The sequence below is a fragment of the Microbacterium sp. NPDC090007 genome (assembly GCF_044748345.1).
Taxonomy (GTDB): Bacteria; Actinomycetota; Actinomycetes; order Actinomycetales; family Microbacteriaceae; genus Microbacterium.
Genome location: NZ_JBIVFV010000003.1, coordinates 1 through 114,637, shown reverse-complemented (window position 1 = coordinate 114,637; position 114,637 = coordinate 1). Strand labels below are relative to the sequence as shown.

Sequence of the window (114,637 nt, the reverse complement as noted above, 5' to 3'; positions counted from 1 at the left end):
GTCTCGATCGCGCGCATCTGGGCGAACGCGAGCTGCTGCAGGTTCTCGTCGGTCCCGCGGAAGTCGGCGTTGTTCGTCTGGAACATGTACACCTCGGCGCCCGCGTGGGCGCCGTCCCACACGACATCGTCGTAGATCACGTCGAAGCAGATGGCCAGGCCCACGCCGACGCCGTTCACATCGATCAGCGGAGGAGCCGTTCCGGGGGTGTACTCGCGACCGATCAGTCCGATGAGGTCGGGGGCGAGCGGCTCCCAGAACGACCGGTCGGGGACGTACTCGCCGAAAGGCACGGGGTGCCGCTTGTCGTAGGTGCTGCCCACCTGCCCGTCGGCGGTCCACAGCAGCGACGAGTTGAACAGCTCGTCGCCGCGCTCGGTCACCGCCGAGACCAGCAGGGGCGCATCGACCCGACGCGAGAGCTCCTCGAGCACCGCCGAGGTCGACGCGTTCGCGGTGGGGTCGGAGTCGACACCCCCCTCGGGCCAGAGCAGCACATCCATCCGCTGACCGAAGAGCGGGGCGGATGCCGCCAGCTGCGCGTTCAGCACGGCCCCACGCGCCTTCTGGTCGAAGTAGCCGGCGGGACCGTTGCCCTGTACCGCGCCCACGCGGAGCGACCCGGCGTCCGCTGTGGGGAATTGCGGGACGACCAGCAGCACGACCAGCAGGACCACGGCGGGGATCCCCCCCGCCGGGCGGCGCACCGCGCCGCCACGGACGACCTCGACCACCAGCGCGCACACGAGCACCACGAGGAACGACAGCCCCGACATCCCGACCCAGGACGCGACCTCGGCGAACGGCCCGTTGACCTGGGACACACCGATGCGCCCCCAGGGGAACCCGCCGTACGGCCATGACCCCACGATCTGCTCCCGCAGTGTCCACAGCCCGGCGACGAGAGCCGGCAGCAGCACCAGGCGTCCCATCCGTCCCGGCGCCACGCGCGGCATCCACCGGTAGGCGAGGGCGAGGGGAGCGGCCAGGACCGCCGTCAGCAGGGACTCGAGGATCGACAGCGCGGCCCAGGGCACCGGTCCGAGATAGCGGGCGGTGAAGAGCAGGTTGACCGAGAAGAACGCCAGCCCGAAGAGCAGTCCGATCAGCATCGCCGACCAGAAGCGCCGCCCCACCAGCACGGCGAGGGCGAGGATCGTGGCGGGGAACGCCATCGGCCACCACGCCAACGCGGGGTACGCGGTCACCATCAGCAGGCCGGCGACGACCGACAGGGGCGCTGCGAACGCCAATCGCAGCAGCGGTCGCGGCCCGCCGACCGCGGGCGCGCGGTCCTCGGCGCGGGTCACGGCATCGCTCATGCAGACGTGTACGCGACGATGCCGCGACGCACGGTGTCCAGGGCCGTGCGTGCGGTCTTGGCCAGCTTCGGCTCGGCGACGAGCGAGATCTGATCCAGGAGGTCGATGGTCTGCTTCGCCCAGCGCACGAAGTCTCCCGCCGCCATGTCGGCGAGCGTCAGCACGGTGTCCAGCGGCAGGCCGCGCGCCCACGCGTGCATCGCGGGAGCGAGCCCCGGAGCGGGTGCCTCGGAGCCGGGCAGGCGGTGGTCGCGCTCGAGGTCGTCAAGCTCCTGCCAGAGCCCTTGCGTGGCATCCAGCGCCCCCCGGAAGGGACCGCGCGGCAGCCCCCGCTCCCCCGGCCCGGCTTCGTCGCGCCGGGGCTCGTACACGAGGCAGCACGCCAGGGCCGCGAGCGACGGGGCGTCCAGGCCCTCCCACAGCCCCTGCCGCAGCGACTCGGCCACGAGCAGGTCGCGCTCGCCGTAGATGCGCCGCATCGTGCGACCGGCACGCGTGAGCACGGTGGCGCCGTCGTCCTCGATCGCGACGTACTCCAGCGTCGCGAGCACCTCGACGACCCGGTCGAACACACGCGCCACCGTTCCGGTGCGCTGGTCGATCTGGTGGCGGGTCTTGTCGGTGGTGCGCTTGAGCTTCCAGTACCGCTCCGCCCAGCGCGCGTGCGCCTCGCGCTCGGGGCAGTTGTGGCAGGGATGCCGCTGCATCCGCTTGCGCAGGGACTGGATCTGCGCCTGGCGCTCATCGCGCAGGCGACGGGGCGCGGTCGCGTCGCGCCGGTTGAGCTTCTCGAGGTCGCTGAGCTCGCGGCGGATCGTGGAGTACTCGCGGAAGTCGCCCCGATCGCACGTCATCGCCTGCTCGTACCCGGCGAGGGAGTCCTCGGCATCCTTCACCTGTCGGGCGAGACCGACCACCGAGCGGTCGGCCTGGAACTGCGCGAACGAGGATTCGAGGATCTCGCGTGCACGACCGCGACCGAACTGATCGATGAGGTTGACGGCCATGTTGTACGTCGGCCGGAAGCTCGAATTCAACGGGTACGTGCGGCGCGAGGCGAGGGCGGCCACCGACTGCGGGTCGAGGCCCTCGGTGAACTGCACCACCGCGTGGCCCTCGACGTCGATCCCGCGGCGACCGGCGCGGCCCGTCAGCTGCGTGTACTCCCCCGACGTGATCGCGACGCGGGCCTCGCCGTTGAACTTCTCGAGCTTTTCGAGCATCACGGTGCGCGCGGGCATGTTGATGCCCAGCGCCAGGGTCTCGGTGGCGAAGACGACCTTGACCAGCTTGCGCCGGAACAGCTCCTCGACGACCTCTTTGAACGCCGGCAGCAGACCCGCGTGGTGCGCGGCGACACCGCGCTCGAGGTTGTCGCGCCACTCCCAGAAGTGCAGGATCGCGAGATCCTCGTCCTTCAGCGTGAAGGTCATCTCGTCGACGATCTGGCGGATCTCGTCGCGCTCCTCCGCCGAGGTCAGGCGCACGTTCGCGCGGCGCAGCTGCTGGACCGCCGCGTCGCAACCGGCGCGACTGAAGATGAAGAAGATGGCGGGCAGCAGGTGGTTGCGCTGCAGCAGCTCCACGACCTCGGGGCGGTCGATGCGCTCGATGCGCGGCCCGTGCGAGGCGCGGAGGGGCTTGTGACCGCCGCGACGCTGGTGCGCGTGGCGCGGGCCCCCGGCGTGGCGCTGCGAACGGTATTCCTGGGCGCGACGGTTGTTGTCGTACCCGCCGGCGTGACCGCCGCGGATGCGCAGGAGCTCTTGGTTGACCTGCGCCGTGGCGACCCCGGCCCGATCGTCGAAGAGGGGCAGGAGGTCGCCGCGGACGAGCACGTGCTGCTCGAGGGGCACCGGCCGGGTCTCGGACACGATCACCTCGGTGTCGCCGCGCACGGTGTCCAACCAGTCGCCGAACTCCTCGGCGTTCGACACGGTCGCCGACAGCGACACCAGCTTCACCGACGGCGGGAGGTGGATGATGACCTCCTCCCACACCGCCCCGCGGAAGCGGTCGGCGAGGTAGTGCACCTCGTCCATCACCACGAAACGCAGGCCCCGCAACGCCGGCGAGTCGGCGTACAACATGTTGCGGAGCACCTCGGTGGTCATCACCACGATGCGCGCCGAGGCGTTGATGTTCGTGTCACCGGTGAGCAGACCGACCGCGTCGTCGCCGTAGATCTCTTGCAGCTCGTGGAACTTCTGGTTCGACAGCGCCTTGATCGGTGTGGTGTAGAACGCCTTGTCACCCGGTTCGAGCATCGCCAGGTGGATCGCGAACTCTCCCACGATGGTCTTCCCCGCACCGGTGGGGGCGGCCACCAGCACGCTGCGCCCGTCCTCGAGGGCCTGGCATCCGGCGATCTGGAAGTCGTCGAGCTCGAAGCGCTGCATCTCGGCGAAGTCCGCCGTGTGCGGATGGGACGTTCGCGCGCGGGCGCGGGCGAACCGCTCCGCAGGACTCGGCGAACTCACGCGATGGGTCCCGAGGGCATCTCCGAAGCGGCCGCGTGACGGGCGCGGCGACGGTCGAACAGCATCGACACCCCGGCCGCGGCGAAGAACAGCACCACCAGGATGCCGGCGAGCATCACCATGCTGACGATGTCGGCCGCGGGGGTGGCGAGGGCGGCGAACACCGTCGCGATGAGGATGGCCACGCGCCAGCCCTTCAGGATCGCCGTTCCGCTCATGACGCCCGCGACGTTCAGGGCGACCAGGAAGACCGGCAGCACGAACGACACGCCCACGACGATGAGCAGCTTGAAGACGAAGTCGTAATAGTCGGTGGCGTTGTAGAAGTTGACGCCGCCGTCGGGGGTGAACCCCCACATGAGCTCGATCACGTGCGGGACGATCAGCAGGCCGACCCAGCATCCGATGAAGAACAGCGGCACCGCGGATGCCACGAACCCGACCGTGTAACGGATCTCTTTACGGGTGAGACCGGGCATGATGAACGCCCAGATCTGCCAGAGCCAGACCGGCGCCGACAGGAAGATGCCGATCGAGAAGGCGATGCGCATGCGCAGATCGAACGCCGAGGTCACCGACGTGAAGTTGAGCGCCGAGAAATCGTCGCCGCGGCGGGCGGCGATCTCGCGGATCGGTCCGGTGATCAGATGGATGATCGGGTCGGTGATGACGAACGCGATGACCATGCCCACCACGAGCGCCAACGCCGCGATCATCAGACGCTTGCGCAGTTCGACGAGGTGCGCGCCGATGGACATGCGCTTGTCGCGCCGCGGCCCCTCGGGCACGTCGATGCGCGGCGGCCCTGCCGTCGCCACGGGTCAGACGGTGGGGTCGGTCGACCTGCGCGGTTCGGGCGCAGCGGTCGAGGCGGTGCCGGGCTCGGTCGCGCGGGACGACTCGGACGCCTGCGCGGCGGCCTCGTCGTCGCGCTTCATCTCTTTCATCTCGCTCTTGAACACGCGAGCGGACTGCCCCATGCTCTTGGCGAGCGCGGGGAGCTTCGCGGCCCCGAACAGCAGCAGGATGACCGCGAGGACGACCAGAAGGTGCCATCCGGTGAGGTTGCCGAGCATGAGGACTCCTCGTCGTTGTCGGGAGCCTTCAGTCTAACCCTCGCGCCCCCGTGCTGCTCCGGCGCGCTCGGGAGCGGGCGGATTGTCAGCCGACGTCGAGATACTGCGCGAGTCCCGCCGATGCCCACGCGGCCGCCGCGCGACGCGCGCCGGCCGGCTCGAGCAATTCGACCTCTCCACCGCGTCGGGCGGCCAGACGTTTCAGGCTCTGCTCGTCGGCGAGGCGCAGGGATGCCACGGCCCGGCCGTCACCGGCGTCCTCGACCTCGGCTCGCTCGAGATAGTCCGACAGCAGCGGGGCGACCGCGCGGGGGAAACGGAAGCGCGCGACGACCTCGTCGTCGCTCGGTGCGAACAGCTCCGGCACCTCGTCGGTGCCGTGAACGGCGGCGATGCCGGTCACCGCCGCATCGCTCACGCGATCGAGGTGGAAGGTGCGCACGGCCTGGCGCAGATGGTCCCACCCCTGCAGGTACCACTGGTCGTCGGCGATGTGCACCTTGATCGGATCGACCGTGCGGGTTGCCGGCGCCGCGCCGGGTGCGCGGTAGGTGAAGGTGACCGCGACGCGTTCACGCAGGGCGCGGTCGACGATGTCACGCACCCCGTCGACCGGGCCGGGGGCGACGATCACGGCCGGCGGGGCCGCGGCGGCTCCGCGCGCGAGCTTCTCGAGCAGGCCGGTCACCAGCGGGCTGTCGCCGAAACGCGGCAGACTGCGCGCGAGCTGAAGCCCCGCCAGCAGCGCCGCCGCCTCGCGCGCGGTCAGGCGCGGGGAGCGTTCGAGTCCGACGGTGTTGGTGATGGCGATGACGTCGTCGCGGTCGAGCAGATCCCAGTCGATGTCGAACAGATCATGCGGAAGCTGCCAGTAGCCGCGTTCCCCCGGCAGGCCGATGACCGTGAGGCGTTCGACCATCGCACGCATCTCGTCGGGGGCCACGTCGAAGTCGGCAGCGGCCTCGGTCACCGCGACCTCGCCCTTGCCGAGCAGGTAGGGCACGAGCTGCAGCAGCAGAGCCGCGCGGTCGAGGGCGGCCACGGGACGGTCGGGGACCGCGGGACGATCCGCGCTCATGCGCCACCCCCGTGGACGGCGACGGTGGCCCTCAATCGGCGCACGACCTCGTCGCGCAGATCGTCGGGGGCGACCACCCGCACCTCGGGTCCGTAAGAGGCCAGTTCGTCGGCGAAGACGTGCAGGTCGACGTACGGAACGAGGATGCCCTGCGGCGCCTGCTGCGCGCGACGCGCGAGGCGCAGCGCCGCCTCGGTGCCGGGGTGCACCTCGAGCAGGGCCCGCTGGCGTTCGGCGAGGGCTCTCAGACCGGCCAGCGCACGATCCCCGGCGCCCTCGCGCAGAGCGGGGTCGAACTTCTCACGACGCAGGGCGACGTCCCCGACGATGCGCGAGAGCAGGAAAGTGCGTTCGGCATCCATGTTCAGATCGAACCCGAACACGTGCCATCGCGCCTCGTACTCCACCAGCGCGAGGGGGCGCACGCGCCGCTCGCGCGGCTGGGCCTCACCCGGGCGCAGGTACACGAAGGTCACGACACGGCATTCCTCGATCGCACGCTGCAGCGCGGCGAAAGAGGCGTCGCGGACGCGGATGCGCGGGGCGTACCCGATGATCGGCTCATCGACGGCGATGCCGAGGGCCCGGATCTTGCGCAGGCCGCTGCGGGCGTCGGCCGAGAGCGATCCGCTGCCCCAGACGCCACCGGCGACGTTGAGCAGCGCGATCTCGGCCGGGCTGAACGAGATGTCGTCGGGCAGGGCGTACTCGGCGGTGGGGACGCGGTACCGCGCCTCCCGCAGATCGTCGGGGTCGGACCGGTTGCCGATCGTCTCGATGGGAACGCCCAGGCCACGCAGGTTCTCTTTGTCGCGCTCGAACATCTTCTCGAGGGCGTCCTTCGAGGCCCCCGCCTCGAGCTGCTCGCGGTAGCCCGTGACGGACGACAGGATCGTGTCCTTGGTCAGACCCTGATCGGTCGCCATGAGGGCGACGACGAGGTTCACCAGGCGCTCCTCGGGAGCGCTTCGGGACGCGGTGGCGGGCACCCGCCCATCCTAGGCCGGGCAGGCCCCGCCGCCGACGGGCGCACCGACGCCCGGCGGACCCGGACTCAGCCGACGACGCCGAGGATGTCGACGACGTACACGAGGGCCGTGTCCGCGGGCGCCTGCAGGGCCTGCTGGTCGGCCTCGGTCTGGTCGGCGGGGACGACCACGAGCACCTGCGAGCCCACCGTCTGTCCCTCGATCGCCGAGGCGAGCGCGGGCGGCAGGGCAGAGACCGTCGCCTGGCCGGGCGAGCCGTTGGTCCACGTCGAGGCGAAGGTCGTGCTCGCCCCCCACGCCAGGCCCTGCACGTGGATCACGACGGAGGAGTCGGCGTCGACGACCTCGCCGCCGCCCTTCTTGATGGTCTGGGTGCGCTGCACGGTGGGCGCATCGCCGGCCGGGATGACGACGCCCGGCTGGCCGTCGGGCGCGCGGACGACCGACGGCATGCCCGAGTCGGCGTTGTACTGGTCGGCACCGTTCGCGGCGGGGAGGAAGACCTTGCGCACGTCGAAGACGAACACCGCCCCGTCGCCCTCGTCCACACCGAGCGCCTGCGCTCCCTGGGCGCCGAGGTCGGAGCCGGGGATGGCCACGGCCACGCGCGAGCCCTCGGCGACGCAGGTCAGCAGCGGCGCGATCGAGGGGATCGCCTGGGTGAGACGCGGCAGGGGCGTCGCGGTCTGATCGTCCGTGTACGGCGTCGCCACCAGCTGCGCGCCGGTGGTGGCGTCGAGCACGGTGACGTCGACGAGAGCCAGTTGCTTCTCGCTCGTGATGCGCGGACCGTCGCCCGCGATGAGGGTCTCGGTACCGGCCTGCTGGGGCACGAACGGCGACCGCAGCGACACCGAGGGGGCCGCGCCGAAGTCACCGCTCGCGTCGACCACCGAGGCGATCGCCCCGTCGGTGGGGGTCGGGCACGACGAGGCGGCGGATGCCGAGCACCCGACGAGGCCCATTCCGGCCAGAGCGGTCACGGCAACGAGAGCGGGGAGTCTGCGCACCGGAACAGTTTAGGTGCACTCGCTGTGCTCTCCCGCCGCGTCGCTCAGGACGTCGGCGCCGCGTCCTCGCGCGTCGGCGCGGCGTCGTCCCGCGCCCGCGACGCATCGTCCTGCATCGGCGCTCCGGCCACGGACTGTCGCACGCCCTCGGCCGACTTCTGCGCCTCGCGCACGCGCTTGCGCAAGTTCTTGTCGGTGATCTCGCGATCGCCCACGGCGCCCGGGGTCCACAGCTCCACGTCCTCGTCGCCGTAGCTCGACTTCGACGCGCGACGCTTGACCTCGGGCGGGATCGCCCCCGGCGCGAGGCGCCGCGCGGTGATCAGGAAGCCCGTGTGCGCGACCATGCGGTGGTCGGGGCGCACCGCGAGCCCCTCGACGTGCCACCCGCGCACCATCGTCTCGCTGGCATCCGGTTCGGTGAACAGGCCCGTCGCGCGGATGTACTCGGCGACGCGGCTCAGCTGCGTGGCGGTGGCGATGTAGCAGAGCACGACCCCGCCCGGTGTCAGGGCGTCGGCGACGGCGTCGATGCACTCCCACGGAGCCAGCATGTCGAGCACGACACGGTCGACGGATGCCGGGGCCACGGCATCCGGAAGGCTCTCGACGAGATCCCCCACGACGACCTCCCACGTCGCCGGGTGCTCGCCGTGGAAGGTCTCGACGTTGGCGCGGGCGACGTCGGCGAACTCCTCGCGGCGCTCGAAGGACAGCAGGCGACCCCCGGGCCCGATCGCGCGCAGCAACCACAGCGACAGCGCCCCTGAGCCGACACCGGCTTCGACGACCGTCGCGCCGGGGAAGACATCGGCCTGGGCGAGGATCTGCGCGGCGTCCTTGGGGTAGACGATCGCGGCTCCGCGGGGCATCGACATGACGAAGTCGCGCAGCAGCGGTCGCACCGCCAGGTAGTCGTGGCCGGAGCTGTTGGTCACGACGCTGCCGTCGGGCTGGTCCACGAGAAGGGAGTGCTTGAGCACGCCGTTGTGGGTGTGCAGCTCTCCGGCCTCGCGCAGCGTGATCGTGTGCATGCGACCCTTGGGGCCGGTCAGTTGGACGCGGTCTCCGATGCGGAAGGGGCCGCTCAGGTGGGGGGTCTCGCTCATCGGGTGGCCTGTGTCTCATCGGTGCGGGCGGTGGTGTGCGCGGCGTGCAGTGCGCGCAGGTCTGCGGTGGTCCGTCCCTCGAGGCTGGGCCACAGGGCGTGGGCGCCCACCCCGTCGAGGGAGACCATGAGCGGGACGCCCAGCGAGACGGCGCCGCTGGAGAGTGCCGATCGCAGTCCGTTGGGGCTGTCCTCGATCGCGACGGTGTCGCGGATGTCGACGCCGAGCTCGCGAGCCGCCTGCAGATACGGGTCGGGATGCGGCTTGGGCTTGTCGACGTCGTCGCCCGCGACGACGAGGTCGAACGCGGGGAAGTCGATCAGGTCGGCGATCGAGAGGGCCATGCGCCGCATCGACATCGTCACCAGGGCCGTCTTGACGCCGTGGGACCGCAGGTCGGCGAGCAGTTCGCGCGCGCCGGGGCGGAACGGCACACCCGTCGAGGCGAGCTGACGCAACACCTCGTCGGTCAGATGCGCGATGATCTCGTCGACACCCCAGGGCACCCCGGCGTTCTGCAGCAGTCGCGCGGAGTCTTCGAGGGCGAGGCCCACCATCCCCAGCGCCTGCTCGTGCGACCACGTCCCGCCGAAGCGCTCGACCAACGGCACCTCCGCAGCCATCCAGTACGGCTCGGTGTCGACGAGAGTGCCGTCCATGTCCCACAGGACGGCGGCGGGAGAGGGAGAAGTCATCGTTCCATCCTATTCGCGGGCGTCGTCGCGCCCCGGCGCCGCCCGTCCCCCGCCCTCCGACCACGGGTTCTCGCGTGCGCCTATCCTGGAAGTCAGCCCCGACGGGGCAGAGGAGGTTGCGTGGACGCACTGGGTCGCCGGATCATCGTCGCCGCATTCGACGGCTGGAACGACGCCGGAGAAGCCGCATCGGCGGCCGCGTCCCTGCTGCGCGCCGACGTGGAGTACGAAGTCGTCCACACGGTCGATCCCGAGCTCTACTTCGACTACCAGTACACACGCCCCCAGGTGGGAGTGGATGCCGAGGGCCGCCGCACCCTGACCTGGCCCGAGGCGCGACTCCTGCGCCCCGTCGTCCGCAGCGACGACGCCGAGATCTGGCTGCTCGTCGGCGTCGAACCCGCGCGCGCATGGCAGGCCTTCGCGGCGGAGTTCATCGACGTCGCTCTCCGGGAGGACGTCAGCGGGTTCGTGGCCCTGGGATCGATGATGTCCGACGTTCCCCACACGCGCCCGATCTCGGTGTTCGCCGGCAGCGACAACGACGCCGTCCGGCAGTCCCTCGGACTCGAGCGCAGCCTGTACGAGGGGCCCGTCGGCATCCTGAGCGCGATCGGCTACGCGGCCGAGCAGGTCGGCATCCCCACCGCGAGCTTGTGGGCCAGCGTCCCGCACTACGTCGCCGGTCACACCCCCTCGCCCAAGGCCACCCTCGCCCTGCTGGACAGACTCGAGACGGTCACCGGCATCGCGATGCCCCGCGGAGACCTCGACGCCGAGGCACGCCAATGGGAGGCGTCGATCGACGCGGCGGCGGCCGACGACGAGGAGATGAGCGACTACATCCGCCAGCTCGAGCAGACCCGCGACACGTGGGACTCGCCCGAGGCGTCCGGGGACGCCATCGCCCAGGAGTTCGAGCGGTACCTGCGCCGCGGCGGCGACGGCCCCGCCAAGCCCGGTCGCGACGACCCGCCGCGGCGCTGAGGTCGTCGGGGTCCCGGTCCGTCCGCCGGACCCGGGGCTCTTCGCTGGGCCAGGGGCTCTTCGCTGGGCCCGGGGCCCTTCGCTGGGCCCGGGGCCCTTCGTCGGGCCCGGGGCGACACGATGGCGCCGCCCCCGCGGGGACGGTGCCGTCGTGGCATCCGTGATTCAGCTGGCGATGACCGTCGACTCCGCGGGGACCACGCCCGTCAGCAGCAGCACGATGATCACGACGCCCAGGACGACGCGGTAGATCACGAACGGCAGGAAGCTGCCGCGCTTGAGGTACTGCATGAGGAACGCGATCACGAGATAGCCGACCACGAACGCGATGACGGTCGCGATCGCCGTCTCGCCGAGCGTGAAGGGTCCGGTGCCCTCGTCGAAGCTCGTGTACAGCTCGAACAGACCGCTCGCGAACACGGCCGGCACCGCGAGCAGGAACGAGTACTCCGCGGCCGCGGTGCGCTTGTACCCCAGCGCGCGCCCCAGCGTGGTCGTCGCACCCGAGCGCGAGACCCCCGGCACCAGGGCCAGCGCCTGCGCGAAACCGTACGCGACACCGTGCGGGTAGGTCAGGTCGTCGAGCTCGCGCTTTCGGGCACCGTAGTGGTCGGCGAATCCGAGCAGGATGCCGAAGACGATCAGCACGATCGCAGTGATCCAGAGGCTGCGGAAGTTGTCGCGGATCAGGCTCTGCAGCAGGACGCCGAGGAGCGCGATGGGGATCGTGCCGATGATGACGAGCCAGCCCATCCGGGCATCGGGGTCGTTGCGCGCCACCTTCCCGCTGAGCGAGAGGAACCAGCGCGAGATCACGCGGGCGATCTTCTTGCGGAAGTAGATCAGCACCGCCAGCTCGGTGCCGATCTGGGTAATGGCGGTGAACGTCGCTCCCGGGTCGGTCTGCGACGGCAGGAACTCGCCCACGATGCGCAGGTGGGCGCTGGAGGAGATCGGGAGGAATTCGGTGAGGCCCTGAACGAGCCCGAGGATGATGACCTCGAAGATGTGCATACGGTCCTTCAGTACGTCCGGAGGAGGTCGGCGAGAACACGTCGACCGAACTCGAGCGCGTCGACGGGGACGCGCTCGTCGACACCGTGGAACATCCCGGTGAAGTCGAGATCGGCGGGGAGTCGCAACGGCGCGAATCCGTAACCGGAGATTCCGAGGGTGGAGAGGGCCTTGTTGTCGGTGCCGCCACCCATCAGGTACGGCACCACGGGAACGCCGGGGTCGTGTCGGTCCAGCTGCGCGATCATCGCGTCGACGAGGTCGCCCGAGAAGGGCACCTCGAGGCCGATGTCCTGGTGGACGATCTCGATCTCGACATCGTCGCCGACGATGCGGCGGATGTCGGCGAGCGCAGCTTGCTCGGTGCCCGGTAGCACGCGCACGTCGATCAGCGCCTCGGCCCGGTCGGGGATCACGTTGTGCTTGTAGCCCGCGGTGAGCCCGGTGGGATTGGTGGTCGTGCGCAGGGTGGAACGGATGAAGCTGGATGCCGCGCCGGTGCGCAGGGCGAGGGCGTCGGGATCGCCCGCATCATCGCCCGTGATCTCGGCGAGTCCCGCCAGCAGCTTCGATGTGGTGTCGGTGAGGCGTATGGGCCATTCGGTGCGCCCGAGAGCGGCGACGGCGTGCGCGAGACGCGTCACGGCGTTGTCGGGATGCAGGCCACTGCCGTGGCCCGCGCGACCGCGCGCGACCAGCTTGATCCAGATCAGCGCCTTCTCGCCCACCTGCAGCAGGTACGCACGGCGGTCGCCGACCGCGATCGAGTAGCCCCCGACCTCGCTGATCGCCTTGGTGGCGCCGGCGAACCACTCCGGCCGGTCCGTCACGACCCGCGCCGAGCCGTCGACACCGCCGTTCTCCTCGTCGGCGAAGAACGTCACGATCACGTCGCGCTCGGGCTGCTCCCCTGCGCGCAGCACGTCGGCCACGGCCGTGAGGATCATGGCATCCATGTCCTTCATGTCGACCGCTCCGCGGCCCCACAGGACGCCGTCGCGGATCTCGCCCGCGAAAGGATCGACGCTCCAGTCCTCGGCGACGGCCGGGACGACGTCGAGGTGCCCGTGCAGGATGAGCGCCGGCTTGTCGCGGTCGCGACCGGGCACCCGCGCGCACACGTTCGTGCGGCGTGCGACGGGCTCGTAATACGCGGTGTCGAGGCCGAGCTGTTCGAGGTAGGCGCCCACGTACTCCGCGGCCTCGCGTTCGCCGTTCGCGCGCCCCCCGCCGTAGTTCGAGGTGTCGAAACGGATGAGGTCGGATGCGATGCGGGCGACCTCGGGGACGTCGGTTTCGCGCTCGGGCATGCGCACTACGGTACCTTCACGCACCGCGCTCCCCCGCCGCGTGTCGTCTCGCGTCGCCGCGGTCCGGACGCGGGACGCGCCCGGGGTGCTCCGCCGGTTCGAGGCGGCGCCGGGAGCGTGGTAATGTCGTTCCTCGTTGCGAAAGCAGCGAAACACCCAGATGCGCGGGTGGCGGAATAGGTAGACGCGCTAGCTTGAGGTGCTAGTGCCCTTTAACGGGCGTGGGGGTTCAAGTCCCCCCTCGCGCACAGAACGAGAAAGACCCCCGGGTTTCGACCCGGGGGTCTTTCTCGTCTCGTCCGGAAGCACGAGACGGCGAACCCGTGCGGGCGGCGCCTGCTGACCGGCGGCGCCCGCTGCGGACCGGCGGCGAGTGCTGACCGGCGGCGCCCGCTGCGGCAGCTCGGCACGGGCCCGCGGGTCGTGACCGCGCCGAAACACCGACGTGACACGGTCGGCCTAGCGTCGAAGCGTCCCCGTCAGAACGGATCGCCCGATGGCTCGCTTCCACGTCCCCACGATCGACATCTCCGCCTGGGTCGGCCCCGGCTCACCCGACGCCCGCGCGGCCGTCGTCGCCGCCGTGGACCACGCGTGCCGCACCGTCGGCTTCCTGCAGGTGGTGGGACACGGCATCCCGGATGCCGTCATCGGCGACCTCGAAGCGGGGCTCGACGCCTTCTTCGCGCTGCCGCTGGCCGAGAAGAAGCGGTTCGTGCGGCCCGCGGGCGAGAACCGCGGATACAGCCCGCCCCGGAGCGAGTCCCTGAGCTACAGCCTGGGGGTGGACCCCGTGACGCGCATGAACGACTTCTTCGAGGCGTTCAACGTGGGCACGTCGTGGCGCGAGTACCCGGGTACCGCCGCGACGGCCGAGGACTACGCCGAGAACGTCTGGCCGACCGAGGTCGACGCCTTCGGTCCGGCCGTGCGCGCGTACTTCGACGAGGCGCGGCGGGTGGCGCAGACGCTCACCCGCATCTTCGCGGCCGCGCTGCGCGTGCCCGACGACTTCTTCGACGACCTCACGGATCACTCGATCGACGTGCTGCGCATGAACAACTACGCCCTGCCGCCCGGGTCGATCGAACTCGGCGCGGAACTGACCGGGATGGGCGAGCACACCGACTTCGGCCTGGTGACGGTGCTCTGGGCCGACCGCGTCGCCGGCCTGCAGGTGCTCGCTGCGGACGGATCGTGGAACGACGTGTCGCCCGCCGAGGGGGCGCTGCTGGTGAACCTGGGCGACGTGGCCGCGCGGCTGACGAACGACAAGTGGCTGTCGACCCTGCACCGTGTGAAGCCGCCCGTGATCGACGGCACGATCGAGCGGCGACGCTCGGCGGCGTTCTTCCACGACGGTAACGCGGATGCCGTGATCCGACCGCTGCCGGGATTCGTGACGGCCGAGGCCCCCGCGCTGTACGAGCCGGTCACCGTCCGCGCGCACATCGCCGCCAAACTCGCGGGCTCGCGCGCCGGCCGGCGCAACGACGACGCGGTGCGCGAGGCCGCGCGGGTCGTCGCAGCGAGTCGCGGCTGAGCCGAGGGACCGAACGAGGACGACCCGACACGGGCCGGGAGCGCCACGGGGTCCGCGTGCCGGCACCGGCCGGGAGCGCCACGGGGTCCGCGTGCCGGCACCGGCTCGACGCGACGGCGCCGCCCTGCGTCAGAGACGGCCCCGTGCGCGCGTCGGACATCAGGCGGCGGACACCCCGAACAGCAGTCCCAGCACGTAGGTCACCGCGGCCGCGCCGAAGCCGATCGCGAGCTGGCGCAGACCGCGCCGGAGGGGCGAGGTGCCCGAGAGCAGTCCCACCATCGCGCCGGTCGCCATCAGGGCGGCGCCCACGAGCCCGAGGGCGAGAGCCACCGCGCCGAGACCGGAGAGGCCGAAGATCCACGGCAGCACCGGGATGATCGCGCCCGAGGCGAAGAAGAGGAAGCTCGACACGGCCGCGCCCCACGCGCTGCCGACGACCTCGTGCGAGGACTCCCCCGGAGCCGCCGCGGCCGGGGCCGTACCGGCCTGCGCGGCCACGACCACCTCGCGGGCCTTCTCGAGCGCCGCGTCGGCGTCCATCCCGCGGGTGCGGTAGACGAGCGCGAGCTCGTTGGCATCCAGGTCCAGGTGGGGCAGGGCGGAATCGGCGAAATCGCTCTCCTCGGTCGCCTCGAGCAGCTCGCGCTGGGAGCGCACCGAGACGAACTCCCCCGCCCCCATCGACAGGGCGCCCGCGAGCAGACCCGCGACCCCGCTGAACAGGACGAAGCTGGGGGCGACGCCGGTCGCGCCGACGCCCATCACTAGAGCCAGGTTGGAGACGAGACCGTCGTTCGCGCCGAACACCGCGGCACGGAAGGTGCCGGACAGGCGTCGGCGACCGCGGGCGGCCAGACCGCGCACGACCTCGTGGTGCACGCGCTCGTCGGCGGCCATGGCCGCGGTGGCGTACGGCTCGTCGGCGTAGGGCGAGCGCGCTTCGGCGTTCTGCGCGAGCGCGAGCACGAAGATCGAGCCGAAGCGGCGGGCCATCCACGCCAGCAGGCGCGTGCCGAGGCCGGGCGCAGGCAGGCGCTCCGGTGTGTCGCCGAGCAGATCGATCCAGTGCTGTTCGTGGCGACCCTCGGCCTCGGCCAGAGCGAGCAGGATGTCGCGCTCTTCACCGGTGCGGCGCGAGGCGAGTTCGCGGTACACGCGCGCCTCGGCGCGTTCGTCGACGAGGTACCGCGCCCAGCGACGACGGTCGCGGACGCTGGGTGTGGCGAGGTTCGTCACGGGTCTCCTTCTGGTCGTCCCCCACCGTAAGAGGTCGCTCGCCGCCCCTCGGGCGCGCCGTCGATACTGACAGCTTTTCGGGCCTCCGAACCTCGTGATGACGCGGATGCCGCCGACTCCGTGCCAGCATTTCGGCCCCGCGAAAGCGGTCGCGCGGGTCCGGCCGCGCGGGTCCGGCCGCGCGGGTCCGGCCGCGCGGGTCCGGCCGCGCGGGTCCGGCCGCGCGGTCCCGTTGGCGTCGAAACTGCATGGCGCTGACATCTCGGTTGCAGGATGTCGCCGAGTTGTCAGCGCGATGCAGTCTCGCGAGAACAGGGGGCGGCGGGGCGGGGCGGCGGAGCCGGCGCGCCGGGGCGGCGGGGCGGGGCGGCGGAGCCGGCGCGCCGGGGCCGGTCAGGAGCGCACGCGTTTGCGCAGCAGGTCGATCCGGGCCTGCAGCTGCGCGACGGTCGCGTGCGACACGGCCGGTCCGCCACATAGGCGCCGCAGCTCGGCGTGAACGAGACCGTGCGGCTCGCCGGTCTGACGGGCGTAGAGACCCACCATCGTGTTCAGCAGCTGACGCTGTTCCTTGAGCGTGCGGTGCAGCGGCCCCGGCAGACCGCCCTCGTCGACGCTGGGGGGTTCGACGCCGTTCTCCTTCTCGCCCGCCTCGCGGGTCGAGCGGTGGCGCGATTGCCGCGTCGCGCGCGACATCAGCACCTCATGCACCTGCTCGGGTTCGAGAAGGCCCGGGATGCCGAGGAACTCCTCCTCCTCGATGGTCCCCGGCACGGCAAGCTGGCCGAATTCCTGCCCGTCGAACAGCACGCGGTCGAAGTGCGCGAGGGAGCCGAGCGCCTGGTACTCGAACTCCTGCTCGAGCGCATCGGATGCCTTGTCCTCGCGCTCGGCGGCATCCATCATGTCTTCTTCGGCGTTCCACTGGTCTTCGGCGTCGCTGTCGCGGTCGAGGGCGTGGTCGCGCTGCGCCTCCATCTCGCCGGCGAGGGCGAGCAGCTGCGGGACGTTGGGGAGGAAGACGCTGGCGGTCTCGCCGCGACGTCGGGCGCGGACGAAGCGGCCGATGGCCTGGGCGAAGAACAGCGGCGTCGAGGCGCTCGTGGCGTACACGCCGACGGCCAGGCGCGGGACGTCGACGCCCTCGGACACCATGCGGACGGCGACCATCCAGCGGGTCGTCCCCTTCGAGAACGTCTCGATGCGTCCCGACGCCTCGGCCTCGTCCGAGAGCACGACGGTGACCTTTTCACCGCTGATGTCCTCGAGGATGGCGGCGTAGGCGCGCGCGGCGGTCTGATCGGTCGCGATGACCAGGCCCCCGGCATCCGGGACCGTCTCGCGCACCTCGTTCAGACGGCGATCGGCGGAGCGCAGCACCGCCGGGATCCAGTCGCCGTTCGGGTCCAGGGCGGTGCGCCAGGCCTGCGAGGTGATGTCCTTGGTGTTGTCCTGGCCGAGCTGCGCCTCCATCTCTTCGCCCGCCTTGGTGCGCCAGCGCATCTGACCGGCGTAGACGAGGAAGAAGACCGGGCGGACGACCCCGTCGTCCAGCGCGCGCCGGTAGCCGTAGGCATAGTCGGTGCGCGAGAGGCGGATGCCCTTGGCGTTGGGGTGGTACTCCACGAACGGGATGGGCGCGGTGTCGCTGCGGAACGGCGTCCCCGACAGCAGCAGACGGCGGGTCGCGCGCCCGTAGGCCTCGCGCAGGGCATCGCCCCAGCTGAGGGCGTCACCACCGTGGTGCACCTCGTCGAGGATCACCAGGGTCCTGGCATCCATCGTCAATCGCTGGTGCACCTCGGCCTTCACCGCGACCTGGGCGTAGGTGACGGCCACGCCGTGGTACTGCCGAGAGGGAGTGGCGTGGCGGTTGGAGAAGAAAGGATCGAGACGGATGCCGACTCGCGCGGCCGCTTCGGCCCACTGCGTCTTGAGGTGCTCGGTGGGGGCCACGACGACGATGCGGTCGACCACGCGTCGACGCATGAGTTCAGAGGCGAGACGGAGGGCGAACGTGGTCTTTCCGGCGCCGGGGGTGGCCGCGGCGAGGAAGTCGCGGGGACCCTTTCCGACGCCGTCGGGCCCATCGGAGCCGAAATACTGGTCGAGCGCCTCGGCCTGCCATGCGCGCAGGCGCTGCGCGGTTCCCCACGGCGCGCGCTGCGGGAACGACGGCGAGAGGTGCTCGGCGGCGAAGGAACCGAAGTGCGGCTCGGAGCCGTCGACGGCGCCGTCGAGGTCGAGGACGGGAACGGCGCCGGGAGCGGGCTCGTCGGCGACGGGTGCGGTGGCGTGGGACGGGTCGGACGGGTTGTGGCGCGCCGGATCGGGAACGGTGGAGGCGGGGGCGACGGAGGCTGTTCGGGATGCCGCGGTGGTGGCATCCGTCGCGGCGGCCGTCTTGGAGCGCGACGGTGTCGGGCCGGGACTCGCGACCGGACCGGGACTCGCCACCGGACCCGGACTCGCCACCGGACCAGGGCTCGCGATCAAGCCGGGACTCGCCACCGGACCGGGACTCGCCACCGGACCGGGACTCGCCACCGGACCGGGGCTCGCCACCGGACCGGGGCTCGCGATGCGGGCGAGCGGCGATGAGCCGTTCGCGGCGTCGACGTGAGGAGGGTTCGAGGTGCGGGCTTCTTCTTCCAGCATCGAACCTCCTCCCCTCGCGAGCGCGAACATCCACGATAGGCGGTTCCGCCACCGCGCGAGGTCGTGCTGTGAGCTGATCCGCGCCCTCATCGGCCAGAAACGCGATTCCTCTTCAGAAACGCCGGGACGCGGCGTTTCTCGAAAGAAGCTGCGTGTGCCGAGGCCGCCGGCGATGTTCCTCAGCGCGAATCGCGTGTGCCGGAGCCGCCGGGCGCGTTCCTCGTCACGCAGAGCGTTCTTCATCACAGGTCGCGTTCCTCGCCACGGGTCGCGTTCCTCGCCGCGAACTGCGTTCCTCGCCACGGGCGCGTTCCTCACCGCGAACTGCGTTCCTCGCCACGGGCGCGTTCCTCGAAGACGGCTCCCGCGTTCGGTGCACGCGGCGACGCGCAGTGGGGGGCGCACGCGGCAGCGTGCCCGCGGATGGGGCCACACGGCAGCGCACACGGCAGCGCACCCGGCAGCGCACCCGCGGGCAGTGCGCCCCCGAAGGGCGGCCCGCGGCGGGCGAATGGCATCCGCGTCTCTTGCCGTGTCGGAGGCCGGGGTTAGCCTGGGGGTGGAGGTATCGATGACTCTCGAACCGCGCTCGCCCCGCACCCCGTCCTCGGCCGACAACCCCGGTCCGCACCCCTGGCGCCGCTTCGTCGCGCTGGGCGATTCGTTCACCGAGGGGATCGGCGATCCCCTGCCCGACGGCGGTCACCGCGGCTGGGCCGACCGCGTCGCCGAGGTGCTCGCCGGCCAGGTCGACGACTTCGCCTACGCCAACCTGGCCGTGCGCGGCAAGCTCATCGCGCAGATCGTCGACCATCAGATCGATCCGGCGTTGGCCCTCAAGCCCGATCTGATCACGTTCTCGGCCGGCGGCAACGACGTCATCCGGCCGGGGAGCGATCCGGACGCGGTGGCCCAGCAGTTCGAGGACGCGGTCAGGCGTCTGGTGCGCGACGGCGCGACGCTGGTGGTCTTCACGGGCGTCGACACCGACTTCACCCCGGTGTTCCGCAACATCCGTGGCAAGGTCGCGATCTACAACGAGAACATCCGCGCGATCGCCGACCGCTACGACTGCGTCGTCGCCGACCAATGGAGCCTCAAAGAGGTGCAGGACATGCGCTTCTTCGACGACGACCGCCTGCACTACAACGCCCTGGGCCATCACGAGGTCGCCCGCATGGTGCTGCGCGCGCTGAACGTACCCAACGACCTGCAGGCGATGCGACCCGAGGCCCTGACCGCGACGACGTGGCGGGCCGCGCGCGAGAAGGACTTCGTCTGGGCGCGTGAGTACCTCGTGCCCTGGGTGCTGCGGCGCCTGCGCCACCAGTCGTCGGGCGATCACGTGCGGGCGAAGCGTCCGGATCCCCTGCCCGTGGTGACCCTCGCTCCCGGAGTGGATGCCACGGGCTCGCGCGAGCCGCAGGCGTGAGGCCGATGGAACCCGGCGCGACCCTGCCGCACGCCGTCCTCGCGCTGCTCGACGCGGTCGACGCCGAGACCCTGCTGCGGGACGCCGAGGGACTCGCCGAGGGACTGGCCGACGCGGGGTGGACGCCCGAGGTCGAAAGCGAACACTTCCGCGTCGACGGATGGGACGTGGTCTCTTCCGATCGGGCACCGGGATTGTCCGTCTTCGCCGACGGCGATCAGCGCGACGTCCGCGGCGCCGCGCTGGCGGTCGCCGCAGCCCTCGCGGCCCGTTCCGGCGAATGGACCTTCTGCACCGAAGGCCCCGACTGGTCGGCCTGGAGCGTGGAGGACCCCCGATGGCAGAGCCTCGACATCGATTAGCTCCTGTGGTCGGCGCGAGGTGTCACCGTGTCGCTCTTCACGGCTCCCGCAACGCCCGCCGGGCCGGATGAACTACCCGCGCACGTGCAGCTCGCCATGTCGCGAGACGACACGCCGTCCGAGGGCCTTCCCCGCGATGACGCACGAGATCGCCGCGTGGCCGCCGAGGGATCGGTCGTCGAACGCTGGTACCTCGCCGGTGCCGAGGGCCTCGCCGACGACGTGCTCGCCCTCCTCGAAGCCGATCCCGACGGCCGGGTCTGCGCGGCCGCCTGTTCCGAGAGGCTGATGCGCGAGCGGTTCCGGCTCGACTGAAGCCCTCCGGCCTCGCCCGACGTGGTGCGCGCCGCCGAGCCCGCCGGAGCCCTCCCCACTCCAGAGGATCCCGTCCGAGCCGTCGCAACCGTCAGCGCGCCGTGCGCCCCAGCTCCCACAGTGCGACCGCGCTCGCCGCGGCCACGTTGAGCGAGTCGACTCCCCCGGCCATCGGGATCGTCACGACCGTGTCCGCCGCGGCGAGGGCGTGACGGCTGAGCCCGTCACCCTCCGACCCCATCAGCAACGCGACCCGCTCGTGCCCGACGGCGGAGAACGCGTCCAGGGTCACGGCGTCCTCCGACAGCGCCAGGGCCGCCAGGTGGAACCCGGCCTCGTGCAGAAGGGCTGCGGCATCCCCCCACTCGGGAAGACGCGTCCACGGCACCTGGAACACCGTGCCCATGCTCACGCGGACGCTGCGGCGGTACAGCGGGTCAGCGCAGCGCGGGGTGACGAGCACGGCGTCGGCGCCCAGGGCAGCGGCCGAGCGGAAGGCGGCGCCGACGTTCGTGTGATCGACGATGTCCTCGAGCACGACGATCAGACGGGCGTCGCGGACGACGTCGGCGACGGATGCCGGTGCGGGGCGATGCATGGAGGCCAGCAGCCCGCGGTGCACGGTGTACCCCGTGACATGCTCGGCGATCTCGGCCGGCACGACGTACACATCGACCTCCTCGCCCACGAGCGCGAGCGCGTCGGCGAGGAACTTCTGCTGGACGAGCACCGAGCGCGGACGGTGGCCGGCGCCGAGGGCCCGGTCGAGCACCTTCGCCGACTCGGCGATGTAGAGCCCGCCCTCGGGTTCGGTGACGCGGCGCAGCGACACGTCGGTGAGGTCGCGATAGTCGGCGAGGCGCGGGTCGTCGGCGGAATCGAGCGAGATGACGGGCATCGTCCCATCGTGCCAGCCGCGCGCACGCTCCCGCCCTGCCACCGCGCCCCCGCGCCGCACCCCGCCCCCCGCGCCCAACGCCCCCCGCGCCGAACGCCCATCACCCAACACCCAACGCCCAACGCCCAACGCCCAACGCCCAACGCCCAACGCCCCGCGCCCCGCGCCCAACGCGAGTGTCCACGACACGCCGCACCGGCCGACGCCCACCCGGCGTGTCCTGGACACTCAACAGTTCGCACCCCCGGCGTCCCCCGCGCCCCGCACCCCGCACCCCGCACCCAACGCGAGTGTCCACGACACGCCGCATCGGCCGACGCCCACTCGGCGTGTCCTGGACACTCAACAGGCCGAGCCCTCGGCGCCCCCGCACCCCGCACCCCGCACCCCGCACCCCGCACCCAACGCGAGTGTCCACGACACGCTGCACCGACCAGCGCCCACCCGGCGTGTCCTGGACACTCAACAGGTCGAGCCCCCGCGCCCCCGCGCTCACGCCACGTGCAGTGCCATTCCCCCGGCGATCACCAGGGCCCGCTCGGGCTGGCGCACGAGCGCGTCGAGAGGGTTCTCGGCATCCATCAGGACGATGTCGGCGCGGGCCCCTTCGACGAGGTCGTGCACCTCGCGACCCACCGACCACGCGGCCGCACTCGACGCGAGTCGGACCACGCGCAGCAGGTCGTCGTCGCGCACGAGACCTCCGGCGCGCGCGTACTGCCACGCGATGCCGAGGACGTCGCCGGTGCCGTAGGGGCTCCACAGGTCCCGGATGCCGTCGGTGCCCAGCCCCAGTGCCACCCCGGCCGCGTCGAGGTCGGCGAGGGGCAACTGCGCCCCGCCGAGGGGCGCGACCGTGGTCATGGTGACGCCGGCCTCGCCCATCGCGGCGAGCAGGTCGCGTCGGCGTGCGGCGTCGAGCTGGGCGACGGCGAAGCCGTGGGCGATGTTCACGCGCCCGGCGAGACCGTGCCGCTGCACGCGCTCGACGAGCAGCTCGATCTGGAAGGCGCCGAGCTCGGCCGGATCGTGCAGGTGGATGTCGATCCCCACGCCGGTCTCGGCGGCGAGCGCCGTGAGGGCGTCGATCTGCCCGACGGGGTCCCGATCGATGGATGCCGGGTCCAGCCCCCCGATCCACCCGACGCTCTCGCGCGCGGCGGCCGCGCGCAGCAGGTCGATCACGCCCGGGCGGCGCAGGACGCCGTCCTGGGGGAAGGCGACGATCTGGACGTCGAGCGCTCCGTCGTACGCGGCGGCCGCCTGCTCGACGGCCTCGATCCCGCGCAGGCCCACGCCGGTGTCGACGTCGACGTGGGTACGGATCGCCGTCGTCCCGTGCAGCACGAACTGCCGCAGCACGTCGGCGGAGCGCGGGACAGAGGGGATGCCGAGGGCGTCGCGCTGGTCGCGCTCGTGGCGGATGCGCCCCTCGACGCCGCCCGCTCCCCCGTAGGACTGCCACGGCAATCCCCACCACGACTTGTCGACATGCGCGTGCGCGTTGACGAGACCGGGCAGGGCGAGCAGTCCCCGTCCGTCGAACTCGCGGACACCGATGGGCGCGGTGCCGGCGGGGCGGACGGCCGCGATGCGACCGTCGGCGAGATCCATGTCGACCGGGTCGCCGCCCCAGGGGCGCACGCGGCGGAGGCAGGTGACTTCGAGCATGGCGGGAGACGAGACGGGGGGCATGTGCCCAGTATCGGCGGGTGAACGCGGAGGCCCGAGCTGCCGCGCTCGACGATCACCGATCCGGGCTCCCCCCGTCGCCACCCGCCCCGGAACGACACCGCCCCGCGCGACGATCGCCGATCCGGGCTCCCCCCGTCGCCACCCGCCCCGGAACGACACCGCCCCGCGCGACGATCGCCGATCCGGGCTGCCCCCGTCGCCACTTGCCCGGGCGCGACACCGACGCCCGGGTGCACACCGCCCGCACCGGCCTCAACCCCTCGAGAGCCGGTGTCGGCACCCCGCCCTAGACTCGTTGCGACGGAGGTGTGCATGACCGACACGACGGAGGATGCCGGGTTCTCGGCATCCATCGATCGGGCCGTCGAGGTGCTCGCGGGCCGACGCGTCGCGGTGCTGACCGGCGCGGGAGTGTCGACCGACTCCGGGATCCCCGACTATCGCGGCAAGGGCGCCCCCACCCGCACGCCGATGACGGCGCAGCAGTTCCTCGCCAGCGCCGAGGCACGACGCCGCTACTGGGTGGGCAGTCACCTGGGCTGGAAGGTGTTCGCCGCGGCCGAGCCGAACGACGGGCACCGGGCGCTCGCCGCCCTCGAGGCGGCGGGGGTCGCCAACGGCGTCGTGACCCAGAACGTCGACGGTCTGCACGTGCGCGCCGGGAGCGGGCGGGTCGTCGAGCTGCACGGCACCATGCGCCGCGTCGGCTGCCTGCAGTGCGGCCAGGTGTTCGACCGCCGCGATCTGGCCGAGCGCGTCGAGGCCGACAATCCGTGGATCAGCCTCCCCGAGAACGTCGAGCTCGGTCCCGACGGCGATGTCACCCCCGCCTCGGCGGACGGTTTCGTCGTGCCGATGTGCTCGGTGTGCGGGGGGACGCTCAAGCCCGACGTCGTGTTCTTCGGCGAGTACATCCCGGTCGAGAAGTTCCGCGAAGCCGAGCAGCTGGTCCACACCAGCGGCGCGCTGGTGGTGGCGGGCTCGTCGCTCGTGGTCAACAGCGGCATCCGCCTGGTCGAGCGGGCCCGGCGCAAGCGCCTGCCGGTCGTGATCGTCAACCGCGGTGCGACCCGGGCCGACCAGCGCGCGGCGGTGAAGATCGACGGGGGTACCACCGACGTTCTGCGGGCGTTCGCCGAGCGGTTACCGGGTCTGCTCTGACGACGGACGAGCCCTCCCGCCCGCGGGTTACGCTCGAACGGTGACGATCCTGACTCTTGTGCGACACGGTGAGACCGACTGGAACTCGGGGGGCCGCATCCAGGGCTCGACCGACATCCCCCTCAACGACACCGGTCGACTTCAGGCGCGCGACGTCGCCGAGAGGTTGGCGACCGAGTACGCCGGCCGCGAGGTCGTCGTGGTCTCGAGCGACCTCTCGCGCGCGGCCGAGACGGCGGACGTCATCGCGACGGCCCTCGGTACGACCGTGTCACGTCGTCACCCCGGCCTGCAGGAGCGGTCGTACGGCGACGCCGAGGGCATGGACGCCCCGACCTTCTCCGACATGTACGGTCCCTGGCACGCGGCCGACGTGCCGGGCGCCGAGGCGTGGCCGGTGGTGCGCGAGCGCGCGCTCGCCGCGATCGCCGAGGTGGTGTCGTCCACACCCGCCGACGTCGACGTGATCGCGGTCGCCCACGGCGCGCTGATCCGCGAGGTGATCATGTTCGCCACCGACGGGGAGTTCCCCCGCCCCGGCGAGCGGCTGCCGAACTGCTCCGTGACCACGTTCCGGCTCGACGGCGGCGCGTGGGAGCTGCTGGCCTACGCCGGCGTCGCGAGCTAGCCCCGCCACGCCTCCCACCCCGGGTTCCCGAGCCCGCCGAGAAGACCACGACCTCCGCGCACCCCGGGGACGTCGACCGGCGCAGCCTGCCATCCCGGGTCCCCGGGACCGCCCGAGAGACCGCGACCCGCGCGGGTCGCGGCGGCTTCGAGACCCGCAGCCCCTGCGCTCACCCCGCGCGTTCCACCACCGACCGCGCGTGCCGCAGGATCGGCTCGTCGATCATGCGTCCCTCGTGGCGGAACACCCCGCGCTCGCCCTCGGCCGCGGCCAGGACCCCCCGCGCCCACGCGAGCACCTCCGGCGTCGGCGCGTAGGCGGCACGGATCGTCTGCACCTGCCCGGGGTGGATGCACGCCGTCGCCGCGAACCCCGAGGCGGCGGCATCCCGAGCCTCCGCGGCGAGTCCGTCGAGGTCGCCGATGTCGACGTGCACCGCATCGACGGCCCCCTTGCCGAACGCCCCCGCGGCCAGCAGCACGCGCGCCCGCGCGAGCCGCGCGACGTCGCGGTACCCGCCGTCCTCACCCCGGCTGGAGGTTCCGCCCAGGCTCGCGACGAGATCCTCGGCGCCCCACATCAGCCCCACGACGTGCGGCACGGCCGCGAGCTGCTCGGCGTGCACCACCCCCCGCGCGGTCTCGCACAGCGCGATCACCTCGTACCCCTGGAGCAGGTCGAGGGATGCCGGATCCTCGGTCTTGGCGAGCATGACCGTGCGCACGCGCGTCCGGGCCAGCGCCGACAGATCGTGTGCGAAGTCCGGGGTCTCGACGCCGTTGACCCGCACGATGACCCGGTCGGGGTCGGGGTCGGCGCGGATGAGCGCGTCGCGGGCGGTGGCCTTGGCGTCCGCGGCGACGGCGTCCTCGAGGTCGAGGATCGCGGCATCCGCCCGTTCCAGGGCTTTCGTCAGACGCTCGGGTCGATCGCCCGGGACGAACAGGAGCGCGGGGCCGAGGTCGAAGCTCACGAGCGTCCCTCGCGCGACCACATCAGCACCGTGCGGGTGGCGGTGGCCACGACCTCGTCGTTCTGCGACCTTCCGGTGTGCGCCATCACGACGACCCCCTGACCGGGGCGGGATGCCGAGGGCCGCACCGAGACGATCTCGGTCTCGGCCGTGAGGGTGTCGCCGACGAACAGCGGGGCGGGGAAGCTCACGTCGGTGAGCCCGAGCTGCGCGACGAGCGTGCCCTGCGTGAGCTGCGCCACCGACAGCCCGACGAGGGTCGACAGGGTCCACATCGAGTTGACCAGCGGACGACCGAACGGTTGGGTCGCGGAGTACGCGGCATCCAGGTGCAGGGCCTGCGCGTTCATCGTGAGGGTGGTGAAGAGCACGTTGTCGGCGTCGGTGACCGTACGACCGGGCCGATGCGCGTACCTCTCGCCGACGACGAATTCCTCCAGATACAGGCCCCGCTGCTCGATCATGCGGCCACGGTACCGGTGAGTCCCAGCGCGCGCGAGATGACCATGAGCTGCACCTCGGTCGTGCCCTCGCCGATCTCGAGGATCTTCGAGTCGCGGTAGTGGCGGGCCACGGGGTATTCGTTGATGAAGCCGTTGCCGCCGAACACCTGCGTCGCGTCGCGGGCGTTGGCCATCGCGGCGTCGCTCGCCGTCATCTTGGCGACCGCGGCATCCACCGAGAAGGGCTTGCCGGCGTCGCACAGACGCGCGGCGTGCACCCACGCGAGGCGGGCGGTGTGCACGCGGGCGTGCATGCGCGCGAGCAGGAACTGCATGTTCTGCCGCGTCGACAGGCGCTCGCCGAAGACGGTGCGGCTGCGGGCGTAGTCGACGGCGGCTTCGAGGCAGCCCTCGGCGGCGCCGGTGGCGAGGGCGGCGATCGCGACGCGACCCTCGTCGAGGGTGCGCAGGAAGTTCTTGAAGCCGTGCCCGCGCTGACCGAGCAGATTCGCCTCGGGAACCCGCACGCCGTCGAAGGTGAGCGGGTGGGTGTCGCTGGCGTTCCAGCCGACCTTGTCGTACGCCGAGCCCACGGTGAACCCGGGGGTGCCGTTGGGGACGATGATCGTCGAGATCTCGGGGCGATCGCCCGTTCGTCCGGTCACCGCGGTGACGGTCACGAAGCGGGTGATGTCGGTGCCCGAGTTGGTGATGAACTGCTTGGTCCCGTCGATCACCCACTCGGCGCCTTCGAGACGCGCCGCGGTGCGCGTGGCGCCGGCGTCGCTGCCGGCCTCGGCTTCGGTCAACCCGAAGCCCGCGAGCGCGCGACCGGCGACCAGGTCCGGCAGGTACTGGGCCTTCTGCGCGTCGGTGCCGTAGCGGTGAATCGGCATCGCGCCCAGGCCCACGCCCGCCTCGAGGGTGATCGCCATCGACTGGTCGACCCGCGCGATCCCCTCGATCGCGACGCAGAGGCTGGCGTAATCGCCGCCCTGTCCGCCGACCTCCTCGGGGAACGGCAGGCCGAACAGTCCCAGATCGCCCATCTGCGCGACGAGGTCGAGAGGGAGTTCGTGGGCGCGGTCCGCCTCGTACGAACGGGGGGCGATGACCTCGTCGGCGAACTCGCGCACCATGGCGCTGAGTTCGCGTTCGTCCTCGGTGAATGCCGTCTGGCTGTCGATGCTCACGGGTGGGTCTCCTTGTGGGACGGAAGGGGGATGGATGCCGGGACACCGGCGGGATCGTCGGGCCCGGGGCTCACGGGGTCTCCACGGGGCCGTGCGCATCCTCCGCGATGCGCGTGTCCGCAGCCGGACGCGTCGCACCGGCGACGGAGGTTGTGCGCATCGCGGAGTTCGCGGGCACGGATCGGACGGACGCCGGGGCCGCGGACGCAGGCATGTTCGGAGCAGACGCGTCGGGAGCGGACGCGTCCGGGGCAGGTTCGTCCGGAGCCGCGGGTGTCACCGTCGCGACCACCGCGTCGCGAGCGACCTGCGCCCCCGCCGCCGTGCGGAGCCGGACGACCCCGGCATGCGGTGCCACGACCGTGTGCTCCATCTTCATCGCCTCGATGGTGACGAGGCGGGCGCCCGCATCGACGGTGTCGCCGTCGGCGACGTGCACCGCGACGACGCTCCCGGGCAGGGGGGCGACGAGGTCGGGGTCGACGGCCCCGGGCGCACGCCCGGCGGCGGTCCGGCGACGCTCGGCGGCCGCCCGTCGCGACACGACACGCAGGCGGTGCGCTTCGCCGTCGGCGTGCACCCAGTACTCGTCCGGCCCTGCGACGACCACACCGTCGCCCGAAGTCGACACGACCTCGTGCATCCGACCGGCGTCGTCCTCGAGGTGCACCGGACGCGCCGCCGCCGCTCCCCCGGCGCGCCAGGCCCCGACGCGACCCCACACCGAGCCCTCGGCGGGGCTCGCGGCATCCGTCCGCGCTCGTGCCGCCACGGCGGAAAGCGCGGCCGCCGAAGGCTCGGGGGTGACAGGGGTGCCGCGCCGGTCGAGCAGACCCGTGTCGAGCTCGCCCGCGCGGACGGCGGGGTCGGCGAGCAGGGCGCGCAGGTCGGCGATGTTCGTGTCGACGCCGAGGACGACCGTGCCGGCGAGGGCCGCGTCGAGACGGGCGAGGGCGCTGGCGCGGTCCGGTCCGTGGGCGATGATCTTCGCGATCATCGGGTCGTATGACGCACCGATGACGGTGCCGGTCTCGACGGCGCTGTCGACGCGGGCGGATCCCGGATGCCAGAGGCGCACGGTCCCGGTCGCGGGAAGGTAACCGCGCGACGGCGTCTCGGCGTACACGCGCGCCTCGATCGCGTGCCCGTCGAGGGCGATGTCGTCGAGCTCGAGGGCGAAGCCGGCGGCCACCCGCAGCTGCTGTTCGACGAGGTCGACACCCGTGACGAGCTCGGTGACCGGGTGCTCGACCTGCAGGCGCGTGTTCATCTCGATGAAGAACGGCTCGTCGATCCGGTCGCCCGCGACGAGGAACTCCACCGTGCCCGCGCCGAGGTACCCGACGCTGCGGGCGGCGGCGACGGCCGCCGCGGCCAGACGCGCCCGCGTGGCGGCGTCGACGACCGGCGAGGGAGCTTCTTCGATCACCTTCTGATGCCGCCGCTGCAGGGTGCATTCGCGCTCGCCGAGCGAGAGGGTCGTCCCGTGCGCGTCGGCCAGCACCTGCACCTCGATGTGGCGCGGGCGCTCCAGCAGCCGTTCGAGCAGCAGGGTGTCGTCGCCGAAGGCCGCGGCGGCGACCCGGCGGGCCGTGGCGAGGGCGTCGGCGAGGTCGTCGGGTCCGGTGGCCACCGTCATCCCTTTGCCGCCTCCGCCCGCCGAGGGTTTGACGAGAAGGGGATACCCGGCGCGGTCGGCGGCGGCGGCGATCTCGGCGTCCGACAGACCCGCGGCCGAGAACCCCGGCACGGTCGGCACGCCGTGGGCGGCGACGTGCTGTTTCGCGCGGATCTTGTCGCCCATCACCTCGAGCGCGCCCACGCCCGGGCCCACGAACACGATCCCGGCCACCGCGCACGCGCGGGCGAACCCCGCGTTCTCGCTGAGGAATCCGTAGCCGGGGTGCACGGCATCCGCCCCCGTCGACACCGCGGCGGCGACCACCGCGTCGACGTCGAGGTAGGACGGCACCCGCACGGCCTGATCGGCGTCGCGCACGTGGGGGGCGTCGGCGTCCACGTCGGTGTACACCGCCACGGAACGGATTCCGAGTCGGCGCAGGGTGCGGCACACCCGACGCGCGATCTCGCCGCGGTTGGCGACCAGGACGGTCGAGAACAGGCGGGGCGGTGCGCTCTGCGGAGCCGTCGTGTCGTCGATCGCCTCCGCGCCCGGGTCGATCGCAGAATGGGCGGTCGTGGCCGCTGCGTCGGACGTCTTCGTCATGGCGGTCACATCCGGAAGAGGCCGAAGCCCCGGTCGGCCAGCGGCACCCTGCTGACGACGTCGAGCGCGAGCCCGAGCATCGTGCGGGTGTCGGCGGGGTCGATCACGCCGTCGTCCCAGAGGCGGGCGGTGGCGTAGTACGGGTCGCCCTGTTCGTCGTAACGAGCGCGGATGGGTTCTTCGAACGCCCGTTGCTCGGCATCCGTCCACCCCTCGCCCCGCGCGGCGCGCTGGTCGCGCGTGACGGTGGACAGGACGGATGCCGCCTGCGCCCCGCCCATGACCGAGATGCGACTCGCGGGCCAGGTCCACAGGAATCGCGGGTCGTACGCGCGGCCGCACATGGCGTAGTTGCCGGCTCCGTACGAGCCCCCCACGAGGACGGTGAGCTTGGGCACACGGGTGGTGGCGACGGCGGTGACCATCTTGGCGCCGTCTTTGGCGATGCCGCCGGCCTCGGCATCCCTGCCCACCATGAAACCCGTGATGTTCTGGAGGAAGAGCAGAGGGATGCCGCGCTGATCGGCCAGCTCGATGAAGTGCGCGGCCTTCAGCGCCGATTCGCTGAAGAGGACGCCGTCGTTGGCGATGATGCCGACGGGGTGACCGTGGATGCGGGCGAACGTCGTGATGACGGTCTCGCCGTACAGCGCTTTGAATTCGTGCAGCGAGTCGGCGTCGACGAGGGTGTCGAGGACGGCGCGCATGTCGACGGGGCGCGTGACGTCGACGGGGACGATGTCGTACAGCTCCCGCGGGTCGCGCACCGGTTCGGCGGCCGGGTGCACCCGCCACACCGGGGCGGGGGTCGGCGGAAGGGTGTCGACGATGTCGCGGACGATCTCGAGGGCGTGCTCATCGTCGTCGGCGAGGTGGTCGACGACGCCGGAGCGGCGGGCGTGCAGGTCGCCCCCACCGAGCTGTTCGGCGGTGACGTCCTCGCCGATCGCCGCCTTGACCAGAGGGGGTCCGCCGAGGAAGACGGTGCCCTGGCCTCGCACGATGACGCTCTCATCGCTCATCGCCGGGACGTACGCCCCTCCCGCGGTGCACGAGCCCAGGACGGCGGCGATCTGCGGCACGCCGGCGGCCGAGAGCTGCGCCTGATTGCGGAAGATGCGACCGAAGTGGTCGCGGTCGGGGAAGACCTCGTCCTGCATCGGCAGGAAGGCGCCGCCGGAGTCGACGAGGTAGACGCACGGGAGGCGGTTCTCGAGAGCGATCTCCTGCGCACGCAGGTGCTTCTTCACGGTGAGGGGGAAGTACGCGCCGCCCTTCACCGTGGCGTCGTTGGCGAGGACCATCACGTGGCGGCCGTGCACGAGGCCGATACCGGCGACGACACCTGCGCCGGGGGCACCGCCGTCGTAGAGGCCGTGGGCGGCCAGCGGCGCGACCTCGAGGAACGGGCTGCCCTCGTCGAGCAGCCGGTCGATGCGATCGCGGGCGAGGAGCTTGCCGCGCGCCGTGTGACGTGCTCGGGCGGTGTCGGAACCCCCGCGCGCGGCGCGGGCGAGGGTGTCGCGCAGGTTCGCGGCGAGGTCGCGCTGGGTGGAGGCGCCCGGGGCGGACGTACCCGGGGCGGACGTACCCGGGGCGGACGTGCCCGGCGTGGACGTGCCCGGCGTGGACGTACCCGGGGCGGACGTGCCCGGCGTGGACGTGCCCGGGGTGCTGTCGGTGACCGGTGCTGTGCTCATGGCGGCTCCGTCTCGGTGCCGCATCGTCGACGGCACCGTCGTGTCCCTCGGGTCGTTCCGCGAGACGGGGGTTTCAGTTAATGTTGGCTAACTGAGATCCCAGGCTAGCCCGAGCGGATGCCGATGACAAGAGTTTCCGAGGACCCCCTCGACCCGCCTTCGGCGGACGTCGACGGACCGATCGACGCGCCCGGCCGCTCCGCCGGCACCGCTCGCGACCGGGCCAAGGCCGACCGCCGCGCGGCTCTGCTCGCCGCCGCAGCCCGGCTCTTCGCCGAACGCGGCTTCGACGGCGTGACCCTCGGCGACATCGGCGAAGCCGCGGGAGTCAGCGGACCGGCGGTCTACCGCCACGTCGCCGGCAAGCAGGCGCTGCTCGGCGCGATCCTGGTCGACGTCAGCGAGCGACTGCTCGAGGGCGGGCGCCGGGTCGCAACCCCGCCTGGCGAGAGCACGACCGCGGACATCCCGTCCGACGCACCGCCCCCGACCACCCCGCCGCCGCGGGTCGCCGAATCCCCCCGCGGTCGTGCACACACGGCATCCGTCCATCACCGTCCTGCGGACCGCGGCGACGACACGCCGCCTCCCGAGGCCGCGCACCCGCGTGCCGGGGTCGACGTCCGCACGACGACGCCGTCGACCGCCGCGCTCCGCGCTCTCGTCGAGTTCCACGTCGCGTTCGCGCTCGCCGAGGCCGACGTGATCCGTGTGCAGGACCACGACCTCGACCGCCTCTCCCCCGGCGACCGCCGCACGGTGCGCGACCTGCAGAACGCGTACGTCTCCGTGTGGACCGACGCGCTGGCCGCCGCGTATCCGGATGCCGAGACCCCGGCCGAACGGCGCGTGCGCGCCCTCGCCTGCTTCGGGCTCATCAACTCCACACCGCACAGCGCGCGCGGCGTCCCCGCGTCGCGCATCCGCCCGACCCTCACGCGGATGGCGCTCGCCGCGCTGACGGCCTGATCCCCCGCTTCTCCCGCCCACCCGGGTGGCCCCGACCCACCCTCCGGCCGAGCGTCCAGACCCCCGACACCCCGCCCGACCACCCCGAAACCCGGGGGCACCCCACCCGGCCCAGCGTCCACCCCCCCCCCCGGACGCCCCCGACACCCCGCCCGACCACCCCGAAACCCGGGGGCACCCCACCCGGCCCAGCGTCCACCCCCCGGACACCTCCGACACCTCGCCCGCGCGTCCCGGACGCCCGCCCACGTGGGAGGTGCCGAGGGCGACCACTCCCCCGGCACCCGGCCCACCTCCCCGCCGCCACGAGACGGCGGGAACCCCTCACCGCAGCAGCATCGCCCGTCCGGGTTCGCGCAGCACGCCCGCGACGTCCGTGAGGAACCGCGCCGCCTCGGCTCCATCGACCAGCCGGTGGTCGAACGAGAGGCTGAGGGTCAGCACGTCGCGCAGGGCGATCTCGCCGTGGTGCTCCCACGGGGTGCGGCGCAGCGCGCCGACGGCGAGGATCCCGGCCTCGCCCGGGTTGAGGATCGGGGTTCCGGCATCCACACCGAAAACCCCGACGTTGGTGATCGAGAACGTCCCGCCGGTCATGGCGGCCGGCGCGGTGCGTCCGGCGCGCGCGGTGGCGGCGAGGTCGGCGATCGCGTCGGCCAGGTCGACCAGGTCGAGGCGGTCGGCGTCGGCGATCACGGGCACCACCAGTCCGCGATCGGTCGCGGCGGCGATGCCGAGCCCGACGTAGTGGTGCTCGACGATTTCACCCGCCGCCTCATCCCACTTGGCGTTCAACGCGGGCGTGCGCCCGAGCGCCAGACACACCGCCTTCGCGACGATCGCGAGCAGCCCGATGCGGTGCCCGTCGAGCGCCCGATCCGTCTTGAGGGATGCCAGCAGCTCGGTCGTCGCGGTGACGTCGAGCGTGAGGAAGGTCGTCGCGTGCGGTGCGGTGAAGGCGCTCTGCACCATCGCCGCGGCCGTGTGCTTGCGCACCCCCCGGATGGGGGTGCGCGTGACGCGCGGATCGGACGAGGCCGGGGGGACCGTCGACGTCGAGAAGGACGGATCGGATGCCATGGCCCCGCCCGTGAGCGGACGCTCCTCGCCCGGACGGGTCGGCGCCGACCCGGCCGTGCGGTTCGACCCCGTCGACGCGGGCGTGCGGGCGGCGAACTCCTCGACGTGCGCGCGGGTCACCGTCTCTCCCGGATGAGCGGCGGCGACGAGCACGAGGTCGACGCCCAGGTCCTTGGCGAGCTTGCGCACGGGAGGGGTGGACCGCGGGCGTTCCAGCGGCAGGTCGATCGGTCCCGTGCGGACGATGTCGTGGGGCGCGGCTTCCCGCACCGCGGTGTCGACGTCGACCGGAACGGTCGCGGACCCGCCGCGCGCACGGCGTCGGGGCCGGGCGCCGGTGGACGGAGCGGCACCGTACCCGACGAGATTGGGCGTCGCGCGAGCGGACTCGGCCGTCGAGCCCGGCACCGTCGCGCGACCGGGCGTAGCAGTCTCGCCGGCCATCGTCGCGCGGACGGACTCGGCCGTCCCGCCCGCCGTCGTGCGGACGTCGCCCGCGACACGCCGGTCACCCGTCGCGGCACCCGGCGCGGCCACCCCCGACTCCGCAGGACGGCTCATCCCCGACTCCGCAGGCCGGCCCGCGGCCGCCTCCGTAGGACGGCCCGCCCCTGCGCCCGGGCTCGCGGCATCCGCCCCCTCGACCGTGAACGACACCAGCGGCGAACCGACCGCCACGACGTCGCCCGCCGCGGCGTGCAGGCCCTGCACGGTCCCCGCGTAGGGCGAGGGGATTTCGACGATGGCCTTCGCCGTCTCGACCTCGGCGATCGTCTGGTTCAGCGTGACGTCGTCGCCCTCGGCGACCAGCCACTGCACGATCTCGGCCTCGGGCAGACCCTCGCCCAGGTCGGGGAGGCGGAACTCGGCGATCACGACAGCACCCCCTCGCCGCGCTCGAGCACGCGGTCCACGGCGTGCAGGATCCGGTCGAGGTCGGGCACGTGATGCTTCTCCAGCTTCGACGGCGGGTACGGGATGTCGTGCCCGGTGACGCGTTGCGGCGGCGCCTCGAGGTACTCGAAGCACTGCTCGGTGATGCCGGCGACCAGCTCCGCCCCCACCCCCGCCTCGCGCGCGGCCTCGTGGGTGACGACGACACGGCCGGTCTTTCGGACCGAGGCGGCGACGGTGTTCATGTCGATCGGCGACAGCGAGCGCAGGTCGATGACCTCGAGCGAGATCGCGTCGTCCTCGGCGGCGAGCGCGGCGTCCATCGCGGTGCGCACCTGGGCCCCGTAGGTCACGATCGTGGCGTCGGTGCCCTCGCGGGCCACGCGTGCGAGGTGCAGGGGCGCGGCGTCGGCCAGGTCGGCATCCAGATCGACCTCGCCCTTGGAGTGGTACAGGCGCTTGGGTTCGAAGAAGATGACCGGATCATCGGATGCCACGGCCTGACGCAGCATGACGTAGGCGTCCTGCGGGTTCGACGCCGCGACGACCCGCAGTCCCGCCGTGTGCACGAAGTACGCCTCGGGCGACTCGGAGTGGTGCTCGGCGGCCCCCACGCCGCCGGCCCAGGGGATGCGGATGACCAGCGGCATGCGGATCCGCCCGTTGCTGCGGTAGTGCAGCTTGGCGACCTGGCAGACGATCTGGTCGAACGCGGGGTAGACGAAGCCGTCGAACTGGATCTCGACGACCGGACGGTAGCCGCGCAGGGCGAGACCGACCGCGGTACCGACGATGCCGGCCTCGGCGAGCGGGGTGTCGACGACGCGCTGGGCGCCGAAGCGCTCCTGCAGTCCGTCGGTGACCCGGAAGACGCCGCCGAGCTTGCCGATGTCCTCACCCATGAGCAGGACTTTCTCGTCGTCCTGCAGGGTGCGGGAGAGTGCGGCGTTGATCGCCGCGCCCATCGTGAGCGCGGTCATCGCGTGCCCTCCTGCTCGAAGCCGGCGAGGTAGTCCAGGTAGTCGGCCTTCTGCTGCGCGAGTGCGGCGTGCGGCTCGGCGTAGACGTGGTCGAACATCGTCCCGGGGGCGCGGGTGGTGGCGCCGATGCACGCGGCGCGCACCTCGGCCGCGAGCGTATCGGCGGCACGGGCGACCTCGTCCATTCCCGAGTCGTCGAGCATCCCCTCGGCGCGCAGGTACGCCTCGAGGCGGGCGATGGGATCGCGCTGCGCCCAGGCCTCGACCTCGGCGGCATCGCGGTAGCGGGTGGGATCGTCGCTGGTGGTGTGCGGGCCCATGCGGTAGGTCACCGCCTCGATGAACGAGGGCCCCTCTCCGCGCCGAGCCCGGTCGAGGGCCCAGCGCATGGCGGCGACGCAGACGAGCGGGTCGTTGCCGTCGATGCGCAGGCTCGGGATGCCGAAGCCCGGCGCACGGCCCGCGATGGGGTACTTCGCCTGCACGGTGACGGGCTCGCTGATGGCCCACTGGTTGTTCGAGCAGACGAAGACGACCGGGGCGCGGAAGGACGACGCGAACACCAGCGCCTCGTTGACGTCGCCCTGGCTGGTGGCGCCGTCGCCGTAGTAAGCGACGGCGACATCGGTGGAGCCGTCGCGCTGGGCGCCCATCGCCCACCCGGTCGCGTGCAGGGACTGCGCGCCGATGATGATCTGGGGCGGGGCGGCGTTGATCGTGGTGTGGTCGTACGCGGAGTGCTCCTCGCCGCGCCAGGCGAGCACGTAGTCGGCGGGCTTCGCGCCACGACCGAGCAGAACGCCGTGCTCGCGGTAGCTGGGGAAGACGAAGTCACCGGGGGCGAGGGCGTGAGCGGTGCCCACCTGGACGGCCTCCTGGCCGCGGCACGGCGCCCAGAGCGCGAGTTGGCCCTGGCGCTGCAGGGCGACGCCCTCGGCATCCAGTCGGCGGGTCAGGACCATGTCGCGGTGCAGGGCGCGCAGTTCGTGGGGGGACAGGTCGGCGATCCACGGGTCGAGCTCGGCGTCGGGCACGCGGGAGCCGTCGACGTCGAGCAGACGGATCACGTCGTCGTCGATCGCGGGCGTCGCGGCGACGTGTTCGTCGTCGGGTCCGCCCGTCGCGGGGCCTCGGGTCTGGGTGTACGTCATCGTCATCCCTCCAGGTGCGGCCCGGAGCTCCTCGTGAGAGCCCGGGCGGTCCGGGTGCCGGCAACGGCGCCGACGAGGCCGACCGTACGCTCGGGCAGCACCCCGCTCAAGACCTCGTCGTCATATTGAGCACAGTGCCCATTGTGCGGGGTAGCCGCACTGCTAATGTTTCGCAGCATGAGCAAGCTCGACACGGTCGACCTCGACCTGCTGCGCGCCCTGTCCGCCGATCCGCGCGCCACCGTCGTCGCGCTCGCCGAGAAGCTCGGCCTGTCGCGCAACACCGTGCAGGCGCGCATGAGCAGGCTCGAGCGCGGCGGGGTGTTCCTGTCGTTCGAGCGGACGCTGTCGGCCGAGGCGCTGGGGTTTCCGATCGAGGCGTTCCTGCAGGTGACGGTGCGGCAGGCCGAGTTGCCCGCGATCCGCGACGAGCTGGCGAAGGTGCCCGAGGTGCTCCAGGCCCATGGGCTGAGCGGCCAGGTCGACCTGCTCGTGCGGGTGGCGTGCCGCGACACCCAGCACCTGTTCGACACCGACGCGCGCATCCTCGCCATCGAGGGCGTCGAGCGCACCGAGACGTCGTTGGTGATGGGCGAGGTCATCGGCTATCGCGTCGATCCGCTGATGCGTCTCGCGCGCGAGCAGGCCTGACCCGCACCCCGCCGGCGCGTCCGACCTCACCCATCAAGGTCCCTGAGTCCGTCGACGAGACCGTCCCCCGCCCGCGCCCTTCGAGCCGTCACACCGAGGTCGCTGGGCCCGTCGACGAGCCCGTACCCCGCCCGCGCCCGTCCACCCGTCACAGCAAGGTCCCCGAGCTCGTACCCCGCCCCCGCCCGTCCACCCGTCACACCGAGGTCGCTGAGCCCGTCGAAGGAGCCGTCCCCCGCGCGCCCTACGGCGCCGGCACCACCGGGATGCTCGCCGTGTCATCCTTCGGCTCGGCGGGGCTCGCGGCATCCAGGCGCACCAGCACGACCCCCACGAGGATGAGTGCGCCGCCGACGAACTGGATCGGCGCGGGCGCTTCGCCGAGCAGCAACCAGGCGAATCCGAGCGCGAACAGCACCTCGCTCAGTCCCACGAACGACGCCAGTCTCGCGCCGATGCGCGGCACCGCGATCACCCCGAGCGCATAGCCGAGGGTCGTCGCCACCGCTCCCACCCAGAGCAGGGGCAGGATGCCGGGAACCTCGAGCCCCGCGAGCGAGACGGTGATCGAGGGTGCGGCGAAGGGCAGCACGCCGACCCCCACGAGTGCGGCCATCAGCACCGTCCCGACCAGCAGTCCGCCGGCGGCGAGGGCGAGAGGGGGGAGGTCGTCGCCCGTGCGTCCGGCGATGACGAAGTACGCGGCCGCGCAGACCGCCGCGCACAGCGCGAAGATCGTGCCCAGCAGGTCGAAGCGGGCGCCGCTGATGTCGACGACGAGCACGAGTCCGGCCATGGCGACGACCGAGCCGATGAGGACGGCCCTCGACGGCGCCCGGCGGGTGCGCACCCACACGGCGATGACGATGAGCACCGGCGCGATGTACTGGATGAGCAGGGCGACGGCCACCGGCATCCGCTGCATCGCGGCGAAGTAGAACACCTGGCATCCGGCCACCGCGGTGAGACCGAAGGCGAGGATGAGGAGGCCGTGCCGCTTCACGAACCCGCGCTGACGACGCAGGGCCGTCACCAGCGCCGGCGAGAGCAACAGCGCAGCGACGCCCATCCGCACGAGCAGGACGGCGCCGAGCGACCACCCGCCGTCCAGGAGCGGCTTGACGAACGGCCCGCTGGACGAGAACGCCAGGGCCGAGGCGACGGCGATGAGGAGCCCCGTGACGGCGCCGGAGCCGTGGCGGACGGGACGGGGAAGGGTGACGGACGACGTGGTCATGCGGGCCTGCTGTCAGGAGTGAAGTGCGTTTACACTCGTGACAGTACGACCTGGGAATGTCAGGAGTCAACATGGTCTTCATTCGTGACACCGAGCTGGTGCTCCGCGCGACGGTGGAGCTCGTCAACACGCTGCCGAACACCGACTCCCAGCGGGTCGACACGCTGACCACGATGGCCGCGCTCGACGACTTCGCCCAGCGGCACACCTACACCGGTTCCCGCGTCCGCGACGATCGCGAGCTCGCCGCCGTGCGCGGCATCCGCTCCCGCATCCAGCGGCTCTGGAGGGTCGACCGCGACGACGCGGTCCCCCTGGTCAACGCGATGCTGCGCGACGGGCGGGCGCTGCCGCAGCTGGTGCGGCACGACGAGTTCGACTGGCACATCCACGCGTCCGAGGCGTCGGATCATCTTGCGCAGCGCATGCTGGTCGAGACGGCGATGGCGTTCGTCGACGTCATCCGCGCCGACGAGTACGGACGCATCCGCGTGTGCGACGCCGACGACTGCGACGGGGTCTATGTCGACTTTTCGAAGAACGGCTCGAAGCGGTACTGCGACTCGGGAAACTGCGGCAACCGCATGAACGTCAACGCGTACCGCCGACGAAAGGCCGAAGCGCCGGTCTGACGGACGCCTGCAGTGACGCTCTGAGGGCAATGCTCCGCTGGAATGCCGTGGGGGCGTCCGGTACCGCGTCGCGCCCCCGGGTCATGGATGCCACGGCCTGCCGGGGCCGAGATCGGCTCCCCCGTGGGACGGGCTCGACCGCACGGCGCCGCGGGAGCGTCATGCGCCCGCGACGAACCCCCGGATCGCGGCGGCCGCGGCCCGTGGCGTCTCGTAGTGGATGAGGTGCCCGACCTCGGGGATCTCGACCAGCGCGGCATCCGGGAACAGCGTCGCGAGGTGACGTTCGGCCTCGATCGGGGTGATGTCGTCTTTTTCAGCGGCGATGAGCAATGTCGGCTGGGTGATCCGCGGGGCGAATTCGCGCACGTCGTGGGTGACGCTCGTCACGAACGCCTCGTGCAGCACGTCGCGGTCGGCGAAGCGCGAGAAGTACTCGTCGTGCTGCTCGTGCACGAAGCGACGCAGCTCGGGATCACGGGTCTTGGCCATGGCGTTGCTCATCACCCGCACGATGAGGCCGTTGCGCAGCAGCCCCTCGCCCAGCGCGCGGGGCAGTTTGGCGCCGGCCAGGTAGTAGAACACCGCGAGGCGGGTCAGGATGCCGCGGGGCCCCTCGAGGGCGGGGGCGCCGATCGGGTTGACGAGGATCAGCCGGGGCACCTCGAGCCCGCCCGCCACCGCGGCCGACGCCACGATCGACCCGAACGAATGGCCGAGCACGACCGCCCCGGGGGCGACCTGCTCGACGAAGTCACGCAGCCACCGCGCGTAGGTGTCGAGGTCGTGGGGGCGGCCGATGAGCGGCGCCGTCTCGCCGAAGCCGGGCAGGTCGGGTGAGATGACGCGGATGCCGGACAGGTGCGCCACCACCGGATCGAGGCCGTGGTGCTCGCCGCGGAAGCCGTGCACGGCGACGATCGTGGTGTCGGCGTCGTCATCGCCGTAGACCCAGTAGGCCGTCGTTGCGCCGAGGACTCCCGCCTCGCGCCGGACGACGGGGATCGCGGCGAGGAGCGGGGCGTAGGGGTTCGGCATCCATCGAGTCTACGAGGGGGCCACCGACATCGCCCGCCGTAGCCCCCGGTCGGCAGCACCCTCCCCGCCGGGCGGCGGAGCCGTCCCGCTCCCGCCCGCCCGCGGCATCCCACCCCCTGTGTCCTGCGCGCCTCGACGGCGATGTCGGGGCTGCGTCCTACCGTGGGCGCATGACCACGTGGCAGGCCGAGCCGCTCCCCCTCTTCCAGACGCCCGAGTGGGCGCGCCTCGTCGGCGTGTTCGATCTCGAGACGACCGGTGTCGATGTCGAGAACGACCGCATCGTCTCGGCGCACGTGGGGGTACTCGACGTCGACGGTCAGGTCGTCGACGCGCGCGATTGGCTCGCCGATCCCGGGGTCGCGATCCCGGCGGGGGCTGCGGCGATCCACGGCATCACCACCGAACGCGCTCGCGCCGAGGGAGCGCCCGCGCCGCGTGTCGTCGCCGAGGTCGTCGAGGCGCTGACGGCGTTGTTCGCCGCCGGCATCCCGGTCGTCGCGTACAACGCGCCGTTCGATTTCTCGATGCTCAAGAACGAGGCCGTCCGGCACGGGGTCGCGCCCATCCACGCGCCCTCACCGGTGATCGACCCCCTCGTCGTCGACAAGACGTTCGACCGCTACCGGCGCGGCAAGCGCACGCTGGCCGTCGTCGCCGAGCACTACGCCGTTCCCCTCGAGTCCGCGCACGAGGCCTGCGCCGACGCGGTCGCGGCGGGTCGTCTGGCCCTCGCCCTCGCCGAGAGGTTCGGTCCCTGGATGCCGTCCACCCTCGACGAGCTGCACACGCGTCAGATCGCGTGGGCACGGGCGCAGGCGGCGAGTCTGACCGAGTACTTCGTCCAGATCGGTCGGTTGGATGCCGGGGCTCCCCCGGTCGACGGAGCGTGGCCGATCCGCTGACCGGCGCCGGGCAGGGTGTGGTGCCGGGCGTGCGTGGCGGCGGGCGTGCGTGACGCAGGTCGTGCGTGGCGCCGGGCGCGCGTGACGCCGGGCGCGCGTGGCGGCGGGCGTGCGTGACGCAGGTCGTGCGTGGCGCCGGGCGCGCGTGACGCCGGGCGCGCGTGGCGCCGGGCATGCGTGACGCCGGGCGTGCGTGGCGCCGGGCGTGCGTGGTGCCGGGCGCGCGTGGCGCCGGCTCACACCTCAGGACGTCCCCCGCACCCCGACCCCACTACATCCAGGCGCCACAGCCTCCAGGCGCCGCAGCCTCCACACCCCACAGCCTCCACACCCCACAGCATCCACGCCCCACAGCGTTCATGCCCCACAGCGTTCATGCCCCACAGCATCCGCACCCCGCAGCCTCCAGGGCCGCACAGCATTCACGCCACAGCGTTCATGCCCCACAGCATCCGCACCCCGCAGCCTCCAGGGCCGCACAGCATTCACGCCCCACAGCATTCACGCCCCACAGCATTCACGCCCCACAGCATCCAGGCCCCACAGCATCCAGGCCCCACAGCCTCGAGGCCCCACCGCACCCGCATGCCACAGCCTCCACGGCCGCACACCTCCGGGCGTCCGCATGCGCCCACACCCCGCGCCCTCCACCGCCACACACCTTCCGGCGCCCCGCCACGGCATCCACACCAGATCGCCCCACACCGCTGCACGCCCCACGGCCTCCGCCGTCAACCCCTTCCGCGCGTCCTCGACCCGCGCTGTGCCGGCCGCCAGCGCCCGACGGGCCGATGTCGGAGGTCCGCGATATCTTTCCCGCATGACCTCCCCCGCACGCTCCGCCACCCGGCCGTCGCCGGTGTTCCGCGTGTGCGATGGAGCAGCGTGGCCCAGCGACGACGAGCTCGATACGGAGGCCACGTGGGCCGCCCTCCGCGAGAGTGCAGACGTCGACTGGTACAGCGATTTCGACCCCGACGACGCCGTTCCTTCTCGCGTCGTGAGTTTCCCGGCATCTGACGAGTGGATCGATGCCGACGACGGCGACGCACCGACGACCGTTCTCGCTCCGACGGTGTCCGACCTCGATGCGCGACTCGGTCACCTTGAGATCGTCGCGGCAGAGCGGCAGCGGGCAACGGCGGAGGAGTACCGCTTGATCGCCGCGATCCTCGCGCGCGCGGCGGCCGATCCGACCCCGTGGGTCGGTCCCGACCCCACGAAAGACCCCGCCTGGAGCGACTCCCGCCGCCGCACCGCGGCCGCCGTGCGTCGAGACCGCGTCGATATCGCGCAGCGGGCGGCCGTGGCCGAGATCGCCGTGCGCCTGCGCGTATCCGAGCAGACGGTCCGCCTGCGAGCGACCCGTGCCGAGATGTTGCAGGACCGATGCCCGCAGATGTGGCGCGCTTTCGCGGACGGTCGCGTGTCCGAACGACACGCGATCGAGACCGCCCGCCTCGCGGGCTCGCTCCCCGGGGTCGGAGAGATGGCGGATCCCGAAGACGCTGCCGCCGCGGCGCCCACCGACGCAACCCTCCCCGGCTCAGCTCACGCCGACACCGCGCCTTCCGGGATCCACCCCGCCGACGCGACGCGTTCCGAACCCGCCGACGCCGACGCCGACGCCGACGCCGACACCGACACCGACACGGACACCGACACCGACACCGACACCGACACCGATACCGATACCGATACCGACACCGACACCGACACCGAGCGTGATGACCCTGCCACCGCCGTGTGGAGGGCGTTCGATTCCGCCGTCCGAGAGCGTGCAGCCGAACTGGTCCCCGCCAAGTTCGCGGTCGCGGCACGGGCGATCCGCGAGCGCGTGCATGCCGAGTCGCTCGAGCGACGTCATCGACGGGCGGCCGAGGACCGAGGGGTCTGGATGACAGCCGAATTGGACGGCATGGCGTCCCTCAACGCGTTATTGCCCGCGGATCGTGCTCGGGGGATGATGGCCCGCATCGACCGCATCGCCCGCCATCTGCGGGTCGCGCCCGACGAAGACCGCACGCTGGCGCAGCTGCGAGCCGACACGCTCTCCGACCTCGTGGTCTCCCCCGCGTCGGGCCCGACCGATTTCGACGCGCACGGCGACGCGGCCACCGACGGCACGCTCGACGCGAGCATCAGCGCCCTCGCGAGGAGCGCCGGCACGAGCAACGCGGCCGAGTCCGTCATCCGTCCCGGCACCGACGGCTGGCCCGAATCGGACGCCGCCACCACCCGAGACTTCTCCGCCGCCCGCACGGCATCCTCGAACCGCCCGTTCCCGCGAGCCTCTTCACCCACCGTCATCGTGACGATCCCCGTCCTGACGCTTCTCGGTCACGGCACCGAGCCACCGACCCTCGACGGCTACGGTCCGATCGATCTCGACACCGCGCGTCGGCTCGCGGGCGAGGCGACTTCATGGATTCGCCTTCTCACTCACCCCATCGACGGCGCCCCTCTCACCCTCGATCGCAAGACTTACCGCGTCCCCGTGGCCCTCCGCCGGTGGCTCGGAGTGACCTCCCCGACCTGCGTCTTCCCCGGCTGCGGTCGCGCGGCAGCCGACTGCGATCTCGACCACCGCGACGCGTGGGCCGACGGCGGTGCGACCGACGAAGACAACCTCGATCCGAAGTGTCGGCACCATCACCGGTTGAAACACGAATCCCGGTGGATGCCGTCATCCACCCCCGACGCGGGACTCACATGGACGTCACCCCTCGGCGGCTCCTACGGCGCCGATCCGCCCCCGTTCTGACGCGGAGCCGTCCGCCCCGGCCGCACGCCCGACAGCACGCACCCCGTCCTGACCGGCGTGCCCGCCATTCCACCCCTCCGACCGACCCATGGCGCACGCGCGAGCCGGTTCTCATGCCGTCCCCACCGAGTGGGTGAGCCCGCCATCCGCACCGCACCACCCTCGCGCCCCGCCAAGCGCGCACCGCACCACCCCCAACCCTGGACTTCGCCGCACGCACGAGAAAGCCCCCCGTCCCGAAGGACGAGGGGCTGTCGACGCGTGATCGCTGCGGATCAACGACCGCCGAAGTTCTTGAAGCGCTGGTTGAACTTCTCGACGCGACCGGCCGAGTCCATGATGCGCTGCTTACCCGTGTAGAAGGGGTGCGAGGCGGACGAGATCTCCACGTCGATGACGGGGTACTCCACGCCGTCCAGCTCGATCGTCTTGTCGCTCGACACGGTCGAACGGGTGAGGAAGGTGTCGCCCGAACCGAGGTCGCGGAACACGACGGCCTTGTACGTGGGGTGGATGTCAGTCTGCATGGGAGGTCCTTTGAGAAGTGGTGCCCTGGATTCTGCCAGGACGTCAAAGTCTGCGGCGCCGGAGGCACCAACAGGAGAGTCTACCAGGCCCGGACCCCCGCCATCGCCGAGGGGCGAGCCTCACGCCCGCACGCGCCCACGCCACCCGGTCCGCAGCAGAGCTTCACGCCTGCAAGCCACCCCGGTCCCGTAGCCGAGCCTCACGCCTGCGCGCCACCCCGGTCCCGTAGCCGAGCCTCACGCCCGCACACCACCCCGGTCCCGCAGCCGAGCCTGACGCCCGCACGCGCCCACGTCATCCGCGCACCGCCGGCCGCAAGTCCTTCTGCGCGGACTCAGTCCGCCCGGACTCAGACCGCCCGGGCCGCGTACCGACCGCCGTCGCGCGTCAGGTTGATCTCGAGCCCGAACGTCGCCGAGAGGTTCTCGGCCGTCAGCGCCTCGTCGAGGGGGCCGGATGCCACGACCTCACCGTCACGCAGCAGCAGCACGTGCGTGAACCCGACGGGGATCTCCTCGACGTGATGGGTCACCATCACCATGGCCGGCGTCGTGGGGGCCTGCGCGTACCCGGACAGCAGGGCGAGCAGCTCTTCGCGGGCGCCGAGGTCGAGACTCGCCGTCGGCTCGTCGAGCAGCAGCAGCTCGGGGTCGGTCATGACCGCGCGGGCGATCTGGACGCGCTTCTGCTCGCCGTCACTGAGGGTGCCGAAAGTGCGGTCGGCGAGGTGATCGAGCTTCCACTCCGCCAGGACGCGCAGCGCACGACGCTCGTCGATGTCGTCGTAGTCCTCACGCCAACGACCCAGGACCGAGAACGCGGCGGTCAACACGACGTCGAGCACGGTCTCCTCGGGAGGCACACGCCGCGCCATGGCCGACGAGGCGAAGCCGATGCGCGGGCGCAGCTCGAACACGTCGGTGCGACCGAGCCGCTCACCGAGGATCGTCACGGCACCCGAGGTGGGGTGCAGCAGCGTGTCGGCCAGTTGTAGCACCGTCGTCTTGCCGGCCCCGTTGGGACCCAGGACGACCCAGCGCTGGTCGTCGGTGACGGTCCAATCCACGTGGGACACGATGTCCCGGGCGTTCCGGCGGACGACGACGTCGGAGAATTCGAGCACCTGGGGCATGCGTCCAGCCTAACGGCCGAGACCGACGCCCCCGCTGCGACGCGGCGGGTTCGGCCGCGCGACGACGAGGGCCCTCGGGCCACGGATGCCACCCGCCCACCGCGGCGCCAGTCCCGCCCCACCGCAGGGCCAACCCCGCCCCGGCTCCGCGGCGTCAGCCCAGCCCAACCCCGCCCCGGCTCCACGCAGCACCAGCCCCGCCCCGGGTCCGCGGCGCCAGACCCGCCCCACCGCAGCGCCAGACCCGCCCCACCGCAGCGCCAGACCCGCCCCGGGTCCGCGGCGCCAGCCGCGCCCCGGCTCTCCAGCGTCGGCAGCCCCGCCGCGGCTCCCCGGCCGCAGCCCCGCCCCGGCTCCCCGCAGCGCCAGACCCGCCCCGGCTCCCCGGCCGCAGACCCGCCCCGGCTTCCCGGCCGCAGACCCGCCGCGGCTCCCCGGCCGCAGACCCGCCCCGGCTCCCCGGCCGCAGCCCCGCCCCGGCTCCCCGGCCGCAGACCCGCCCCGGCTCCCCGGCCGCAGCCCCGCCGCGACTCCCGCCGCGGCGCCTACTTCGCCGCCACCTCCGCGTAGAGCGCGGCCGTCTGCTCGGCGATCGCCGCCCAGCTGAAGTCCTCGATCGCACGCCGACGCCCCGCCTCACCGTAGGCGCGGGCGCGGTCGGCATCCTGCACGACCTCGGTGAGGACGCGAGCCAGATCGTCGACGAAACGGTCGGGATCCACAGGGGTCCCGGTGCCGTCCTGGACCTGCTCGATGGGCACGAGCCGACCGGTCACCCCGTCGACGACGACCTCGGGGATACCGCCGGTCGCCGTGCCGACCACGGCCGCACCGCACGCCATCGCCTCGAGGTTCACGATCCCGAGAGGCTCGTACACCGACGGGCAGACGAAGGTCGTGGCCGCGGTCAAGATGGTGCACAGCTCTTCGCGCGGCAGCAGGCGTTCGATCCAGACGACCCCGTCGCGCGTCGCCTGCAGTCCGCGGACGAGCTCCTGCACCTCCGCCATGATCTGCGGGGTGTCGGGCGCGCCGGCGCACAGCACCAACTGCACCTCGGGCGGCAGCTGCTCGGCCGCGCGCAACAGATACGGCAGACCCTTCTGCCGCGTGATGCGCCCGACGAACACGACCGACGGCCGCGCCGGATCGATCCCGACCGAGGCGAGGAAGTCGTCGTTCGTCACGGGATGCCACGCGGCGGTGTCGATGCCGTTGTAGATCACGCGCACGGCGGCGGGGTCCAACGACGGGTAGCTGCGCAGGATGTCCTGGCGCATGCCCTCGCTGACCGCGACGACCGCGGCGGCGCCCTCGTAGGCGGTCTTCTCGATGTAGCTGGACACGGCGTACCCGCCGCCGAGCTGTTCCGCTTTCCAGGGCCGCAGGGGCTCCAGGCTGTGGGCGGTGACGACGTGCGGGATTCCGTGGAGAAGGGATGCCAGGTGGCCCGCGAAGTTGGCGTACCAGGTGTGCGAGTGCACCACGTCGGCACCCGCGACGTCGGAGACGATCTCGAGATCGGTGCCGAGGGTCTGGATCGCCCCGTTGGCGCCGGACAGTTCGGCGGGCACGCCGTACGAGGTGGTGTCGGGCGCGTCGCGCTCCGCCCCGAAGGCGCGGACCTGCACCTCGGTACCGGCGGCGCGCAGCGCCGCGACGAGCTCGGTGGCGTGGACTCCGGCTCCCCCGTAGATCTCCGGCGGGTACTCCTTGGTCACGATGTCGACGCGCATGAGACGAACCGTAGTACAGCGCGGGACGCGCCGGAGACGTGTTCCCGCATCTGCGCGCGCCCCCTAGTGTGGTGCCATGCCTGCAGCGCCGAAGGTCTTCGGAATCATCCTCGCCGGCGGCGAGGGAAAGCGACTCATGCCCCTGACGGCGGATCGCGCCAAACCCGCCGTCCCCTTCGGCGGTCAGTACCGCCTCATCGACTTCGCCATCTCGAATCTCATCAATTCGGGCCTGCGCCAGCTCGTCGTGCTCACGCAGTACAAGTCGCACAGCCTCGACCGCCACATCTCGCAGACCTGGCGCATGTCGCCGATGCTGGGCTCGTACGTGACGTCCGTCCCGGCCCAGCAGCGGTTGGGCAAGCGATGGTTCTCGGGCTCGGCCGACGCGATCCTGCAGTCCATGAACCTCATCCGCGACGAGAAGCCCGACATCGTCGTGGTGATCGGTGCCGATCACGTGTACCGCATGGACTTCAAGCAGATGCTCGACGCGCACATCGCCTCCGACGCGAAGGCGACGATCGCCGGCATCCGTCAGCCCATCGCGCTGGCGAACCAGTTCGGCGTCATCGACACCGACCCCTCGGACCCCACGAAGATCCGCGAGTTCCTCGAGAAGCCGCAGAGCCCCGAGGGCCTGGCGGACTCGCCGCACGAGGTGCTCGCCTCGATGGGCAACTACATCTTCGACGCCGACGCCCTCGTCGACGCCGTCACCCACGATGGCGAACTGCCCACCTCGGCGCACGACATGGGCGGCGACATCGTGCCCTACTTCGTCGATCGGGGCGAGGCGGCCGTCTACGACTTCCAGCGCAACGACGTGCCCGGTTCGACGCCGCGCGACCGCTCGTACTGGCGAGACGTCGGCACCATCGAGTCGTTCTACGACGCGCACATGGACCTGATCTCGACCCTGCCGATCTTCAACCTGTACAACGACGATTGGCCGATCTTCTCGCAGACCTTCAACGCCCCGCCGGCGAAGTTCGTCCGCGACTCGGTCGGCCGCATCGGCAACGCCATCGACTCGATCGTGTCGCTCGGTTCGGTGCTGTCGGGAACCCACCTCGAGCGCAGCGTCGTGGGCCCGTGGGCCCTCGCCGGCGGCGGGTCGACGATCACCGACTCGGTGCTCTTCGACAGCGTGCAGGTCGGTGCGGGCGCCCGCATCCACCGCGCCATCCTCGACAAGAACGTCGTGCTCGAGCCGGGTGCCACCATCGGCGTCGACCGCGAACGCGACATCGCACGCGGCTTCACGGTGACCGAGACGGGCATCACCGTCGTCGGCAAGGACGTGCACGTCCACGCGTAGAACAAGAGAGGGGCTCCGGATGCCGTGAACCCCGCGTACCCGAAGGGGCGGTGACCGTGGTGGTCACCGCCCCTTCGGCATCCGGGTCCGAGGTCAGACGCCCACGCGCTGGAACGCGTCGCGGGAGATGCCCTTCTCGAGCACGGCCTTCGACCACTCCCGTGCGCTGTGCAGGCTGTGGTCGCGGTAGTTGCCGCAGCTGAAGGCGTCGGTGCCCGGGACGTCGTCCCACGTGATGTCCTCGGCGATCGCGCGCAGCGAGTCGGTGACGGCGTCGACGAGGGCGGCGACCTCGGGCTCACCCCACATGATGACGTGGAAGCCGGTGCGGCAGCCGAACGGCGAGATGTCGATGAGACCGTCGATGCGGTCGCGCACGAGGCTGGCGAGAAGATGCTCGATCGTGTGCAGGCCCGCCGTGGGGATCTCGCCCTCGTTCGGCTGGACCAGACGCAGATCGAAGTTCGAGATGACGTCGCCGCGTGGACCGGACTCCGTGCCGATGAGGCGCACGTAGGGCGCGAGGACGGCGGTGTGATCGAGGGTGAAGCTTTCGACGTCGGCCATGGCGGAGGTCCCTTTCTGCAGAGGCGGCGGTACGACAAAGCCTACGGCGCGCCGGCGGACGAAGTCCTCGCGCGACGGCCCCGGCGCGAGGCCCGTCGGTCGTCCCGCGCGGCAGCACCCGCGCGCCGGCCCGGGCCCGCGCTCACCGGCGACCGGCGTCGGCTTCCCCGCCGACCCGCGCCGCCTTCCCCGCCACGCCACCTCCCACACCGCCCCGGCCCACGCTCACCGGCGGCCGACGCCGTCCTCGGGCGGAGCACCCGCACCGCAGCCGCTAGGGTCGAGGCCGTGCCCGCTCGCTTCCTCGTCGTCCTCGACGCCGACTCGACTCTCATCCGCAACGAGGTCATCGAACTCCTCGCCGACGAAGCCGGTCGCGGCGCTGAGGTCGCCACCGCGACCGAAGCCGCCATGCGCGGCGAGGTGGACTTCGCGACCAGCCTCCGCTCTCGCGTCAGAGCACTTGCGGGTGTCCCCGTCGAGGCGTTCTCCCGCGCCGTCGCGCGCATCGAACCCACCCCGGGGGTGCGCGAGCTGATCGCAGCCGTCCACGAACGCGGGGGAATCGTCGGCGTGGTCTCGGGTGGCTTCCACGAGGTGCTCGACGTGGTCGCCCCGGACCTCGGCGTCGACGTCTGGCGCGCGAACCGGCTCGCGGTCGCGGACGGCGTGCTGGCCGGTGCGGTCGACGGCGAGATCGTGGATGCCGCGGCCAAGGCCGAGACGCTCGGGCGCTGGGCAGCGCAGCACGACGTGCCCGCGGCCCTCACCTTCGCGATCGGCGACGGCGCCAACGACCTCGAGATGATGGCGGCCGCCGGATTGGGAATCGCCTTCAACGCCAAGCCCGCGGTGCGCCAACGCGCCGATCTCGTGATCGGCGACGTCGACCTCGCCCAGGTCATCGCCCTGCTGCCGCGATGATCGCACGCCGGTGCGGTGGGGTCCGGCCGGTAACGCCGGGTCCGGCCGATAACACCGGGTCCGGCCGATAACACCGGGTCCGGCCGATAACACCGGGTCCGGCCGGTAAAACCGGGTTCCGACCGGTGACACCGGGTCCGGCCGGTATTACCGGGTACGGCCGGTAACACAGCGTCCCGCCGGCAACACGGGGTCCCGCCGGTAACACGGGGTCCCGCCGATAACACGGGGTCCCGCCGGCAACACCGGGTCCGGCCGGTAACACGGGGTCCCGCCGGTAACACGGGGTCCCGCCGGTAACACGGGGTCCCGCCGGTAACACGGGGTCCCGCCGGTTACACGGGGTCCCGCCGGTTACACGGGGTCCCGCCGGTTACACGGGGTCCCGCCGCGCCGTGCCGTTCCGCCCGACGCGGCGGGGTCTGGCCGATGTCGGAGGTCCGTTCTACGCTGCCCGCATGGACGTCATCCTCGTACCCGGTCTCTGGCTCGACGCGTCGTCATGGGACGCCGTCATCTCCTCCCTCACCGCCGCCGGGCACCGGCCGCGCCCGCTGACGCTCCCCGGTCCGGCCGTGGGTGACCTGGTGATCGACGACTGGGTCGATGCCGTCGTGGGCGAGATCGACCGCCTCGGTACCGAGGTCGTGCTGGTCGGTCACTCGGGCGGGGGCAACGTCGTATGGGGTGCCGCCGACCGTCGGCCCGACCGCGTCGCGCGCGTCGTGCTGGTCGACAGCGCCGTCCCCCCGGCGGGGGCCACCATCTCGGAGTTCCCGGTCGACGAGGGTGTCGTGCACTTCCCCGGGTGGGACTTCTTCGACGACGACGACGTGTCCGACATCGACGCAGACACCCGGCAGCGCACGGCGCGGCAGATGGTCGACGTGCCGGGGCGGGTGCCCACCTCGCCGCTGACCCTCACCGACGAGCGTCGCTACGGCATCCCGGTCACCATCTTGTCGGGACGCCTCGACGCCGAGACGCTCCCCCGAGCGCTCGCGGACTGGGGAGCCTTCGCTCGGGAGTTCGACCGACTGCGCGACGTGGAGGTCGAGCATCTCGACTCGGGCCACTGGCCGCAGTTCTCGCAACCCGAGCGCTTCGCGGCGCGGCTCACCGCGGCGGTGCGGTGAGATCGGTGGGCGACGTCCGGGTCAGTGCCCCATGCCCAGACCACCGTCGACGGGGATGACCGCGCCCGAGATGTAGGCGGCGTCGTCTCCGGCGAGCCACGTCACGACGCCGGCGACCTCGTCGGCCGAAGCGAATCGACCGGCCGGGATGTTCTTCTTGTACTCGGCCTGGGTGTCGGCCGGGAGCTCGGCGGTCATATCCGTCTCGATGAAGCCCGGCGCCACGACATTCGCGGTGATCCCGCGGCCGCCGAGTTCACGGGTGAGCGATCGGGCGAAGCCGACGAGAGCGCTCTTGGACGCGGCGTAGTTGATCTGTCCGGCCGAACCGTAGAGCCCCACGACGCTCGAAATCAGGATGACGCGTCCCCACCGCGCCTTGAGCATCCCCTTCGACGCGCGCTTGACCACACGGAAAGCACCACCCAAGTTCGTATTCACCACGCTGTCGAAGTCGTCCTCGCTCATGCGCAGAAGCAGCGTGTCCTTCGTCACCCCGGCGTTGGCGACGACCACCGCGATCGGGCCGAGCTCGGCCTCGACCTGCGAGAACGCGGCATCGACCGTGGCGGCGTCGGTGACGTCGGCGCGGACGGTGAGCGTGCCCTCGGGGCCTTCCCCGGAGCGGGCGGTGACCGCGACCTTCCACCCCTCGGCCACGAACCGCTCGGCGATGGCTCGACCGATCCCCCGGTTTCCTCCGGTGACGACGACGACGCGGTCCTGAGACATTGTGAGACTCCTGTGCGGGCGGGGACGGAACCGCCCCAGCCTACCGACGGCGCGACGAACGCACCGCGATCCCCGCCCCGATCGCGCCGAGACGTCGGGGCGGGTGTGCGCCGCCGGGGCTCGCCCGTTTCGAGGTCTCGGACCTGACTCCGCCCCTCTCGAGATGCACGCTCGCAGGTTTGACAAGGATCGATCGGCGCTGGAACGTTGTAAGGGAGCACGACGAAAGGGGCTCCCGTGAGCGACGACCGCACGACCGACCCGTCTCAGCCCACCCCCCAGGCCGACACATCGGGCACGGAAGCCGAGACGCCGATTTCGTCCCGCGGGTCCATCCCGGACACGGCGCCCGGGACACCCGCCGCGCCTGCGCCCACGGACCGCGTCTCGGACGCCCCCGCCCCGCCCACGCACCCCGTCGCGGACGCCCCCGCCCCGCCCACGCACCCCGTCGCGGACGCCCCCGCCCCGCCCACGCACCCCGTCGCGGACGCCCCCGCCCCGCCATCCGGGTACGGTGCACCCGCGCACGGGACTCCCATATATGGCGCACCCGCGAACGGCGCATCCGCCTCCGGTGCACCCACCTACGGGACCCCCGCGTACGGGACCCCCGCGTACGGCGCACCCGCCTCCGGTGCACCCACCTATGGGGCCCCCGCGTACGGCGCACCCGCCTTCGGGACCCCCGCGTCGGGCACGCCGGCGTTCGGCGGCGCTCCCGCATACGGGCACGCCGACGTGGCCGACACAGCGGGCGGGTACGGCTACGCGATGCCTGCGCGCATCAACACTCTCGCCATCGTGTCGTTGATCGCGTCGGTGGTCGGCGTCTTCGCCCTACCGGTCATCGGGCAGATCGTCGGCATCGTCACCGGCCACATGTCGCTGTCGCAGATCAAGGCGCGCGCCGAGAAGGGGCGCGGACTCGCGATCGCCGGACTCATCGTCGGCTACGTCACGATCGCCCTCGGCGTGCTGCTGCTGATCCTGTTCGTGGCCCTCCTCCAGGCGGCGATCGCCGGAAGCGGCACCGCTTACCGCATCTGACCCACCCGAGTTCCCCACCCCCGCCGCGGGTCGCGGGCGCTCGGTGTCGGCCCACGGTTGTCACGACATCGAGAAGTCGTCCCGCCGCCCGACCCTGCGCGCGCGCTGCGGGCGTACCCTGAGACCACTGTGAAGACAAACCGCGCCCAGTCCGCGACGTCGCTCCCCAAGGCCCCCCGGGAGGACGCCGACAGCCGCTTCGCCAAATACATGGTGATGATGGGGATCCGTATCGCGTGCTTCATCGCCATGGCCGTCGTCCAGCCCTACGGCTGGTACACCTTCGTCTTCGCCGCCGGAGCGATCTTCCTGCCGTATCTCGCCGTCATCGTGGCGAATGTAGGGCAGGATGCCGCCGAGACCACCGCCATCAACCCGGAGCGCGCGATCGAGTCCCCCCGCCCGGCTCCGGCCCCCTCCGCGACGTCCGACGACCCGCTCGTCATCCGCATCGCCGAGACCCCGCGGTTGGATCCTCCGCGCGACCCGCGCCCGTGACCGACCACGCCGCAGAGTGTTCGCGAGCGGGATGCCGCGACGCGGCCACCTGGGCGATCACCTGGCGGAATCCCCGCATCCACGCCGCCGATCGCCGCAAAGTGTGGGTCGCGTGCGACCAGCACGTGGCCTATCTGCGTGAATTCCTGCACGCCCGGGACTTCCCCGTCGAGGTCGGGGCTCTGGCGGGCGACCGCGCGTGAGCGCCCCGGGTGGGACACCGCTCCGGAGCGACGTACCCTGGAGAGCGTGGCTCAGGAGAACGACGTGAACGCGCGCGAGGTGCGCGTCAACGTCGCCGCCCCGGCATCCCCGCATCGCGAGATGCCTGCCGCGGGGCGCTGGGCGCTGTACATCGGCGTCGCGATCCTCTTCGCCGTCGCCTGCGGATTCCTCTCGCACTGGCAGTTCTCCCGCAACGCCGAACGCAGCGAACAGCTGCAGCTCGTCGCCGAGAACTACGACGCCGCCCCTGTCGCCCTCGGAGAGCTCCTGGCGCCCGGATCCGAGCTGGGCCCCGGCGACGAGTGGCGTCCCGTGCGCCTCGAAGGGCGCTACCTGCCCGACGAGCAGCTGCTCGTGCGCAACCGTGCGCACGGGGGCTCAGCCGCCTACGAGCAGCTCGTTCCCTTCCGCCTCGACGACGGCCGGACCCTGCTGGTCGATCGCGGCTGGCTCCCCCCGGGCAACCGCCAGGCCGCCCCCGACGACATCCCCGCCCCTCCGGCGGGCGACGTCGTCGTCGAGGTGCGTCTGCGCCCGGGCGAGGCGGCCCCCTCGTCGGGTCGCGGCGCCGATCCCGGGCAGGTGCCGACCATCAACCTGGGGCTCGTCGCCGAACAGACCGGGCCGATCGAGCCGGGAGCGTACGGCCTGATCATGTCCGAGACGCCGGCACCGGCATCCGCCCCCTTCACCGTCGACCCCCCGAGCGATGATCCGGGTCCGTACCTGTCGTATGCCGTGCAGTGGATCCTCTTCGCCGTCATGGGTTTCGGCTTCATCGGGTACGTCATCGTGAACGAACGGAAGCTGCGCGCCGAGGACGCCGAGGACGACGACGAGATCGGCGGCGCCTTCGTCCCCGCGCAGACGGATGACACCGGCCGACGCCGGGTCGATCCCGTGGCGCTCCACCGTGCCCGCAAACGCCCTCGCGACCGCGACTCCGACGACGAAGACGCCCTGCTCGACGCGCACTGACGATCAGGTCCGGCAGATCGGGTCCGGGAGGTCAGGGCCGGACGGTCAGGGCCGGACGGTCAGGGCAGGAAGGTCGCGGCCGGGAGGTCAGGGCCGGACGGTCGCGGCCGGAGGACCAGGTACTGACGATCGGGGCCGGAAGGCGAGGGCCGGAAGGTCGGGGCCGGACGGTCGGGGCGGGGCAGTCGGGGGCCGGGAGTCGAACCCGGGCGCTTGACCCGAGGTGATCGATCCAGGTCGACCTGGCGATCACGCCGACGCGATGAATCCGATCTGATCGACCCGACGCGATCGACCCGACGCGAACGGGCCGAGCCGTCACGCCAACGTGATCAGGTCCGCGTAGTCGCGGCCCCAGATGTCCTCGACGCCGTCGGGCAGGATGAGCACGCGCTCGGGGTTGAGCGCCTCGACGGCGCCCTCGTCGTGCGACACCAGGACGACCGCACCCTCGTAATGGGCGAGCGCGCCGAGGATCTCTTCGCGCGAGGCCGGATCGAGGTTGTTCGTGGGCTCGTCCAGCAGCAGCATGTTCGCCGACGACACCACGAGCGTCGCGAGCGACAGTCGGGTCTTCTCGCCGCCCGAGAGCACCCCGGCGGGCTTGAGCACGTCGTCGCCGACGAAAAGGAAGGAGCCCAGCACCTTGCGCGCCTCGGTCGCGGTGATGTGCGGGGCGGCGGACATCATGTTCTCGAGCACCGAACGCCCGACGTCGAGATTCTCGTGCTCCTGCGCGTAGTAGCCGATCTTGAGGCCGTGACCGGGCTCGAGCTGCCCCGTGTCGGGCTGGTCGACGCCGGCGAGGATGCGCAGCAGCGTCGTCTTTCCGGCACCGTTCAGGCCCAGGATGACGACGCGCGACCCTCGGTCGATCGCGAGGTCGACGTCGGTGAAGATCTCGAGCGACCCGTACGACTTCGACAGACCCGAGGCCATGAGCGGGGTCTTGCCGCACGGCGCGGGCTTGGGGAAACGCAGCTTCGCGACGCGCTCGTCCTGACGCACGTCATCCAGGCCCGAGAGCATCTTCTCGGCGCGCGCGACCATCTGGTGCGCGGCGGCGGCCTTCGAGGCCTTCGCCCCGAAACGCGCGGCCTGCAACTGCAGGGCCGTGGCCTTCTTCTCGACGTTGGCGCGCTCCTTCTTGCGGCGCTCCTCGTCGGCCACCCGCTGACGCAGGTAGTTCTTCCAGTTCATGTTGTAGACGTCGATGACCTGGCGGTTGGCATCCAGGTAGAAGACGCGGTTGACCGTCTCGCCCACCAGCTCCACGTCGTGCGAGATCACGATCAGGCCGCCCTTGTACCCCTTGAGGAACTCGCGCAGCCACACCACGCTGTCGGCGTCGAGGTGGTTGGTCGGCTCGTCGAGGATCATCGTCTGCGCGTCCGAGAACAGGATGCGCGCCAGCTCGATGCGACGCCGCTGACCGCCCGAGAGCGTCTTCAGCGGCTGGTCGAGGATGCGATCGGGCAGCGACAGGTTGTGGGCGATGGATGCCGCCTCGGCCTCGGCCGCGTATCCGCCCGCCGCTTCGAACTGCTCGGTGAGCCGGGCGTATTTCTTCATCGCCTTGGCTGCGACCGCGGCGTCGTCATCGCCCATCGCCAACGAGGCCTCGTGCATGCCGAGGGCGAGCGAGCCGAGCCCGCGGGCGTCGAGGATGCGCGTGCGGGCGAGCATCTCGGGGTCGCCCGAGCGGGGGTCCTGCGGCAGGTAGCCGAGCTCTCCGGAGCGGTCCACGCCACCGTTCGAGGGCAGCAGGTCGCCGGCGAGCACCTTGGTGAGAGTCGTCTTGCCGGCGCCGTTGCGCCCGACCAGGCCGATCTTGTCGCCGTCGGAGACGCGGAAGGCCACGTCGGACATGAGCACGCGGGCACCCACGCGGATCTCGAGGTCGTGCACGGCGAGCACAGCGAACGTCCGTTCAGTCGGGGAAGGGTGGGCGGCCGAGAAAGGCCAGCCACCCAGTATAAGCCGCGCCCCTGCGAACCCGCCGACAGCGCAATCGCGTCCGCCCGTCCGCGGCCGGTGCACCGCCGTCCGGGCACGCCGAAGATTCCGGATGCCATTGTCTCGGCGTCGAGACGAAGACCCGGGTGATCGGTGTCCGGGTTTGCGTTCTCACCCGGGGACTCACCTAAACTAAGCCTATCCTTACCTAACACGCAGGAGGCTCTTCGTGTCCCGATTCCGCGCCCTGACGGTACTCGCCGTCGGTTCCGCCCTCGTCCTGACCGGCTGCGCCGGCACCTCGGCCGCTCCCGGAGACGAGGCGGCGCAAGGCTCCGACGACGTCTTCCCCGTCACCGTCGACAGCGCTCTCGGACAGGCGGTCATCGAGAAGAAGCCCGAGCGCGTGGCCACCGTCGCGTGGTCGAACCAGGAGGTCCCCCTCGCTCTCGGCATCGTGCCGGTCGGTATGGCGAAGGCCACGTGGGGCGACGACGACGGAGACGGCATCCTCCCCTGGGTCGAAGACAAGCTGACCGAGCTCGGGGGCGAGACCCCCGTGCTGTTCGACGAGACCGACGGCATCGACTTCGAGGCCGTGGCCGACACGCAGCCCGACGTCATCCTCGCCGCGTACTCGGGGCTCACGCAGGAGGACTACGACACGCTGTCGAAGATCGCGCCCGTCGTCGCCTACCCCGAGGCCGCGTGGGGCACGACCCTCGACCAGATGATCCAGCTCAACTCCCGGGCCCTCGGCCTCGAGAGCGAGGGCGAGGCCCTCATCGAGCAGATCAAGACCGAGTCGCAGGAGGCCTTCGACGCCCACCCCGCTCTCGCCGAGGTCGCGCCGCTGTTCGCGTTCACCGACCCGACCGATCTCAGCACGATCACCTTCTACACCTCGCACGACCCCCGCGCGGGGTACCTGCACGAGTTCGGCATGCCCGAGCCCGAGCAGGTGACCACGACGTCGAGCGAGATCGACGCGTTCTACAGCGACATCTCCTCGGAGCAGGCCGACGTCTTCAGCGACGTGGGGCTCTGGATCACCTACGGCAACACCGACGGATCGACCGTCGCGCAGCTTCAGGCCGACCCGCTCCTGTCGAAGATCCCCGCCGTGGCCGCCGGCCGCGTGGCAGTGCTCGAAGACGGCACGCCCCTCGCGGCCTCGGCGAACCCCTCTCCCCTCTCGGTGAGCTGGGGTCTGTCGAAGTACCTCGACGTGCTGACCGCCGCCCTCGGCTGATCCCGCCCCCGACACCTCGAATCGCGCCCACCGTGAGCTCTCGCACCGCCGTCGCCGACGCCCCACCCGACACCGCTGATCTGCGGCGATCGACGGGCCGTCGACTCGGGTGGCTGCTGGCGCTCACGGTGGGCGTGATCGTCGTGTCCGCGGCATCCGTCGCCCTCGGCACCCGTGACGTCTCGATCGGCGAGATCCTCTCCGCGTTCTCGGGGGGCACGGGGGTCGGTGAAGCGGTGGTCGCCACGCGCATCCCGCGCACGGTGCTCGGTCTGCTCGTCGGAGCGGCCCTCGCGATGGCCGGGCTCACCATGCAGGCCGTCACCCGCAATCCCCTCGCCGACCCCGGCATCCTCGGCGTCTCCGCCGGGGCGTCGCTGGCCGTCGTCACCGGCATCGCGTTCTTCGGCCTGTCGAGCTCGCTCGGCTACATCGGATTCGCCGTCGTGGGTGCGGCCGTCGCCTCGGTGTTCGTCTACACGGTCGGCTCCCTCGGGCGCGGTGGCGCCACTCCCCTCAAGCTCGCCCTCGCCGGGGCGGCCACCACCGCCGCGTTCGGCTCGCTGTCGAGCGCGATCCTGCTGCCGCGCGTCGACCTTCTCGAGGTGTTCCGCTTCTGGCAGATCGGCGGCATCGGCGGGGCGACATGGGACCGTGTGCAGATCGTGCTGCCGGTGCTCGCCGCCGGAGCGCTCGTGTGCATCCTCTGCGCGCGGGGCATGAACTCCCTCGCCCTCGGCGACGACGTCGCGACCGGGCTCGGCGAGCACGTCGGGCGCACACGCCTCATCGCCTCCGCGGGGGCGGTCGTGCTCGTGGGCGCGGCCACCGCCGTCGCCGGCCCCATCGCATTCGTCGGCCTCGTCATCCCGCACATCTGCCGCCTGCTCATCGGGACCGATCATCGGTGGCTCGCGCCGTTCTCGGCTCTCGGAGGCGCGATCCTTCTCGTGGGAGCCGACGTCGTCGGTCGCCTCGTCGCGCGCCCCACCGAGATCGAGGTCGGCATCCTCACCGCCCTCATCGGCGCCCCCTTCTTCATCTGGATCGTCCGCCGGCAGAAGGTGCGTGAACTGTGAGCAGCGTCCTGCCGCGCCCGGCCTCGGTCGGTGCCCTCGCCCGCGGACGTCGATCCCGCAGCCGGCGCCGGATCGGCGTGACCACCGTGCTCGCCGTCGCCGTCGTCGTCGTCTTCGCGGTGACGCTCATGGTCGGCAACACCTTCTACACCCCCGACCAGGTGATCCGCGTCCTGCTGGGCCAGACGGTCCCGGGCGCCTCGTTCACCGTCGGCGAGCTGCGCCTGCCGCGCGCGAGCCTCGGCCTGCTGGCGGGACTCGCCTTCGGCATGGCCGGAGTCACGTTCCAGACGATGCTGCGCAATCCCCTCGCCTCCCCCGACATCATCGGCATCTCCTCCGGCGCGAGCGCGGCCGCCGTCATCGCGATCATCGGCTTCTCGCTGTCGGACGCCCTCGTCTCGGCCTTCGCCCTCGTCGGCGCCGTCGCCACCGCCGGCGCGATCTACCTGCTCTCCCGCAAGGGCGCCTTCACCGGCACGCGTCTCGTGCTCATCGGCATCGGTGTCGCCGCGATGCTCGACAGCGTCACGACCTACATGCTGAGCCGCGCCGCCAACTGGGACCTGCAGACCGCGATGCAGTGGCTCACGGGGAGCCTCAACAACGCCTCCTGGGGTCGAGTGATCCCCCTCGCCCTCGCGGCCGTGGTCATCGTCCCGCTCATGATCGGCAACACCCGCTCGCTCTCGGTCCTCCGCCTCGGCGACGACTCCGCCGCGGGTCTCGGCGTCCGCGTGGAACGCACGCGACTGCTCCTGATCGTCGGCGCCGTCGTGCTGCTGGCCGTGGCGACGGCCGGCGCCGGGCCGATCGCTTTCGTGGCCTTCATGGCCGGTCCGATCGCCGCTCGCCTCATCGGCCCCGGCGGATCCCTGCTCCTTCCGGCCGGGCTCGTCGGTGCCCTGTTGGTCATGCTGTCCGACCTCGTCGGCCAGTTCGCCTTCGACAACCGCTACCCGGTGGGGGTCGTCACGGGCGTGCTGGGCGCGCCGTATCTCATCTACCTGCTCATCAGGACCAACCGCTCCGGAGGCTCGCTATGACCGCGAACCGCACGCTGTCGGCCGAGGGTCTCACCCTCGCCTACGCCGACCGCATCATCGTCGACGACCTCGATCTCGTCCTCCCCGCCGGCCGGATGACCGCGATCGTCGGCGCGAACGGGTGCGGCAAGTCGACGCTGCTGCGCGCGCTCGCCCGCCTGCTCCCACCGAAGGCCGGTCGCGTGATCCTCGACGGCAAGGCGCTGCACGAGCGGCCCACGAAGGAGGTCGCTCGCATCCTGGGGCTGCTTCCGCAGAGCCCGATCGCTCCCGAGGGCATCGCCGTCGCCGACCTCGTCGGCCGCGGTCGCCACCCGCACCAGCGCGCCCTCGCCCGCTGGAGCGCCCGCGATTACGAGGTCGTGGCCGAGGCCCTCGCCGCCACGGGGATCAGCGACCTCGCCGACCGCCCGGTCGACGAGTTGTCGGGCGGACAGCGGCAGCGCGTGTGGATCGCCATGGCGCTCGCCCAAGAGACCGACATCCTCCTGCTCGACGAGCCGACCACCTTCCTCGACGTCGCCCACCAGGTCGATGTCCTCGACCTGCTCACCGACCTCAACCGCGACCGGGGGACGACCACCGTCATGGTGCTGCACGACATGAACATGGCGGCCCGCTACGCCGATCATCTCGTCGCCCTGCGCGACGGACGCGTCGTGGCCGCCGGCGACCCGAGCGCCGTCATGACCAGCGGGCTCATCGCCGAGGTGTTCGGGCTCGACGCCCTGGTCGTGCCCGACCCCGTGTCGGGAACCCCCCTCGTCCTTCCGCGCGGGCGTCACCACGTCAGCGCCCGCACGCCGTCCGTCGACACCACCCGGGAGCCCCACGATGTCGTCCCCTCTTGAGACCTCGCGGTTCTTCCGCGTCCGCGTCGCGCGCATCACCGATCTGACCCCGAGCTTCCGTCGCTTCACGTTCGTCGGCGATGACCTGCACGAATACGGCGACCCCGGTTTCGATCAGCGCGTGAAGGTCGTCTTCCCCACCGCCACGGCCGACCTCGACACGATGCCGACCGGCGGCGACTGGTGGACGGCGTGGCGGGGACTCCCCGACGACGCGCGCCCGCCGTTCCGCACGTACACGACCCGCGCGGTGCGTCGCGCCGAGCGGGAGGTCGACATCGACATGGTCGCCCATGAGGTGCTCGGCCCGGCATCGGCGTGGATCGAGAACGCGCGACTCGGCGACGAGGTGCTCATCTTCGCCCCCACGGTCGCCCTCACCGACGTCAGCTTCGGCGTCGACTTCGTCCCGCCCGCGCAGACCGGCGACTACCTTCTCGCGGGCGACGAAACCGCCGCGCCCGCGATCGCGGTCATCCTCGAGCAGCTCCCCCCGGAGGCCACCGGAACCGTCGTCCTCGAGGTCCCCACCCCCGAGGACTGCGCCTACCTCCCCCGGCATCCGGGATTCGATTTCCGTCTGGCCGCGCGGGCAGCGGGCGACCGCCACGCGCATCTCGTCACGGCCACACGCGACGCCGCGTTCGCGCTCACCCCGGACGGCCACGGCGACGAGGTCGAAGAGGTCGACATCGACGAGGGCATGCTGTGGGAGGTCCCGCGCACCGCCAAGGGCGGAGCCGCACTGAAGAAGGCGCCGCTGTACGCCTGGCTCGCCGGCGAGGCGTCCGCGATCAAGACCCTCCGTCGCCACCTCGTGACCGAGCGCGGCGTCGACCGCCGTGCCGTCGCGTTCATGGGCTACTGGCGCACAGGGCGAGCCGAGGTCTGATGACGGATGCCGTGACCCGGCGTCACCCCTCGGTCGCGCCCCGCGTCCGCTCGGCGCGCCGAGCGCTCATTCCCGTCGGGCCAGCGCACCGATGCGCGCGACCGCCTCGCGCAGCACCTCGGGGGCGCACCCGACGTTGATGCGCACGTGGCCGATACCCTGCTCGCCGAACAGGGGGCCGTGGTGCAGAGCCACCTTCGCCTCGCGGCGGATGTACGGCGACGGGTTGTCGCCCCACCCGTAGGCCGAGACGTCGACCCAGGCGAGGAAGCCCGCGTCGGGCAGACGGTACCGCGCGAGCGGCATGTGCTCGGCGAGCAGCTCGGCGAGCAGACGGCGGTTGTCATCGAGCGCGACGAGCAGCGACTCGAGCCACCCGTCGCTCTCGGCGGCGAACGCCGCACGGTTGGCGATGACGCCGAACAGGCCCGCGCGCCACTCGACCTCCCACGGCAGCGACCGCACCACCGCCGCCGTCTCCTCGGAACCCGTGACGATGACGGCGCACTTCAGCCCGGCGAGGTTGTAGGTCTTGCTCGCGCTCGTGACGGCGTAGCCGACCGCGGCAGCCTGAGGTGCGGCATCCAGGAACGGCGTGAACACCGCGGGCGCGTGCGTGAGAGGCGCGTGGATCTCATCGCTCACGACACTCGCCCCGTAGCGCTCGGCGAGACGGGCGAGCGCGGCGAGCGACGCGCGGGTGTGCACCGTGCCGGTCGGATTGTGCGGATTGCAGAGCAGGATCGCCCTGGCGCCCCCGGCGAAGGCGCTTTCGATCCCGGCCAGATCGAGGCTCCACGTCTCGCCGTCGTCGACCAGGGGCACCCGCTCGACGACGGCCCCGGCCTCTTCGACGGTGTCGTAGAACGGCGGGTACACCGGCGGCGTCACGATCACACGATCGCCGGGCGAGGTCACGGCCCGCAGCACCTCGACGACCCCCATCATCACGTCGCCCGTCCAGCGGATCCGCGACGGGTCGATCTTCCATCCCCACCGCCGCTCGGCGTACGCGGCGAAATCGACGTCGATACCGGGGCGCGGCGGGGTGTACCCGGTGTCGCCGATCTCGACGGCACGGTGCAGGGCCGTCGTGATCGCCGGCGCGAGCGGGAAGTCGGTCTCGGCGACGAACATGGGGATCACGTCGTCGTCGTACGAGCGCCATTTGGTGCTGGAGCGCTGACGCAGAAGGTCGAGAGGCAGGGCCTGCAACGGGGTGACGCTCATCCGGAAAGCCTAATCAGGGCACCGGATGCCGCGGAACCCGACCGTCAGAGGAGGACACACGCGCGCGGGCGAGCATTCATCGCGACGCACCACGCTCGCGCACCGCCCGGATCGCGGCATCCGCGAACCCGGAACGCCCACCCCCGAGAGGGTGGGCGTTCGAAGACTTCTCGCGGTCAGATCGCGAAACCGAGCGCGCGCATCATGTCGCGGCCGTCGTCCGTGATCCGTTCGGGACCCCACGGCGGCATCCACACCCAGTTGATGCGGAAGCGATCCACGACGTTGTCGAGGGCCTGGGCGGTCTGCTCTTCGAGGACGTCGGTCAGCGGGCAGCCGGCCGAGGTGAGGGTCATGTGGATGACGAGCGCGTCGTTCTCGTCGTCCCACGCGAGGTCGTAGATGAGGCCGAGGTCGACGACGTTGATCCCCAGTTCGGGGTCCATGACGTCCTTGAGGGCCTCGGTGACCTCGTCGTACTTCTCGGGAGCGAGGGTTGCGGTCATGTAACGATCCTACGCGTCGATCGGCGTTCCGGCCTCGAGGAAGCGGTCGTAACCCTCTTCTTCGAGTCGGTCGGCGAGCTCGGGGCCACCCTCTTCGACGATCCGGCCCTTGACGACGACGTGGACGAAGTCGGGGCGGATGTAGCGAAGGATGCGGGTGTAGTGCGTGATGAGCAGCACACCGAGGTCGGTCTGCTCCTTGGCGCGGTTCACGCCCTCGCTCACGATCTTGAGCGCGTCGACGTCGAGACCCGAGTCGGTCTCGTCGAGGACGGCGATCTTGGGCTTGAGCAGTTCGAGCTGCAGGATCTCGTGACGCTTCTTCTCGCCGCCCGAGAAGCCCTCGTTGACGTTGCGCGAGGCGAACTTGGCGTCCATGCGCAGGTTCTCCATGGCGCCCTTGACGTCCTTGGTCCAGCTGCGGATCGCGGGGGCCTCGCCGTCGATCGCCGTCTTGGCGGTGCGCAGGAAGTTGGTGACCGTGACGCCGGGGATCTCCACCGGGTACTGCATCGCGAGGAACAGCCCCGCACGCGCGCGCTCGTCGACGCTCATCTCGAGGACGTCCTCACCGTCGAGCGTGATGGAGCCGCTCGTGACGGTGTACTTGGGGTGACCGGCGATGGTGTACGCCAGGGTCGACTTGCCGGAGCCGTTGGGGCCCATGATGGCGTGGGTCTCACCGGTGCGCATGGTCAGCGTCACGCCGTTGAGGATCGGGGTCGTACCGTTCTCCGTCTCGACCGTCACGTGGAGGTCGCGGATCTCGAGGACAGACATGGGGTTCCTTACTTCAGAAGTCTTCAGGTCGTGGGCGCGGCTCAGGCCGTCGCCTTGGTGACGGAGGGATCGATGAGCACGTCGCCGGAGTCGATCACGACCTCGTACACGGGCACCGGCTCGTAGGCCGGGAGGTTCAGCGGACGGCCGGTGGTCAGCGAGAACGCCGAACCGTGCGCCCAGCACTCGAGCGTCTCGCCCTCGACGAAGCCGTCGGACAGCGAGATGTCTCCGTGCGTGCAGACGTCGCCGATCGCGTGGACCTCGCCGTTGCCGTCGAGCACGACGGCGATGGCGACACCGTCGATCTCGACGCGACGGGCTTCGTCCTGCACCAGTTCATCGAGAGCGCACACGCGGGTCGCGCTCACGCGGCGGCCCCTTCGGCCAGTTCGCGCTCGATGGCCGCGATGAGCTCGGTCTCGAGCTCGGGGATGCCGATGCGCTGCACGATCTCGCTGAGGAAGCCGAGCACGACCAGACGCCGCGCCTCGTCTTCCGCGATGCCGCGGGCCTGCAGGTAGAACAGCTGCTCGTCGTCGAAGCGACCCGTGGCGCTGGCGTGGCCGGCACCCTGGATGTCACCGGTCTCGATCTCGAGGTTCGGGATCGAGTCGGCGCGGGCGCCGTCGGTGAGCACGAGGTTGCGGTTGGCCTCGTACGAGTCGGTGCCGGTGGCGTCGGGTCCGATGAGGACGTCGCCGATCCAGACGCTGCGGGCGCTCTCGCCCTGCAGCGCGCCCTTGTAGAGCACGTCGCCGACGGTGTGCGGCCCCTTGTGGTGCAGGTAGACCTGCGACTCGAGGTGCTGACCGGCGTCCGAGAACGACAGACCGTACAGACGCCCCTCGGCGCCCGCGCCCGACAGCTCGACCGAGGGGTTCACGCGCACGACGCCACCGCCGAAGCTCACCACGATGTGCGTGAGCTTGGCGTCGCGGTCGACGCGGGCCTGGTGCGAGGAGGCGTGGAGCGCGTCGTCCTGCCAGTTCTGCACCGAGACGACCGTGAGGTCGGCGCCGTCGCGGACGATGATCTCGACATTCTGGACATGCTGGGCCGAGCCCTCGTGGCGGAGCACCACGGTGCCGCGCGAATGCCGCTGCGCCTCGATCACCACGTGCGCGTGGGCGAGGCCGCCCGTGCCGGTCAGTCGCACGACGATCGGTTCGTCCAGCTCGACGTCCGCGGGGATCCGCAGCAGCGGGGCCTCGCTCTCGTGCGTCCACGCCAGTGCCGCCGTCAGATCCTCGGGGCGGAAGTGTTCGCCGCGCGGCGCGTCGCCGGCCGCGAGACGCAGCTGCTCGACGGCGGCGGGCGCCTCGACGTCGACGGTCATGACACCGGTGGGACCGGCCTCGTCGACGAAGAGCGACGCGAGGCGGTCGATCGGGCTGAGCTTCCAGTTGACCTCACGTCCCGTGGGCACGCCGAAGTCGGCCGGGTCGAACGAGGTCGGGCGCTCCGAGCGCGTCTGCACCGGAACGACGGATGCCACGAGGGCGGCCGGGTCGATATGACCTTCGGCGGCTGCGGGGGCCTGATCAGAAGTGGGGCTCTGGGTCGCAGTCGTCATTTAGCCTACGGATCCTTCCATGCCCATTTCGATGAGCTTGTTGAGTTCGAGCGCGTACTCCATGGGCAGCTCGCGGGCGATCGGCTCGATGAAGCCGCGCACGATCATGGCCATGGCCTCGTCCTCGGGCAGGCCGCGCGACTGCAGGTAGAAGAGCTGCTCCTCGCTGACCTTCGAGACGGTGGCCTCGTGACCGAGCTGCACGTCGTCGACGCGGATGTCGATCGCGGGGTAGGTGTCGCTGCGCGAGATCGTGTCGACCAGGAGCGCGTCGCAGCGCACCGTGTTCGCGGAGTGGTGCGCATTGGCATCCACGCGCACCTCACCGCGGTAGCCCGCGCGGCCGCCGCCGCGGGCGATCGACTTCGAGACGATCGACGACTGCGTGTGGGGCGCCATGTGCACCATCTTGGCGCCGGCGTCCTGGTGCTGACCGGGACCGGCGAAGGCCACCGACAGGGTCTCGCCCTTGGCGTGCTCGCCCATCAGGTAGATCGAGGGGTACTTCATCGTCACCTTGGAGCCGATGTTGCCGTCGACCCATTCCATGGTGGCGCCCTCGTGGGCGACCGCGCGCTTGGTGACGAGGTTGTAGACGTTGTTCGACCAGTTCTGGATCGTCGTGTAGCGCACGCGGGCGTTCTTCTTCACGATGATCTCGACCACGGCCGAGTGCAGCGAGTCGCTCTTGTAGATCGGCGCGGTGCAGCCCTCGATGTAGTGCACGTAGCTGTCTTCGTCGGCGATGATCAGGGTCCGCTCGAACTGACCCATGTTCTCGGTGTTGATGCGGAAGTACGCCTGCAGAGGGATCTCGACGTGCACGCCCTTGGGGACGTAGACGAACGAGCCGCCCGACCACACCGCGGTGTTCAGCGCGGCGAACTTGTTGTCGCCCGCCGGGATGACGGTGCCGAAGTACTCCTCGAAGAACTCCGGGTGCTCGCGCAGGGCGGTGTCGGTGTCCATGAAGATGACGCCCTGCTGCTCGAGGTCCTCGCGGATCTGGTGGTAGACCACCTCGGACTCGTACTGCGCGGCGACACCGGCGACCAGACGCTGACGCTCGGCCTCGGGGATGCCGAGCTTCTCGTACGTGTTGCGGATCTCTTCGGGAAGGTCTTCCCAGGTCTGGGCCTGCTTCTCGGTCGAGCGGACGAAGTACTTGATGTTGTCGAAGTCGATCTCGGACAGGTCGGCGCCCCAGGTCGGCATCGGCTTCTTGCCGAACAGCTGGTAACCCTTGAGGCGGGTCTTCAGCATCCACTCGGGCTCGGACTTGAGCGCGGAGATGCCCCGCACCACTTCTTCGTTGATGCCGCGCTGCGCGATGGCGCCCGCCGCGTCGGTGTCGTGCCAGCCGAACTCGTATTGCCCCAGGCTTTCGAGCTCTGGTCGGTCGATGAGGACATCGGACATGGTGATCACTCTCCTTCTCGGGCCACAACGGTGTCATCCGCCCCGACATTCCGGACTCCGGTCGAAGTCCCAGGTTCGTCGCTGGTGGGCCCGCTCGAAGGCGCTGGCTGCGCGCCTAGACTGTCTCTCGTGCGGATCGCGTGAGCGCTGCACACGGACCCTTCGATTCTACAGGCAACACCCGATCCCGGCATGGCAGGCCCGCTCCCCCGAACGCCGGGAACGCCCCGACGCCAGGAAGCCGTACGCATGCCCTCCGCCCCGTCCTCCCCCACCTCCTCCCGCGGCCCCGCGGCGTTGCGCCGGATCGGTGCCTGGTTGCCCACGCGGGTCGACCGCCGGGTGCGGGTGTTCGCGTGGCTGTCGTTCGTGGCCGAGGTGCTCATCATCGGCACCGGTGGAGCGGTCCGTCTGACCGGCTCAGGGCTCGGGTGCCCCACGTGGCCCCGATGCACCCCCGACTCTCTGGTGAACACCCCCGAGATGGGCATCCACGGGATCATCGAGTTCGGCAACCGCACGCTGACCGGAGTCGTCGGCATCCTGGCCCTGGCCGTCGTCGTCCTGGTGTGGCGCATGCGTCACGAGCGCCGTGTGCTGTTCGTCCTCTCGCTCGTCGTGCTGGCGGGCATCGTCGCCCAGGCGCTCGTCGGGGGCGTCACCGTGCTCACCGGCCTCAACCCCTTCATCGTCGGCTTCCACTACGTCGCGTCGGTGTCGCTGGTGGCGGTCTGCGCCGCGTTCCTGGTGCGCATGTACCAGCCCGCCGGACCGCGCCGCCTGGCCGCACCCCGCTGGTTCGCCGGTCTCGTGCACGCGACGACCGCCGTGCTGGCCCTCACCATCGTCTTCGGTGTGCTGACCACCGGCGCCGGCCCGCACTCCGGGGACGACGCCTCGGTGCGCAACGGCTTCGACGCGCAGGTGCTCGAGCACGTGCACGCGTGGCCCGGCTACGCCCTGTTCGTCCTCACGCTGGCGGTCGTCGTGATCGCCTGGCGGCGGCATCTCGCCGTCCGCCGCTGGGCGACCACACTGCTGGCGGTCGAGCTGGTGCAGATCGCCGTCGGGCTCTACCAGGCGCGCAACGGGCTGCCCGAACTGGCCGTGGGCACGCACATGGTGCTCGCCGCCCTCGCCGCCGCCACCATGACCGTCGTGGTGCTCCGGCTGAAGGAGCCCGTCGGCATCGAGCGTCAGGATGCCGTCCGCGAGCGGGTCGCAGCGCGCGGCTGACGCTCGCCCGGCGCCGTCCGCGGGCGGGTCGCAGCGCGCGGCTGACGCTCGCCCGGCGCCGTCCGCGGGCGGGTCGCAGCGCGCGGCTGACGCTCGCCCGGCGCCGCGCGCGAGCGGGTCGCAGCGCGCGGCTGACGCTCGCCCGGCGCCGTGCGCGGGCGGGAGGCATCGACGCGGGCGGGGATCCGCGAGAACCCGCGGGCGCGGAGCAGGGTCCTCGGATAGCGAGGCGGGGGCCGCCCGCGCTGTCCCGGGAACCGCCCGCGCGGGCGAGACGCCTCCGGGGCGATCCGAGGCCCGTCGGCGGGAGCGGACGTCGTCACGGACACCCTTATACGCTCATAGCTCATTCATCGGCGACCCCTAGGCGGCGTCCGTGTGCGTGCGTCAGGCTGGGGTGTCCGGATGCCTCTGCGTCCGCAGACGTCCCGTCGTCCCCCACGGCGGGACCCCGTCCGGTTCATCGCCGGAAGATGAAGGAGTGATTCCATGCAGACCCGTCCCCGCCTGGTGACCAGCATCCCGTTCTGGGTGCTCGTCGTCGCCTCCGTGGCCGCCATCGCCGGAGGACTCGCGATCGTCCTGAACGGCATCACCGCGATGGAAGAGGTCCTCAACGACCCCAACGCGACCGTCGTGCAGGTCTACGTCGGCCAGTCCTGGGTCGTCGTGGGAGCCGCCGTCCTGGGTGCCGGTGCGATCGGCATCGCCCTGGTCCTCGCCCTCGCCGCCGCCACCGCACTCGTGCGTCGCCCGGACGTCGCGGTCGAGTCGATCGACTGGAACAGCGACGACGAATCCGCCCCCGAGGCATTCGGGGCCGCCCCGTACGCCGCGACGTCGACGGTCCCCGCCGCAGCCACGACCGCGACCCCCCTCGCGGTGGAAGATGCCGATATCGAGGTGCCATCGACGACGCCCGCTCCCCCGCAAGCCGCCGCTGAGCGCCACGACGAGCCCCGTCTCGACACGGGGGACGACGCCGCGCGTCGCTGACCCTCTCTCGCAAGAGCGCCCGCTCCCCTCGTCGGGGGCGGGCGCTCTTCGCGTCCCCGGCTCGGGTCCCCACCGCGGACCTGTCGCCGCGCTCCCGGGCCGCTTGATCGGCGCCGGAACGTCCCGCAACGCCCTCACCCGCGCCATCGGTCACCACCGAGACCCCGCGACGTGCGCTCGAGAGTTCATCGGCGGCGAAACGTCGCACAGCGCCCTCACCCCGCGCCATTCGGCGCCACCGAAACGTCGTGACTCCCGGGGCACGCGGGCGGGCGGGGTGCAGGGGCATCCCGATAACCCGGGCGGGAACACGAAGACGCCCACCCTTCGTGGGGCGGGCGTCATCGACGTCGATCAGAAGGGCAGCAGAGGGTCGACCGCGATCGCGACGAACAGCAGCGTCAGGTAGGTGATCGACGCGTGGAACACGCGCATCGGCCGCGGCTCGCCGCCCCGCACGGCGCGCGAGTAGAGGCGGTGGGACTCGTAGATGAACCATCCCCCGAACACCAGCGCCGACACCGAGTAGACCAGGCCCATGGGCGCGACCGGGATGAGCAGGAGCGAGCACGCGACGGTGGCCCACGCGTACAGGATGACCTGCAGGCCCACCTGCGAACCGCTGCGGGTCGCCCCGAGCATGGGGACGTCGACGCCGTCGTATTGCGCCGCGTACTTCATCGACAGCGGCCAGTAGTGCGGGGGCGTCCACAGGAACACCAGCAGGAACAGGATGAACGGCGCCCATGACAGCGAACCGGTCACGGCCGACCAGCCGATCAGCACCGGGAAGCACCCGGCGATGCCGCCCCAGACGATGTTCTGCTCGGTGCGACGCTTGAGGATCATCGTGTAGATGACGACGTAGAAGAAGATCGCGGCCGCCGACAGCGCGGCGGCGAGCGGGTTCGTGAACACCCAGAGCCACACCGTCGAGACGGCCGCGAGGGTCCACGCGAAGGTCAACGCCCCGCGCGGCGACACCTCGCCGGTGACGAGCGGACGGTTCTCGGTCCGCTGCATGTGCGCGTCGATGTCACGATCGAGGTACATGTTGAACGCCGCCGCCGAACCGGCGCTGAGCGAGCCGCCGACGACGGTGGCGAGGATGAGCCAGAGGTTCGGAAGACCGTCCTGGGCGAGGATCATCACCGGAACGGTGGTCACCAGCAGCAGCTCGAGGACGCGGGGCTTCGTCAGCGCGACGTAGGCCCGGAGGGTGCGTCCGACGGAGCGGCGATCGGTCGTCGCAATGACGTGCGACGTCGTCGAGATGTCCATCGTCCCCCGGGGTAGCGCGTATATATCCCTCCGATTCTATGCCATCCCCACCACACCCCCGGCCGCCTGTCGACCCCCGTCACGATCGGCAACGGCAACGGTCGATCTCGCTATGCTGGCGAAGAACGCGCGCCCCGCGCCGACACCCCACCCCCCTCCCACTCCTACGGTGGTGAGCGCGGACGTCGGATCGTGAACCGGGCGCAGGATCGAGAAAGGCACCGTGTTGTCGGACTTCGAATGGGACGAGATCGATCGGCGCGCGGTGGACACCGCACGCATCCTGGCGGCTGACGCCGTCGAGAAGGTGGGCAACGGCCACCCCGGGACCGCCATGTCGCTGGCCCCCGCCGCGTACCTGCTGTACCAGCGCGTGCTGCGCCACGACCCGGCGGACACGCACTGGCCCGGGCGCGACCGCTTCATCCTCTCGGTCGGTCACTCCTCGCTCACCCAGTACGTGCAGCTCTACCTCGGTGGCTTCGGTCTCGAGAAGAAGGACCTCGAGGCGTTGCGCACGTGGGGCTCGCTGACCCCCGGCCACCCCGAGTTCGGTCACACCGACGGTGTCGAGATCACCACCGGTCCGCTGGGCCAGGGACTGGCGTCGTCGGTCGGCTTCGCATACGCGGCCCGCTACGAGCGCGGCCTGTTCGACCCCGAGACCCCCGCCGGCGAGAGCCCCTTCGACCACTACGTCTACGTCATCGCCGGCGACGGCGACCTTCAGGAGGGCGTGACCAGCGAGGCGTCCTCGCTGGCCGGGCACCAGGAGCTGGGCAACCTCATCGCGATCTACGACTCGAACCAGATCTCGATCGAGGACGACACCAACGTCGCCTTCACCGAGGACGTGCAGAAGCGGTACGAGTCGTACGGCTGGCACGTGCAGACGGTGGACTGGAAGAAGACCGGTGAGTACGTCGAGGACGTCGCCGAGCTGCACGCGGCGATCGAGGCCGCGAAGGGCGAGACGGCCAAGCCCTCGCTCATCATCCTGAAGACGATCATCGGCTGGCCCTCGCCCGGAAAGCAGAACTCCGGCAAGATCCACGGCTCGGCCCTCGGCGCCGACGAGCTGAAGGCGACGAAAGAGGTCCTCGGCTTCGACCCCGAGCAGCACTTCGCGGTCGCCGACGACGTCCTCGCGCACACCCGCGGCCTCGTCGAGCGCGGCGAGGCCGAGAAGGCCGCGTGGCAGCAGAAGTTCGACGCGTGGGCGGCCGCGCACCCCGGGCGCAAGCAGCTGTGGGACCGCATGCAGGCCCGCGAGCTGCCCGCGGACATCGCCGACGCCCTCCCCGCCTTCGAGGCCGGCAAGGACGTCTCGACCCGCGCCGCCAGCGGCACCGTCATCAACGCCCTGGCCGCGGAGCTCCCCGAGCTGTGGGGCGGTTCGGCCGACCTCGCCGAGTCCAACCTGACCACGATCAAGGATGCCAAGAGCTTCATCCCCACGTCGTGGTCGACGCACGAGTGGTCGGGCGACCCCTACGGTCGCGTGCTGCACTTCGGTATCCGCGAGCACGCCATGGGCGCGATCCTCAACGGCATCGTGCTGCACGGGCCCACCCGCCCGTTCGGCGGGACGTTCTTGATCTTCAGCGACTACATGCGCCCCCCGGTGCGTCTGGCCGCGCTGATGGACATCCCGACCATCTTCGTCTGGACGCACGACTCCGTCGCCCTGGGCGAGGACGGTCCCACGCACCAGCCGATCGAGCAGCTCGCGACGCTGCGCGCGATCCCCAACTTCGCGCTCGTGCGTCCCGCCGACGCGAACGAGACCTCGGTGGTGTGGCTCGAGATGCTGCGCCGCACGGCGGGTCCCGCCGGTATCGCGCTGACCCGCCAGAACATCCCCGTCTTCGCCCGCGGCGCGGGTGCGGCATCCGGTGACGAGTTTGCGTCCGCCGAAGGCGCGGTCAAGGGCGCCTACGTCCTCGCCGAGGCGAAGAACGGCGAGCCGGACGTCATCCTCATCGCCACCGGCTCCGAGGTACAGCTGGCCGTCGAGGCGCGCGAGACCCTGGCGGCCGAGGGCGTGCACGCCCGCGTCGTCTCGGCTCCGTCGCTGGAGTGGTTCGCCGAGCAGGACGAGGCGTACCGCGAGTCGGTGCTGCCGGCGGCGGTGAAGGCGCGCGTCTCGGTCGAGGCCGGCTCCGCGCTCAGCTGGCACGGCATCGTCGGCGACGCCGGACGCTCGGTCGCGATCGAGCACTTCGGTGCCTCGGCCGACTACAAGACCCTGTTCCAGAAGTTCGGCATCACGGCCGAGGCCGTCGTCGAGGCCGCGCGCGAGTCGCTCGCCGCGGCGAAGAAGTAATCGAAGGGGAACGACAATCATGAGCACTCCCACCGCAGACCTCAGCGCCCAGGGCGTCAGCATCTGGCTCGACGACCTGTCGCGCCAGCGCATCCAGTCCGGCAACCTCGCCGAGCTCATCGAGTCCCGCAACGTCTCGGGCGTCACCACCAACCCGACGATCTTCGCCGGCGCCCTGTCCCAGGGCGAGGCGTACGAGGGCCAGGTCCAGGAACTCGCCGCGCGGGACGCCTCGGTCGACGAGGCGATCTTCTCGATCACCACCGACGATGTGCGCGACGCGTGCGACATCTTCCTGCCCGTGTTCGAGGCGACCGACGGCGTGGACGGCCGCGTGTCGATCGAGGTCTCCCCCGACCTCGCACACGACACCGAGGGCACGATCGCCCAGGCCAAGGACCTCTCGGCACGCGTGGACCGCAAGAACGTCCTCATCAAGATCCCCGCGACCAAGGCGGGCCTGCCCGCCATCACCGAGGTCATCGGTGCGGGCATCTCGGTCAACGTCACGCTGATCTTCAGCCTGGAGCGCTACGAAGAGGTCATCGACGCCTACCTCGCCGGTGTCGAGAAGGCGCACGCCGCCGGTCACGACATCTCGACCCTGCAGTCGGTCGCGTCGTTCTTCGTGTCGCGCGTCGACACCGAGATCGACAAGCGCCTCGCGGCGATCGGGACCGACGAGGCCGCAGCCCTCAAGGGCAAGGCCGGCATCGCGAACGCGCGCCTGGCGTACGAGCTCTACGAGAAGAAGTTCTCCGAGGACCGCGCCACGAAGCTCCTGGATGCCGGTGCCACCGTCCAGCGTCCGCTGTGGGCCTCGACCGGGGTCAAGGACCCGGCGCTGCCCGACACGCTCTACGTGACCGAACTCGTCGCCCCCGGCACCGTCAACACGATGCCCGAGAAGACGCTCGAGGCCACCTTCGACCACGGCGTGATCAGCGGTGACACCGTCACCGGCGCCTACCCCGAGGCGCACGAGGTCTTCGACCGTCTCGCCGCGGCCGGCGTCGACGTCGCCGATGCCACGCAGGTGCTCGAGGACGAGGGCGTCGAGAAGTTCATCGCCTCGTGGCACGAGCTGCAGGACACCGTCCGGACCGCGCTGCAGGCCGGAAGCGCCCAGGCGGCGAAGTGAGTTTCGCCGTCAAGGCCACGGGCCGGGCCGCGGCGATCGTCGACGCGGAGCTGCCGGCGCTGACCGGTTCGCTCGTGGCGTCGGGGATCACGGCCGGCGACGCGAGTCTGTGGGGTTCCGCCGCCGAGGACGAGGCGTCCCGCCGGCTCGGGTGGGTGCGGGCGGTCTCCGTCTCGCGCCCGCTCGTCCCCGAGATCACAGCCCTGCGCGACGCTCTCGTCGCGCAGGGCGTGACCCGCGTCGTGCTCGCGGGCATGGGTGGTTCCTCGCTCGCCCCCGAGGTCATCGCCCGGTCCGCCGGAGTCCCGCTCGTCATCCTGGACTCCACCGCCCCGGCCCAGGTGCTCGCCGCGATCGACGGCGACGCCGAGTCGGGCGGGCTCGACAAGACGGTCCTCGTCGTCTCGAGCAAGTCCGGATCGACGATCGAGACCGACTCCGCCCTCCGCGCGTTCGAGGCGGCGTTCCGCGATCTCGGCATCGACCCCGCGGCCCGGATCGTCGTCGTCACCGACCCCGGCTCCCCCCTCGAGCAGGCGGCTCGCACCGCCGGGTACCGCGTCTTCCTGGCCGACCCCGAGGTCGGCGGGCGCTACTCGGCGCTCACCGCCTTCGGACTCGTGCCCGCGGGACTCGCCGGCGTCGACATCGACGACCTTCTCGACGAAGCGGATGCCACCCTCCTCGAGGTCGCGATCGATGCACCCGAGAACCCGGCGCTCGTCCTGGCCGCCGCCATCGCGGGCGGCGGCGCGCACCGCCGCGACAAGCTGGGTCTGGTCACCGACGGTACCCACCTGATCGGTCTGCCCGACTGGATCGAGCAGCTCGTGGCCGAATCCACCGGCAAAGAGGGGACCGGCATCCTGCCCGTCGTCCTGCTCCCGGTCTCGCCCGAGCTCGAATCGACGCCGACCGACCTGCAGGTCGTGCGGTTCGTCGATGACGCCAAGGCCTTCCACCTCTTCGAGCACCACACCGACGAGGTGCTGGTGAGCGGGTCGCTCGGCGCGCAGTTCGTGGTGTGGGAGTACGCCACGGCCATCGCGGGACGCATGCTCGGCATCAACCCCTTCGATCAGCCCGATGTCGAGTCGGCCAAGCAGGCCGCCCGCGGTCTGTTGGATTCCCGCCCGGCTGCGACCGCGCCCGCGCTCGTGCTCGACGGCGTCGAGGTGCGCGTGTCCGATCCCTCCCTCGCTGCGGGCGGGACGCTGGCATCCGTTCTGGACGCCCTCTGGGCACGTGTGCCCGCGGACGGGTACGTCGCCATCCAGGCGTACGTGGACCGCGGGGATCTGTCGCAGCTGTCCGGGCTGCGCGAGCTCGTGGCCGCCGACTCCGGTCGACCCACCACCTTCGGCTGGGGACCCCGGTTCCTGCACTCGACCGGGCAGTACCACAAGGGAGGACCCGACACCGGCGTCTTCCTCCAGATCCTCGAGCGCACCGACGTCGACCTCGAGATCCCGGGGCGACCGTTCACGTTCGCCCAACTCATCCAGGCACAGGCCGCGGGAGACGCGAGCGTGCTGGCGGAGGGCCACGGCCGTCCCGTCGTCACGCTGACGCTGACCGACCCGCAGGTCGAGGTGCTCTCACTCTTCGAGGCGGCACAGTAAGCATGGTCGTAGAGATCACACCGGGTCACAACCCCCTGCGCGACCCCGAGGATCGCCGACTGAGCCGGATCGCGGGGCCCAGCGCCCTCGTCATCTTCGGCGTCACCGGAGACCTTTCGCGCAAGAAGCTCATGCCGGCCGTCTACGACCTCGCCAACCGCGGACTGCTTCCCCCGGGGTTCGCCCTGGTCGGCTTCGCACGCCGCGACTGGGAGGACCAGGACTTCGCGGAGGTCGTGTACGAGTCGGTCAAGAAGTACGCGCGCACCGAGTTCCGCGAAGAGACGTGGAAGGAACTTCTCGAGGGCATCCGCTTCGTGCAGGGCGAATTCGACGACCCCGAAGCGTTCCGGCGTCTGCGTCAGACCGTCGACAAGCTCGACACCGAGCGCGGCACGATGGGCAACCACGCCTACTACCTGTCGATCCCGCCCAAGGCCTTCCCCGTCGTGACGGCTCAGCTGAAGGAATCCGGCTTGGTCGGCGATCAGGCCGATGGCGTCGACGGATGGCGACGCGTCGTCATCGAGAAGCCCTTCGGCCATGACCTGGCCTCGGCGCGCGAGCTGAACGAGTCGGTCGAGAGCGCGTTCCCCGCCGACTCGATCTTCCGCATCGACCATTACCTCGGTAAAGAGACGGTGCAGAACATCCTCGCGCTGCGCTTCGCGAACGAGCTGTACGAGCCCATCTGGAACCGCAACTACGTCGACCACGTCCAGATCACCATGGCCGAGGACATCGGCGTCGGCGGTCGCGCGGGCTACTACGACGGCATCGGTGCGGCGCGCGACGTCATCCAGAACCATCTGCTGCAGCTCCTGGCCCTGACGGCGATGGAAGAGCCCATCAGCTTCAACGCCGCGGATCTGCGTGCCGAGAAGGAGAAGGTGCTCGCCGCGGTGCGCGTGCCCGAGAACCTCGCCGAAGCGACGGCGCGCGGGCAGTACGCCGGCGGCTGGCAGGGTGGCGAGAAGGTGCTCGGCTTCCTCGAGGAAGACGGCATGAACCCCGAGTCGGTCACCGAGACGTACGCGGCGATCAAGCTCGAGATCAATACGCGCCGCTGGTCGGGCGTGCCGTTCTACGTGCGCAGCGGAAAGCGCCTGGGTCGCCGTGTGACCGAGGTCGCCGTGGTGTTCAAGCGCGCGCCGCAGCAGCTGTTCTCGCGCAGCCAGACGCAGGAGCTCGGGCAGAACGCGCTCGTCATCCGCGTGCAGCCCGACGAGGGCGTGACGATCCGCTTCGGTTCCAAGGTGCCCGGCGACGGCACGCAGGTGCGCGACGTGACGATGGACTTCGGGTACGGCCACGCCTTCACCGAAGCCAGCCCCGAGGCGTACGAGCGCCTCATCCTCGACGTGCTGCTCGGCGACCCGCCGCTGTTCCCTCGGCACGAGGAGGTCGAGCTCAGCTGGAAGATCCTCGACCCGATCGAGGAATACTGGGCCGCCCAGGGCGGCCCGCTCGAACAGTATTCGCCCGGGTCGTGGGGGCCGGCATCCGCCGACGAACTCCTCGCCCGCGACGGCCGCACCTGGAGGCGCCCGTGATCATCGATCTGCCCGACACGACCGTCAGCGCGATCTCGAAGAAGCTCGTCAGCGTCCGCGAAGAGGGCGGCGCCGTCGCCCTCGGCCGTGTCCTGACGCTCATCATCGTCACGCACCACGGTGCCGAAGAAGAGGTCATCGAAGCGGCCAACGACGCCTCGCGCGAGCATCCCATGCGCGTCATCGCCGTGCTGCTCGGCGACGACGGCGAACAGCCGCGGCTCGACGCGCAGATCCGCGTGGGCGGCGACGCCGGCGCGAGCGAGGTTGTCGTCCTCCGGGCGCACGGCGCCGCGGGGTCCAACGCCGAGAGCCTGGTCACGGGACTGCTGCTCCCCGACGCCCCGGTCGTCGCTTGGTGGCCCGCCGACGCCCCCGTCGATCCCTCGCGTTCCGAGATCGGTCGAATCGCGCAGCGCCGCATCACCGACGCCTCATCGCAGCCGGATCCGGCCGCCTGGGTCGCGCAGCTCGGTGAGAACTACTCCCCCGGCGACACCGACTTCGCGTGGACGCGCGTCACCCGCTGGCGCGAGCAGCTCGCCGCGGTGCTGGATCAGCCCCCGTTCGAGCCGGTCACGGCGATCGAGGTGCGCGGCGCCGCGGACTCGCCCTCGACCGCGCTCCTGGCCGCGTGGCTGGGGATGAAGCTCGACGCCCCCGTCGACTACGCCTACCTGCCCGCCGACGAGTGGGCCAGCGGCATCAAGTCGGTGCGCCTCACCCGCCCGAGCGGCGACACGCTCCTGGAGCGCCCCGAGGCCGGGGTGGCGGTGCTCACCCAACCCGGTCAGCCCACGCACGATCTGGCCTTCCCGCGCCGGACGCTTCGCGAGTGCCTCGCCGAGGAGTTGCGCCGACTCGACCCCGACCTGCTCTACGGTCGTGTGATCACCGACGGCCACGACCTTCTGCTCGCGGCGGGCGCCAAGGAGGACTCGTGACCGAGAACGGCTCCGTCAAGCAGGTGATCATCAAGCCGGATGCCGACACTCTGGCGTCCTACGTCGCGACGCGTTTCATGAACCGCATCGTCAAGCGCGTGGCCGAGGGCAAGCGCATGCACGTGTGCCTCACGGGCGGGACGATGGGCGGTGCCGTCCTGCGGACCGCCGCGCAGGATGACCGCATCCCCGACATCGACTGGTCCCTCGTGCACTTCTGGTTCGGCGACGAGCGCTTCGTTCCGCGCGACAGCGACGACCGCAATGAGAAGCAGGCGCGCGAGGCGTTCCTCGACCACCTCGACATCCCCGCCGCCAACATCCACACGGCCGCCTCGAGCGAGGACGGCCTCGACCTCGATGCCGCGGCCACGGCCTACGCGGACGAGCTCGCCCAGTTCGCACCGTCGGACCGCGGCGACGCGGGTCCGTGGCCCTCGTTCGACATCTGCTTCCTGGGTGTCGGACCCGACGCGCACATCGCCTCGCTCTTCCCCGACCGCCCCGAGATCTCGGTGACCGACCGCGCGGTCGTGGCCGTGCGCGAATCGCCGAAGCCGCCGAGCGAGCGGGTCTCGCTGACGCGCCCGGTGATCAACGCGTCCAAGCGGGTGTGGATGGTCATCGCCGGCGCCGACAAGGCCGCCGCGCTGGGCCTCGCCCTCGCCGGGGCCAGCTACCAGAGCGTTCCGGCGGCCGGGGCCAAGGGACGCCGGCGCACGGCGTTCTTCGTCGACGAGGTCGCCGCCGACCAGGTGCCACCCCAGCTGATCGACCGCGAGTACTGAGCGAGGTCCCTCTCGCGAAGGACCGGATGCCGACGGCATCCGGTCCTTCGTCATTTCGAGTGCCGAGGCCCTTGTCATCTCACGACGCGGCGCCTAGCTTCGTTGTGGGGGGCATCCTGGTCCGGTTCGATGAGAGACCTTCGATCCGGCCGACGCAGTTGGGAGCGTTCGGATGCCATTTATCGGTCGTGTTCGCGAGTTGTTGCTCGTCGAAAACTCGATCGGCGCGCGGGTGGGATCCGCGTGCCTTCTCGTCGGCGAGCCCGGAATCGGCAAGTCGGCACTGGCACACGAGGTCGCCCGCGTCTACGACGCGGCGGTCGTCGTCGCGAGTCCGAACGAGCGCATGTGGCCGTATTCGGGCATCTCGGCGCTGTCCGCTGCGCTGGGCGGCGGGCGCGGAGCCGCGCTCGACAGCGTCCTGGCCCGCGGTCGCGACTGGCCCGAGCACCTGCTCGCCGAAGAACTGAGCCGCACGCTCCACCTCGTGCGCGACGAGCCTGCGGTCCTGGTCATCGACGACCTCGACGAGATGGACAGCGCGAGCATCACGGTGCTGTCGTTCGTGTTCGGTCGGCTGCGCGGCACGGGACTGAGCGTGGTCGCCACGGTGGGGTGTCTGGACGGGCGTCACGATTTCGCCGGGATGACGCACACGCACATCGATCGACTGTCGTTCGTCGATTCGGTGGAGGTGGCCCGAGCCCATCTCGGCCCCGGCACGGCGCAGGTGGTGCTGTTCATGGTGGCGAAGTACGCCGGGGGCGACCCCCGCCTGATCTCGCGCGTGCGACTCACCCCGGCCGAGGCCGCCGGCGACGCCGCCCTCCCGATCCCGCTCCGCCTGATCGACGAGGAGAGCGGCCGACGGCGGCGCCCCCCTCGCTCATTCCGGGACCCCGCGACGAACGCGGTCCTCGACCTGCTGTCGGTCGGGCCCGTGTACGGTTACGACCGACTACGCATCACCGCCGCCGAACTCGGGGTCGAGATCGACGCGCTCATCGACGCCGGTCTCGTGGCCGTCCAGGGCGACCTGGCACGTATCGCCGACCCCGCTCTGCGCTTGCGGCACCATTCCGCCCTGCCCGCCGAGGAGCGACGACGTCTGCACACGCGCGCTGCGGCGGATCACGAGGGCGCGTACCACGCCACCCACCGGTGGCACCTGAGCTTCGTCGATCCACTGGGCGACCGCTCGGATCTGCTGTGGGCCGCGGCCGACCTCGCGCGCGCCGGAGAGACGGCCGCCGCCGTGGAGTTCGCCGAACGGGCCCTGGGCGGAGAGGTCGACGACGACGTCCGGGTACGGCATCTGGTCGTCCTCGGCGAAGCCCTCGTGCTCCACAACCGGTCCGTTCTGGGTCGTCATTACCTGCGCCGGGCCGGGCACGTGCTCGATCCCGACCTGCGGGCGCGCTGCGCCCTGGCTCTGCTGCGAGCGACCGCGATCGTGGACCACGTGGTGGACGATGCCCTCGTCGCGGCGACGGTGGACGGCGTCTCCCCGCGAGCCGCGGAGAGCCTGCTCTGCGAGTGCGCCCGGCTGCACATGGAACGCACCGAGATCGCCGAGGCCCTCGCGTGCATCCGCGCGGTGGTGGATCGCGACCTCGTCGGCGCCGAGACGCGTCGATTGGCCCGCGTCTTCGAGGAGTGGGGAATGGATGCCGTTCTCCCCGTCATGATCGATGTCGGCGGGGCCGAGCCGGTGGCGCCGGCAGATCTGCCCGTCGAGCAGGCGCTGCTGGCCCTCGGCGTCCAGGTGCTGCGCGAGGAGTACGCCTCCGTCCGCCACCAGGTCACCGCTCTTCTCGAGCGCTCTCCGCGCCCGCTCCCGATGTGGCGGCAGCAGGTGCAGACGGTTCTCGTCGTCAACGAGATCCGCGGCGGTGACCCCGTCGCCGCCCGTGAGGCCGTCATCGCGTGGCGACGCGAGTGGGCGTTGGGACGCACGGCCGACGCGGCGACGATGCTGCTCATGGCCGCCGCCGCCGCTCTCGACCCTCTCGACGCCGATGCCGCCGAGCTCGTCCACCGCGGCCGTGACCTCGCGCGCCGGGAGGGCACGCCCGCGCTGCTGCCGTGGTTCGCGGTGATCGAGGGTGGCCTCGCTCTGGCGGAGGGGCGCGCCGACGACGCGGTGAGCGCGTTGCGTGCCGCGCGCGAACTCGCCCCCGGCGACGACCCGTCGCTGCTGCGCGCCGACGCGGACCTCATCGAGGCCCTCTGGCTGAGCGGGCACCGCGACCAGGCGCGCGCCGAGCTGGCACGGCTCGAGGCGGCGGCCGAGCGGACCCCCCGGCGCTGGACGACTCTCGCGGTCGCCCGTTCGCGTGCCGTCTGCAGGTGCGAGCAGGACGGCGTCACCGCGTTCCGCGAGGCCGAGGCGGTGCTGCGCACCGACGACGCCCCCGCCGAACGCCGTCGGCTCTCCGCGTCGCGCGAGCGCTGCCTTCCCGGTGTCGGACGGACCCCGGCGCCCCGCGCGCTGGTCGCGACGTCGACGTCGCGGACGCTGTCGCCGCAGGAGAAGGAGGTGGTCGAGCTCGTCGGCCGCGGTCTGCGCAACCGCGAGATCGCCGCCGCGCTGTACATCTCGCTCCGCACCGTCGAGCTGCGCCTGACCGGGATCTACCGCAAGCTCGGCGTCAGCAGCCGGGCACACCTCATCGCCCTGCAGCACGGATCGACCGCCGCGTCCTGAGGGCGGGGGGGGATGCCGGGGTCTCGGCATCCCCCGGTTCACACGGCGAGGGAGCGGGCGGGATGCCGGGGTCTCGGCAGCCCCTCGGTTCACACGGCGAGGAAGCAGGCGGGATACCGGGGTCTCGGCAGCCCCTCGGTTCACACGGCGAGGGAGCAGGCGGGATGCCGGGGTCTCGGCAGCCCCTCGGTTCACACGGCGAGGGAGCAGGCGGGATGCCGGGGTCTCCGCATCCTCCGGTTCACGCGGACGACAGCGCGGCGCGTCGAGCGGGACTGCGCCACCGGCCGTCGGACGGCCGGCCCAGCGCGGCGGCCAGCGCCCGCAGGCACAGCACGGCGTCCCAGACTCTCAGCAGGGGGAACAGCAGCATCCACGCCCGCGGACGGGTGCGCGACACCGCGCACACGAACGCGGTCATCACGGCATCCACGATCACGAACGCCAGCGCGACGGGCCCCGCGGGCAGCGCCGTCGCCACCCCGGCGGCGACGGCGGCCGCCTCACCCGGAAGCACGAGCGAGCCGAGGCCCGCGAGAGTCGCGATCAGCAGCAGCGGCAGCACCGCGGCGAGCGCGACGCTGGAGACGACCGTCTCGACGGCGAAGACGCCCACCGAGGTCCAGAACAGCCCCGGTCGCACGCCGTGTCGACGCACGGTCTGCCAGAAGCCGAGACTCCACCGGCGCATCTGCGCCGAGTAGTCGCGCAGGATCGCCGGATCCTGCGTTTCGGCGATCGCGCACTCGGGATGGAAGGCGATGCGTCCCAGACGCTTGGCGTGCACTTCGAAGGTCATGTTGAAGTCCTCGATCGACAGGCCGGGGGCGTCGATGTCGACCTCGTCGAGGATGTCGGTCCGGTACAGGCTCGCGAATCCCGGGACGATGGCGACGGCGTCGGCGGCCCGCGCGGCCTGGCCGAACTTGTGCAGGTACTGGGTGCACACGTACGTCCGTTCCCGGTACGCGGTGAGGAAGCGCCCCATGGTCGTGTCGGGTGCGTCGGTGGCGGTGGTCGCGCGTCCTGCGACGGCGACCACCCCCGCGTCGGTGAAGAGCGGCAGGCCCGTGCGCAGGTAGTCGGGGCGCGGACGGGAGTCGGCGTCCAGCAGCATCAGCAGGGGAAAACGCTGCGGAATGCGGAAGTGGGCCAGACCCGCACGGATCGCCCCGGCCTTGCCGCGGTTGGGCACGAGATCGAACGCGTTCGCCCCCGCCTCGCGTGCGCGTGCAACGGTGTCGTCGCTGGAGCCGTCCGAGACGACGAAGACGTTCTGCGCGGGCACGAGCGCCCGGGCCGCGCGGACGGCGTCTGCGATGACCAGCTGCTCGTTGTGGGCGGCGATGAGCACCGCCACCTCGTCGGCGCGGTAGAACATCGACGGCACCAGCAGGGTCTCGCTGCGACGGTGTTCGGCGATGAGGCGCAGGACGGCGGCGGTACCCCAGACCAGCGTCGACACCCCGACGGTGCCGATCGCGACGAGCACGATGAGCACGGCGCTCACGGGCGCCGTCCCGCGCGGGTGGAGTCGGCGATGGGCGTCATGGCATCCCCTGTCCGGGTCGAGGGTCTCGGCACCGACGCTACGTCGCCCCCGCGCCCGCCGCACGTGCCGACACCGCACCTGCGGTTGCGGTTTCCCGCATCGCGGCCTGCGGTGCGCGGCATCCCGCATGATCCTCCCCGGCTGCTTGACCGGCCCCGGCGGCCCGGCCCAGTGTGGGCGTCGGACCGGCCCCGACACCCCGATCGGACGGTCCTCGATCGCAGCACCCGAACGTTCGAGGGGGCGCCCGCCTTTCCCCGGCGCCCCCTCGGACCCCTGCTCTCTGGAGGATGAAGATGTCCACTCTCGATGTCCGCGACGTCCCGGTCACCACGACGCTCGCCCCGACGTCCGCCGATCCCGTCGCCCCGGCGGCGTTCGATTTCGACGTCGCGATCGTCGGGCTCGGGTACGTCGGGCTGCCGACCGCCCTGGCCTACCACGCGAGCGGCTCCCGGGTGCTGGCCCTGGACGCGTCGCCCCGACGGCTCCGCACGATCGCCGCGCGCGGCGCCGACCTGATCGACACCGACCGCGAGCGTCTGGACACCGCGCTGCGCACGCCGGCGGGCTTCCGCCTCACCAGCGACGCGGGCGAGCTCTCACGTGCCGCGGCGATCGTGGTGTGCGTGCCCACCCCCGTCGACCACCAGCAGGTCCCCGACCTCGTTCCCCTCCGGGCGGCGTGCGCCACCGTCGTCGCCGCCGCCCGGCCCGGCCAGCTGATCATGCTGACCTCGACCACCTACGTGGGATGCACCCACGACCTCGTCGAGCAGCCGCTGCGCGAGCGCGGCTTCGTCATCGGGCGCGACGTGTTCGTCACCTTCAGCGCCGAGCGCATCGATCCGGGCAACGTCGGCTTCGCCCAAGAGGTCGTCCCCCGCGTCGTCGGCGGCGCCACCGCGCAGTGCGAAGAAGAGGGGGCGCGCCTGCTGGCCCGCTACGCCGCCCGGGTGCACCGCGTGTCGAGCCTGGCCACCGCCGAGATGACCAAGCTGCTCGAGAACACCTTCCGCGCGGTCAACATCGCGCTGGCGAACGAGTTCGCCGACATCTGCGGGGCGCTCGACGTGCCGGTCACCGAGGTGATCGAGGCCGCCAGCACCAAGCCCTACGGGTTCATGGCGTTCTATCCCGGTCCCGGGGTCGGGGGTCACTGCATCCCCTGCGACCCCCACTACCTGCTGTGGCAGCTGAAGGCGCTGCACGTGGATGCCGGGGTGATCACCGAGGCCATGACCCGCATCGCCGCACGACCGCGGCGCGTCGTCGAACGCATCCGCGACGTCCTCGGCCGCGCCGGCAAGGGGACGCTGGGCGCACGCATCCTGGTGGTCGGCGTCACCTACAAGCCCGACGTGGCGGACCTGCGCGAATCGCCCGCGCTCGAGATCATCGACCACCTCATCGACGTGGGAGCCGAGGTGCAGTACGTCGACACCCACGCGCCGCACATCCACCTCGACTCCGGCCGCGAGCGCGACTCGCTCGCCGACCCCGGCGCGTTCCATCCCGATGTGGTGCTGGTGCACACCCGTCATCACGACGACGATCTGGCCTGGATCGAGGGCGACGCGCTCGTCGTCGACGGCACCTACCGCAGCACCGACATCGCCGGGCGGGTGCTCCTGTGAGCGGCATCCCCGTCTTCCCCGGGAGCACCGGCATGAAGACCCTCGTCACCGGCGGTGCCGGCTTCGTCGGCAGCCACCTCGTGGAGCACCTGCTCGCGCAGGGCGACGAGGTCGTCGTCCTCGACGATCTGTCCACGGGCTCGGCGCGCAACCTCGCCGGTGTCGCGGACCACCCCCGTCTCCAGATGGTCCACGGGTCCATCCTGAACACCCAGACGGTTGCCGAGGCGATGCGCTCGTGCGACCGGGTGTTCCACCTCGCGGCCGCGGTCGGCGTCAAGCTCATCGTCGAACAGCCCTTGCGGGGCCTGCGCATCAACATCCACGGCACCGAGAACGTCCTCACCGCCGCGATCGCCCAGCAGGCCTCGGTGCTGATGGTGTCCACCAGCGAGGTGTACGGCAAGAACACCGCCGACCGCCTGCGCGAGGACTCCGATCGCATCCTCGGCGACCCGCTGCTGTCGCGCTGGACCTATGCCGGCGCGAAGGGCATCGACGAGGCCTTCGCCAAGGCGTACTGCGACCAGGAGGGTCTGGACGTCTCGATCGTCCGGCTGTTCAACACGGTCGGCCCGCGCCAGACGGGTCGTTACGGCATGGTTCTGCCCAACCTCGTCGGCCAGGCGCTGCGGGGCCACCCGCTCACCGTGTTCGGTGACGGGCTGCAGACGCGCTGCTTCTCGGCCGTCGAGGACGTCGTGCCCGCGATGGTCCGCATCGAGCGCGACCCGCGCGCCCGGGGACAGGCGTACAACCTCGGCGGTGCGCGAGAGATCTCGATCCTCGACCTCGCGCGCGAGATCATCGCGACGCTCGACAGCTCCAGTCGCATCGACCTGGTGCCCTACGAGCAGGCCTACGCCCCCGGTTTCGAGGACATGCGTCGGCGCGTGCCCGACAACACCAAGGCCCACGATCTCGTCGGTTACGAGCCCACCACCCCGCTGGGCACGACCATCATGCGGGTCGCCGCCGATCTGCTCTCGCGCGAACGGCTCGGCTCGGATGCCATGCCGCTGGCGGGGGCGGGCACCTTCCGCGGTGTCGTCTGATGTGCGGGATCACGGCATTCCGCGGGACGACGGCCGCCGCCACGCGCGCGCTGGGCGCCCTCGAGAGGCTGGAGTACCGCGGATACGATTCCGCCGGCATCGCCGCCCGTCGTGTGGACGGCTCGGCCCTGCACGAGAGGACGATCCACGGGGTCGCGGCCCTCGCCGCCGCCGTGGGCCGTGCCGACGGCGACACCACGACCGCGGCCATCGGCCACACCCGCTGGGCCACGCACGGTGGAGTGACCGCGCAGAACGCGCACCCCATCGAGGACTGCGGCGGGCGGGTGCTCGTCGTGCACAACGGGATCGTCGAGAACGCCGACGTGCTGCGCACGCAGTTGGTGACCGCGGGGCACCGGTTCGCCACCGAGGTCGACAGCGAGGTCATCGTCCACCTGATCGAGCAGTCGCTGCGCCCCGGTGTCGACCTGGGCGATGCCCTCGTCGCCGCCCGTGAGCGTCTCGAGGGGTCCTGGGCCGTGGTCGCCCTCGACCTGCGCACCGGCGAGATCGCGGGCACCGCGCACGGGTCGCCGCTGATCTGCGCCGAGACGAGCGACGGCGTGTACCTCGCCAGTGACGTGGGCGCGATCGCGCCGGAGGTCTCGGCATTCCGCGTGCTCGAGGACGACGACGTCGTCGAGGTGGGCGCGGAGGGTGCCCGCTGGCGCCGTCACGACCACAGCACCCGCCCCCGAGGACTCTGGCCCGTTCCGCGCACGGCGTTGCTGGCCAGCACGGGGCGGCACGACGACCACATGGGCAATGAGATCGACGAGCAGCCGGTGGTCGCGCGGCGGGTGATCGACGCCCTCGTCCCCGGCATCGCGGACGGGCGGCTGTGGAGAGGCCTGGGCCTGGATGCCCTCGACGGCGTCGACCGCGTGGCCGTCATCGGGTGCGGGACGTCGCTGCACGCCGGCCGCGCCATCGCGGGGGTCTTCCAGCGGCTCGCGGCGCTTCCCACCCGCGTCGTCGTCGCCAGCGAGGCCGCGCACGAGCGGTGGGAGCCGCGGACCCTGGTGATCGCCATCAGCCAGTCGGGCGAGACGGCCGACGTCCTGCGCGCCCTGGATCGACTCCCGGCGCGTCGAGGACCGGTCCTCGCCCTGACCAACAACACCTCGTCATCGCTGGCGCGGCGCTCCGACGCGGTGATCGACTGCCTCGCCGGGCCCGAGATCGGGGTCGCGGCGACCAAGACCTTCGTCGCGCAGGTCCTGACCGGGGTGTGCGTCGCCCTGTCGGGCGTGTGCGCCGCCGGACGCGCCGACGCCCTGGCCTTCGACGCGGATGTGCGCGCGCTCACCGCCACCCCCGAGGCGCTGCTCGCCGCGATCGAAGCCTGGCGCGAGCCCGCCGCCGCGCTCGCGACGGAATTCTCCGCGGCGTCCGGCTTTCTGTTCCTGGGCCGCGGTTCGGGCCTGGTCTACGCCGCCGAGGGCGCCCTCAAACTCAAGGAGCTCTCCTACCGCTGGGCGGAGCATCAGCCCGCCGGAGAGCTGAAGCACGGTCCTCTCGCCCTGGTGGATGCCGGGACCCCGGTGTTCGTCGTCGACAACGGCGACCCGCGGCTCGACGTCGATATCGCCGAGGTCACCGCCCGAGGAGGCCGCATCGTGCGCATCGGAGAACGCGTTCTGACGGTGGGTGGCTCCCCCGTGCACCTGCCGCGGACCGGTCCGTCATGGGGGCCGCTGGACAGCGTCGTGGCCCTGCAGATGTTCGCGCGGGAGCTGGCCCTGCGTCTGGGCCGCAACGTCGACAAGCCCCGGAACCTCGCCAAGTCGGTGACCGTCTCATGAGATGGAGTCGGCATCCCGCATCCGCTCCGGGTGAGCCCGTGCGCTCCCCGCGCTCTCTCTGGAAGGAGAACCCCATGTCCGAACGATTCGCCGCGGCACCGCCGCGGTGGACGCGCGCCCTGGCCGTCCTCGCCGCCTTCGCGGTGGTGGCCGGCGGGGCGGTGGCCGGCGCCCCGGCGCCCGCACAGGCCGCGACCCGCACGATCGTCAGCCTGACCTTCGACGACGCCAACTCGGATCAGTTGAACGCGCTTCCGGCTCTGAAGACCAACGGCATGAAGGCGACCTTCTACGTCCCGTCCGGCTTCATCGGCGCGAGCGGCCACATGACGCGCGCCGACCTGACGACGCTGAAGAATGCGGGCCACGAGATCGGCGGTCACACCGTGACCCACCCCGATCTGGCGGCGGTGAGCGTCGACGAGGCAAAACGACAGATCTGCACCGATCGCAAGACCCTCTCGTCGTGGGGGTTCTCGATCCGCAGCTTCGCCTACCCCTTCGCCTCGAGCACCCCCGACGTCGAGAAGGCCGCCGCGGCCTGCGGCTACAGCAGCGCGCGCGGATTGGGCGACATCCGCAGCCGCTTCGGCTGCCCCGACTGCGCCTATGCGGAGTCGACCAGGCCCGCCGACCGCTACTACCTCAAAGCCCTCGATCAGGTGGACGCCACCTGGACCCTCGACGACCTGAAGGCGGGCGTCACCAACGCCGAGAACAACGGCGGCGGATGGGTGCAGTTCACCTTCCACAACGTCTGCGACAACGCCTGCAGCGACCTCGCCGTCACGACGACGGTGTTCTCCCAATTCACCGCCTGGTTGAAAACGCGCGCGGCGGCGGGGACGGTCGTGCGCACCGTGGGCGATGTCATCGGCGGCGCGGCCAAACCGGTGGTGGACGGCCCGGTGGTGCCCGCGGTCACCGGCTCGACCAACGGCATCGTCAACCCCAGCCTGGAGCAGGGCGCCCCCGACTGCTGGATGCGGGGCGGGTACGGGTCGAACTCCGCGGCCTTCTCGACGGGCTCGCCCGCGCACACCGGTGCGATCGCGAGCGGCATCACGATGTCGAACTACGTCGACGGCGACGCCAAACTGCTCCCGCAGTTCGACCTCGGACAGTGCTCCCCCACCGTGACCGCCGGGAAGACGTACACGCTGAGGGAGTGGTATCAGTCCAGCGGGGTGACGCAGTTCGCGGTCTACCTGCGCTCGACCTCGGGCGCCTGGTCCTACTGGACCTCGAGCCCCTGGTTCGGCGCCGCGACCGACTGGACGCAGGCCGATTGGACGACGCCGGCGATCCCGGCCGGGTACAACGGCATCAGCTTCGCGCTGACGATCTTCGGCAACGGCACCCTGCGCACCGACGATCTGCAGCTGTACGACAGCGCCGGGGCGCCCGCCCTGCCCGCCGCGAACACGTCGACCTCTCCCGCTCTCGCCCCCTCGACGGTGACCGCACCCCAGGGTCCGGTCGAGGTGGTCAATCCCACCGAGAGCGGCGTCACCGGATGACGACCCCGCGCACGCCGGCGGCGGCGATCACCCTCGCGGTGGTCGTCGCCGTCGGCGTGAGCGCGTGCACGCCCGCTCCGTCCGGGAGCCGCCCCGACACGGGGTATCCCTGGCACACCGACATCGTCGCGACCACCTTCTGGGTGGGCGAGGTGTTCGATCCCACCGCACCCGACGGGAGCCAGCGGATCTCGACCTACGACTCCGATTGGCTGGGCTCGTACGGCGGATGCGACGGGGTGCAGGTCGGCGACGAGTGCCGCACCGAGGCGCGCACCGCGGCCGACGACTGGTTCCCCACGCGCATGACGCCCCGGCAGAACCCGTTCTACCTCGACCTGCCCTTCGACGACGTCAACGACGATCAGGGCTTCGCCACCCGCGGGGCGGTGGTGCCGTGGGCCTCCGAGCCCGCCTACGCCCCCCTGGTCGACGATCCCTCCGCCAGCCTGATGAAGAACCGCTGGGTCGTCCTGCACAAGGACGGACGCGTCTGTTACGGACAGATCCAGGATGCCGGCCCCGGCGAATACCGCGACGCGGCCTACGTCTTCGGGACGGACGACCGCCGCCCCGCGAACGCCCGCTACAACGGCGCCGGCCTGGACGTCTCGCCCGCGCTCAACGGTTGCCTCGGATTCGCCGACCTCGACGGCGACGACGACCGCGTCGACTGGGCGTTCGTCGACGACGCCGAGGTCCCCGCGGGTCCGTGGACGAGGATCGTCACCGACACGCCCGTGCGGTGACGCCGGACTCGGTCGCTCCCGCCCCTCGCGACCGGGGACACGGAAGGGCCGGATGCCCTGGCATCCGGCCCTTCTCGTCATCGGCGCCCGCGGGGGACGACGACGGGTGTCACTGTCCGCGACGCTCGCGCAGCTGCTGCAGGGCGTCGTCGAGGAGCGAGGCGGCTTCTTCGTCGCTCCGGCGCTCCTTCACGTAGGCGAGGTGCGTCTTGTAGGGCTCCGCCTTCGCGAGGGCGGGCGGGTTGGCCTTGTCTCGCCCCGCGGGCAGACCCGAATGCGGGGAGTCGATCGTCTCGGGGATCTCGTCGTCGGGGATACCGGCCGCGAAGTAGCGCACCGTCTCGTTGCCGAGGGCGTCCCAGTACGACACGGCCACGCGATCGGCGTGGAAGCCGTGATCCTGCTCGCCCATGGGGCCCGCGCCTACACGCGAGCCACGGATGGCATTGCCGCCAGTGGCCATGTCAGATCTCCGCGAACTTGGTCAGCAGACCGAGCCCGACGATGGTGACGAACCACACCAGCGCCAGCACGATCGTGAATCGGTTGAGGTTGCGCTCGGCCAGTCCCGACGACCCGAGAGCGGAGCTCATGCCGCCACCGAACATGTCGGAGAGGCCGCCACCGCGGCCCTTGTGGAGCAGGATGAGCAGGGTCAGCAGGAGGCTGGTGATGCCCAGGAGCACCTGCAGGACGAACTCGAGAATCTGCACTGTCGAAAGCCTTTCACAGCGATCGGGTCGACCGCACAAGCGTCAAGTATACGGGGAGGCGTCTCGGACGCACGGATGCCCGCGGCGAGGTGCCGCGGGCATCCGGTGAGGGCGTCAGACGCCGACGTGCCTCTGGAAGCGGACGATCGCCGCGAACTCGTCCACGACGAGGCTCGCGCCGCCCACCAGGGCACCGTCGACGTCGGGCTCGCGCATGAAGCCGGCGATGTTGCCCGACTTCACCGATCCGCCGTACAGCACACGGGTGCGCGCCGCCGCGTCGGCACCGAGCTTGTCGGCGACGACGGCCCGCAGCTTCGCGCAGACCTCCTGGGCCTGATCGGGAGTCGCCGCCTGGCCGGAGCCGATGGCCCAGACCGGCTCGTACGCCACGACGATGTCGGCATCGGATGCCACGCCCTCGAGCGCGGCCTCGAGCTGACCCACGGGCACGGCGCTCGCGCCGAACTTCTCGAGGTCCTCCGAGGTCTCACCGACGCAGATCACGGGCACGAGACCGTGGCGCAGAGCCGCCTGGGTCTTCGCCGCGATGACCTCGTCGGTCTCGTGGTGGAACTGACGACGCTCGGAGTGACCGATGATGACGTAGGTCGCGTCGAGCTTGGCCAGGAACTGGCCCGAGATCTCACCGGTGTAAGCGCCCGAATCGTGGGCCGAGAGGTCCTGACCGCCGAGGGCGAACTCGATCTTGTCGGCGTCCAGCAGCGTCTGCACGGTGCGCAGGTCGGTGTACGGCGGGAAGACCGCGACCTCGACGCTGGCGCTGTCGTGCTTGGCCTCTTTCAACGTCCAGTGCAGCTTCTGGACGAACGCGACCGCCTGCAGGTGGTCGAGGTTCATCTTCCAGTTGCCCGCGATGAGGGGGGTTCTGTTCACTGTTGCCATCCGAGGACCTCCAGTCCGGGGAGCTTCTTGCCTTCGAGGAACTCCAGGCTGGCGCCGCCGCCGGTGGAGATGTGGCCGAACCGGTCGTCGGTGAAGCCGAGCTGACGCACCGCGGCCGCGGAGTCGCCGCCGCCGACGACGCTGAGTCCATCGACCTCGGTGAGCGCGTGGGCCACGGTCTGGGTACCGGCTTCGAACGCCTTCATCTCGAACACGCCCATCGGGCCGTTCCAGAAGACCGTGCGCGAGGCACGGATCGCCTCGGCGAAGATCTCCGCCGTCCGCGGCCCGATGTCGAGGCCGAGACCAGAGGCGCCGAAGGCGGTGTCCTCGAGGGCGTCCGCGTCCGCGACCACGTGATCGGCGTCGGCCGAGAACGACGCCGCGACGACCGCGTCGACCGGGAGCACGATCTCGACGCCGCGCTCCTTCGCCGAGGCGAGGTAGCCCTTCACGGTGTCGATCTGGTCCTGCTCGAGCAGGCTCGATCCGACCTTGTGCCCCTCGGCGACGAGGAAGGTGAACATCATGCCGCCGCCGACGAGGAGCTTGTCGACCCGCGGCAGCAGGTGCTCGATGACGCCCAGCTTGTCGCTGACCTTCGACCCGCCGAGGACGACCGTGTAGGGGCGCTCGGGGTTCTCGGTCAGACGGTCGAGGACGTCGAGCTCTTTCTGGATGAGCAGACCCGCGGCCGAGGGAACGATCTGAGCGAGGTCGTACACGCTCGCCTGCTTGCGGTGCACGACACCGAAGCCATCGGACACGAGAGCGTCACCGAGGCCGGCGAGCTCCCGGGCGAAGGCCTGGCGCTCGGCCTCGTCCTTGGAGGTCTCCCCCGCGTTGAAACGGAGGTTCTCGATCACCGCGACGTCGCCGTCCTCCAGCGACGCCACGGCATCCCGAGCCGACTCGCCCACCGTGTCGCGCGCGAACGCGACCGGCTGGCCGAGCAGCTCGGACAGGCGCTGCGCCACGGGCTCGAGGGAGTACTTCGGATCGGGCGCCCCGTCGGGGCGGCCCAGGTGCGAGCACACGATCACGCGCGCGCCGGCGTTGATCAGTGCGTTGAGGGTCGGCAACGACGCGCGCACGCGGCCATCGTCCGTGATGACGCCGTCCTTGAGGGGGACGTTCAGATCACAACGGACGATGACACGCGTGCCGGCGAGCGACCCCAGCGAATCGAGGGTGCGCAGAGCCATGGAGGGTCAGAGACGCTCGGCGACGTACTCGGTCAGGTCGACCAGACGGTTCGAGTAGCCCCACTCGTTGTCGTACCAGGACGACACCTTGACCAGGTTGCCGCTGACGTTGGTCAGCTCGGCGTCGAAGATCGACGAGTGCGGGTTGCCCTGGATGTCGCTCGAGACGATCGGGTCCTCGGTGTACTGCAGGATGCCGTTCAGGCGACCGTCGGCGGCGGCCTTCTTGTAGACCTCGTTCACCTGGTCGACGGTCAGGCCGTCGGTGGGGGTGACGATCGTCAGGTCGACGATCGAGCCGGTGGGAACGGGCACGCGGTAGGACGAGCCGCTGAGCTTTCCGTTCAGCTCGGGCAGCACCAGGCCGATGGCCTTGGCGGCACCGGTCGAGGCGGGGACGATGTTGATCGCCGCGCCACGGGCACGACGCAGGTCGCCGTGGGGGCCGTCCTGCAGGTTCTGGTCGGCGGTGTACGCGTGGGCGGTCATCATGAAGCCGCGCTCGATGCCGAAGGCGTCTTCGAAGACCTTGGCCAGGGGGGCGAGGCAGTTGGTGGTGCACGACGCGTTCGAGATGATGACGTCGGTCTCGGGGTTGTACGATTCCTCGTTCACACCCATGACGATCGTGGCGTCGTCGCCCGTGGCCGGAGCGGAGATCAGCACCTTCTTGGCACCGCCGGCGACGTGCTTCTTCGCGTCCTCGGCCTTGGTGAAGCGGCCGGTCGACTCGATGACGATGTCGACGCCCAGCTCGCCCCACGGGAGGTTGGCGGGGTCGCGCTCCTCGAAGACCTTGATGGTCTTGTCGCCCACGGTGATGGAGTCTTCGGTGTACGAGACCTCTTCGGACAGCACGCCGCCCACGGAGTCGTACTTCAGCAGGTGCGCGAGGGTCTTGTTGTCGGTGAGGTCGTTCACCGCCACGATTTCGAGGTCGGCACCCTGCGCGAGAGCCGCGCGGAGGTAGTTGCGTCCGATACGGCCGAAGCCGTTGATTCCGATCTTGACGGTCACGGAATATCTCCTGAATCAGTTGTGCGCGAGAAGCGCGTGATTGCGGTATTCGCTGGCGGACAACGGCGTCCCGGTGGGGTGCCCCACCGGGACGCCGCACCGTTTACGACAGTACCAGCAGACCCGCGGTCTTCTCACGGGCGGCCGCGAAGCGCTCCTGGGCGTCGGCCCAGTTCGCGATGTTCCAGAACGCCTTGACGTAGTCGGCGCGGACGTTCTTGTAGTCGAGGTAGTAGGCGTGCTCCCAGACGTCCAGGAGCAGCAGCGGGACGGTGCCGGCGACGATCTGCCCCTGCTGGTCGAAGAACTGCTGGATGACGAGGTTCTCGCCGATGGAGTCCCAGAAGAGCCCCGCCCAGCCCGAGCCCTGCACGCCGAGGGCGGCCGCGGTGAACTGCGCGCGGAACGCGTCGAACGAACCGAACTGGTCGTCGATCGCGGACTCGAGGTCGCCGGTGGGCTTGTCGCCGCCGTTGGGCGAGAGGTTCGTCCAGAAGATCGAGTGGTTGGTGTGACCGCCGAGGTTGAACGCGAGATCCTTCTGCAGACGGTTGATGTTGGCGAAATCGCCCTTCTCGCGGGCTTCGGCGAGCAGGTCGAGAGTGGTGTTGGCGCCATTGACGTACGTCTGGTGGTGCTTGCTGTGGTGCAGCTCCATGATGGTCGCGCTGATGTGCGGCTCGAGCGCGGCGTAGTCGTAGGGCAGTTCGGGCAGGGTGTACTTCGCCATGTTCTCTACTTCCGAATCGGGCGCTGCCCGGACCTCTGCGCCGGGATGACATGCCGAGGAGCGAGCAGCGAGGGTGACGTCTTCATCCTATTGACGGTCAACGCGACGCCCACGGGGTTGCTTCCCCGGATGACGGAAGGTAGCCGGCCGGGCGCGTCGCGTGGCCGCCGTCGCGACCGGCGCGTCCCGGCATCCGCGACCGACGATCGCTCAGTCGTCGGCGCCCACCGGCACGGCCGCCTCGGTGCCCGGGATGCCGTCGGTTTCGGCCTTCTTGTCGGCCATCGCGAGCAGGCGTCGGATGCGTCCGGCGACGGCGTCCTTGGTGAGGGGCGGGTCGGCGTGGTGGCCCAGCTCGTCCAAGCTGGCGTCGCGGTGGGCCAGGCGCAGCTCACCGGCTTGCTGCAGGTGGCCGGGCACCTCGTCGCCGAGGATCTCGAGCGCACGCTCGACGCGGGCGCAGGCCGCCACCGCGGCCTGGGCGGAACGACGCAGGTTGGCGTCGTCGAAGTTGACCAGGCGGTTCACGCCCGCGCGCACCTCGCGGCGCTGACGCATCTGATCCCACTCGCCCGCGGTGCGCCGCGCGCCCATCTCGTACAGGGCGCCGCGGATCGCCTCGCCGTCGCGCACGACGACGCGTGGCACGCCGCGCACCTCGCGGGCTTTGGCCGGGATGCCGATGCGGTGTCCGGCACCCACGAGGGCCATCGCGGCCTCGGACGACGGGCACGAGATCTCCAGCGCCGCCGAGCGGCCCGGGTCGCTGAGGGTGCCGCTGGCCAGGAACGCGCCGCGCCAGATGGCGCTCAGGTCGGGACGCGAGCCGGTCGTGAGCTTGTTGGGCAGCCCGCGCACGGGGCGACGACGCTGATCGAGCAGCCCGGTCTGCCGGGCGAGGGTCTCGCCCGCCTCGATGACGCGCACCGCGAAGTGGCCGCCCGTGCGTCCCCCAGAGCCCTGCACGTGGTGCAGCTCGGGTCGCACGCCGTACAGCTCCATCAGGTCGCGGGCGACGCGACGCGCGAGGACGTCGGAGTCCAGCTCGGCCTCGACGGCGACGCGGTTGGCGATGGAGTGCAGACCGCCGGAGAAACGCAGGAGGGCCGTGAGCTCGGCGACGCGCGCGGTCGGGCGCGGGTCCCGAACGGTGATGAGCTCGGCCTTCACATCGGCGGTCAGGGGCACGGTTCTCCTCGGGTGGGGGCGGCGGGGACGACGTTACAGCCTACTCGCGACCGAGGTCGCGGTGAGCCACGCGCACGGCCACACCCGGAACATCGGCCAGACGTGCAGCGAGCTCGCGCGCCATCACGACCGACCTGTGCTTGCCCCCCGTGCACCCCACAGCCACCACGGAATGCCGCTTGTTCTCGCGCTGATACCCCTCGAGCACCGGGCGCAGCGCGGCCGTGTACGCCTCGAGGAACTCCGCCGCGCCCTGCTGGTCCAGCACGTATTCCCGGACTTGGGGGTCCTCGCCGGTGAGCGCGCGCAGGTCTTCGCTCCAGAAGGGGTTCGGCAGGAACCGCATATCGGCCACCAGGTCGACGTCGGGCGGCAGACCGTACTTGAACCCGAAACTCATCAGGGTCACCGTGTGCCGTGCCGCCCCCTCTTCGCCGAAGAGGGCGACCGTCCGCAGGGACAGCTGATGCACGTTCAGGGTCGAGGTGTCGATCACGACGTCAGCGGCCTCGCGCATCGGGGCGAGACGGTCGCGCTCGCGCCGGATGCCGTCGAGGATCGTCCCCTCATCCTGCAGCGGGTGCGGGCGCCGCACCGCCTCGAAACGGCGCACGAGTACGGCGTCGGACGCGTCGAGGAACACCGTGCGCACCTGCCGCCCGGCCTTGAGCGTCCGCATCGCCTCGGGCAGATCGCCGAAGAGCGTCCGTCCGCGCACGTCGACGACGACCGCGACCCGGGGTACGGCTCCCCCGGCGAGTTCGGTGAGCTCCAGCAGCGGGCGCAGCATCCGCGGGGGGAGGTTGTCGACGACGTACCAGTCGAGGTCCTCGAGGGCGTTGGCCACCGTGGATCGTCCGGCGCCCGACATCCCCGTGACGATCAGCACCTCACCAGGCTCGTCTCGTGCCGGTTCCATGGCGATCGCCTCCCGTCGTCCCCTCCAGCCTACCGAGCCAGATGCGTGTGGATCGCCTCGGCCAAGGTCGGACCGATGCCGGGCAGCACCGTGATCTCGTCGGGGGTGGCGTTGCGCAGCGCCGACACCGAACCGAAATGACGCAGCAGCGCCTTGATGCGCGCATCGCCCAGACCCGGCACCTCGGCCAGCACGCTGGTGATGTCGCGCTTGCGGCGCTTGCGCTGGTGGACGATCGCGAAACGGTGGGCCTCGTCGCGCAGACGCTGCAGCAGGTACAGCGCCTCCGAGGTGCGCGGCAGGATGACCGGGTACTCCTCCCCCGGCAGCCAGACCTCTTCGAGGCGCTTCGCGATGCCGCACAGGGCGATCTCGTCGTGGCCGGCGTCGGCGAGCGCCCGTGCCGCCGCGGCGACCTGCGGCTGACCGCCGTCGACGACGAGAAGCTGGGGGCGGTAGGCGAACCGCGGGCGCTTCCGCGCTGTGACCACATCGCCGTCGGCGGTGGCCTCGTCCGAGTCGGGATCGGCGACGAGCGCGCCGTTCACCGTCTCGGGTTCGAGCTCGTCGGGCCGGTCGAGGTAGGCCAGGCGGCGCGTGAGCACCTGGTACATCGAGTCGGTGTCGTCCGTGGTCTCGGCGACGCCGAACGAACGGTACTGATCCTTGCGCGGCAGGCCGTCCTCGAAGACGACCATGGATGCCACGACGTTGGTGCCGGCGAGATGCGAGACGTCGAAGCACTCGATGCGCAGCGGCGCCTCGGTCATGCCGAGCGCCTCCTGCAGATCGGTCAGCGCCTGCGAACGAGCGACGTAGTCGCTCGTTCGTCGGGTCTTGTGCAGCATGAGCGCCTGCTGGGCGTTGAGGGTGGCGGTCTTGAGAAGGTCGGACTTGCGCCCGCGCTGGGCCACCTGCAGCGTGACCGGGCGGCCCCGCCGCTCGCGCAGCCAGACCTCCAACTGTTCGGCGTCGTCGGGCAGCTCGGGCACCAGCACCTGCCGGGGGATGTCGGTGGCATCCGCGTCTCCGTAGGTGCGCTGCAGCACCTGGTCGACGAGCTCCGCTCCCGAGATGTCGATCTCTTTCTCGATGGTCGTCGCCCGTACGCCGCGCACGCGACCGCCGCGCACGACGAAGTGCTGAACCGTCGCGGCCAGCTCGTCCTCCGCGATGCCGAAAAGGTCGGCATCCGTGTCCGAGGCCAGCACGAGGGCGCTCTTGCCGAGCACCGCATCGATCGCCTGGAGGCGGTCGCGGTAGTGCGCCGCCGACTCGTAGTCCATCGCCGCCGATGCTTCTTTCATGCGCGCGGTGAGCTCGCGCGTGAAGCGCTGGTCGCCGCCGGACATGAACGCGACGAAGTCGTTGACGACGGCGCGGTGCTCCTCGATCGTGACCTTCATCGAGCACGGGCCGCCGCACCGGCCGATCTGGCCCGGGAAGCAGGGACGCCCGGATGCCATCGCCTTCTTGTACGAGGAGTCGCTGCACGTGCGGATCGGAAAGACCTTGATCATCAGGTCGATCGTGTCGTGCACGGCCCACACCTTGGGATACGGCCCGAAGTACTTGGCGCCCCGGATCTTGGGGTTGCGGGTGACGATGACGCGCGGAGCTTCGTCGGCGAGGGTGATCGCCATGAACGGGTAGGACTTGTCGTCGCGGTAGCGCACGTTGAAGGGCGGATCGAACTCCTTGATCCACATGTATTCGAGCTGCAGCGAGTCCACGTCACTGGGGACGACGGTCCACTCCACGCTGGAGGCCGTCGTCACCATCCGGCGCGTGCGCTCGTGCAGCGAGTGCAGCGGAGCGAAGTAGTTCGACAGGCGCGCGCGGAGGTTCTTAGCCTTGCCCACGTAGAGCACCCGACCCTCGGCATCCCGGAACCGGTAGACCCCCGGGTTGGTGGGGATCTCGCCGGCTTTGGGGCGGTAGGACAGCTGCGACATCCGCTCTCGGGATGCCACGGCTCAGCCCGCCGCGCCGACGAGCTCTCGCTCGGCGCTGCCGGCGTCCGAGGCGGTGTTGCGCTGCGCGCCCGTGCGACCGGTCTCGAGGAGCTCGGCGAGGAAGGCGCCCGTGTGGCTCTCGGCCACGCGCGCGACCTGTTCGGGCGTGCCCGTGGCCACGATCGTGCCACCACCGGCGCCGCCCTCGGGACCGAGGTCGATGACCCAGTCGCTGCTCTTGATGACGTCGAGGTTGTGCTCGATGACGATGACCGTGTTGCCCTTCTCGACCAGCCCGTTGAGCACCTTGAGCAGCAGCGAGACGTCCTCGAAGTGCAGGCCCGTCGTCGGTTCGTCGAGCACGTAGATGGACCGGCCGTTGCTGCGGCGCTGGAGCTCGGTGGCGAGCTTGACGCGCTGCGCCTCACCGCCCGACAGGGTCGTGGCGGACTGACCGAGGCGGACGTACCCCAGCCCCACGTCGACGAGGGTGCGCAGGTAGCGGTGGATCGCCTGGATGGGCTCGAAGAAGTCGGCGGCCTCCGAGATCGGCATCTCGAGCACCTCGGCGATGTTCTTGCCCTTGTAGTGCACGGACAGCGTGTCGCGGTTGTACCGCTTGCCGTGGCAGACCTCGCAATCGACGTACACGTCGGGCAGGAAGTTCATCTCGATCTTCAGGGTGCCGTCGCCCGAGCAGGCCTCGCAGCGACCGCCCTTGACGTTGAAGCTGAAGCGCCCCGCTTGGTAGCCGCGCACCTTCGCCTCGGGAGTCTCGGCGAAGAGGCTGCGGATGCGGTCGAACACCCCGGTGTAGGTCGCCGGGTTCGAGCGCGGGGTGCGGCCGATGGGCGCCTGGTCGACGTGCACCACCTTGTCGAGGTTGTCGAGGCCGGTGACGCGCGTGTGCTTGCCCGGCACGCGGCGCGCGCCGTTGAGCTTGGAGGCGAGGACTTCGTACAGGATGCCGTTCACCAGCGTCGATTTTCCCGATCCGCTGACGCCGGTCACCGAGGTGAGCACGCCGAGGGGGAAGTCCACGGTGACGTTCTGCAGGTTGTTCTCGCGGGCGCCGACGACGGTGACCTGTCGCTTCTTGTCGATCTTGCGCCGCTTCTTGGGGGCCTCGATGGCGCGACGGCCCGAGAGGTAGGCACCGGTGAGCGAGGCGTCGTCTTCGAGCAGCTGGGCGAGGGGACCCGAGTGCACGACGTTTCCGCCGTCGACGCCCGCGCGGGGTCCGATGTCGACGACCCAGTCGGCGGCGTGGATGGTCTCTTCGTCGTGCTCGACGACGATGAGGGTGTTGCCCAGGTCGCGCAGCGTTTCGAGGGTCTGGATGAGGCGTCGGTTGTCGCGCTGGTGGAGGCCGATCGACGGCTCGTCGAGCACGTAGAGCACTCCGGTCAATCCCGACCCGATCTGGGTGGCGAGGCGGATGCGCTGGGCCTCGCCGCCCGAGAGCGTGCCGGCGGCGCGACCGAGGCTCAGGTAGTTGAGGCCGACCTGCAGAAGGAAGTCCAGGCGCGCCCGGATCTCGCGCAGGACCGCGGCGGCGATGGTCGCCTCGCGGTCGGTGAGGGTGAGCTGCGAGAAGAATTCCCGCGCGTCGGCGAGACTCATGCGCGAGGCCGCCGCGATCGAGGTGCCGTCGACGAGGACGGCGAGCACCTCGGGCTTGAGGCGGTCGCCGTCGCACACGGCGCACGGCACTTCGCGCAGGTACTCCGACCAGCGCTGACGCTGGGCGTCGGACTCGGCCTGCAGATATTGCCGCTCGATGTAGGGCACGACGCCCTCGAAGCCCGACGAGTAGCGCATCTCGCGCCCGTACCGGTTCTTCCACTTGACGGTGACCTTGTAGTTCTCGCCGCGCAGCACCGCCTGCTGGACGTCCTTCGAGAGCTTCTTCCAGGGCGTGTCGAGAGAGAAGTCGAGGTCGCGCGCCAACCCCTCGAGCAGACGCTCGTAGTACTGGAAGAGGCCCTTGCCCTGTGTGGTCCACGGCAGGATCGCTCCGTCGCGGATCGAGAGCTCTTCGTCGCCGAGCATCAGGTCGACGTCGACCGACATGCGGGTGCCCAGGCCCGAGCAGACCGGGCAGGCACCGAACGGAGCGTTGAACGAGAACGTGCGGGGTTCGATCTCGGTGAGCTGCAGGGGGTGGCCGTTGGGGCAGGCGAGCTTCTCGGAGAAGGACTGCCAGGCGTCGTCGCCCTCTTCGTCGACGTAATTGACCTGCATGGTGCCACCCGCGAGACCCATCGCGGTCTCGACGGAGTCCGTGACGCGGCTGAGGATGTCTCCGGATGCCACGAGCCTGTCGACCACCACGGCGATGTCGTGCTTGTAGCTCTTCTTCAGTGCCGGTGGTTCCGAGAGCTGAACGAGTTCGCCGTCGACGACGGCGCGGGCGTAACCCTTCGCGCTGAGCTCTTTGAAGAGGTCGACGAACTCGCCCTTCTTCTGCGTGACGACGGGGGCCACGATCTGGTACCGGGTGCGCTCAGGCAGCTCCATGAGCTGGTCGGCGATCTGCTGGATCGTCTGACGCTGGATGCGGGCACCGCAGTCGGGGCAGTGCGGCACACCGATGCGCGCCCACAGCAAACGCATGTAGTCGTGGATCTCGGTGATGGTGCCGACCGTGGAACGCGGGTTGCGGTTGGTCGACTTCTGGTCGATGGACACCGCCGGGCTCAGACCCTCGATGAAGTCGACGTCGGGGCGATCGACCTGACCGAGGAACTGACGGGCGTAGGCGCTCAACGACTCGACGTAGCGTCGCTGCCCCTCGGCGAAGATCGTGTCGAACGCGAGGCTGGACTTGCCGGAACCGGACAGACCGGTGAAGACGACGAGGGAGTCGCGGGGGATGTCGAGGTCGACGTCCTTGAGATTGTGGACTCTCGCGCCCCGGACGCTCAGCTTGCCACTGTTGGCGGAATTCGCGGTCGACGAGGGCTGGGCGATGGGAACGATGGGCACGTGTTAAGTCTAGGTCGCCCCTCCGACATCGGCCCCGGGTTCGCGGGGAGCGCACGGATGTGCGAGGGTGCGCGGGTGAGCGTCGCGGGCCGCCGACGAACCGCGTGGCCGTCTCGAACCGCCACCGGCACCGCCTCCGCGCCGGCACTCCGATGCCGCGGCCGGATGGTCTTCCGCGCCAACCAACCCGTCAGCCGCGCGGCGCGGCCGCGAACGGTGCGAGGCCGTCACGGAGCGCGATGAGATCCGTCTCGTCGACGCCGACTCGGGCCATGACCGCGCCCGGGACCCCGAGCGCGTCCTGCCGCAGGGCCCGACCCTCGTCGGTGAGGTCGATGTCGAGCACCCGCTCGTCCTCCGCGCGGCGGGAGCGCACCACCCTCCCCTGCCCCTCGAGGCGCTTCACCAGCGGCGAGAGTGTGGCCGGCTCCATGGCGAGCTCCGCCGCGAGCCCACCGAGCGAACGCGGCGCACGCTCCCACAGCGCGAGCATCACCAGATACTGCGGGTGCGTCAGGCCCAGCGGCTCCAGCACGGGCCGGTAGATCGACACGACATTGCGTGCCGCCGTGACGAGGGCGAAGCACACCTGATTCTCCAGCCCGAGCGGATCGTTCATGTCCCTCCACAAATAGTTTGTACACTAAAGATCATGACACGAAAGGACGCCGATCGCCCGCCCCTGCGCGATCGTGTGCGCGAGGCCGGCGGCTGGTACCAGTATCTGAACACGCGGTTGATCCGCGTCGCCGGGCCCGCCTCCGTGGGCCCGTACGAGACCACGCCCGAGCCCGTCCGCACGCAGCGCCCCTGCCCGCTGTGCCGTCACCCGATGTCGGAGCACGGCGTCGATCGATCAGGACCCAAGCCTCTTCTGCACTGCCCGTGAGCCCGCCCGGCACCCGACGAGCCCACGAGCCCGCGGGAGGGCCGGCCGCAGTCCGCGAACCCGCGGGAGGGCCGGCCACGGTCCGCGAGCCAGCGAGAGGGCCGGCCACGGTCCGCGAGCCCGCGGGAGGGCCGGCCACGGTCCGCGAGCCCGCGAGAGTGCCGGCCACGGTCCGCGAGCCCGCGAGAGGGCCGGCCACGTCCGCGAGCCCGCGGGGGGCCACCACGTCCGTGGGCCCGCGGGAAAAACCGGCCACGGTCCGCGAGCCCGCCGAAGAGGCCGACGCCGCGCGGCGGACTTCACCCGTCGACGAGTTGCGCTTCCCTCGAACTCAGGCGTGTCCGGCGCGCTCCATCGCCCGCAGTTCCTTCTTGAGGTCCTGCACCTCGTCGCGCAGACGACCCGCCAGCTCGAACTTCAGCTCGCCGGCCGCGGCGAGCATCTGCTGGGTGAGGTCGGCGATCGTCGACTCGAGCTGATCCGCCCCCTCCGCGGCGATGCCGGTGCGGCGCAGCTGCGGCGTCGGCGACTTGCCCTTGCCCGCCTTATCGTTGCGGGCGAGGAGCTTCTTCGTGTCGGTCGCCTCGCGGGCGAGGACCTCGGTGATATCGGCGATCTTCTTGCGCAGCGGCTGCGGATCGATCCCGTGCTCGGTGTTGTAGGCGATTTGCTTCTCTCGTCGACGCTCGGTCTCGTCGATCGCGTTGCGCATCGAATCCGTGATCTTGTCGGCGTACATGTGCACTTCGCCCGAGACGTTTCGGGCGGCGCGGCCGATGGTCTGGATGAGCGACGTGCCGCTGCGGAGGAATCCCTCTTTGTCGGCGTCGAGGATGGCGACCAACGACACCTCGGGCAGGTCGAGGCCCTCGCGCAGAAGGTTGATGCCGACGAGGACGTCGTAGACGCCGGCGCGCAGTTCGGTGAGCAATTCGACGCGGCGCAGCGTGTCCACGTCGGAGTGCAGGTAGCGCACGCGGACGCCGTGTTCGCCGAGGAAGTCGGTGAGCTCCTCCGCCATCTTCTTGGTCAGGGTCGTCACCAGCACGCGCTCGTCGCGCTCGACGCGCACGCGGATCTCTTCGAGCAGATCGTCGATCTGACCCTTGGAGGGTTTGACGATGATCTCGGGATCGACCAGGCCCGTGGGACGGATGATCTGCTCGACCACGCCGTCGGCGATGCCCATCTCGTAACGCCCCGGCGTCGCCGACAGGTACACCGTCTGCCCGATGCGCTCCTTGAACTCGTCCCACCGCAGCGGACGGTTGTCCATAGCGCTCGGCAGACGGAACCCGTGCTCCACCAGGGTGCGCTTGCGCGACGCGTCGCCCTCGTACATCGCCCCGATCTGCGGGACGGTCACGTGCGATTCGTCGATGACGAGCAGGAAGTCGTCGGGGAAGAAGTCCAGGAGCGTGTGCGGGGGCTCGCCGGCGACCCGACCGTCCATGTGACGGGAATAGTTCTCGATGCCCGAGCAGAAGCCCAGCTGCTGGAGCATCTCGAGGTCGAACGTGGTGCGCATGCGCAGCCGCTGCGCCTCGAGGAGCTTGCCCTGCGACTCGAATTCCTTCAAACGTTCCTCGAGCTCGTGCTCGATCGTTCCGATCGCGCGGTGCACGGTGTCGGTGCCGGCCACGTAGTGCGAGGCCGGGAAGATGGGCACGGAGTCCATCTTCTGAATGACGTCGCCGGTCAACGGATGCAGAGTGTAGAGCGCTTCGATCTCGTCGCCGAACATCTCGATGCGGATCGCGTACTCCTCGTACACGGGGATGATCTCGATCGTGTCGCCGCGCACGCGAAAGTTGCCCCGGGAGAAATCGACGTCGTTGCGGTTGTACTGCATCGAAATGAACTTGCGGATGAGGGCGTCGCGGTCGTACCGCTCCCCCACCTGCAGCGCGACCATCGCGCGCAGATACTCCTCGGGCGCGCCGAGACCGTAGATGCAGGACACGGTCGAGACCACCACCACGTCGCGTCGCGACAGCAGGGAGTTGGTCGTGGAGTGACGCAGACGCTCGACCTCGGCGTTGATCGAGCTGTCCTTCTCGATGAAGGTGTCGGTCTGGGGGACGTAGGCCTCGGGCTGGTAGTAGTCGTAGTAGGACACGAAGTACTCGACCGCGTTGTTGGGCATGAGCTCGCGGAACTCGTTCGCCAGCTGCGCCGCGAGCGTCTTGTTGTGCGCGAGCACGAGGGTCGGGCGCTGCACCTGTTCGACCAACCAGGCCGTCGTCGCCGACTTGCCGGTACCCGTCGCCCCGAGGAGGACGACGTCGGTCTCTCCCGCGTTGATGCGACCGGCGAGGTCGGCGATCGCCTGGGGCTGATCACCGGACGGGGAGTATTCGCTGATGACCTCGAAGGGGCGGACGGAGCGGGTGGCCTGCATGGTTCCAGCGTAGGCGGGGCCTCCGACATCGGGGGCGGGTTGTGTTCGCCGTGCGCGAGCGGCGGGCGTCAGCTCGCGCTCGACACGCGCGCCCAGAGCTCGTCGACCTGACGATGCGTGTCGTCCATCGTGCCCGACGTGTCCACGACCACGTCAGCGAGGGCCAGGCGCTCCTCGTCCGAGACCTGCGAGCCGACGCGCGCGCGGGCATCGTCCTCGGTGAGACCGCGGAGGTGGATCAGTCGCTGCACACGCACCGCCTCGGCGGCGTGCGCGACCACGATCAGATCCCACGCGTCGCCGCGGCGTGCCTCCGCAAGCAGCGGCACGTCGTAGACGACGACCGCTCCGGCGTCCCGCGCGAACGCCTCGGCGAAGCGCCGCTCGGAGGTCGCGCGCACCGCCGGGTGGACGAGGGCGTTGAGGACGGCCAGCCGGTCGGGATGACCGAACACCCGCGCCCCGAGCGCGGCGCGGTCGAGCGAGCCGTCGGCGCGCAGCACGTCGTCACCGAACTCGCGGGCGATCGCGGACAGCACCTCGGACCCCGGGGCCTGCACCTCGCGGACGATCGCATCGGCATCGACCACCACGGCGCCGCGGTCGGCCAGGAGCGCCGCGATGGTCGATTTCCCCGACGCGATCCCGCCCGTCAGCGCTACAAGAGGCATTCGAGCAGGATGCCATACCCCGTCGGCCGCCACAGAAAGGGGGGCGAGCGAGCGCGCCGTCGTCTACCATTCGACCAGGCGGACCTTCCCGACCCGCCCGAAGGAAGATCTTCCATGCCCGCTCCCCGCACCGCGGTGGTGATCGAGGACGACCTCGACATCCGTACGCTCGTCTGCGTCGTGCTCGAGGGTGCCGGCTTCGAGGTGCATGCCGCGGCGACCGGGCTCGACGGCATCGAACTGGTCCGGCGTCACGATCCCGCCGTGACCACGCTCGACGTGAGCATGCCGGGGATCGACGGCTTCGAGACGGCCCGGCGCATCCGCGCCTTCAGCTCCACCCGCATCCTCATGGTGAGCGCACGCGCCGACGAGGCCGAGCAGCGAGTCGGCCGCGAGGCGGGGGCGGACGACTATCTGACCAAGCCCTTCCGGCCCCGCGAGCTCCGCCAGCGCGTCGAAGACCTCGTCGCACCCGCGGAGTGATCGAGCGGATCCGTCCGCCCCGTCGACCGCGGCGCCCGCCGAGGCCGTCGACCCCGGCCACGGATCACGCCTGTCCGAACGCCTGCGTCCCCGTGACCGCGGCGATGGCCGCAGCCTCGTCCGCGCGCGCGGCGAGGGCACGGGCGTCGTACCCGTGGTCCGACGACAGCGCCAACCCCACGCCCACCACCGGCACGACCGACGCTCCGAGGCGTGAGAAGTCCGAGACGATGCGCTCGTGCAGTACCCGCACCACGCGGCCGACGTCCGTCGTGGGTGTGGTGGTGAACGCCACGGTCAGGCCGGTGGCATCCGTTTCTCCCACAAGCGACATCGTCGGGGCGTGACGGCGCACCGAGGAGCGCAGTTCCCGGGCGAACCCCTCGGCGTCCTCCGGGCCGAACGCGACGGCCACGCGCTGCAGATCGTCGACGCGGATGGCGACGACGCACATCTCTTCTCGCGCGGTTTCCGCCCGGCGGCAGACGATGGCGAGGGTGGCCTCGAACGACTCGCGCAGCAGGACCCCGTGGGAGTCGACCGACAGACGGCGGATCTCGGACGTCCCCCGCAGGGCGGACTCGTTGGCCCTCAGCACCGAGGTCACGACCACGGCCGCCAGGACGAGGGTGGTCGTCAGAAAGGCCGAGACGCGCGTGTCGAAGGCGGCGCGGAACACGTCGCTGTCGGGTCCGGCCACCACGAAGACGACCGTGCGCGCGGTGAACCAGACGGCCTCGACGGCGAGGATCCCCGTCAGCCCGGCGGCGCTCCACCGGCGACCGATCGCCCCTCGCCGCGTCTCGAGGGCTCCCAGGACCGCGAACAGCGCATTGCCCAGGAAGAACGGCACCGCCCCGGCCCAGTCCCCGGCCTCGGGTCCGGCGGCGAGTGCGGCGGCCACGGTCACCGCGATCGTGGCGATCATGACCAGCGACGCCCCCCGTATCGACCGGCCGTTGAAGGCGACGCACCCCAGCCAGATGAAGCCGGTGGCGGCGACGAACGCGCCGTTGCCCGCTGCGACGGCGATGGAGACGTCGGGGGTCAGCAACCACACCAGGTAGCAGACGGCCGAGAAGGTCCCCGAGAGGTACGCGCTCGCCCACAGCCGTCCGGGGACTCCGTCGCGCAGCATCAGGGTGTCCAGCAGGTACATCACCGCCGAGACGATGATCACGAGACTCGTGATGGCCTGGAGAGTCAACACGTCGAGGTTCACGGGGCCTCCTTGGGCTCGCGCGGCAGACGCACCGTGAAGGCCGCCCCTTCGCCGGGCGCGGTGCGCACGGTGATCTCGCCACCGTGGGCGCGGACGAGATCCCGGCTGATCGCCAGCCCGAGTCCGCTTCCGTGGGTGGAGGACTTGCGGACCGCGTCGCCGCGGAAGAACCGCTCGAACAGACGCGCCTGCTCGCTCGCGCTGATCCCGGGTCCGTCGTCGACGACGGCGATGACGACCGAGTGCACATCCTCGCCGACGCTCACCGACACCGCTCCCCCGCGAGGGATGTACTTGACGGCGTTCGACAGCAGGTTGTCGACGACCTGCCGCAGCCTCCGCGCGTCGACGACCGCTCGCACCTCCGCGATTCCGGTCGTCTCGATCTGGATGCCGTGGTCCGCCGCCCGCGGAGCCATCGACTCGATCGCGGCGCGGACGATGGCCGAGACGTCGGCGGGGCGCAGCTCGAGGTCGACGCCGATGCCCTCGCGCGAGGTGGAGGAGACCGCGAGGATGTCGGCCACCAGTTCGAGCAGCCGCGAGGCGTTGCGCTCGGCCACGGTGAGGCGGTCCCGGGTGCCCGCGGCGATGCTGTCGTCGTCGAGGGCGAGTTCGAGATAGCCGATGATCGAGGTGAGAGGGGTCCGCAGCTCGTGAGAGACGCTCGCGATGAGGTCTTCGCGCGCGCGACGGGCCTGCTCCTCCACGGTGACGTCACGCGAGACGACCACGCCTCCCGCCTCTCCGCTGTCGCTCGCGGGCAGACGCCGAGAGGTGATGCTCAGGGCGCGGCGGTCCTCGCCGGGCGCGCCGTACCAGACGAGCTCGCCCTCGAAGACCTCGCCGGCGCGGGCGCGTGCGAGGGGTGCCGCGTCGGGGGCGATGGCGGTGGCCCCGTCGGCGGCGAACACCGCCACCTCGCCGCCGAGCACGTCGGTGGCGTCGAGCAGGACCGCATGCGCGGTGTTGGTGACGGCGAAGTCCCCCGCGGGGGTGATGCGGGTGATGCCGAAGTCGACGGCATCCAGAACCTCGGTCACCAGGTCCTCCTGGCGGCGCGCGCGTTCCACGGCCCGCCGCAGCTCGGCGGACTGCTTCTCGAGCAGCTCGCGCTGCGCGCGCGTACGGCGGGCCGTGAAGTGGGCCGTCGTCGACAGCGCCGCCACCACGAACGGCAGCACGAAGGTCGACGACGCGAAGCGCTGCACGTCGGCCGACAGGGCCTGGTGCACCATCACGGTCGCCACGACCGCGGTGAGGACGAAGACGCCCCACAGCCCGAAGACGCTGCCGATCCAGATCGAGGGGAACGCCCACAGCACGCCGAGTCCCGCCACCGGCGCGCTCTCGCGCATCACGGCGATCGCGATGACATCCAGGACCGGCAGGATGCCGACCGCCCAGGGCGCCAGGCGGTCCCACGGCACGAGCACGGCTGCCACCGCGGCGACGAAGACCGTCGACGCGCCCGCAAGGAAGAGCGTCGCGTCCACGACCTGGTCGAGCACGATCGAGACGACGACGCCGAGCAGAGTGGCCGCGGCCAGGAGCAGCTGGTTCGCCACGGCGTTGCGGCGCAGCCCGACGCGCTCGCTCGGGATCGGGGGCGCCATGGCCCCGACCCTAGCGTTTCGCGCCCGACCGGGGCGGCAGCCGCCTCGACGGCACGCCGGTCGGCCCCCCTCGACCCCCTGGGGCCGTCAGAACCCGAAGTCTCCCCCGAGGTCGAACCCGCCGTCGCCCGGGTCGACCGGTGCGGGATCGACGGCGCCGCCGTCGGCGGAAGCGGCGTCCGCTGCCCCCTGGTCGGCGGCCGCGCCGTCGGCATAGCCCGCGTCGTAACCGGGGTCGAACATCGCCCCGACTAGCGCCGATCCCACGACGTAGCCGCCGATGGTGCCGAGCATCGACGCCCCCAGCATCGAGCCGAAACCGGGCCCGCCCGAGAACGAGCGCCCGCCGAAGGTGCGTTCCATGAACCCGGGCTGGGAGTACTCGGCGCGCGTCGCCGCGCGGGCCAGCGCGGACGGATCGTCGGTCGCGGGACGCTCCGCCGGAGAGAGACCGGCCGACAGTTCGTCGAGCACCTGTCGACGTTGCGCGGGGGTGAGCCGTCCGAAGGCCTCGGCGTGCACCTGCTCCACCGTCTCGGGAGGGGCGGTGCGCAGCAGGTACCGGTAGCGCTCCACCGCCTGGCGGTCCTCCGCGGTGCCGGCTGCCGCGCCGATGGATGCCGCGCCCCCGGCGCTTTCGGCGGGCGGAGGCGTGTAACGGCCGTCCGCGTCGCGGAATCCGCTCGCCGTGGGACGAGCGCCGAGATCGGACTCGGTACGCGACCGGCGGTCGTCATCGCCGGAACCGAACAATCGATCCAGAAAACCCATGTCCACCTCCCTGGTGTCCGTCCACGCTACGCGCGCGCGAGTGGGTTCCACGGGGGCTTGTCCTCGGACGGATCCTCCGTGAGAGCGTCACCCTCGACGGGCGATCGCCGCACTCGTCCAGAGCGCGTACGCCGTCCAGGGGTCGTCGTGCGCCGCGGACAGCGCCGCGATGTGCGCATCGAGGGCGGGCGAACGACGGAACCACTCGGTGCGCCCGAACCGCTCGGCGGCGAACTGCTCGTGCCGGCGTCGTTCCCGCAGGCGGTCGCCGGGCTCGAGGGCGAGCAGCTCGTCATGCCAGATCGCGGTCAGTCGCTGTCGCGGCCGGGCCGTGGTCCCGATCTTGATGCGATCCTCGAAACGCAGGTAATACACCACGTCGACGCGGGGAGGGGGCAGCTCATCGTCGACGGGTTCGCCGTGCCGCCACTCGCACACGGCGCACAACCATCCGCTGGGCCACCGCACGCCCAGCCGCGACCCGCACAGGCGGCACGGGGTCGGCAGAAGATCGGTCACCCCGTCGCCCCCGCTCACCCAGTCGGCGCTCACGGCCGCGTGCCAGGCGCACAGCGCGACGGGTGCGTCGCGCTCGGCCGGTCTCGGGCAGTCCCGCACCACGCAACGGGGTTCGGGGGAACCGAGGGTGAGGTCGAGGGCGGGCACGCGCTCACGCTACGCCCCACCCCCGACATCGCCGAGGCGATCGGGAATCAGTCCTCGGACTCGGGCCCTTCCAGAACGAGGAACAGCCCCGCGTACGGGCCCAGTTCGAGCGAGAAGCTCTGCAGTTCGTCGACACGCCCCACGACGTCCCCGGTCGTGGCGTCCACCGCGGTGCTCTGCGGAACCAGCCATTCGGACCGCACCGTGCCCTCGATGGTCTCGTTCGAGAAGTTCAGGACCGTGATCTGCAGGGGCGCATCGTCGGCGCGGCGGTCGCCGCCGTCCAGACGGTGCACCATCACGAGCATGCTGGGGTGTCCGACCTGGGGGATGTCGACCTGCGACGCCACGGCGATGCCGTGATCGCCGCGGATGCGCAGGACGTCGCGCAGACCCGAGAGGAACGACCCCGGGTCCTTCTGCTGATCGCCCAGAGACCCGTAGAGGGACCGTGCACGCGGCATCCCCGAGACGGAGGACGACGCGTCGGGGGCGACGTCGAGCAGATCGTGTGCCCCGCGCTCGATCCATCGGGTGTCCCCCGATGCGATGAGGTGACGCACCTCGTCGGCCGGCAGCGTGAGGGATCCGGTGAGATCCCACCCCGACAGGGCGAAGACGCCCGGCTGCCACGAGTTGTACTTGGCCAGGAGCAGGTGCGCGTCGCGGATGGCCGGGACGTCGTCTTCTGCGATGTCCGCCAGCGTCGCCTTGCCCTGGGTGGCGGCGATGAGGGATGCCGTCGTGCAGGCGATCCCGTTCTGCGTGAAGACGAGGTTGTAGTCGGCGTCGACGGTGAGCTTCTCGGTGAGCTCGGCGCGCACCGCCTCGGCGATCTCGGCGCCCGTGCGCTCGTCGTGGCGGAACGGGTAGAGCGTGTCGCGGTGTGTCGTGGCCCAGTGCACGAGCTCGTAGGTGAGCTCGTCGTGGTTCTGCATGCCGTGCACGAGCTGCACGGGCTCCACCCCGGTCTCCAGCGCGGTCGTCAACGCCAGACGCAGGAACTCGGTGTTGGCGGTCGCGAGGGCGTGGTGGTAGCCCGGGCGGGTGACGAAGTCGTAGGACAGGTCCGCGCCGACGGCGCTGGTGTCGCGGATGTCCTCCATCGTCAGGTTCAGCTCCTGGAAGGTGAACCCGCCGACCTTGCGCACCATGCCGGCGATGATGTGGTTGGCCGCGTGCGAGAGCGGGTGTCCCTCGGACCACGCCGGCAGTCCTTCGGCGCTCTTCTCGACCCCGAGGAATCCGTTGGCATCCAGACGCAGCGCACTGGTGCCGAGGTCGCCGAGCGAGTGCAACGCGTCGCCGATCACCAGACGCATTCCCGCGAACGTGGGGTCCAGCCAGTTGATCGAGGGCTGTCCCTCTTTGAAGTAATGGAGGTAGACCCAGCGGCGCTCGAGTCCGTCGGTGCCGACCACGGGCGCGGTGGCACTCCAGTTGGTCTCTTTGACCCCGGGCGTGTAGAAGATCACGCGCTGCAGCTCGCCGATGATGTACCCGCGGGCGCTCAGTTCGCGCTCGGTCTCGGCGTCGAGGTTGACCGAGTCGCGTCCGGCGGGCACTTCGGGCAGCAGGGCCCAGTCCTCGCGGGGGATCTCGACCATGTGGTAGATGCCCGGGTAGTCCTTGTAGGCCATCTCGGCGAGGCGGAAGTCCGCGCCCTTGCCGGTGTGGCCGGGCACGATGTCGTCGATGACGCTGCCGCCGTGCGATTCGGCGACGTCGGCGACGCGACGGAAGGCGTTCTCATCGCCGAACTCCGGGTCGATCTGCGTGCTGATCCGATCGAAGTGGCCGTCGACGCTGGGCGTCTCCTGCCACCCGGTGATCCCGCCTGCACGCTTGACGGGTCCGGTGTGGATGCCGTTGATCCCGACCCACTCGAAGGCCTCCCACAGCGCCTCGTCGCCGAGCGCATCGAGGAAGGACTCCCCCGGCCGCGTGATGAGCGAGATGGGATAGGCCGTGAACCACACGTCGGTCGATTCGATCGCGCGCCGCGCGTCCGGTCGCGCGTAGGGGTTGCGCCACATCGACGGCTGACCGGACAGCTGTCGGCTCAGCACGTCGGCATCCTTGAGCATGGATTGACGCACCAACCACTCGACGTAGGAGGGGTTGCCCCCGTTGGCGTTGCGCGGATCGGTCAAGAACCGTCGGAGCGTGCCCCCGCGGAACTGATCGCGCGGACGCAACCGCCGCGGCCGCGCGGGATAGCGCTGCTCGTCGTAGCTGATCTCGGAGACCGTCTCGGCCGCCTCGGCTCCGTCGACGGTCGACACCGTCTCCGTTCCGAGCATCTCGTCCTCCGCCATGGTGCGCTCGTCAGCGTCGTCCACTCGCGACCTCCCTCACGTCATCAACGACGCTAGTCGACACCGTCGACATGCCGGGCAGGCATTGACCCCGGGGCCTGTCGTGTCGAACGATCAGGACGGTACGGAGGGCGCCGTCCGCAACGCCGCGACGGCGAGCCCGAACGCCGCTACGCACAGCCCGAGGACGCCCGCGACGAACCAGCCCCATCCCCACGCTCCGAAAACGACGCCCAACGCCCACCCGAACGCGCTCGAACCGGCGTAGTAGCCCAGGTAATACAGCGACGACGCCTGGGCGCGTGCTCCGGGCGCGGCAGCCACGGGCGTCCACCCGGATGCCACCGCGTGCGCGCCGAAGAAGCCTGCGGTGAACAGGACGAGCCCCACGAGGATCGCGCCGAGGACGGGCAGCAGCATCACCGCAGCCCCCGACGCCATCACGGCGGTGCTGGCGAGAAGGACACGGAGGCGGCCGTAGCGGACCGCCATGGCGCCCGCCTGCGGCGACGACACCGTTCCCGCCAGGTAGGCGAGGAACAGCAGCGTCACGATCGCCGGCGCAACCGAGAAGGGCGGCCCGGTCAGGTGGAAGCCGAGATAGTTGTAGACGGCGACGAACGCGCCCATGAGCAGAAAGCCCTGCGCATACAGCGACAGCTGCGCGGGTGAGCGCAGGTTCGCCCCCACGCGGCGCCACAGCGTCGGGCCCCGCACCGTCCGCGCGCGGTGCGGGACGAACCCCCGTGCCGTCGGCACAGAGGTCAAGAACAGCACCGCCGCGATCACGCAGAGAAGGACGACGGATGCCACGCCCCACCGCCAGCCCGCGGGTTCGCCGATCCATCCCGCGACGACTCGTCCCGACAGCCCACCGACGGTGGTCCCGGCGATGTACGACCCGGCGGCCGCCGCAACGTGGCGCGGATCGACTTCTTCACTGAGGTAGGCGAGGGCGACGGCCGGTACCGCCCCGAGGGCGGCCCCCTCGAGCAGGCGCAGCGCCAGAAGGAGCGCGAGATCCGTCGCGAAGGGGGTCAGCGCCCCGAGCAGGGTCGCCGCGATCAGCCCGATCGTCATGGCCGGGACGCGGCCGACCCGGTCGGCGACCACCGACCACGGGATCACGGCGAACGCGAGTCCCAGGGTGGATGCCGACACCGTCAGCGCCGCGTCGGCGGGATCCACCCGCAGGTCGCCGGCGATCGCCGGGAGGACGGCCTGGGTGGCGTAGAGCTGGGCGAAGGTGGCGACCCCACCGAAGAACAACCCGATGAGAAGCCGTCGATACGCCCGGGTCCCGGGAAGGTGTCCCGAGAAATCGCTCACCCGCCGAGCCTAGTCCGCCGGGTGTGGCGAAGCGCCGGCGCACACCCACCCGGTGTGAGGCACGGGGTGGGTGTGTGCCGGCGCGTGACCGGTGTCAGGGACGTGACACGCCCCGTGAATGCGAAATGGCCACCCAGCGTTGGGTGGCCATTTCGTGTGAAAAGAAGTCCGGCGGTGTCCTACTCTCCCACAGGGTCCCCCCTGCAGTACCATCGGCGCTGAGAGGCTTAGCTTCCGGGTTCGGAATGTGACCGGGCGTTTCCCTCTCGCTATGGCCGCCGAAACACTATGGATGTGTTTCAAAAACCTACAACGATATGTTTCATTGTTGTGTTGTTCTCGACCGTACATCGAGAACCACTCAGTGGACGCAAGCACCAAAAACGGTGTGTTATCAAGTCATCGGCTTATTAGTACCGGTCAGCTTCACGTATTACTACGCTTCCACATCCGGCCTATCAACCCAGTAGTCTGGCTGGG

Annotated in this window: 98 protein-coding genes, 1 tRNA gene and 2 rRNA genes (1 of these 101 cut by a window edge); 41 read left to right on the top strand and 60 right to left on the bottom strand. The window is 71.1% G+C overall.

All coding sequences use genetic code 11. The annotated features are described in order from the left end of the window. From lnt to ACIPVB_RS11735, 9 genes are all read right to left on the bottom strand, one after another. Positions 1-1,322, bottom strand: partial view of an apolipoprotein N-acyltransferase gene (lnt, locus tag ACIPVB_RS11775; protein WP_400369124.1) — the 5' portion only. Its footprint begins 247 nt before the window's first position; 1,322 of the gene's 1,569 nt are visible here — the first part of the coding sequence; its start codon is at positions 1,320-1,322; the stop codon falls past the left edge of the window. Continuing rightward, positions 1,319-3,721 carry a DEAD/DEAH box helicase gene (locus ACIPVB_RS11770; RefSeq protein WP_400369122.1) on the bottom strand — a complete coding sequence of 801 codons (2,403 nt, stop codon included), beginning with the start codon at positions 3,719-3,721 and terminating at the stop codon, positions 1,319-1,321. The genes lnt and ACIPVB_RS11770 overlap by 4 nt, the downstream gene beginning before the upstream one ends. A gap of 77 nt (positions 3,722-3,798) precedes the next feature. After that, positions 3,799-4,560 (bottom strand): twin-arginine translocase subunit TatC, encoded by a 762-nt coding sequence (gene tatC, locus ACIPVB_RS11765; RefSeq protein ID WP_400369449.1) that lies wholly within the window; start codon positions 4,558-4,560, stop codon positions 3,799-3,801. A gap of 63 nt (positions 4,561-4,623) precedes the next feature. After that, positions 4,624-4,878: a Sec-independent protein translocase subunit TatA gene (gene tatA, locus ACIPVB_RS11760; protein ID WP_400369120.1), complete on the bottom strand. Its 255-nt coding sequence runs from the start codon at positions 4,876-4,878 to the stop codon at positions 4,624-4,626. An 85-nt stretch (positions 4,879-4,963) separates the two neighbouring features. Then, positions 4,964-5,956 (bottom strand): helix-turn-helix transcriptional regulator, encoded by a 993-nt coding sequence (locus ACIPVB_RS11755; protein ID WP_400369118.1) that lies wholly within the window; start codon positions 5,954-5,956, stop codon positions 4,964-4,966. Then, positions 5,953-6,945, bottom strand: coding sequence for a helix-turn-helix transcriptional regulator (locus ACIPVB_RS11750; protein ID WP_400369116.1), 993 nt, complete (start codon positions 6,943-6,945; stop codon positions 5,953-5,955). The genes ACIPVB_RS11755 and ACIPVB_RS11750 overlap by 4 nt, the downstream gene beginning before the upstream one ends. A gap of 65 nt (positions 6,946-7,010) precedes the next feature. Next, positions 7,011-7,955, bottom strand: a complete 945-nt coding sequence (locus ACIPVB_RS11745; protein WP_400369114.1) for an FKBP-type peptidyl-prolyl cis-trans isomerase — start codon at positions 7,953-7,955, stop codon at positions 7,011-7,013. A gap of 44 nt (positions 7,956-7,999) precedes the next feature. Then, the gene (locus ACIPVB_RS11740) at positions 8,000-9,064 is read right to left on the bottom strand and encodes a tRNA (adenine-N1)-methyltransferase (protein ID WP_400369112.1); all 1,065 of its coding nucleotides are present in this window, start codon (positions 9,062-9,064) and stop codon (positions 8,000-8,002) included. Beyond that, positions 9,061-9,759 (bottom strand): HAD family hydrolase, encoded by a 699-nt coding sequence (locus ACIPVB_RS11735; protein ID WP_400369111.1) that lies wholly within the window; start codon positions 9,757-9,759, stop codon positions 9,061-9,063. Before ACIPVB_RS11735 ends, ACIPVB_RS11740 begins: the two co-directional genes overlap by 4 nt. A gap of 120 nt (positions 9,760-9,879) precedes the next feature. On the opposite strand from ACIPVB_RS11735, the gene ACIPVB_RS11730 reads away from it, so the two are divergent. Next, positions 9,880-10,746 carry a PAC2 family protein gene (locus ACIPVB_RS11730; protein ID WP_400369110.1) on the top strand — a complete coding sequence of 289 codons (867 nt, stop codon included), beginning with the start codon at positions 9,880-9,882 and terminating at the stop codon, positions 10,744-10,746. Between the two features lie 165 nt (positions 10,747-10,911). Here ACIPVB_RS11730 and ACIPVB_RS11725 read toward each other — a convergent pair whose 3' ends face one another. Both ACIPVB_RS11725 and ACIPVB_RS11720 read right to left on the bottom strand, forming a co-directional pair. Next, complete coding sequence (locus ACIPVB_RS11725) at positions 10,912-11,760, bottom strand: undecaprenyl-diphosphate phosphatase (protein ID WP_400369108.1); 849 nt, start codon at positions 11,758-11,760, stop codon at positions 10,912-10,914. An 8-nt stretch (positions 11,761-11,768) separates the two neighbouring features. Then, complete coding sequence (locus ACIPVB_RS11720; protein WP_400369106.1) at positions 11,769-13,070, bottom strand: M20/M25/M40 family metallo-hydrolase; 1,302 nt, start codon at positions 13,068-13,070, stop codon at positions 11,769-11,771. 162 nt (positions 13,071-13,232) lie between these two features. On the opposite strand from ACIPVB_RS11720, the gene ACIPVB_RS11715 reads away from it, so the two are divergent. Both ACIPVB_RS11715 and ACIPVB_RS11710 read left to right on the top strand, forming a co-directional pair. Then, a tRNA-Leu gene (locus tag ACIPVB_RS11715) sits at positions 13,233-13,318 on the top strand. Positions 13,319-13,566: 248 nt separating this feature from the next. Continuing rightward, positions 13,567-14,613 (top strand): isopenicillin N synthase family dioxygenase, encoded by a 1,047-nt coding sequence (locus ACIPVB_RS11710; RefSeq protein ID WP_400369104.1) that lies wholly within the window; start codon positions 13,567-13,569, stop codon positions 14,611-14,613. Positions 14,614-14,772: 159 nt separating this feature from the next. Here the strand turns inward: ACIPVB_RS11710 and ACIPVB_RS11705 are convergent, their stop codons facing one another. Both ACIPVB_RS11705 and ACIPVB_RS11700 read right to left on the bottom strand, forming a co-directional pair. Then, positions 14,773-15,852, bottom strand: coding sequence for a VIT1/CCC1 family protein (locus ACIPVB_RS11705; RefSeq protein ID WP_400369103.1), 1,080 nt, complete (start codon positions 15,850-15,852; stop codon positions 14,773-14,775). Positions 15,853-16,245: 393 nt separating this feature from the next. Next, positions 16,246-17,988: a DEAD/DEAH box helicase gene (locus ACIPVB_RS11700; RefSeq protein ID WP_400369448.1), complete on the bottom strand. Its 1,743-nt coding sequence runs from the start codon at positions 17,986-17,988 to the stop codon at positions 16,246-16,248. Positions 17,989-19,081: 1,093 nt separating this feature from the next. Here ACIPVB_RS11700 and ACIPVB_RS11695 point away from each other — a divergent pair. Genes ACIPVB_RS11695 through ACIPVB_RS11685 form a run of 3 tightly spaced genes read left to right on the top strand, consistent with a single transcriptional unit; the run spans position 19,082 to position 20,619 of the window. Next, complete coding sequence (locus ACIPVB_RS11695; protein ID WP_400369102.1) at positions 19,082-19,942, top strand: SGNH/GDSL hydrolase family protein; 861 nt, start codon at positions 19,082-19,084, stop codon at positions 19,940-19,942. Positions 19,943-19,947: 5 nt separating this feature from the next. Further along, a complete protein-coding gene (locus ACIPVB_RS11690) occupies positions 19,948-20,304 on the top strand; it encodes a hypothetical protein (protein ID WP_400369101.1) in 357 nt (118 codons plus the stop codon). A gap of 27 nt (positions 20,305-20,331) precedes the next feature. Further along, the gene (locus ACIPVB_RS11685; protein ID WP_400369100.1) at positions 20,332-20,619 is read left to right on the top strand and encodes a hypothetical protein; all 288 of its coding nucleotides are present in this window, start codon (positions 20,332-20,334) and stop codon (positions 20,617-20,619) included. 91 nt (positions 20,620-20,710) lie between these two features. Here the strand turns inward: ACIPVB_RS11685 and ACIPVB_RS11680 are convergent, their stop codons facing one another. Next, positions 20,711-21,517 (bottom strand): TrmH family RNA methyltransferase, encoded by an 807-nt coding sequence (locus ACIPVB_RS11680; protein ID WP_400369099.1) that lies wholly within the window; start codon positions 21,515-21,517, stop codon positions 20,711-20,713. Between the two features lie 492 nt (positions 21,518-22,009). Then, complete coding sequence (locus ACIPVB_RS11675; RefSeq protein ID WP_400369098.1) at positions 22,010-23,212, bottom strand: amidohydrolase family protein; 1,203 nt, start codon at positions 23,210-23,212, stop codon at positions 22,010-22,012. A gap of 312 nt (positions 23,213-23,524) precedes the next feature. Between ACIPVB_RS11675 and ACIPVB_RS11670 the strand changes: the two genes are divergently transcribed. Continuing rightward, positions 23,525-24,373, top strand: coding sequence for a Sir2 family NAD-dependent protein deacetylase (locus tag ACIPVB_RS11670; protein WP_400369097.1), 849 nt, complete (start codon positions 23,525-23,527; stop codon positions 24,371-24,373). Positions 24,374-24,413: 40 nt separating this feature from the next. Continuing rightward, a complete protein-coding gene (locus tag ACIPVB_RS11665) occupies positions 24,414-25,001 on the top strand; it encodes a histidine phosphatase family protein (RefSeq protein WP_400369096.1) in 588 nt (195 codons plus the stop codon). 169 nt (positions 25,002-25,170) lie between these two features. Here ACIPVB_RS11665 and ACIPVB_RS11660 read toward each other — a convergent pair whose 3' ends face one another. The 5 genes from ACIPVB_RS11660 to ACIPVB_RS11640 form a co-directional block, all read right to left on the bottom strand. Then, complete coding sequence (locus tag ACIPVB_RS11660) at positions 25,171-25,974, bottom strand: HpcH/HpaI aldolase/citrate lyase family protein (RefSeq protein WP_400369094.1); 804 nt, start codon at positions 25,972-25,974, stop codon at positions 25,171-25,173. Continuing rightward, positions 25,971-26,438: a MaoC family dehydratase gene (locus ACIPVB_RS11655; protein WP_400369093.1), complete on the bottom strand. Its 468-nt coding sequence runs from the start codon at positions 26,436-26,438 to the stop codon at positions 25,971-25,973. The genes ACIPVB_RS11660 and ACIPVB_RS11655 overlap by 4 nt, the downstream gene beginning before the upstream one ends. After that, complete coding sequence (locus ACIPVB_RS11650) at positions 26,435-27,610, bottom strand: acyl-CoA dehydrogenase family protein (protein WP_400369092.1); 1,176 nt, start codon at positions 27,608-27,610, stop codon at positions 26,435-26,437. The genes ACIPVB_RS11655 and ACIPVB_RS11650 overlap by 4 nt, the downstream gene beginning before the upstream one ends. Positions 27,611-27,680: 70 nt before the next feature. Next, positions 27,681-29,837, bottom strand: a complete 2,157-nt coding sequence (locus tag ACIPVB_RS11645; RefSeq protein WP_400369091.1) for a biotin carboxylase N-terminal domain-containing protein — start codon at positions 29,835-29,837, stop codon at positions 27,681-27,683. Positions 29,838-29,842: 5 nt separating this feature from the next. Then, positions 29,843-31,537, bottom strand: coding sequence for a carboxyl transferase domain-containing protein (locus tag ACIPVB_RS11640; RefSeq protein ID WP_400369090.1), 1,695 nt, complete (start codon positions 31,535-31,537; stop codon positions 29,843-29,845). A gap of 123 nt (positions 31,538-31,660) precedes the next feature. On the opposite strand from ACIPVB_RS11640, the gene ACIPVB_RS11635 reads away from it, so the two are divergent. Further along, complete coding sequence (locus tag ACIPVB_RS11635) at positions 31,661-32,506, top strand: TetR/AcrR family transcriptional regulator (protein ID WP_400369089.1); 846 nt, start codon at positions 31,661-31,663, stop codon at positions 32,504-32,506. A gap of 324 nt (positions 32,507-32,830) precedes the next feature. Here the strand turns inward: ACIPVB_RS11635 and ACIPVB_RS11630 are convergent, their stop codons facing one another. From ACIPVB_RS11630 to pdhA, 3 genes are read right to left on the bottom strand one after another with little or no spacing between them, the layout of a single operon-like run. Then, positions 32,831-34,462, bottom strand: coding sequence for a 2-oxo acid dehydrogenase subunit E2 (locus ACIPVB_RS11630; RefSeq protein WP_400369088.1), 1,632 nt, complete (start codon positions 34,460-34,462; stop codon positions 32,831-32,833). After that, positions 34,459-35,460, bottom strand: a complete 1,002-nt coding sequence (locus tag ACIPVB_RS11625) for an alpha-ketoacid dehydrogenase subunit beta (protein ID WP_400369086.1) — start codon at positions 35,458-35,460, stop codon at positions 34,459-34,461. The genes ACIPVB_RS11630 and ACIPVB_RS11625 overlap by 4 nt, the downstream gene beginning before the upstream one ends. After that, positions 35,457-36,611 (bottom strand): pyruvate dehydrogenase (acetyl-transferring) E1 component subunit alpha, encoded by a 1,155-nt coding sequence (pdhA, locus tag ACIPVB_RS11620; RefSeq protein ID WP_400369085.1) that lies wholly within the window; start codon positions 36,609-36,611, stop codon positions 35,457-35,459. The genes ACIPVB_RS11625 and pdhA overlap by 4 nt, the downstream gene beginning before the upstream one ends. Before the next feature lie 177 nt (positions 36,612-36,788). Between pdhA and ACIPVB_RS11615 the strand changes: the two genes are divergently transcribed. Then, complete coding sequence (locus ACIPVB_RS11615) at positions 36,789-37,262, top strand: Lrp/AsnC family transcriptional regulator (protein ID WP_400369083.1); 474 nt, start codon at positions 36,789-36,791, stop codon at positions 37,260-37,262. 244 nt (positions 37,263-37,506) lie between these two features. Here the strand turns inward: ACIPVB_RS11615 and ACIPVB_RS11610 are convergent, their stop codons facing one another. Further along, complete coding sequence (locus ACIPVB_RS11610) at positions 37,507-38,499, bottom strand: EamA family transporter (protein ID WP_400369082.1); 993 nt, start codon at positions 38,497-38,499, stop codon at positions 37,507-37,509. 71 nt (positions 38,500-38,570) lie between these two features. Between ACIPVB_RS11610 and ACIPVB_RS11605 the strand changes: the two genes are divergently transcribed. Then, positions 38,571-39,131, top strand: a complete 561-nt coding sequence (locus tag ACIPVB_RS11605) for a CGNR zinc finger domain-containing protein (RefSeq protein ID WP_400369080.1) — start codon at positions 38,571-38,573, stop codon at positions 39,129-39,131. Positions 39,132-39,290: 159 nt separating this feature from the next. On the opposite strand, the gene ACIPVB_RS11600 is transcribed toward ACIPVB_RS11605, so the two are convergent. Beyond that, positions 39,291-40,169, bottom strand: coding sequence for an alpha/beta fold hydrolase (locus ACIPVB_RS11600; RefSeq protein WP_400369078.1), 879 nt, complete (start codon positions 40,167-40,169; stop codon positions 39,291-39,293). Positions 40,170-40,339: 170 nt separating this feature from the next. On the opposite strand from ACIPVB_RS11600, the gene ACIPVB_RS11595 reads away from it, so the two are divergent. Together ACIPVB_RS11595 and ACIPVB_RS11590 are read left to right on the top strand one after the other, a co-directional pair. Next, on the top strand, positions 40,340-41,074 hold the full coding sequence (locus ACIPVB_RS11595) for an exonuclease domain-containing protein (protein WP_400369077.1): 735 nt from the start codon (positions 40,340-40,342) through the stop codon (positions 41,072-41,074). An 820-nt stretch (positions 41,075-41,894) separates the two neighbouring features. Next, positions 41,895-43,838: a DUF222 domain-containing protein gene (locus ACIPVB_RS11590; RefSeq protein ID WP_400369076.1), complete on the top strand. Its 1,944-nt coding sequence runs from the start codon at positions 41,895-41,897 to the stop codon at positions 43,836-43,838. A 275-nt stretch (positions 43,839-44,113) separates the two neighbouring features. Here the strand turns inward: ACIPVB_RS11590 and ACIPVB_RS11585 are convergent, their stop codons facing one another. From ACIPVB_RS11585 to glgA, 3 genes are all read right to left on the bottom strand, one after another. Continuing rightward, entirely contained in the window at positions 44,114-44,365 is a 252-nt protein-coding gene (locus ACIPVB_RS11585) for a type B 50S ribosomal protein L31 (RefSeq protein ID WP_055837630.1), read from the bottom strand. A gap of 350 nt (positions 44,366-44,715) precedes the next feature. Continuing rightward, complete coding sequence (locus tag ACIPVB_RS11580) at positions 44,716-45,498, bottom strand: ABC transporter ATP-binding protein (RefSeq protein WP_400369074.1); 783 nt, start codon at positions 45,496-45,498, stop codon at positions 44,716-44,718. 545 nt (positions 45,499-46,043) lie between these two features. Further along, positions 46,044-47,234: a glycogen synthase gene (gene glgA / locus ACIPVB_RS11575; protein ID WP_400369072.1), complete on the bottom strand. Its 1,191-nt coding sequence runs from the start codon at positions 47,232-47,234 to the stop codon at positions 46,044-46,046. A gap of 76 nt (positions 47,235-47,310) precedes the next feature. Between glgA and glgC the strand changes: the two genes are divergently transcribed. Beyond that, entirely contained in the window at positions 47,311-48,555 is a 1,245-nt protein-coding gene (glgC, locus tag ACIPVB_RS11570; RefSeq protein WP_400369071.1) for a glucose-1-phosphate adenylyltransferase, read from the top strand. Positions 48,556-48,648: 93 nt separating this feature from the next. On the opposite strand, the gene ACIPVB_RS11565 is transcribed toward glgC, so the two are convergent. Next, positions 48,649-49,122 (bottom strand): S-ribosylhomocysteine lyase, encoded by a 474-nt coding sequence (locus tag ACIPVB_RS11565; protein ID WP_400369069.1) that lies wholly within the window; start codon positions 49,120-49,122, stop codon positions 48,649-48,651. A 288-nt stretch (positions 49,123-49,410) separates the two neighbouring features. On the opposite strand from ACIPVB_RS11565, the gene serB reads away from it, so the two are divergent. Both serB and ACIPVB_RS11555 read left to right on the top strand, forming a co-directional pair. Then, on the top strand, positions 49,411-50,046 hold the full coding sequence (gene serB, locus ACIPVB_RS11560; protein ID WP_400369068.1) for a phosphoserine phosphatase SerB: 636 nt from the start codon (positions 49,411-49,413) through the stop codon (positions 50,044-50,046). Between the two features lie 458 nt (positions 50,047-50,504). Next, entirely contained in the window at positions 50,505-51,182 is a 678-nt protein-coding gene (locus tag ACIPVB_RS11555) for an alpha/beta fold hydrolase (protein WP_400369067.1), read from the top strand. Positions 51,183-51,203: 21 nt separating this feature from the next. Here the strand turns inward: ACIPVB_RS11555 and fabG are convergent, their stop codons facing one another. Beyond that, positions 51,204-51,914: a 3-oxoacyl-ACP reductase FabG gene (gene fabG / locus ACIPVB_RS11550; protein WP_116537401.1), complete on the bottom strand. Its 711-nt coding sequence runs from the start codon at positions 51,912-51,914 to the stop codon at positions 51,204-51,206. Between the two features lie 237 nt (positions 51,915-52,151). Between fabG and ACIPVB_RS11545 the strand changes: the two genes are divergently transcribed. From ACIPVB_RS11545 to ACIPVB_RS11530, 4 genes are all read left to right on the top strand, one after another. Then, positions 52,152-52,964 (top strand): DUF4190 domain-containing protein, encoded by an 813-nt coding sequence (locus tag ACIPVB_RS11545; protein ID WP_400369064.1) that lies wholly within the window; start codon positions 52,152-52,154, stop codon positions 52,962-52,964. A gap of 129 nt (positions 52,965-53,093) precedes the next feature. Continuing rightward, positions 53,094-53,462: a DUF3099 domain-containing protein gene (locus ACIPVB_RS11540; protein WP_400369063.1), complete on the top strand. Its 369-nt coding sequence runs from the start codon at positions 53,094-53,096 to the stop codon at positions 53,460-53,462. After that, positions 53,459-53,665, top strand: a complete 207-nt coding sequence (locus ACIPVB_RS11535) for a hypothetical protein (protein WP_400369061.1) — start codon at positions 53,459-53,461, stop codon at positions 53,663-53,665. Before ACIPVB_RS11540 ends, ACIPVB_RS11535 begins: the two co-directional genes overlap by 4 nt. Before the next feature lie 46 nt (positions 53,666-53,711). After that, positions 53,712-54,665 (top strand): SURF1 family protein, encoded by a 954-nt coding sequence (locus ACIPVB_RS11530; protein WP_400369059.1) that lies wholly within the window; start codon positions 53,712-53,714, stop codon positions 54,663-54,665. 318 nt (positions 54,666-54,983) lie between these two features. Here ACIPVB_RS11530 and ACIPVB_RS11525 read toward each other — a convergent pair whose 3' ends face one another. After that, complete coding sequence (locus ACIPVB_RS11525) at positions 54,984-56,582, bottom strand: ABC-F family ATP-binding cassette domain-containing protein (protein ID WP_400369057.1); 1,599 nt, start codon at positions 56,580-56,582, stop codon at positions 54,984-54,986. Between the two features lie 268 nt (positions 56,583-56,850). Here ACIPVB_RS11525 and ACIPVB_RS11520 point away from each other — a divergent pair, with 268 nt between their 5' ends. Genes ACIPVB_RS11520 through ACIPVB_RS11500 form a run of 5 tightly spaced genes read left to right on the top strand, consistent with a single transcriptional unit; the run spans position 56,851 to position 61,741 of the window. Further along, entirely contained in the window at positions 56,851-57,873 is a 1,023-nt protein-coding gene (locus ACIPVB_RS11520) for an iron-siderophore ABC transporter substrate-binding protein (protein WP_400369055.1), read from the top strand. Positions 57,874-57,905: 32 nt separating this feature from the next. Beyond that, on the top strand, positions 57,906-58,952 hold the full coding sequence (locus tag ACIPVB_RS11515) for a FecCD family ABC transporter permease (RefSeq protein WP_400369054.1): 1,047 nt from the start codon (positions 57,906-57,908) through the stop codon (positions 58,950-58,952). Beyond that, positions 58,949-59,998 carry a FecCD family ABC transporter permease gene (locus tag ACIPVB_RS11510; protein WP_400369052.1) on the top strand — a complete coding sequence of 350 codons (1,050 nt, stop codon included), beginning with the start codon at positions 58,949-58,951 and terminating at the stop codon, positions 59,996-59,998. The genes ACIPVB_RS11515 and ACIPVB_RS11510 overlap by 4 nt, the downstream gene beginning before the upstream one ends. Beyond that, on the top strand, positions 59,995-60,849 hold the full coding sequence (locus ACIPVB_RS11505; RefSeq protein WP_400369051.1) for an ABC transporter ATP-binding protein: 855 nt from the start codon (positions 59,995-59,997) through the stop codon (positions 60,847-60,849). The genes ACIPVB_RS11510 and ACIPVB_RS11505 overlap by 4 nt, the downstream gene beginning before the upstream one ends. After that, complete coding sequence (locus tag ACIPVB_RS11500; RefSeq protein WP_400369049.1) at positions 60,833-61,741, top strand: siderophore-interacting protein; 909 nt, start codon at positions 60,833-60,835, stop codon at positions 61,739-61,741. Before ACIPVB_RS11505 ends, ACIPVB_RS11500 begins: the two co-directional genes overlap by 17 nt. Before the next feature lie 66 nt (positions 61,742-61,807). Here ACIPVB_RS11500 and ACIPVB_RS11495 read toward each other — a convergent pair whose 3' ends face one another. From ACIPVB_RS11495 to sufB, 6 genes are all read right to left on the bottom strand, one after another. Beyond that, positions 61,808-62,971: a MalY/PatB family protein gene (locus ACIPVB_RS11495; protein WP_400369048.1), complete on the bottom strand. Its 1,164-nt coding sequence runs from the start codon at positions 62,969-62,971 to the stop codon at positions 61,808-61,810. 176 nt (positions 62,972-63,147) lie between these two features. Then, complete coding sequence (locus ACIPVB_RS11490; RefSeq protein WP_013586729.1) at positions 63,148-63,477, bottom strand: metal-sulfur cluster assembly factor; 330 nt, start codon at positions 63,475-63,477, stop codon at positions 63,148-63,150. Between the two features lie 9 nt (positions 63,478-63,486). Then, on the bottom strand, positions 63,487-64,257 hold the full coding sequence (sufC, locus tag ACIPVB_RS11485) for a Fe-S cluster assembly ATPase SufC (protein WP_058625386.1): 771 nt from the start codon (positions 64,255-64,257) through the stop codon (positions 63,487-63,489). A gap of 41 nt (positions 64,258-64,298) precedes the next feature. Next, positions 64,299-64,628 (bottom strand): non-heme iron oxygenase ferredoxin subunit, encoded by a 330-nt coding sequence (locus ACIPVB_RS11480; protein ID WP_400369045.1) that lies wholly within the window; start codon positions 64,626-64,628, stop codon positions 64,299-64,301. Beyond that, positions 64,625-65,833, bottom strand: coding sequence for a Fe-S cluster assembly protein SufD (gene sufD, locus ACIPVB_RS11475; RefSeq protein WP_400369043.1), 1,209 nt, complete (start codon positions 65,831-65,833; stop codon positions 64,625-64,627). The genes ACIPVB_RS11480 and sufD overlap by 4 nt, the downstream gene beginning before the upstream one ends. Next, entirely contained in the window at positions 65,834-67,252 is a 1,419-nt protein-coding gene (sufB, locus tag ACIPVB_RS11470; RefSeq protein WP_400369041.1) for a Fe-S cluster assembly protein SufB, read from the bottom strand. Between the two features lie 249 nt (positions 67,253-67,501). Here sufB and ACIPVB_RS11465 point away from each other — a divergent pair, with 249 nt between their 5' ends. Together ACIPVB_RS11465 and ACIPVB_RS11460 are read left to right on the top strand one after the other, a co-directional pair. Then, on the top strand, positions 67,502-68,488 hold the full coding sequence (locus ACIPVB_RS11465; RefSeq protein WP_400369039.1) for a heme A synthase: 987 nt from the start codon (positions 67,502-67,504) through the stop codon (positions 68,486-68,488). Positions 68,489-68,977: 489 nt separating this feature from the next. Beyond that, positions 68,978-69,484, top strand: a complete 507-nt coding sequence (locus ACIPVB_RS11460) for a dinucleotide-utilizing enzyme (RefSeq protein WP_400369038.1) — start codon at positions 68,978-68,980, stop codon at positions 69,482-69,484. Positions 69,485-69,838: 354 nt separating this feature from the next. Here the strand turns inward: ACIPVB_RS11460 and ACIPVB_RS11455 are convergent, their stop codons facing one another. Further along, positions 69,839-70,765, bottom strand: a complete 927-nt coding sequence (locus tag ACIPVB_RS11455) for a heme o synthase (protein ID WP_400369036.1) — start codon at positions 70,763-70,765, stop codon at positions 69,839-69,841. Positions 70,766-70,991: 226 nt separating this feature from the next. On the opposite strand from ACIPVB_RS11455, the gene tkt reads away from it, so the two are divergent. From tkt to ACIPVB_RS11420, 7 genes are all read left to right on the top strand, one after another. Continuing rightward, entirely contained in the window at positions 70,992-73,091 is a 2,100-nt protein-coding gene (tkt, locus tag ACIPVB_RS11450; protein ID WP_400369447.1) for a transketolase, read from the top strand. A 19-nt stretch (positions 73,092-73,110) separates the two neighbouring features. After that, positions 73,111-74,232 (top strand): transaldolase, encoded by a 1,122-nt coding sequence (gene tal / locus ACIPVB_RS11445; protein ID WP_400369035.1) that lies wholly within the window; start codon positions 73,111-73,113, stop codon positions 74,230-74,232. Then, a complete protein-coding gene (locus tag ACIPVB_RS11440; protein WP_400369034.1) occupies positions 74,229-75,854 on the top strand; it encodes a glucose-6-phosphate isomerase in 1,626 nt (541 codons plus the stop codon). The genes tal and ACIPVB_RS11440 overlap by 4 nt, the downstream gene beginning before the upstream one ends. Positions 75,855-75,856: 2 nt before the next feature. Next, on the top strand, positions 75,857-77,407 hold the full coding sequence (gene zwf / locus ACIPVB_RS11435) for a glucose-6-phosphate dehydrogenase (protein WP_400369032.1): 1,551 nt from the start codon (positions 75,857-75,859) through the stop codon (positions 77,405-77,407). Next, complete coding sequence (locus ACIPVB_RS11430) at positions 77,404-78,351, top strand: glucose-6-phosphate dehydrogenase assembly protein OpcA (RefSeq protein WP_400369031.1); 948 nt, start codon at positions 77,404-77,406, stop codon at positions 78,349-78,351. The genes zwf and ACIPVB_RS11430 overlap by 4 nt, the downstream gene beginning before the upstream one ends. Continuing rightward, a complete protein-coding gene (gene pgl / locus ACIPVB_RS11425) occupies positions 78,348-79,139 on the top strand; it encodes a 6-phosphogluconolactonase (protein WP_400369030.1) in 792 nt (263 codons plus the stop codon). The genes ACIPVB_RS11430 and pgl overlap by 4 nt, the downstream gene beginning before the upstream one ends. A gap of 172 nt (positions 79,140-79,311) precedes the next feature. After that, positions 79,312-81,846 (top strand): AAA family ATPase, encoded by a 2,535-nt coding sequence (locus tag ACIPVB_RS11420; RefSeq protein WP_400369028.1) that lies wholly within the window; start codon positions 79,312-79,314, stop codon positions 81,844-81,846. 241 nt (positions 81,847-82,087) lie between these two features. Here ACIPVB_RS11420 and ACIPVB_RS11415 read toward each other — a convergent pair whose 3' ends face one another. After that, positions 82,088-83,356, bottom strand: coding sequence for a glycosyltransferase (locus ACIPVB_RS11415; RefSeq protein ID WP_400369027.1), 1,269 nt, complete (start codon positions 83,354-83,356; stop codon positions 82,088-82,090). 338 nt (positions 83,357-83,694) lie between these two features. On the opposite strand from ACIPVB_RS11415, the gene ACIPVB_RS11410 reads away from it, so the two are divergent. From ACIPVB_RS11410 to ACIPVB_RS11390, 5 genes are all read left to right on the top strand, one after another. Continuing rightward, positions 83,695-85,035 carry a nucleotide sugar dehydrogenase gene (locus ACIPVB_RS11410; RefSeq protein WP_400369026.1) on the top strand — a complete coding sequence of 447 codons (1,341 nt, stop codon included), beginning with the start codon at positions 83,695-83,697 and terminating at the stop codon, positions 85,033-85,035. Beyond that, the gene (locus ACIPVB_RS11405) at positions 85,032-86,090 is read left to right on the top strand and encodes an NAD-dependent epimerase/dehydratase family protein (RefSeq protein ID WP_400369024.1); all 1,059 of its coding nucleotides are present in this window, start codon (positions 85,032-85,034) and stop codon (positions 86,088-86,090) included. Before ACIPVB_RS11410 ends, ACIPVB_RS11405 begins: the two co-directional genes overlap by 4 nt. Continuing rightward, positions 86,090-87,898: a glutamine--fructose-6-phosphate transaminase (isomerizing) gene (glmS, locus tag ACIPVB_RS11400; RefSeq protein ID WP_400369023.1), complete on the top strand. Its 1,809-nt coding sequence runs from the start codon at positions 86,090-86,092 to the stop codon at positions 87,896-87,898. Before ACIPVB_RS11405 ends, glmS begins: the two co-directional genes overlap by 1 nt. A gap of 74 nt (positions 87,899-87,972) precedes the next feature. Continuing rightward, positions 87,973-89,418: a polysaccharide deacetylase family protein gene (locus tag ACIPVB_RS11395; protein WP_400369022.1), complete on the top strand. Its 1,446-nt coding sequence runs from the start codon at positions 87,973-87,975 to the stop codon at positions 89,416-89,418. After that, positions 89,415-90,167, top strand: coding sequence for a hypothetical protein (locus tag ACIPVB_RS11390; protein ID WP_400369020.1), 753 nt, complete (start codon positions 89,415-89,417; stop codon positions 90,165-90,167). Before ACIPVB_RS11395 ends, ACIPVB_RS11390 begins: the two co-directional genes overlap by 4 nt. A 109-nt stretch (positions 90,168-90,276) precedes the next feature. On the opposite strand, the gene ACIPVB_RS11385 is transcribed toward ACIPVB_RS11390, so the two are convergent. The 11 genes from ACIPVB_RS11385 to ACIPVB_RS11335 form a co-directional block, all read right to left on the bottom strand. After that, positions 90,277-90,630 carry an RNA polymerase-binding protein RbpA gene (locus tag ACIPVB_RS11385; protein WP_055955187.1) on the bottom strand — a complete coding sequence of 118 codons (354 nt, stop codon included), beginning with the start codon at positions 90,628-90,630 and terminating at the stop codon, positions 90,277-90,279. A gap of 1 nt (position 90,631) precedes the next feature. After that, positions 90,632-90,880, bottom strand: a complete 249-nt coding sequence (gene secG / locus ACIPVB_RS11380; RefSeq protein WP_056232190.1) for a preprotein translocase subunit SecG — start codon at positions 90,878-90,880, stop codon at positions 90,632-90,634. 114 nt (positions 90,881-90,994) lie between these two features. Continuing rightward, the gene (gene tpiA / locus ACIPVB_RS11375) at positions 90,995-91,786 is read right to left on the bottom strand and encodes a triose-phosphate isomerase (RefSeq protein WP_400369019.1); all 792 of its coding nucleotides are present in this window, start codon (positions 91,784-91,786) and stop codon (positions 90,995-90,997) included. Further along, positions 91,774-92,991, bottom strand: coding sequence for a phosphoglycerate kinase (locus tag ACIPVB_RS11370; RefSeq protein ID WP_400369017.1), 1,218 nt, complete (start codon positions 92,989-92,991; stop codon positions 91,774-91,776). Before ACIPVB_RS11370 ends, tpiA begins: the two co-directional genes overlap by 13 nt. A 6-nt stretch (positions 92,992-92,997) precedes the next feature. Further along, a complete protein-coding gene (gap, locus tag ACIPVB_RS11365) occupies positions 92,998-94,008 on the bottom strand; it encodes a type I glyceraldehyde-3-phosphate dehydrogenase (RefSeq protein WP_400369015.1) in 1,011 nt (336 codons plus the stop codon). Positions 94,009-94,111: 103 nt separating this feature from the next. Continuing rightward, the gene (locus ACIPVB_RS11360) at positions 94,112-94,738 is read right to left on the bottom strand and encodes a superoxide dismutase (RefSeq protein ID WP_400369013.1); all 627 of its coding nucleotides are present in this window, start codon (positions 94,736-94,738) and stop codon (positions 94,112-94,114) included. A 210-nt stretch (positions 94,739-94,948) separates the two neighbouring features. Then, positions 94,949-95,926, bottom strand: a complete 978-nt coding sequence (gene whiA / locus ACIPVB_RS11355; protein ID WP_400369012.1) for a DNA-binding protein WhiA — start codon at positions 95,924-95,926, stop codon at positions 94,949-94,951. Positions 95,927-95,966: 40 nt separating this feature from the next. Next, a complete protein-coding gene (gene rapZ, locus ACIPVB_RS11350) occupies positions 95,967-96,845 on the bottom strand; it encodes an RNase adapter RapZ (RefSeq protein ID WP_400369010.1) in 879 nt (292 codons plus the stop codon). 29 nt (positions 96,846-96,874) lie between these two features. Continuing rightward, positions 96,875-98,800 carry an excinuclease ABC subunit UvrC gene (gene uvrC / locus ACIPVB_RS11345; RefSeq protein ID WP_400369009.1) on the bottom strand — a complete coding sequence of 642 codons (1,926 nt, stop codon included), beginning with the start codon at positions 98,798-98,800 and terminating at the stop codon, positions 96,875-96,877. 21 nt (positions 98,801-98,821) lie between these two features. Then, positions 98,822-101,788: an excinuclease ABC subunit UvrA gene (gene uvrA / locus ACIPVB_RS11340; RefSeq protein ID WP_400369007.1), complete on the bottom strand. Its 2,967-nt coding sequence runs from the start codon at positions 101,786-101,788 to the stop codon at positions 98,822-98,824. Positions 101,789-101,978: 190 nt separating this feature from the next. Beyond that, positions 101,979-102,407: a MarR family winged helix-turn-helix transcriptional regulator gene (locus ACIPVB_RS11335; protein ID WP_400369005.1), complete on the bottom strand. Its 429-nt coding sequence runs from the start codon at positions 102,405-102,407 to the stop codon at positions 101,979-101,981. 33 nt (positions 102,408-102,440) lie between these two features. On the opposite strand from ACIPVB_RS11335, the gene ACIPVB_RS11330 reads away from it, so the two are divergent. Then, positions 102,441-102,677: a hypothetical protein gene (locus tag ACIPVB_RS11330; protein ID WP_400369003.1), complete on the top strand. Its 237-nt coding sequence runs from the start codon at positions 102,441-102,443 to the stop codon at positions 102,675-102,677. A 331-nt stretch (positions 102,678-103,008) separates the two neighbouring features. Here ACIPVB_RS11330 and uvrB read toward each other — a convergent pair whose 3' ends face one another. Next, positions 103,009-105,078, bottom strand: coding sequence for an excinuclease ABC subunit UvrB (gene uvrB, locus ACIPVB_RS11325; protein WP_400369002.1), 2,070 nt, complete (start codon positions 105,076-105,078; stop codon positions 103,009-103,011). 68 nt (positions 105,079-105,146) lie between these two features. Then, the gene (gene coaE, locus ACIPVB_RS11320; RefSeq protein WP_400369001.1) at positions 105,147-105,749 is read right to left on the bottom strand and encodes a dephospho-CoA kinase; all 603 of its coding nucleotides are present in this window, start codon (positions 105,747-105,749) and stop codon (positions 105,147-105,149) included. Between the two features lie 114 nt (positions 105,750-105,863). On the opposite strand from coaE, the gene ACIPVB_RS11315 reads away from it, so the two are divergent. Beyond that, entirely contained in the window at positions 105,864-106,235 is a 372-nt protein-coding gene (locus tag ACIPVB_RS11315) for a response regulator transcription factor (protein ID WP_400369000.1), read from the top strand. A 64-nt stretch (positions 106,236-106,299) separates the two neighbouring features. Here ACIPVB_RS11315 and ACIPVB_RS11310 read toward each other — a convergent pair whose 3' ends face one another. From ACIPVB_RS11310 to ACIPVB_RS11275, 8 genes are all read right to left on the bottom strand, one after another. Continuing rightward, complete coding sequence (locus ACIPVB_RS11310) at positions 106,300-107,457, bottom strand: hypothetical protein (protein ID WP_400368998.1); 1,158 nt, start codon at positions 107,455-107,457, stop codon at positions 106,300-106,302. Continuing rightward, positions 107,454-109,073 (bottom strand): sensor histidine kinase, encoded by a 1,620-nt coding sequence (locus tag ACIPVB_RS11305; protein WP_400368996.1) that lies wholly within the window; start codon positions 109,071-109,073, stop codon positions 107,454-107,456. Before ACIPVB_RS11305 ends, ACIPVB_RS11310 begins: the two co-directional genes overlap by 4 nt. Before the next feature lie 87 nt (positions 109,074-109,160). Further along, a complete protein-coding gene (locus ACIPVB_RS11300) occupies positions 109,161-109,844 on the bottom strand; it encodes a hypothetical protein (protein ID WP_400368994.1) in 684 nt (227 codons plus the stop codon). Between the two features lie 87 nt (positions 109,845-109,931). After that, positions 109,932-110,510 carry a GIY-YIG nuclease family protein gene (locus ACIPVB_RS11295; RefSeq protein WP_400368992.1) on the bottom strand — a complete coding sequence of 193 codons (579 nt, stop codon included), beginning with the start codon at positions 110,508-110,510 and terminating at the stop codon, positions 109,932-109,934. A 47-nt stretch (positions 110,511-110,557) separates the two neighbouring features. After that, on the bottom strand, positions 110,558-112,813 hold the full coding sequence (treS, locus tag ACIPVB_RS11290; protein ID WP_400369445.1) for a maltose alpha-D-glucosyltransferase: 2,256 nt from the start codon (positions 112,811-112,813) through the stop codon (positions 110,558-110,560). Between the two features lie 129 nt (positions 112,814-112,942). Further along, positions 112,943-114,157 (bottom strand): MFS transporter, encoded by a 1,215-nt coding sequence (locus tag ACIPVB_RS11285; RefSeq protein ID WP_400368990.1) that lies wholly within the window; start codon positions 114,155-114,157, stop codon positions 112,943-112,945. Between the two features lie 166 nt (positions 114,158-114,323). Continuing rightward, positions 114,324-114,440, bottom strand: a 5S ribosomal RNA gene (rrf, locus tag ACIPVB_RS11280). Between the two features lie 107 nt (positions 114,441-114,547). Beyond that, positions 114,548-114,637 (bottom strand): 23S ribosomal RNA (locus ACIPVB_RS11275); the annotation flags it as partial.

Excerpts from the sequence above, each read along its gene's own strand:
- ACIPVB_RS11770 (WP_400369122.1), bottom strand. The coding sequence starts at position 3,721 with ATGCAGCGCTTCGAGCTCGACGACTTCCAGATCGCCGGATGCCAGGCC.
- tatC (WP_400369449.1), bottom strand. The coding sequence starts at position 4,560 with ATGTCCATCGGCGCGCACCTCGTCGAACTGCGCAAGCGTCTGATGATC.
- tatA (WP_400369120.1), bottom strand. The coding sequence starts at position 4,878 with ATGCTCGGCAACCTCACCGGATGGCACCTTCTGGTCGTCCTCGCGGTC.
- ACIPVB_RS11755 (WP_400369118.1), bottom strand. The coding sequence starts at position 5,956 with ATGAGCGCGGATCGTCCCGCGGTCCCCGACCGTCCCGTGGCCGCCCTC.
- ACIPVB_RS11740 (WP_400369112.1), bottom strand. The coding sequence starts at position 9,064 with ATGAGCGAGACCCCCCACCTGAGCGGCCCCTTCCGCATCGGAGACCGC.
- ACIPVB_RS11735 (WP_400369111.1), bottom strand. The coding sequence starts at position 9,759 with ATGACTTCTCCCTCTCCCGCCGCCGTCCTGTGGGACATGGACGGCACT.
- ACIPVB_RS11725 (WP_400369108.1), bottom strand. The coding sequence starts at position 11,760 with ATGCACATCTTCGAGGTCATCATCCTCGGGCTCGTTCAGGGCCTCACC.
- ACIPVB_RS11720 (WP_400369106.1), bottom strand. The coding sequence starts at position 13,070 with ATGCCCGAGCGCGAAACCGACGTCCCCGAGGTCGCCCGCATCGCATCC.
- ACIPVB_RS11710 (WP_400369104.1), top strand. The coding sequence starts at position 13,567 with ATGGCTCGCTTCCACGTCCCCACGATCGACATCTCCGCCTGGGTCGGC.
- ACIPVB_RS11695 (WP_400369102.1), top strand. The coding sequence starts at position 19,082 with ATGACTCTCGAACCGCGCTCGCCCCGCACCCCGTCCTCGGCCGACAAC.
- ACIPVB_RS11690 (WP_400369101.1), top strand. The coding sequence starts at position 19,948 with ATGGAACCCGGCGCGACCCTGCCGCACGCCGTCCTCGCGCTGCTCGAC.
- ACIPVB_RS11680 (WP_400369099.1), bottom strand. The coding sequence starts at position 21,517 with ATGCCCGTCATCTCGCTCGATTCCGCCGACGACCCGCGCCTCGCCGAC.
- ACIPVB_RS11675 (WP_400369098.1), bottom strand. The coding sequence starts at position 23,212 with ATGCCCCCCGTCTCGTCTCCCGCCATGCTCGAAGTCACCTGCCTCCGC.
- ACIPVB_RS11670 (WP_400369097.1), top strand. The coding sequence starts at position 23,525 with ATGACCGACACGACGGAGGATGCCGGGTTCTCGGCATCCATCGATCGG.
- ACIPVB_RS11655 (WP_400369093.1), bottom strand. The coding sequence starts at position 26,438 with ATGATCGAGCAGCGGGGCCTGTATCTGGAGGAATTCGTCGTCGGCGAG.
- ACIPVB_RS11645 (WP_400369091.1), bottom strand. The coding sequence starts at position 29,837 with ATGACGAAGACGTCCGACGCAGCGGCCACGACCGCCCATTCTGCGATC.
- ACIPVB_RS11640 (WP_400369090.1), bottom strand. The coding sequence starts at position 31,537 with ATGAGCACAGCACCGGTCACCGACAGCACCCCGGGCACGTCCACGCCG.
- ACIPVB_RS11635 (WP_400369089.1), top strand. The coding sequence starts at position 31,661 with ATGACAAGAGTTTCCGAGGACCCCCTCGACCCGCCTTCGGCGGACGTC.
- ACIPVB_RS11625 (WP_400369086.1), bottom strand. The coding sequence starts at position 35,460 with ATGACCGCGCTCACGATGGGCGCGGCGATCAACGCCGCACTCTCCCGC.
- pdhA (WP_400369085.1), bottom strand. The coding sequence starts at position 36,611 with ATGACGTACACCCAGACCCGAGGCCCCGCGACGGGCGGACCCGACGAC.
- ACIPVB_RS11615 (WP_400369083.1), top strand. The coding sequence starts at position 36,789 with ATGAGCAAGCTCGACACGGTCGACCTCGACCTGCTGCGCGCCCTGTCC.
- ACIPVB_RS11610 (WP_400369082.1), bottom strand. The coding sequence starts at position 38,499 with ATGACCACGTCGTCCGTCACCCTTCCCCGTCCCGTCCGCCACGGCTCC.
- ACIPVB_RS11605 (WP_400369080.1), top strand. The coding sequence starts at position 38,571 with ATGGTCTTCATTCGTGACACCGAGCTGGTGCTCCGCGCGACGGTGGAG.
- ACIPVB_RS11600 (WP_400369078.1), bottom strand. The coding sequence starts at position 40,169 with ATGCCGAACCCCTACGCCCCGCTCCTCGCCGCGATCCCCGTCGTCCGG.
- ACIPVB_RS11595 (WP_400369077.1), top strand. The coding sequence starts at position 40,340 with ATGACCACGTGGCAGGCCGAGCCGCTCCCCCTCTTCCAGACGCCCGAG.
- ACIPVB_RS11590 (WP_400369076.1), top strand. The coding sequence starts at position 41,895 with ATGACCTCCCCCGCACGCTCCGCCACCCGGCCGTCGCCGGTGTTCCGC.
- ACIPVB_RS11585 (WP_055837630.1), bottom strand. The coding sequence starts at position 44,365 with ATGCAGACTGACATCCACCCCACGTACAAGGCCGTCGTGTTCCGCGAC.
- ACIPVB_RS11580 (WP_400369074.1), bottom strand. The coding sequence starts at position 45,498 with ATGCCCCAGGTGCTCGAATTCTCCGACGTCGTCGTCCGCCGGAACGCC.
- glgA (WP_400369072.1), bottom strand. The coding sequence starts at position 47,234 with ATGCGCGTCGACATCGTGACCAAGGAGTACCCGCCGGAGATCTACGGG.
- glgC (WP_400369071.1), top strand. The coding sequence starts at position 47,311 with ATGCCTGCAGCGCCGAAGGTCTTCGGAATCATCCTCGCCGGCGGCGAG.
- ACIPVB_RS11565 (WP_400369069.1), bottom strand. The coding sequence starts at position 49,122 with ATGGCCGACGTCGAAAGCTTCACCCTCGATCACACCGCCGTCCTCGCG.
- ACIPVB_RS11555 (WP_400369067.1), top strand. The coding sequence starts at position 50,505 with ATGGACGTCATCCTCGTACCCGGTCTCTGGCTCGACGCGTCGTCATGG.
- fabG (WP_116537401.1), bottom strand. The coding sequence starts at position 51,914 with ATGTCTCAGGACCGCGTCGTCGTCGTCACCGGAGGAAACCGGGGGATC.
- ACIPVB_RS11505 (WP_400369051.1), top strand. The coding sequence starts at position 59,995 with ATGACCGCGAACCGCACGCTGTCGGCCGAGGGTCTCACCCTCGCCTAC.
- ACIPVB_RS11500 (WP_400369049.1), top strand. The coding sequence starts at position 60,833 with ATGTCGTCCCCTCTTGAGACCTCGCGGTTCTTCCGCGTCCGCGTCGCG.
- ACIPVB_RS11495 (WP_400369048.1), bottom strand. The coding sequence starts at position 62,971 with ATGAGCGTCACCCCGTTGCAGGCCCTGCCTCTCGACCTTCTGCGTCAG.
- ACIPVB_RS11490 (WP_013586729.1), bottom strand. The coding sequence starts at position 63,477 with ATGACCGCAACCCTCGCTCCCGAGAAGTACGACGAGGTCACCGAGGCC.
- sufC (WP_058625386.1), bottom strand. The coding sequence starts at position 64,257 with ATGTCTGTCCTCGAGATCCGCGACCTCCACGTGACGGTCGAGACGGAG.
- sufD (WP_400369043.1), bottom strand. The coding sequence starts at position 65,833 with ATGACGACTGCGACCCAGAGCCCCACTTCTGATCAGGCCCCCGCAGCC.
- sufB (WP_400369041.1), bottom strand. The coding sequence starts at position 67,252 with ATGTCCGATGTCCTCATCGACCGACCAGAGCTCGAAAGCCTGGGGCAA.
- ACIPVB_RS11465 (WP_400369039.1), top strand. The coding sequence starts at position 67,502 with ATGCCCTCCGCCCCGTCCTCCCCCACCTCCTCCCGCGGCCCCGCGGCG.
- ACIPVB_RS11460 (WP_400369038.1), top strand. The coding sequence starts at position 68,978 with ATGCAGACCCGTCCCCGCCTGGTGACCAGCATCCCGTTCTGGGTGCTC.
- ACIPVB_RS11455 (WP_400369036.1), bottom strand. The coding sequence starts at position 70,765 with ATGGACATCTCGACGACGTCGCACGTCATTGCGACGACCGATCGCCGC.
- tal (WP_400369035.1), top strand. The coding sequence starts at position 73,111 with ATGAGCACTCCCACCGCAGACCTCAGCGCCCAGGGCGTCAGCATCTGG.
- zwf (WP_400369032.1), top strand. The coding sequence starts at position 75,857 with ATGGTCGTAGAGATCACACCGGGTCACAACCCCCTGCGCGACCCCGAG.
- ACIPVB_RS11420 (WP_400369028.1), top strand. The coding sequence starts at position 79,312 with ATGCCATTTATCGGTCGTGTTCGCGAGTTGTTGCTCGTCGAAAACTCG.
- ACIPVB_RS11410 (WP_400369026.1), top strand. The coding sequence starts at position 83,695 with ATGTCCACTCTCGATGTCCGCGACGTCCCGGTCACCACGACGCTCGCC.
- glmS (WP_400369023.1), top strand. The coding sequence starts at position 86,090 with ATGTGCGGGATCACGGCATTCCGCGGGACGACGGCCGCCGCCACGCGC.
- ACIPVB_RS11395 (WP_400369022.1), top strand. The coding sequence starts at position 87,973 with ATGTCCGAACGATTCGCCGCGGCACCGCCGCGGTGGACGCGCGCCCTG.
- ACIPVB_RS11390 (WP_400369020.1), top strand. The coding sequence starts at position 89,415 with ATGACGACCCCGCGCACGCCGGCGGCGGCGATCACCCTCGCGGTGGTC.
- ACIPVB_RS11385 (WP_055955187.1), bottom strand. The coding sequence starts at position 90,630 with ATGGCCACTGGCGGCAATGCCATCCGTGGCTCGCGTGTAGGCGCGGGC.
- tpiA (WP_400369019.1), bottom strand. The coding sequence starts at position 91,786 with ATGGCAACAGTGAACAGAACCCCCCTCATCGCGGGCAACTGGAAGATG.
- ACIPVB_RS11370 (WP_400369017.1), bottom strand. The coding sequence starts at position 92,991 with ATGGCTCTGCGCACCCTCGATTCGCTGGGGTCGCTCGCCGGCACGCGT.
- ACIPVB_RS11360 (WP_400369013.1), bottom strand. The coding sequence starts at position 94,738 with ATGGCGAAGTACACCCTGCCCGAACTGCCCTACGACTACGCCGCGCTC.
- rapZ (WP_400369010.1), bottom strand. The coding sequence starts at position 96,845 with ATGGAACCGGCACGAGACGAGCCTGGTGAGGTGCTGATCGTCACGGGG.
- uvrC (WP_400369009.1), bottom strand. The coding sequence starts at position 98,800 with ATGTCGCAGCTGTCCTACCGCCCCAAAGCCGGCGAGATCCCCACCAAC.
- ACIPVB_RS11335 (WP_400369005.1), bottom strand. The coding sequence starts at position 102,407 with ATGAACGATCCGCTCGGGCTGGAGAATCAGGTGTGCTTCGCCCTCGTC.
- ACIPVB_RS11330 (WP_400369003.1), top strand. The coding sequence starts at position 102,441 with ATGACACGAAAGGACGCCGATCGCCCGCCCCTGCGCGATCGTGTGCGC.
- uvrB (WP_400369002.1), bottom strand. The coding sequence starts at position 105,078 with ATGCAGGCCACCCGCTCCGTCCGCCCCTTCGAGGTCATCAGCGAATAC.
- coaE (WP_400369001.1), bottom strand. The coding sequence starts at position 105,749 with ATGCCTCTTGTAGCGCTGACGGGCGGGATCGCGTCGGGGAAATCGACC.
- ACIPVB_RS11315 (WP_400369000.1), top strand. The coding sequence starts at position 105,864 with ATGCCCGCTCCCCGCACCGCGGTGGTGATCGAGGACGACCTCGACATC.
- ACIPVB_RS11305 (WP_400368996.1), bottom strand. The coding sequence starts at position 109,073 with ATGGCGCCCCCGATCCCGAGCGAGCGCGTCGGGCTGCGCCGCAACGCC.
- ACIPVB_RS11300 (WP_400368994.1), bottom strand. The coding sequence starts at position 109,844 with ATGGGTTTTCTGGATCGATTGTTCGGTTCCGGCGATGACGACCGCCGG.
- treS (WP_400369445.1), bottom strand. The coding sequence starts at position 112,813 with ATGCTCGGAACGGAGACGGTGTCGACCGTCGACGGAGCCGAGGCGGCC.